General features: G+C 64.1%; 91 protein-coding genes and 4 pseudogenes (2 of these 95 only partly in view). 62 read left to right on the forward strand and 33 right to left on the reverse strand.

Annotation, left to right across the window (positions count from 1 at the left end):
* The 4 genes from ACVJGD_RS44160 to cnbZ all read left to right on the forward strand — a co-directional run.
* Window positions 1–462, forward strand: the 3' portion of a protein-coding gene (locus tag ACVJGD_RS44160; RefSeq protein ID WP_456639948.1) for a TetR/AcrR family transcriptional regulator. It extends 240 nt beyond the left edge of the window; only the last 462 of its 702 coding nucleotides appear in the window; its start codon lies beyond the left edge, outside the window; the stop codon is at window positions 460–462.
* A gap of 1 nt (window position 463) precedes the next feature.
* Complete coding sequence (locus ACVJGD_RS44165) at window positions 464–1,657, forward strand: efflux RND transporter periplasmic adaptor subunit (protein WP_456639949.1); 1,194 nt, start codon at window positions 464–466, stop codon at window positions 1,655–1,657.
* Between the two features lie 17 nt (window positions 1,658–1,674).
* Window positions 1,675–4,773, forward strand: coding sequence for a MexW/MexI family multidrug efflux RND transporter permease subunit (locus tag ACVJGD_RS44170; protein ID WP_456639950.1), 3,099 nt, complete (start codon window positions 1,675–1,677; stop codon window positions 4,771–4,773).
* Between the two features lie 302 nt (window positions 4,774–5,075).
* Window positions 5,076–5,819 carry a 2-amino-5-chloromuconate deaminase CnbZ gene (gene cnbZ, locus ACVJGD_RS44175; protein ID WP_456639951.1) on the forward strand — a complete coding sequence of 248 codons (744 nt, stop codon included), beginning with the start codon at window positions 5,076–5,078 and terminating at the stop codon, window positions 5,817–5,819.
* Window positions 5,820–5,970: 151 nt separating this feature from the next.
* Here cnbZ and ACVJGD_RS44180 read toward each other — a convergent pair whose 3' ends face one another.
* The 6 genes from ACVJGD_RS44180 to ACVJGD_RS44205 all read right to left on the reverse strand — a co-directional run bounded on the left by ACVJGD_RS44180 (window position 5,971) and on the right by ACVJGD_RS44205 (window position 13,659).
* Window positions 5,971–7,776, reverse strand: coding sequence for a gamma-glutamyltransferase family protein (locus ACVJGD_RS44180; RefSeq protein ID WP_456639952.1), 1,806 nt, complete (start codon window positions 7,774–7,776; stop codon window positions 5,971–5,973).
* Between the two features lie 270 nt (window positions 7,777–8,046).
* Entirely contained in the window at window positions 8,047–9,042 is a 996-nt protein-coding gene (locus ACVJGD_RS44185; RefSeq protein ID WP_456639953.1) for an ABC transporter ATP-binding protein, read from the reverse strand.
* A complete protein-coding gene (locus ACVJGD_RS44190; protein ID WP_456639954.1) occupies window positions 9,039–10,025 on the reverse strand; it encodes an ABC transporter ATP-binding protein in 987 nt (328 codons plus the stop codon). The genes ACVJGD_RS44185 and ACVJGD_RS44190 overlap by 4 nt, the downstream gene beginning before the upstream one ends.
* Window positions 10,022–10,981, reverse strand: coding sequence for an ABC transporter permease (locus tag ACVJGD_RS44195; protein WP_456639955.1), 960 nt, complete (start codon window positions 10,979–10,981; stop codon window positions 10,022–10,024). Before ACVJGD_RS44195 ends, ACVJGD_RS44190 begins: the two co-directional genes overlap by 4 nt.
* Before the next feature lie 13 nt (window positions 10,982–10,994).
* Window positions 10,995–11,975, reverse strand: coding sequence for an ABC transporter permease (locus ACVJGD_RS44200; protein WP_456639956.1), 981 nt, complete (start codon window positions 11,973–11,975; stop codon window positions 10,995–10,997).
* A 91-nt stretch (window positions 11,976–12,066) separates the two neighbouring features.
* On the reverse strand, window positions 12,067–13,659 hold the full coding sequence (locus tag ACVJGD_RS44205) for an ABC transporter substrate-binding protein (RefSeq protein ID WP_456639957.1): 1,593 nt from the start codon (window positions 13,657–13,659) through the stop codon (window positions 12,067–12,069).
* 201 nt (window positions 13,660–13,860) lie between these two features.
* Here ACVJGD_RS44205 and ACVJGD_RS44210 point away from each other — a divergent pair, with 201 nt between their 5' ends.
* From ACVJGD_RS44210 to ACVJGD_RS44240, 7 genes are all read left to right on the forward strand, one after another.
* Window positions 13,861–15,114, forward strand: coding sequence for an FAD-dependent oxidoreductase (locus ACVJGD_RS44210; protein ID WP_456639958.1), 1,254 nt, complete (start codon window positions 13,861–13,863; stop codon window positions 15,112–15,114).
* Between the two features lie 329 nt (window positions 15,115–15,443).
* Entirely contained in the window at window positions 15,444–15,692 is a 249-nt protein-coding gene (locus ACVJGD_RS44215; protein WP_456639959.1) for a DUF6489 family protein, read from the forward strand.
* Window positions 15,693–16,493 carry an esterase/lipase family protein gene (locus ACVJGD_RS44220; protein ID WP_456639960.1) on the forward strand — a complete coding sequence of 267 codons (801 nt, stop codon included), beginning with the start codon at window positions 15,693–15,695 and terminating at the stop codon, window positions 16,491–16,493.
* Between the two features lie 72 nt (window positions 16,494–16,565).
* Window positions 16,566–18,110 carry a WS/DGAT/MGAT family O-acyltransferase gene (locus ACVJGD_RS44225; RefSeq protein ID WP_456639961.1) on the forward strand — a complete coding sequence of 515 codons (1,545 nt, stop codon included), beginning with the start codon at window positions 16,566–16,568 and terminating at the stop codon, window positions 18,108–18,110.
* Window positions 18,111–18,121: 11 nt separating this feature from the next.
* On the forward strand, window positions 18,122–19,114 hold the full coding sequence (locus ACVJGD_RS44230) for an alpha/beta fold hydrolase (RefSeq protein WP_456639962.1): 993 nt from the start codon (window positions 18,122–18,124) through the stop codon (window positions 19,112–19,114).
* Between the two features lie 189 nt (window positions 19,115–19,303).
* Entirely contained in the window at window positions 19,304–22,537 is a 3,234-nt protein-coding gene (locus ACVJGD_RS44235) for a bifunctional cytochrome P450/NADPH--P450 reductase (RefSeq protein ID WP_456639963.1), read from the forward strand.
* A gap of 84 nt (window positions 22,538–22,621) precedes the next feature.
* Window positions 22,622–23,797, forward strand: coding sequence for an IS110 family RNA-guided transposase (locus ACVJGD_RS44240; protein WP_456632918.1), 1,176 nt, complete (start codon window positions 22,622–22,624; stop codon window positions 23,795–23,797).
* Between the two features lie 423 nt (window positions 23,798–24,220).
* Here the strand turns inward: ACVJGD_RS44240 and ACVJGD_RS44245 are convergent, their stop codons facing one another.
* Complete coding sequence (locus ACVJGD_RS44245) at window positions 24,221–25,141, reverse strand: alpha/beta fold hydrolase (RefSeq protein ID WP_456639964.1); 921 nt, start codon at window positions 25,139–25,141, stop codon at window positions 24,221–24,223.
* A 179-nt stretch (window positions 25,142–25,320) separates the two neighbouring features.
* Between ACVJGD_RS44245 and ACVJGD_RS44250 the strand changes: the two genes are divergently transcribed.
* The 16 genes and pseudogenes from ACVJGD_RS44250 (at window position 25,321) to ACVJGD_RS44325 (ending at window position 39,144) form a co-directional block, all read left to right on the forward strand.
* A complete protein-coding gene (locus ACVJGD_RS44250; protein WP_456639965.1) occupies window positions 25,321–25,704 on the forward strand; it encodes a hypothetical protein in 384 nt (127 codons plus the stop codon).
* Window positions 25,701–26,783, forward strand: coding sequence for an alpha/beta fold hydrolase (locus ACVJGD_RS44255; protein WP_456639966.1), 1,083 nt, complete (start codon window positions 25,701–25,703; stop codon window positions 26,781–26,783). Before ACVJGD_RS44250 ends, ACVJGD_RS44255 begins: the two co-directional genes overlap by 4 nt.
* Window positions 26,780–27,379, forward strand: a complete 600-nt coding sequence (locus ACVJGD_RS44260) for an N-acetyltransferase family protein (RefSeq protein ID WP_456639967.1) — start codon at window positions 26,780–26,782, stop codon at window positions 27,377–27,379. The genes ACVJGD_RS44255 and ACVJGD_RS44260 overlap by 4 nt, the downstream gene beginning before the upstream one ends.
* A 179-nt stretch (window positions 27,380–27,558) precedes the next feature.
* Complete coding sequence (locus ACVJGD_RS44265) at window positions 27,559–28,035, forward strand: phasin (RefSeq protein WP_456639968.1); 477 nt, start codon at window positions 27,559–27,561, stop codon at window positions 28,033–28,035.
* A gap of 209 nt (window positions 28,036–28,244) precedes the next feature.
* On the forward strand, window positions 28,245–29,531 hold the full coding sequence (locus ACVJGD_RS44270) for a DUF445 domain-containing protein (protein WP_456639969.1): 1,287 nt from the start codon (window positions 28,245–28,247) through the stop codon (window positions 29,529–29,531).
* A 133-nt stretch (window positions 29,532–29,664) separates the two neighbouring features.
* Window positions 29,665–30,435 (forward strand): esterase/lipase family protein, encoded by a 771-nt coding sequence (locus ACVJGD_RS44275; protein WP_456639970.1) that lies wholly within the window; start codon window positions 29,665–29,667, stop codon window positions 30,433–30,435.
* 188 nt (window positions 30,436–30,623) lie between these two features.
* On the forward strand, window positions 30,624–31,493 hold the full coding sequence (gene paaX / locus ACVJGD_RS44280) for a phenylacetic acid degradation operon negative regulatory protein PaaX (protein WP_456640580.1): 870 nt from the start codon (window positions 30,624–30,626) through the stop codon (window positions 31,491–31,493).
* A gap of 74 nt (window positions 31,494–31,567) precedes the next feature.
* The gene (gene paaA, locus ACVJGD_RS44285) at window positions 31,568–32,560 is read left to right on the forward strand and encodes a 1,2-phenylacetyl-CoA epoxidase subunit PaaA (RefSeq protein ID WP_456639971.1); all 993 of its coding nucleotides are present in this window, start codon (window positions 31,568–31,570) and stop codon (window positions 32,558–32,560) included.
* 10 nt (window positions 32,561–32,570) lie between these two features.
* Window positions 32,571–32,858 carry a 1,2-phenylacetyl-CoA epoxidase subunit PaaB gene (gene paaB, locus ACVJGD_RS44290; RefSeq protein WP_454630423.1) on the forward strand — a complete coding sequence of 96 codons (288 nt, stop codon included), beginning with the start codon at window positions 32,571–32,573 and terminating at the stop codon, window positions 32,856–32,858.
* 378 nt (window positions 32,859–33,236) lie between these two features.
* Window positions 33,237–34,013, forward strand: coding sequence for a 1,2-phenylacetyl-CoA epoxidase subunit PaaC (gene paaC / locus ACVJGD_RS44295; protein WP_456639972.1), 777 nt, complete (start codon window positions 33,237–33,239; stop codon window positions 34,011–34,013).
* Window positions 34,007–34,510 (forward strand): 1,2-phenylacetyl-CoA epoxidase subunit PaaD, encoded by a 504-nt coding sequence (gene paaD, locus ACVJGD_RS44300; protein WP_456639973.1) that lies wholly within the window; start codon window positions 34,007–34,009, stop codon window positions 34,508–34,510. The genes paaC and paaD overlap by 7 nt, the downstream gene beginning before the upstream one ends.
* Before the next feature lie 3 nt (window positions 34,511–34,513).
* Window positions 34,514–35,593 (forward strand): 1,2-phenylacetyl-CoA epoxidase subunit PaaE, encoded by a 1,080-nt coding sequence (gene paaE, locus ACVJGD_RS44305; RefSeq protein WP_456639974.1) that lies wholly within the window; start codon window positions 34,514–34,516, stop codon window positions 35,591–35,593.
* A 91-nt stretch (window positions 35,594–35,684) separates the two neighbouring features.
* A pseudogene (gene paaI / locus ACVJGD_RS44310) lies at window positions 35,685–36,128 on the forward strand (hydroxyphenylacetyl-CoA thioesterase PaaI); the annotation flags it as partial.
* A gap of 49 nt (window positions 36,129–36,177) precedes the next feature.
* Window positions 36,178–37,509, forward strand: a complete 1,332-nt coding sequence (paaK, locus tag ACVJGD_RS44315) for a phenylacetate--CoA ligase PaaK (protein ID WP_456639975.1) — start codon at window positions 36,178–36,180, stop codon at window positions 37,507–37,509.
* 300 nt (window positions 37,510–37,809) lie between these two features.
* Window positions 37,810–38,124 (forward strand): GIY-YIG nuclease family protein, encoded by a 315-nt coding sequence (locus ACVJGD_RS44320; RefSeq protein ID WP_456639976.1) that lies wholly within the window; start codon window positions 37,810–37,812, stop codon window positions 38,122–38,124.
* 15 nt (window positions 38,125–38,139) lie between these two features.
* A complete protein-coding gene (locus tag ACVJGD_RS44325) occupies window positions 38,140–39,144 on the forward strand; it encodes a quinone oxidoreductase family protein (protein ID WP_456639977.1) in 1,005 nt (334 codons plus the stop codon).
* A gap of 188 nt (window positions 39,145–39,332) precedes the next feature.
* Here ACVJGD_RS44325 and ACVJGD_RS44330 read toward each other — a convergent pair whose 3' ends face one another.
* The 4 genes from ACVJGD_RS44330 to ACVJGD_RS44345 form a co-directional block, all read right to left on the reverse strand.
* Window positions 39,333–40,559 (reverse strand): bifunctional alpha/beta hydrolase/OsmC family protein, encoded by a 1,227-nt coding sequence (locus tag ACVJGD_RS44330; RefSeq protein ID WP_456639978.1) that lies wholly within the window; start codon window positions 40,557–40,559, stop codon window positions 39,333–39,335.
* Window positions 40,560–40,725: 166 nt separating this feature from the next.
* Window positions 40,726–41,391: a sulfite oxidase-like oxidoreductase gene (locus ACVJGD_RS44335; RefSeq protein WP_456639979.1), complete on the reverse strand. Its 666-nt coding sequence runs from the start codon at window positions 41,389–41,391 to the stop codon at window positions 40,726–40,728.
* A gap of 26 nt (window positions 41,392–41,417) precedes the next feature.
* Window positions 41,418–42,740, reverse strand: a complete 1,323-nt coding sequence (locus tag ACVJGD_RS44340; protein WP_456639980.1) for an MFS transporter — start codon at window positions 42,738–42,740, stop codon at window positions 41,418–41,420.
* A 269-nt stretch (window positions 42,741–43,009) separates the two neighbouring features.
* Entirely contained in the window at window positions 43,010–44,437 is a 1,428-nt protein-coding gene (locus ACVJGD_RS44345) for an amidase (protein ID WP_456639981.1), read from the reverse strand.
* A gap of 103 nt (window positions 44,438–44,540) precedes the next feature.
* Between ACVJGD_RS44345 and ACVJGD_RS44350 the strand changes: the two genes are divergently transcribed.
* Entirely contained in the window at window positions 44,541–45,386 is an 846-nt protein-coding gene (locus ACVJGD_RS44350) for an alpha/beta hydrolase (RefSeq protein ID WP_456639982.1), read from the forward strand.
* A 110-nt stretch (window positions 45,387–45,496) separates the two neighbouring features.
* On the opposite strand, the gene ACVJGD_RS44355 is transcribed toward ACVJGD_RS44350, so the two are convergent.
* Window positions 45,497–46,270 carry an SDR family oxidoreductase gene (locus ACVJGD_RS44355; protein WP_456639983.1) on the reverse strand — a complete coding sequence of 258 codons (774 nt, stop codon included), beginning with the start codon at window positions 46,268–46,270 and terminating at the stop codon, window positions 45,497–45,499.
* 170 nt (window positions 46,271–46,440) lie between these two features.
* On the opposite strand from ACVJGD_RS44355, the gene ACVJGD_RS44360 reads away from it, so the two are divergent.
* Complete coding sequence (locus tag ACVJGD_RS44360; protein WP_456639984.1) at window positions 46,441–47,520, forward strand: tartrate dehydrogenase; 1,080 nt, start codon at window positions 46,441–46,443, stop codon at window positions 47,518–47,520.
* A 247-nt stretch (window positions 47,521–47,767) separates the two neighbouring features.
* Here the strand turns inward: ACVJGD_RS44360 and ACVJGD_RS44365 are convergent, their stop codons facing one another.
* The 3 genes from ACVJGD_RS44365 to ACVJGD_RS44375 all read right to left on the reverse strand — a co-directional run bounded on the left by ACVJGD_RS44365 (window position 47,768) and on the right by ACVJGD_RS44375 (window position 50,953).
* A complete protein-coding gene (locus ACVJGD_RS44365) occupies window positions 47,768–48,679 on the reverse strand; it encodes an NAD(P)-dependent oxidoreductase (RefSeq protein WP_456639985.1) in 912 nt (303 codons plus the stop codon).
* A 30-nt stretch (window positions 48,680–48,709) separates the two neighbouring features.
* On the reverse strand, window positions 48,710–49,960 hold the full coding sequence (locus ACVJGD_RS44370; protein ID WP_456639986.1) for an allantoate amidohydrolase: 1,251 nt from the start codon (window positions 49,958–49,960) through the stop codon (window positions 48,710–48,712).
* A gap of 75 nt (window positions 49,961–50,035) precedes the next feature.
* Window positions 50,036–50,953, reverse strand: coding sequence for a LysR family transcriptional regulator (locus ACVJGD_RS44375; RefSeq protein WP_456639987.1), 918 nt, complete (start codon window positions 50,951–50,953; stop codon window positions 50,036–50,038).
* 119 nt (window positions 50,954–51,072) lie between these two features.
* On the opposite strand from ACVJGD_RS44375, the gene ACVJGD_RS44380 reads away from it, so the two are divergent.
* The 6 genes from ACVJGD_RS44380 to ACVJGD_RS44405 all read left to right on the forward strand — a co-directional run bounded on the left by ACVJGD_RS44380 (window position 51,073) and on the right by ACVJGD_RS44405 (window position 56,760).
* Window positions 51,073–51,891 carry a putative hydro-lyase gene (locus ACVJGD_RS44380; RefSeq protein ID WP_456639988.1) on the forward strand — a complete coding sequence of 273 codons (819 nt, stop codon included), beginning with the start codon at window positions 51,073–51,075 and terminating at the stop codon, window positions 51,889–51,891.
* A gap of 164 nt (window positions 51,892–52,055) precedes the next feature.
* Window positions 52,056–53,300, forward strand: a complete 1,245-nt coding sequence (locus ACVJGD_RS44385; protein WP_456639989.1) for an ABC transporter substrate-binding protein — start codon at window positions 52,056–52,058, stop codon at window positions 53,298–53,300.
* Between the two features lie 173 nt (window positions 53,301–53,473).
* Window positions 53,474–54,352: a branched-chain amino acid ABC transporter permease gene (locus ACVJGD_RS44390; protein ID WP_394568187.1), complete on the forward strand. Its 879-nt coding sequence runs from the start codon at window positions 53,474–53,476 to the stop codon at window positions 54,350–54,352.
* Window positions 54,352–55,344: a branched-chain amino acid ABC transporter permease gene (locus ACVJGD_RS44395; RefSeq protein WP_456639990.1), complete on the forward strand. Its 993-nt coding sequence runs from the start codon at window positions 54,352–54,354 to the stop codon at window positions 55,342–55,344. Before ACVJGD_RS44390 ends, ACVJGD_RS44395 begins: the two co-directional genes overlap by 1 nt.
* Window positions 55,341–56,072: an ABC transporter ATP-binding protein gene (locus ACVJGD_RS44400; RefSeq protein ID WP_456639991.1), complete on the forward strand. Its 732-nt coding sequence runs from the start codon at window positions 55,341–55,343 to the stop codon at window positions 56,070–56,072. Before ACVJGD_RS44395 ends, ACVJGD_RS44400 begins: the two co-directional genes overlap by 4 nt.
* Window positions 56,056–56,760 (forward strand): ABC transporter ATP-binding protein, encoded by a 705-nt coding sequence (locus ACVJGD_RS44405; protein WP_456639992.1) that lies wholly within the window; start codon window positions 56,056–56,058, stop codon window positions 56,758–56,760. Before ACVJGD_RS44400 ends, ACVJGD_RS44405 begins: the two co-directional genes overlap by 17 nt.
* A 123-nt stretch (window positions 56,761–56,883) precedes the next feature.
* Here ACVJGD_RS44405 and otnC read toward each other — a convergent pair whose 3' ends face one another.
* Entirely contained in the window at window positions 56,884–57,558 is a 675-nt protein-coding gene (gene otnC, locus ACVJGD_RS44410; RefSeq protein ID WP_456640581.1) for a 3-oxo-tetronate 4-phosphate decarboxylase, read from the reverse strand.
* A gap of 102 nt (window positions 57,559–57,660) precedes the next feature.
* On the opposite strand from otnC, the gene ltnD reads away from it, so the two are divergent.
* The 6 genes and pseudogenes from ltnD (at window position 57,661) to ACVJGD_RS44440 (ending at window position 67,179) form a co-directional block, all read left to right on the forward strand.
* Window positions 57,661–58,575: an L-threonate dehydrogenase gene (gene ltnD, locus ACVJGD_RS44415; RefSeq protein ID WP_456639993.1), complete on the forward strand. Its 915-nt coding sequence runs from the start codon at window positions 57,661–57,663 to the stop codon at window positions 58,573–58,575.
* An 11-nt stretch (window positions 58,576–58,586) separates the two neighbouring features.
* Window positions 58,587–59,372, forward strand: a complete 786-nt coding sequence (otnI, locus tag ACVJGD_RS44420) for a 2-oxo-tetronate isomerase (protein WP_456639994.1) — start codon at window positions 58,587–58,589, stop codon at window positions 59,370–59,372.
* The gene (otnK, locus tag ACVJGD_RS44425) at window positions 59,369–60,646 is read left to right on the forward strand and encodes a 3-oxo-tetronate kinase (RefSeq protein ID WP_456639995.1); all 1,278 of its coding nucleotides are present in this window, start codon (window positions 59,369–59,371) and stop codon (window positions 60,644–60,646) included. Before otnI ends, otnK begins: the two co-directional genes overlap by 4 nt.
* A 251-nt stretch (window positions 60,647–60,897) precedes the next feature.
* A pseudogene (locus ACVJGD_RS44430) lies at window positions 60,898–62,528 on the forward strand (methyl-accepting chemotaxis protein).
* Window positions 62,529–62,813: 285 nt separating this feature from the next.
* The gene (locus ACVJGD_RS44435) at window positions 62,814–65,993 is read left to right on the forward strand and encodes an efflux RND transporter permease subunit (protein WP_456639996.1); all 3,180 of its coding nucleotides are present in this window, start codon (window positions 62,814–62,816) and stop codon (window positions 65,991–65,993) included.
* Window positions 65,983–67,179 carry an efflux RND transporter periplasmic adaptor subunit gene (locus tag ACVJGD_RS44440; protein ID WP_456639997.1) on the forward strand — a complete coding sequence of 399 codons (1,197 nt, stop codon included), beginning with the start codon at window positions 65,983–65,985 and terminating at the stop codon, window positions 67,177–67,179. The genes ACVJGD_RS44435 and ACVJGD_RS44440 overlap by 11 nt, the downstream gene beginning before the upstream one ends.
* 111 nt (window positions 67,180–67,290) lie before the next feature.
* Here the strand turns inward: ACVJGD_RS44440 and ACVJGD_RS44445 are convergent, their stop codons facing one another.
* Both ACVJGD_RS44445 and ACVJGD_RS44450 read right to left on the reverse strand, forming a co-directional pair.
* Complete coding sequence (locus ACVJGD_RS44445; RefSeq protein ID WP_456639998.1) at window positions 67,291–68,805, reverse strand: acetyl-CoA acetyltransferase; 1,515 nt, start codon at window positions 68,803–68,805, stop codon at window positions 67,291–67,293.
* 162 nt (window positions 68,806–68,967) lie between these two features.
* On the reverse strand, window positions 68,968–70,101 hold the full coding sequence (locus tag ACVJGD_RS44450) for a nitronate monooxygenase (protein ID WP_456639999.1): 1,134 nt from the start codon (window positions 70,099–70,101) through the stop codon (window positions 68,968–68,970).
* 341 nt (window positions 70,102–70,442) lie between these two features.
* Here ACVJGD_RS44450 and ACVJGD_RS44455 point away from each other — a divergent pair, with 341 nt between their 5' ends.
* Together ACVJGD_RS44455 and yghU are read left to right on the forward strand one after the other, a co-directional pair.
* Entirely contained in the window at window positions 70,443–72,101 is a 1,659-nt protein-coding gene (locus ACVJGD_RS44455) for a flavin-containing monooxygenase (RefSeq protein WP_456640000.1), read from the forward strand.
* Between the two features lie 137 nt (window positions 72,102–72,238).
* A complete protein-coding gene (yghU, locus tag ACVJGD_RS44460) occupies window positions 72,239–73,117 on the forward strand; it encodes a glutathione-dependent disulfide-bond oxidoreductase (RefSeq protein ID WP_456640001.1) in 879 nt (292 codons plus the stop codon).
* Here the strand turns inward: yghU and ACVJGD_RS44465 are convergent.
* From ACVJGD_RS44465 to ACVJGD_RS44480, 4 genes are all read right to left on the reverse strand, one after another.
* Window positions 73,114–73,728, reverse strand: coding sequence for a flavin reductase family protein (locus ACVJGD_RS44465; RefSeq protein ID WP_456640002.1), 615 nt, complete (start codon window positions 73,726–73,728; stop codon window positions 73,114–73,116). The two genes, yghU and ACVJGD_RS44465, sit on opposite strands and share 4 nt — an antisense overlap.
* Before the next feature lie 450 nt (window positions 73,729–74,178).
* A complete protein-coding gene (locus tag ACVJGD_RS44470) occupies window positions 74,179–75,354 on the reverse strand; it encodes an IS110 family RNA-guided transposase (RefSeq protein ID WP_456632918.1) in 1,176 nt (391 codons plus the stop codon).
* A gap of 98 nt (window positions 75,355–75,452) precedes the next feature.
* Window positions 75,453–76,727 (reverse strand): acyl-CoA dehydrogenase family protein, encoded by a 1,275-nt coding sequence (locus ACVJGD_RS44475; protein WP_456640003.1) that lies wholly within the window; start codon window positions 76,725–76,727, stop codon window positions 75,453–75,455.
* A gap of 268 nt (window positions 76,728–76,995) precedes the next feature.
* Complete coding sequence (locus tag ACVJGD_RS44480; protein ID WP_456640004.1) at window positions 76,996–77,775, reverse strand: SDR family NAD(P)-dependent oxidoreductase; 780 nt, start codon at window positions 77,773–77,775, stop codon at window positions 76,996–76,998.
* Window positions 77,776–77,984: 209 nt separating this feature from the next.
* Here ACVJGD_RS44480 and ACVJGD_RS44485 point away from each other — a divergent pair, with 209 nt between their 5' ends.
* The 3 genes from ACVJGD_RS44485 to ACVJGD_RS44495 all read left to right on the forward strand — a co-directional run bounded on the left by ACVJGD_RS44485 (window position 77,985) and on the right by ACVJGD_RS44495 (window position 80,195).
* Entirely contained in the window at window positions 77,985–78,776 is a 792-nt protein-coding gene (locus tag ACVJGD_RS44485) for an enoyl-CoA hydratase/isomerase (RefSeq protein WP_456640005.1), read from the forward strand.
* On the forward strand, window positions 78,773–79,756 hold the full coding sequence (locus ACVJGD_RS44490; RefSeq protein WP_456640006.1) for a phosphotransferase family protein: 984 nt from the start codon (window positions 78,773–78,775) through the stop codon (window positions 79,754–79,756). The genes ACVJGD_RS44485 and ACVJGD_RS44490 overlap by 4 nt, the downstream gene beginning before the upstream one ends.
* Before the next feature lie 61 nt (window positions 79,757–79,817).
* On the forward strand, window positions 79,818–80,195 hold the full coding sequence (locus ACVJGD_RS44495; RefSeq protein ID WP_456640007.1) for a DUF6285 domain-containing protein: 378 nt from the start codon (window positions 79,818–79,820) through the stop codon (window positions 80,193–80,195).
* Between the two features lie 197 nt (window positions 80,196–80,392).
* Here ACVJGD_RS44495 and ACVJGD_RS44500 read toward each other — a convergent pair whose 3' ends face one another.
* On the reverse strand, window positions 80,393–81,172 hold the full coding sequence (locus ACVJGD_RS44500; protein WP_456640008.1) for an enoyl-CoA hydratase-related protein: 780 nt from the start codon (window positions 81,170–81,172) through the stop codon (window positions 80,393–80,395).
* Window positions 81,173–81,390: 218 nt separating this feature from the next.
* Here ACVJGD_RS44500 and ACVJGD_RS44505 point away from each other — a divergent pair, with 218 nt between their 5' ends.
* Window positions 81,391–82,665, forward strand: coding sequence for an acyl-CoA dehydrogenase family protein (locus tag ACVJGD_RS44505; protein WP_456640009.1), 1,275 nt, complete (start codon window positions 81,391–81,393; stop codon window positions 82,663–82,665).
* A gap of 871 nt (window positions 82,666–83,536) precedes the next feature.
* Here ACVJGD_RS44505 and ACVJGD_RS44510 read toward each other — a convergent pair.
* Window positions 83,537–84,412 carry an SDR family oxidoreductase gene (locus ACVJGD_RS44510; protein ID WP_456640010.1) on the reverse strand — a complete coding sequence of 292 codons (876 nt, stop codon included), beginning with the start codon at window positions 84,410–84,412 and terminating at the stop codon, window positions 83,537–83,539.
* A 101-nt stretch (window positions 84,413–84,513) separates the two neighbouring features.
* Here ACVJGD_RS44510 and ACVJGD_RS44515 point away from each other — a divergent pair, with 101 nt between their 5' ends.
* From ACVJGD_RS44515 to ppc, 3 genes are all read left to right on the forward strand, one after another.
* Window positions 84,514–85,326 (forward strand): crotonase/enoyl-CoA hydratase family protein, encoded by an 813-nt coding sequence (locus tag ACVJGD_RS44515; protein WP_456640011.1) that lies wholly within the window; start codon window positions 84,514–84,516, stop codon window positions 85,324–85,326.
* 164 nt (window positions 85,327–85,490) lie between these two features.
* The gene (locus ACVJGD_RS44520) at window positions 85,491–87,038 is read left to right on the forward strand and encodes an acyl-CoA synthetase (protein WP_456640012.1); all 1,548 of its coding nucleotides are present in this window, start codon (window positions 85,491–85,493) and stop codon (window positions 87,036–87,038) included.
* Window positions 87,039–87,276: 238 nt separating this feature from the next.
* Window positions 87,277–90,066: a phosphoenolpyruvate carboxylase gene (gene ppc / locus ACVJGD_RS44525; protein ID WP_456640013.1), complete on the forward strand. Its 2,790-nt coding sequence runs from the start codon at window positions 87,277–87,279 to the stop codon at window positions 90,064–90,066.
* A 76-nt stretch (window positions 90,067–90,142) separates the two neighbouring features.
* Here ppc and ACVJGD_RS44530 read toward each other — a convergent pair whose 3' ends face one another.
* The 4 genes from ACVJGD_RS44530 to ACVJGD_RS44545 all read right to left on the reverse strand — a co-directional run bounded on the left by ACVJGD_RS44530 (window position 90,143) and on the right by ACVJGD_RS44545 (window position 94,128).
* Window positions 90,143–91,255, reverse strand: coding sequence for an SMP-30/gluconolactonase/LRE family protein (locus ACVJGD_RS44530; protein ID WP_456640014.1), 1,113 nt, complete (start codon window positions 91,253–91,255; stop codon window positions 90,143–90,145).
* Between the two features lie 268 nt (window positions 91,256–91,523).
* Window positions 91,524–92,438: an SDR family NAD(P)-dependent oxidoreductase gene (locus tag ACVJGD_RS44535; protein WP_456640015.1), complete on the reverse strand. Its 915-nt coding sequence runs from the start codon at window positions 92,436–92,438 to the stop codon at window positions 91,524–91,526.
* A gap of 132 nt (window positions 92,439–92,570) precedes the next feature.
* Complete coding sequence (locus ACVJGD_RS44540) at window positions 92,571–93,710, reverse strand: thiolase C-terminal domain-containing protein (protein ID WP_456640016.1); 1,140 nt, start codon at window positions 93,708–93,710, stop codon at window positions 92,571–92,573.
* Between the two features lie 4 nt (window positions 93,711–93,714).
* The gene (locus ACVJGD_RS44545; protein ID WP_456640017.1) at window positions 93,715–94,128 is read right to left on the reverse strand and encodes a Zn-ribbon domain-containing OB-fold protein; all 414 of its coding nucleotides are present in this window, start codon (window positions 94,126–94,128) and stop codon (window positions 93,715–93,717) included.
* 225 nt (window positions 94,129–94,353) lie between these two features.
* Here ACVJGD_RS44545 and ACVJGD_RS44550 point away from each other — a divergent pair, with 225 nt between their 5' ends.
* The 3 genes from ACVJGD_RS44550 to alkB all read left to right on the forward strand — a co-directional run bounded on the left by ACVJGD_RS44550 (window position 94,354) and on the right by alkB (window position 97,259).
* A complete protein-coding gene (locus tag ACVJGD_RS44550; protein WP_456640018.1) occupies window positions 94,354–95,703 on the forward strand; it encodes an amidase in 1,350 nt (449 codons plus the stop codon).
* The gene (locus ACVJGD_RS44555) at window positions 95,696–96,382 is read left to right on the forward strand and encodes a DUF2848 domain-containing protein (protein WP_456640019.1); all 687 of its coding nucleotides are present in this window, start codon (window positions 95,696–95,698) and stop codon (window positions 96,380–96,382) included. Before ACVJGD_RS44550 ends, ACVJGD_RS44555 begins: the two co-directional genes overlap by 8 nt.
* 226 nt (window positions 96,383–96,608) lie before the next feature.
* On the forward strand, window positions 96,609–97,259 hold the full coding sequence (alkB, locus tag ACVJGD_RS44560) for a DNA oxidative demethylase AlkB (protein ID WP_456640020.1): 651 nt from the start codon (window positions 96,609–96,611) through the stop codon (window positions 97,257–97,259).
* 115 nt (window positions 97,260–97,374) lie between these two features.
* Here alkB and ACVJGD_RS44565 read toward each other — a convergent pair whose 3' ends face one another.
* The 5 genes and pseudogenes from ACVJGD_RS44565 to ACVJGD_RS44585 all read right to left on the reverse strand — a co-directional run bounded on the left by ACVJGD_RS44565 (window position 97,375) and on the right by ACVJGD_RS44585 (window position 102,952).
* Window positions 97,375–99,003 (reverse strand): thiamine pyrophosphate-dependent enzyme, encoded by a 1,629-nt coding sequence (locus tag ACVJGD_RS44565; protein ID WP_456640021.1) that lies wholly within the window; start codon window positions 99,001–99,003, stop codon window positions 97,375–97,377.
* 18 nt (window positions 99,004–99,021) lie between these two features.
* Window positions 99,022–99,892 (reverse strand): annotated as a pseudogene (locus tag ACVJGD_RS44570) (fumarylacetoacetate hydrolase family protein).
* A 12-nt stretch (window positions 99,893–99,904) separates the two neighbouring features.
* A complete protein-coding gene (hpaD, locus tag ACVJGD_RS44575; RefSeq protein WP_456640022.1) occupies window positions 99,905–100,888 on the reverse strand; it encodes a 3,4-dihydroxyphenylacetate 2,3-dioxygenase in 984 nt (327 codons plus the stop codon).
* 122 nt (window positions 100,889–101,010) lie between these two features.
* Window positions 101,011–102,561, reverse strand: coding sequence for a 5-carboxymethyl-2-hydroxymuconate semialdehyde dehydrogenase (gene hpaE / locus ACVJGD_RS44580; protein ID WP_456640023.1), 1,551 nt, complete (start codon window positions 102,559–102,561; stop codon window positions 101,011–101,013).
* A complete protein-coding gene (locus ACVJGD_RS44585) occupies window positions 102,554–102,952 on the reverse strand; it encodes a 5-carboxymethyl-2-hydroxymuconate isomerase (protein WP_456640024.1) in 399 nt (132 codons plus the stop codon). The genes hpaE and ACVJGD_RS44585 overlap by 8 nt, the downstream gene beginning before the upstream one ends.
* Before the next feature lie 93 nt (window positions 102,953–103,045).
* Here ACVJGD_RS44585 and hpaR point away from each other — a divergent pair, with 93 nt between their 5' ends.
* The 9 genes and pseudogenes from hpaR to ACVJGD_RS44630 form a co-directional block, all read left to right on the forward strand.
* Window positions 103,046–103,582, forward strand: coding sequence for a homoprotocatechuate degradation operon regulator HpaR (hpaR, locus tag ACVJGD_RS44590; protein ID WP_456640025.1), 537 nt, complete (start codon window positions 103,046–103,048; stop codon window positions 103,580–103,582).
* 298 nt (window positions 103,583–103,880) lie between these two features.
* The gene (locus ACVJGD_RS44595) at window positions 103,881–105,026 is read left to right on the forward strand and encodes an ABC transporter substrate-binding protein (RefSeq protein ID WP_456640026.1); all 1,146 of its coding nucleotides are present in this window, start codon (window positions 103,881–103,883) and stop codon (window positions 105,024–105,026) included.
* Window positions 105,027–105,110: 84 nt separating this feature from the next.
* Window positions 105,111–105,986: a branched-chain amino acid ABC transporter permease gene (locus tag ACVJGD_RS44600; RefSeq protein ID WP_130224354.1), complete on the forward strand. Its 876-nt coding sequence runs from the start codon at window positions 105,111–105,113 to the stop codon at window positions 105,984–105,986.
* Entirely contained in the window at window positions 105,983–107,761 is a 1,779-nt protein-coding gene (locus tag ACVJGD_RS44605; protein WP_456640027.1) for a branched-chain amino acid ABC transporter ATP-binding protein/permease, read from the forward strand. The genes ACVJGD_RS44600 and ACVJGD_RS44605 overlap by 4 nt, the downstream gene beginning before the upstream one ends.
* Window positions 107,761–108,490 (forward strand): annotated as a pseudogene (locus ACVJGD_RS44610) (ABC transporter ATP-binding protein). The gene ACVJGD_RS44605 and the pseudogene ACVJGD_RS44610 overlap by 1 nt, the downstream one beginning before the upstream one ends.
* Before the next feature lie 70 nt (window positions 108,491–108,560).
* Window positions 108,561–109,646: a malate/lactate/ureidoglycolate dehydrogenase gene (locus ACVJGD_RS44615; protein WP_456640582.1), complete on the forward strand. Its 1,086-nt coding sequence runs from the start codon at window positions 108,561–108,563 to the stop codon at window positions 109,644–109,646.
* A 127-nt stretch (window positions 109,647–109,773) separates the two neighbouring features.
* On the forward strand, window positions 109,774–110,553 hold the full coding sequence (locus ACVJGD_RS44620) for an HpcH/HpaI aldolase family protein (RefSeq protein ID WP_456640028.1): 780 nt from the start codon (window positions 109,774–109,776) through the stop codon (window positions 110,551–110,553).
* A 138-nt stretch (window positions 110,554–110,691) separates the two neighbouring features.
* Window positions 110,692–112,215: a UxaA family hydrolase gene (locus ACVJGD_RS44625; RefSeq protein WP_456640029.1), complete on the forward strand. Its 1,524-nt coding sequence runs from the start codon at window positions 110,692–110,694 to the stop codon at window positions 112,213–112,215.
* 224 nt (window positions 112,216–112,439) lie between these two features.
* On the forward strand, window positions 112,440–115,343 hold the 5' portion of the coding sequence (locus ACVJGD_RS44630) for a transglutaminase family protein (protein ID WP_456640030.1). Its footprint extends 360 nt past the window's final position; only the first 2,904 of its 3,264 coding nucleotides appear in the window; it begins with the start codon at window positions 112,440–112,442; its stop codon lies off the right edge, out of view.

Genomic DNA, 115,343 nt, shown 5'->3' on the forward strand with positions numbered 1-115,343 from the left:
TCGACCGCAACGCTGGTCGAACTCGTGAAGGGCATGGTCGGCCACTTCCTGGAGATCACGCAGGTCCCCGATGAGGAAGAGGCGCAGCGGCTGCGGCTGATGACATCGAGCCATCTCGACGACGGCGAGTTCGCGCGGCTGCTCTACGACAAGGTCGGTACTCTGATCGCGCCGATCTTCACCGCATCGATGGAGCGCGCAGTTGCTGCCGGCGACGCCACCCGCATCGGCAGCGTGCCGCTCAACCTGTTCTGGTTTGCGCATCATGTCGTGCTGATGTCGGCGCTGAGCCGGCTGCCGACGACGCCGTGTCTCACCTACGACAACGCGCCCGACCTCGAGCGCCAGCTTTGCGAATTCATCCTTCGCGGCATCGGACTCACCGAATCCGCAATCTCTTTTCATTTGAACCGCCAGCCGTCACCGAGCCAGGGACAATCGGTAACTGCAGAAAGTGCATGACATGAACATCGTGACCGAAACCAATATCAAGGGCGAACCGATCGAAAAAAAGCCGCACAAGCGGCCGGTCAGGATGGGGCGCTGGTTCATCATCGTCGGATTGCTGCTGGGGGTCGTGGTCGGCGGTCTGGTCTGGTTCAACTATTTCCGCGCCAAGATGATCGGCGAGTTCTTCGCCAACATGAAGCCGCCGCCGGTGACGGTGAACGCGGCCGAGGCGAAATCGGAAGTCGTGCCCAACCTGCTGACCGCGGTCGGTGAACTCGCCGCCGTGCATCAGGTCAACGTCACCTCCGACGTCTCGGGACGCATCACCGACATCCTGTTCACCGCGGGCGCCGAGGTGAAGGCGGGTGCGCCGTTGGTCCAACTGTTCGACGGGCCGGAGCAGGGCGACCTCGCCAGCTTCAAGGCGCAGGCGACCGTGGCGCAGCTCTCGCTCGAACGCGCCAAGCAGCTTGCGGCGCGCAATTTCGGACCGCAGGCCACCGTCGACCAGACCCAGGCTGCGTATGACCAGGCCCTGGCCGGCATTGCCAAGACCGAGGCGCTGATCTCGCAGAAGCTGGTCCGCGCGCCATTCAACGGCGAGCTTGGCGTGCGCAGGGTCGAGGTCGGTCAATACCTGACAGCGGGCAACCAGGTCGTGTCGCTGACCGATCTCTCGATGCTCTACGACAACTTCACGGTGACGGAAAAGGACAGCGGCCAGCTCAAGGTCGGCCAGACCGTCCGGATCAAGGTGGACGCCTATCCGGATCGCGTTTTCGAGGGCAAGCTGACCACGATCGAGCCGCAGGTCGCGACCGACACCCGCAACATCCGCGTGCAGGCCACGGTCGCCAACCCGGAAAAGATCCTCAAGCCCGGCATGTTCGCGACCACCACGGTGGTGCTGCCCGACAAGCCCCCGGTGATCACGGTCCCGGAGACCGCGGTCGACTACTCGCTGTATGGCGATTCGGTCTACCTGATCACTGAGAAGAAGGAGAACGACGGCAAGACCAGTTTGACGGCGGTGCGCACCTTCGTGCAGGCCGGCAAGCGATCTGGCGGCCGTACTGAAATCATCCGAGGCCTGAAGGCTGGCGACCGCATCGTGGCGCTTGGTCAGATCAAGCTGCAGTCGGGCGCCGCGGTTGCGATCTCCACCGAACCGACGCCGCCGATCCCGGCCGAACCGCCGCGCTATTGAGAACCAGGACCCGGTAAATGTCCTTCACCGACATCTTCATCAAGCGGCCGGTCCTGTCGGTCGTCGTCAGCTTGCTGATCCTCTTGATCGGCTTGCGTGCGGCGACCGTGCTCCCGATCCGGCAATATCCGAAACTGTCGAACACGGTGGTCAACGTCACCACCAGCTATCCCGGTGCGTCGGCCGACCTGATCCAGGGCTTCATCACGACGCCGATCGAGCAGGCGGTCGCCTCGGCCGAAGGCGTCGACTACATCACCTCGTCCTCGGTGCTCGGCACCTCCACGATCCAGGTCTACATCAAGCTGAACTTCGACCCGAACCAGGCGCTGACCGAGGTGCTGGCCAAGGTCAATTCGGTGAAATACCTCATTCCGAAGGAATCGAACGACCCGGTCGTGACCAAGACCACCGGTCAGACCACGGCCGTGATGTATCTCGGCTTCTCCAGCGAGGAGCTGTCGGGATCGGCGATCTCGGATTACCTCACGCGCGTGGTTCAGCCGCTACTGTCGACGGTTGACGGCGTGGCTTCCGCCGACATCCTCGGTGGCCAGACCTTCGCGATGCGATTGTGGCTCGACCCGGTCAAGATGGCGGGCCGCGGCGTGTCTCCCACGGATGTTGCGCAGGCGATTGCATCCAATAACTTCCAGGCCGCCGCCGGCCAATCCAAGGGCTACTACATCGTCTCCAACGTCTCGACCAACACCGATCTGCGCAATATCGACGAGTTCAAGCGCATGATCGTGAAGTCGAAGGAGGGCGGCTTTGTCCGGATGGAGGATATCGCGCAGGTCGAACTTGCCGCACAAAGTACGGACGCAAGCGTCGCGTTCAATGGCGAGCATGCGATCTTCATCGGCATCAATGCGACCCCGCAAGGCAACCCGCTGACCCTGGTGAAGGGCGTCCGCGCCCTGTTCCCGGAGCTCGAACGCAACCTGCCGCCGTCGCTGAAGATGAAAGTGGCGTACGATTCCACCAAGTTCATTCAGTCGTCGATCGACGAGGTGGAGAAGACGCTCGGCGAAGCCGTCGTGATCGTCATCGTGGTGATCTTCCTGTTCCTGGCCTCGATCCGGTCGGTCATCATCCCCGTGGTAACGATCCCGCTGTCGCTGATCGGCGTCTGCAGCCTGATGCTGATCATGGGCTTCAGCATCAACCTCTTGACCCTGCTCGCGATGGTGCTCGCGATCGGTCTCGTGGTCGACGACGCGATCGTCGTGGTGGAGAACATCCATCGCCACCTTGAGGAGGGCAAGACACCGGTACAGGCTTCACTAATAGGCGCGCGCGAGATCGTGGGTCCGGTCATCTCCATGACCATCACGCTTGCCGCGGTGTATGCGCCGATCGGCTTCCTTGGCGGCCTCACCGGTGCGTTGTTCCGCGAATTTGCCTTCACGCTGGCGGGCTCGGTGATCGTGTCGGGCGTGATCGCGCTGACGCTGTCGCCGATGATGTGCTCGGTGCTCCTGAAGAACACCGAGGAAGGACGTTTCGCGCGGGTGGTCAACCGGGTGTTCGGTGCGTTGACGCGCTGGTACGGTCGCAAGCTCGACCGCTCGCTCGACTACCGTCCGATCACCGGTCTGTTCGCGCTCACGATCCTTGGCCTCGTCGGCTTCCTCTACATGCACACGATGAAGGAGCTCGCGCCCGAAGAGGACCAGGGCATCGTGTTCGCGCTCACCAAGGCGCCGAAATACGCCAATATCGACTACATCGACTTCTACGGCGAGAAGATGGACAAGGCGTTCCAGAAGTTTCCGGAAACGGATCTGCGCTTTGTGCTGAACGGCACGCCGAGCGCGCAAAGCGGCATCGCCGGCATGCTGCTCACCCCGTGGGATGAGCGCAAGCGTTCGTCGATTGCGTTGAAGCCGCTGGTGCAGGCGGAATTGTCCAAGATCGAAGGCGTCAATGCCTTCGCGTTCAACCTGCCGCCGTTGCCGGGCGGTCCGGGCGGCCTGCCGGTGCAGATGGTGATCAATTCGACCGTCAGCTTCCAGGCCATCTATGAGCAGATGGAGAAACTGAAGGCTGCTGCGCGCAAGAGCGGCATGTTCATCGTGTCCGACAGCGATCTCGACTTCAACCAGCCGGTGGTGCGCGTCCGGGTCGATCGCTCCAAGGCGAGCGACCTCGGCATCAACATGCAGCAGGTCGGCGCGACGCTGGCTACGCTGCTCGGCGGCAACTACGTCAACCGCTTCAACCTGGAGGGCCGTTCCTACCAGGTAATCCCGCAGGTGCCGCGCGCCGTGCGTCTGTCGCCGGAAGCGCTCGGCGGCTACTACGTGCCGACGAACACTGGCCAGTTGGTGCCGATCTCGACCGTCGTTTCGATCGAGACGGGCACCGATCCGAACGCGCTGACGCACTACAACCAGCTCAACTCGGCGACGTTCTCGGCGGTGCCGATGCCGGGCGTGACGGTCGGCCAGGCGGTCGACTTCCTCGAAAGCGAGGCCAAGAAGCTGCCGGCCGGCTTCAGCCACGACTATCTGGCTGACTCGCGGCAATATGTGCAGGAGGGCAACCAGCTCGTCATCACCTTCGCGTTCGCCGTGATCATCATCTTCCTGGTGCTGGCGGCGCAGTTCGAGAGCCTGCGCGACCCGCTGGTCATCATGGTCTCCGTGCCCATGGCGATCGTCGGCGCCCTGATCCCGCTGTTCTTCGGCGTGGCGACGATGAACATCTATACGCAGGTCGGCTTGCTGACGCTGGTCGGCCTGATCACCAAGCACGGCATCCTGATGGTGGAGTTCGCCAACGAGCTGCAGCTCAACGAGGGGCTGGACCGCCGCTCGGCCATCGAGATGGCGGCCCGCATCCGGTTGCGTCCGATCCTGATGACCACGGCGGCGATGGTCACCGGCCTGATCCCGCTGTTGACGGCATCGGGCGCCGGCGCAGCCAGCCGGTTCTCGATCGGCCTCGTCGTGGTCGCAGGCATGCTGATCGGCACGCTGTTCACGCTGTTCGTGCTGCCCGCGGTCTACGTGACGATCGCCACCGATCACCGGGCGAAAGCGACTTCGGAGCGCAACAAGCAGATCGCCGACTACGAGCTCGGCGGTGGCGGAGCGCTCAAGCCTACCTGAGACTTCTTGGCCCCAAAGTCTCAGCGAAAGGGCGGCGACGGTTCTACCGTTGTCGCCCTTTTGGTTTTTTCAAAACATCACCGCCATCGTCCCGGGCTTGACCCGGGACCCATAACCACAGGGAGCGGTTGTGGCGCGAGCAAGCGGTTGCAGCTTCGCTCATCGCATGTGCCTGTGGTTATGGATCCCGGATCGGCGTTCGCTTCGCTCACTTGTCCGGGACGACGGCGAGTTTCCTTGCTAGAAAGTCGCAAGCTCTTGAGCATGCGCGCACAGACAACTGAGCTTTAGGGGAAACAAACATGGTGAGTGATTTCGCGCCCGGCAACTATCGTTTCATTCCGGCCGTGTTCCAGTATTCGAGTGGCGCGGCCGCCAATCCCGGCTTCGAGATCGAGCGCGTGCGCTTTGACAGGGTGGTGCCGCTTGCCGAAGGCTTTGCGCGGATCGCAAGCCATATCCAGGCGGCGGGACGGCCCTTGACCTCGTTCTGCGCCTGCGAGTTGCGTTCGCCGGCAGCGGTGTCTGAGCAGGGCTTTCGCGCCTTCAACGAGCACTATGTGAAGACGCTCGCGGAGTGGGGGCTGTTCGATGGCACCACCAATCCGGTGGCGCGCAGCAATGTCTGCCCAGAGATCGATCCACCCGCCGAGCCGTCATTCTACGCGTTTTCGTTCACGCGCCCGAGCACAGGCACCTCGCCATCCTTCGTGATCGCCGGCGGCGCCGAGGCGCGCGGCGGTGCCGGCAGCTATCCCGAGCGCATCGTGCGCTATCGCGACATGAGCCCGGAGGCGTGGAAGGAGAAGGTGCGCTTCACCGTCGGCGAGATGGAGCGGCGGCTCGCCGAATTCGGCTTCACCTGGCAGGACACCACCGGCGTGCATGCCTATACCGTGCATGATTTCCATCCGCATCTCGCTGATGAACTGGTGCGCCGCGGCGCCACCCGTTCCGGCCTGACCTGGCATTTCGCCCGGCCGCCGGTGGTCGATCTCGAATACGAGATGGATTGCCGCCGCGTGCTGCGGGAGTTGGTGATTTAGCTTGGCGAGCCGGAAGTAGCCCCTCATCCTGAGGAGCGCGGCAGCGCGTCTCGAAGGATGAGGCCACCAGCCGGGCCTCATGGTTCGAGACGGCGCTGCGCGCCTCCTCACCATGAGGGACAGGCAGAGCGCAGCTTAAGCGTTTTCGCCCTCATCGTCCGGCGGCGTAACCCTGCATGCCCCGCGGATTGGCGGCGGCGCGGCGTTTGCGCCCGACACGCGACGCCGCGGTCAGGCGGCCCTCCGACCAGTCGGGGCCGACCTCGACGATGTGGCCGCGGCGCTGCAATTCGTCGATGCTCGCTTTGGGCACCCGACCTTCGACGACAAGCACGCCCGGGCGCGCGGTGCGCGGCCAGAACGAGATCGGGAAGTGCTCGGAATGCCACGCCGGCGCGTCGATCGCCTCCTGCAGGTTCAGCTTGGCATGAACGTGGCGCAGGAAGAACTGCGTGATCCATTGGTCCTGCTGGTCGCCGCCCGGCGAGCCCCAGGCCAGATATGGCTCGCCATCGCGCAGCGCCAGGGTCGGAGAGAGCGTGGTGCGCGGGCGCTTGCCCGGCGCGAGCGAAGCTGGGTGGTTCTCCTCCAGCCAGAACATCTGCGCGCGGCTGCCAAGGCAGAAGCCGAGCTCGGGGATGACGGGCGAGGACTGCAGCCAGCCGCCGGAGGGCGTGGCCGAGATCATGTTGCCGGCCTTGTCGATGATGTCGAAATGCACGGTGTCGCCGCGCACCTCGCCGAAGCGGCCGACGGTCGGCTCGCCCGCGCCCATCGCGCCGACAGCTTCGCGATGGCCCTCCGCGCGCCGCAGTTTTACGACCGCGCCAAAGCCTTCGACCGAACCGGGAACGAAATCGAGCGACGCCTTGTCTTTCGAGATCAGCTTGCGGCGCTCGTCGTTATAGGCGTCCGACAGTAGCGTCCCGATCGGGATGTCGGTGAAGTTGGGATCGCCGTAGAACTTCTCGCGATCGGCGTAGGCGAGCTTGGCGCATTCGATCTGCAGGTGGATGAAATCGGCGCTGGCGGGGTCGAGGCCATCGAGGTCAAAACCCTTCAGCAGTGCGAGCTGCTGCAGCATCACCGGGCCCTGGCTCCAGACGCCGGCCTTGCACACGGTGTAGAGGCCGTAATCATAGGTGAGCGGCGCTTCAATCGTCGGCTGCCAGCGCGCCATGTCGTCGGCCGAGAGCACGCCGCGATGCGGCGAGCCGGAGACATCCATCACCTCCTGCGTGCGGCAGAACTTGTCGATCGCTTCCGCAACGAACCCTTTCGACCACGCCTGCCGCGCGCGCTCGATCTGCGCGACGCGGTCAGTCCCTGCGCTTTCCGCCTCCTGCAGGATGCGGGCGTAGGTTTCCGAAAGCCGCTTGTTGGTGAAGATCGTGCCCGGCTTGGGCACCTCGTTGTTGGGCAGATAGACGTCGGCCGAGGTCGGCCAGTGCTTGCGGAACAGTTGCTCGACAGTCTTGATGGTGGCGCATGCGCGCTCGACCAGCGGAAAACCTTCGCGGGCGTAGGCTATCGCGGGCTCCAGCACATCGCGCAGGCGCAATGTGCCGTAGTCGCGCAGCAGCAGCATCCACGACTCGAACGTGCCGGGCACGCAGGCGGCGAGCAGGCCGGTGCCGGGGACCATCTCCAGCCCTTCGCTGCGATAGTGCGCGATCGTCGCCTTCGCCGGCGCGGGGCCCTGGCCGCAGATCACCTCGGTCTTGCCGCGCCGGACATCGTGCACGATGACAGGCACGTCGCCACCGGGGCCGTTCAGGTGCGGCTCGACCACCTGCAGCGTGAAGGCGGTGGCGACGCCGGCGTCAAAGGCGTTGCCGCCTTTCTCCAGCGTGGCCATCCCGACCGCGGTCGCGATCCAGTGCGTCGAGGTGACGACGCCGAAAGTGCCTTCGATCTCGGGGCGTGTCGTAAATGGATCGGGATTGATGTTGCTCATGGCTGGCCACCGGTTGTTCTTGCGGGCGCACTTGATCACAGGCGCGAGGCGCTGCCAACGGCGCAGCCGGCATGGCTCAACCCCAAAAGGATCAGTCCGAACTGTATCCGCGTGCGAGATGCGCTCCCTCTCCCGCTTGCGGGAGAGGGCTGGGGCGAGGGTGTCTCCACGATGGGCTCGTTTGCGAGGAGAGAGCCCCCACCCGGCGCTTACGCGCCGACCTCCCCCGCAAGCGGGAGAGGTGAAGAATTCGTAGCCGATGCAGGCACATCATATTGGGACGGCAGTCTCCGTGGGTACGTTCACCGCATGGCAGGCCACGCCATCGATCAACTCCGGCGCCTTTTGGCGGCACAGGTCAAACGCCAGCGGGCAGCGCGGGTTGAAGGCGCATCCCGGCGGCGGATCGATCGGGTTCGGGATTTCGCCCTTCACGGGAATGCGCTGGCGGCCGCTCATTGCGAGATCGGGAACCGCGCCGAGCAGCATCTTGGTGTAGGGCATGCGCGGATTATTGAACAGCGCGCGGCCCTCCGCGACTTCGACGATGCGGCCGAGATACATCACGCCGATCCGGCTCGCCATGTGGCGGACGACAGCAAGGTTGTGGCTGATAAAGAGATAGGTGAGGCCGAACTTGTCCTGCAGGTCCCGCATCAGATTGAGAATCTGCGCCTGCACGGAAACGTCCAGCGCCGAGGTCGGCTCGTCGCAGACGATGAACTCGGCCTCCGAGGCGAGCGCGCGGGCGATCGCGATGCGTTGGCGCTGGCCGCCGGAGAATTCGTGCGGATATTTCAGGCCGTCATCGGCATGCAGCCCGACGAGCGAGAGCAACTCGCCGACGCGGGCGCGGATGTCGCGCTCGCCCTCGATCAGGTCGAAAGCGCGGATCGGCTCGGAGACGATGGCATCGACCCGGAAGCGCGGATTGAGGCTCGCATAGGGATCCTGGAAGATCATCTGGATACGGCGGCGCAAGCGCTGGCGCGCCTGCGCCTGCTTGGGATCGGTCATCGAGACGCCGTCGATCACGACCTCGCCCGAACTCGGCGGCAGGAGCCCGACCACCATGCGCGCCACCGTGGTCTTGCCCGAGCCGGATTCGCCGACAAGCGCGAAGGTCTCGCCTTTGCGGATATCGAAGGTGACGCCGTCGACCGCTTTCAGGAATTCGAGATGGCCGCCTTCGAGCACGCGGTTGAGCCACGGCTTCGAGACGTCGAACACGCGCCGGAGCTTCTTGACTTGGATGAACGATGTCATGCCGCGCTCTCCTTGGCGGCGCGATCGTAGAGATGGCAGGCGACGGCCTGCGCGCCGCTCGGAAGCGGCTCGGGACGCTCCGCCCGGCAGCGGTCGAAGGCGAAGGCGCAGCGCGGGTTGAACGGGCAGCCCGGCGGGATCGCCGACAATCGCGGCATCGAGCCGGGGATCTGCACCAGCCGCTTGTCCTCGCCGGCAAGCGTCGGGATCGCGCCCATCAGGCCCTTGGCGTAGGGATGCAGCGGATTGCGCACGACGTCCTGCACCGGGCCGATCTCGGCGATGCGGCCGGAATACATCACTGCGACTCGGTCGCAGGTCTCGGCGATCACGCCCATGTCGTGGGTCACCAGCATCACGGCGGTGCCGTGGTCGCGGCCGAGCCGTTTGATCAATGCGATGATCTGCGCCTGTACGGAAACGTCGAGCGCGGTGGTCGGTTCGTCGGCGATGATCAGTTCCGGCTCGGCGCAGATCGCGAGCGCAATCACGACGCGCTGACGCATGCCGCCGGAGAATTCATGCGGATAGCCATCGACGCGTTTTTCCGGCGCGGGGATGCCGACCTCCGCAAGCAGGTCGACGGCGCGCTTGCGCGCGGCGCTTTCGGAGAGGTTGGTGTGGGTGCGGATGGTCTCGACGATCTGGTCGCCGATCCGGTACAGCGGGTTGAGGCTTGTCAGCGGATCCTGGAAGATCATGCCGATGCGCTTTCCACGCACGCGCCGGATCTCCTCCGACTGCAGGTGATCGATGCGCATGCCCGAGAGCAGGATTTCGCCGCCGGAGATGCGGCCGGGCGGATCGATCAAGCCAATCACGGCGAGGCCTGTGACCGACTTGCCGGCGCCGGATTCACCGACCACGCCCAGCACCTCGCCCTTGGCGATATCGAAGGAGACGCCGTCGATTGCGCGCAACGTCGCGCGGCGGGTGACGAACTCCACCTTCAGGTCACGCACAGAGAGGACGGGCACGGTCATCGGAGCTTCGGATTGAGCGCGTCGCGCAGCCAGTCGCCGAGCAGGTTGATTGAGAGAATCAGGCCGGCCAGCGCAATGCCCGGGAAGGCGACGATCCACCATTCGCCGGCAAAGAGATAATTGTTGCCGATGCGGATCAGCGTGCCGAGCGAGGGCATGGTGTCGGGCATGCCGGACCCCAGGAACGACAGCGTCGCCTCGGTGATGATCGCGAGCGCCAGGTTGATGGTGGCGATGACGAGGATCGGGCCCATCGTGTTGGGCAGCACGTGACGCAGCATGATCTTAGGCGCGGGCAGGCCGATCAGTTGCGCGGCCGCGACGTAATCCTTGTTCTTCTCCACCATGACCGAGCCGCGTACGGTACGGGCATATTGCACCCAGAAACTCAGGCCGATCGCGACCACGAGTACGGCGAGCATGCTCATCGGATCGAGCCGGTTGCCGAACACGGATTTGGCGACGCCATTGACGATCAGCGCGATCAGGATCGCCGGGAAGGTGAGCTGCACGTCGGCGATGCGCATGATCACGGCGTCGACGGCGCCGCCGAGATAGCCCGCGATCAGCCCGAGCGTGATCCCGATCGCGCCGGCGAAGACGACGCCGAGCACGCCGACGATGAGCGAAATGCGCAGGCCATAGAGGATGGCAGAGAAGACGTCGCGGCCCTGTTCGTCGGTGCCGAGCAGGAACGGGCTCTGGCCGTCGGCGGTCCAGAGCGGCGAGATGCGTGAATTCATCAGTTGGAGCTGCGCCGGATCGAACGGGTTCTGTACCGCGAGCACGGAGGCAAAGATCGCGAGCAGGAAGAGCAGCACGGTGACGGCGGCCGCCAGCATCGTCAGCTTCGAGCGGCGGAAGGAATAGAACAGGTCGCTGTCGACCGCGCGTCGGAACCAGCCCGCGCCAGCACGCGCGCTCTCAGATTGCTGTTGGACGACGGCATCAGACATCAAAACTCTCGCCTCAGGCCGGACGGCTGACGGTGGCGCGCAGGCGCGGGTCGACGATGGTGTAGAGGATATCGACCACCAGGTTGATCGTGACGAAGATCAGCGAGACCATCAGAAGATACGCCGCCATGATCGGGATATCGACGTTTTGCACCGCCTGCACGAACATCAATCCCATGCCCGGCCACTGGAACACGGATTCGGTGATGATCGAGAATGCAATAACCGAGCCAAACTGCAGGCCTGCCACGGTGATGACGGGAACCAGCGTGTTCTTCAGCGCGTGGCCGAAGTGGATCGCGCGCGTGGTCAGCCCACGGGCGCGGGCGAAGCGGATATAGTCGGTGCGCAGCACTTCCAGCATCTCCGCGCGCACCAGCCGCATGATCAGCGTCATCTGGAACAGGCCGAGCGTGATCGAGGGCATGATCAGTGCCTTGAGGCCGGACACCGTGAGCAGGCCGGTGGTCCACCAGCCGATCCGCACCACCTCGCCGCGGCCGAAGGAAGGCAGCCAGCCCAAGGTCACCGCGAACAGGTAGATCAAGAGGATGCCGATCAGGAAGGTCGGCAGCGAGATGCCGATCAGCGAGACCGCCTGGCATAGTTTGGCAAGCAGGGTGTCGCGCCTGAGCGCGGCGTAGACGCCCATCAGGATGCCGAACACCATCGCGAAGATCGTGGCACAGATCGCAAGCTCCAGCGTCGCCGGCAGCCGCTCGGCGAGCAGCGTCGAGACCGGCTGCCGGAACTGGTAGGAGACGCCGAACTTGAACTGCGCGGCATTGGCGAAATAGCGCGCGAACTGGATCAGCACGGGATCGTCGAGACCGAGTGATTTGCGCACCGCCTCGCGCTCGGCCGCAGGCGTGTCGATGGAGACGATCTGGCTGACGGGGTCGCCGGCGAAACGGAACATCGCGAAGGCGATGATCCCGACGGCGATCATCACCCCGATGGCCTGAACGGCGCGGCGAAGCGTGAAAGCGAGCATCTGTTCCTTTCACCCGGAGCGTTTGCGATTTACCTCGCTAAGCAAAAGGTCCCGGAGCGCGGGGCTGCCGGGACCTTCGAGCGGCGAAGCTTTATTCCGATTTGACCATCCAGTAGGGCAGCACCTGGTTGTCCGGGCGCTGCACCACTTTCAATTTCTTCGAGACACCCCAGGCCAGCGCCTGCTGATGCAGCGGGATATAGGCCCAGTCCTTCATCGCGATCTCGAAGCCGGCCTTGATCAACTGGTCGCGCTTGGCGGTGTCGGTCTCCTGCAGCACCTTGTCGGCGATCGCGTCGAATTCCTTGTTGCAGTAGCCGCCGAGATTGGTCTCGCCGCGCGCCGATTTCGGATCGTCACGGCAGCCCATGATGTCGTACATCACATTGTGCGAATCGAGCGTGCCGGGCGTCCAGCCCAGCATGTAGAACGAGGTCTGGTAGCCGCCGGGCTTCAGCACTTTCGCGAAATACTGCGCCTTCGGCTGCGCCAGCAGGTTTACCTTCACGCCGATACGGGCGAGCATGCCGACCACGGCCTGGCAGATCGCGGCGTCGTTGACATAGCGGTCGTTCGGGCAGTCCATGGTGACTTCGAAGCCGTCGGGATAGCCTGCTTCGGTCAGGAGTTTCTTGGCGCCGTCAGGATCGAATTTCGGACGGGTGAAATCCTTCGACAGCGCGAACAGTTGCGGCGCGATCATCAGCGCCGACGGCGTCGACAGTCCGCGCATCACGCGGTTCTTGATCAGCTCGATGTCGATCGCCTTGTAGAAGGCCTCGCGGACGCGGACGTCCTTGAACGGGTTCTTGCCCTTGATGTTGGAATAGAGCAATTCGTCGCGGGTCTGGTCCATGCCGAGGAAGATGGTGCGGATCTCAGGCCCCTTCAGCACCTGCGCGTTCGGACTGGAATCGACCCGCGAGATGTCCTGGATCGGGACCGGCTCGATGATATCGACCTCGCCCGACAGCAGCGCGGCGACGCGGGTCGCATCGGAGCTGATCGGGGTGAAGACAATTTCCTTCAAATTGTGTTCAGGCTTGCGCCACCAGTTCGGATTGGCCTTGAACACCGTCTTCACGCCGGGCTGATGGCTTTCGATCATGAAAGGCCCTGTGCCGTTGGCGTTCAGCGAGGCAAAGCTCGGCGCCGTCGCGGACGCCGGCGTGGGCTGCGTGGCGTTGTTCGCCTCGGCCCACTTCTTGTCCATGATGTACCAGGTATCCCATTGCGAATTCAGGATGGGATTGGGCGAAGTCAGGATGAAATCGACAGTGTAGTCGTCGACCTTGACGACCTTGGCGTCGGCGGGAATGCGGGTCTGCAGATTGGAGCCCTTGGCGCGGACGCGGTCGGCCGAGAACACCACGTCGTCGGCGGTGAAGGGATCGCCGTTATGGAATTTGACGTTCTTGCGCAGATGGAAGCGCCAGCGGGTCGGCTCCGGCGTCTCCCAGCTTTCGGCGAGCGCCGGGATGATCTTGAGATCCTTGTCGCGCGCGGTGAGGCCTTCATAGACCTGCCCGAGATGGGCATGGGTGGTGGTCTCGTTCAGCGTATGAGGATCCAGAGATTTGAGATCGCCCTGATTGGCGTAGCGCAGCGTCTGGGCCGAAGCGGGTGTCGTGATCGCGACGATGGCAAGACTTATTGCCGCAAGCAGATGGTGACGTACCGACATTTTGAACCTGTTCCCCGTCTTGGTCCCGCGATGCGCGCTGTTTGGTAGCATATTGCATGCCAATGTTGCCAAAGTTTACCGGGTGCGCAAGCGCGATTTCCCGTAGAAGGTGAGATCAGTTTGCGCAGGCGTGCCGCAATGATTAGCTTGACGCTTGCTGGCGGTTGGGCGCGCGCGTGACATTGAACTTTCGGAGTGCGGATGGCGGAACTTAGGGCCGATGTTCTTGTCCTGGGGGCAGGCATGGTCGGTGTTGGTGCCGCCTTGCATCTGCAAAAACGAGGCCGCGACGTCGTCCTCGTCGACCGGCATGACGCCGCCGGCGAGGAGACGAGTTACGGCAATGCCGGCATCATCGAATGCGCCTCGGTTTTTCCTTACATGTTCCCACGGGATTTCGGCGAACTGCTCCGCTATGCGCTCAACCGCGCGCCGCAGGTGCGCTACCGCGTCGCCGACCTGCCGATCTTCCTGCCCTGGCTCATCAGCTATTATTTCGCCTCCTCGCCGGAGGGTGCATTGCACAGCGCGCTCGCCGAGATGCCGCTGATCCGGCAGAGCCTGATCGAGCATGAGGCGCTGATCGCGGAAGCCGGCGTCCCGGAATTGCTGCGCAAGACCGGCTGGATCAAGCTCTATCGCAGCAAAGCGACCTTTGCCAAGGCCGTGCGCGATACTGAGCGTGCAAAGCAATATGGCGTCACAAACGAGGTCCTCGATGCCAACGGCATCGCAGCGCGCGAGCCAAACCTATCGGGCGACTTTGCCGGCGCGGTATATTCGCCGGCGCCGGGCTCGATAGCCGATCCCGGCGCGCTGGCAAAGGCCTATGCCGCGCTGTTCGGCCGCAGGGGCGGCCGGTTCTTTGTCGGCGACGCCCGGACGCTCGAACAATCCGGTAGCCGATGGCGCGTGGCAATCGGCGAGGGTACCGTGACCGCCCGTGAGGTCGTGGTCGCGATGGGCCCCTGGTCCGACCAGGTGTTCGGTCCGCTCGGCTATTCGATCCCGCTCCAGGTCAAGCGCGGCTATCATTTGCACCTAAGGCCGGACGGCAACGCCGTGCTCAACCATCCCGTGCTCGATTCCGATCTCGGTTATTGTCTCGCGCCGATGAACCGCGGCATCCGTTTGACCACCGGCGTCGAGTTCGCCCATCGCGATGCCCCGGCTTCCCCGGTCCAGGTCGAGCGGGCGGTGCCGCGGGCGCGCAACCTGTTTCCGCTCGGCGATCCCGTGGAAGCAAAGCCCTGGAAGGGCGCGCGGCCGTGCCTGCCCGACATGCTGCCGGTGATCGGCAAGGCGCCGCGCCACCCCGGGCTTTGGTTCGATTTCGGCCATCAGCACCACGGGCTGACGCTCGGGCCCGTGAGCGGCCGGCTGCTTGCCGAGATGATGACCGGCGAGACACCGTTTGCAGATGCGAAGCCGTTTGCAGTGGAGCGGTTTAGTTGACGCGGCCGGTTCTTCACCTCCCCCGCTTGCGGGGGAGGTCGGCGCGTAGCGCCGGGTGAGGGCTCTCTCCACTGGGGGACTCGCGGAGACACCCCCACCCCAGCCCTCCCGGAGCGAGCTATGCTCGTCTCCCCGCAAGCGGGAGAGGGAGCGCAGCATCCATCGCGGATGCATGACCTGATCTCATGATGCTCCCTCGGATCATGCTAACTTTCGCTGTCCCGCTTGCGTGACGAGCCCTCTCGTGGCGATACTGCTCCAGGGCACGATCCTTTCGAAGAATCGATTTCCGGATCATGTTCTTGCGTCAACGGCATTGAGGAGCGGTCATGAAGGTCAACATCGAAATAGATTGCACACCGCTCGAAGCCCGGCAGTTCTTCGGCCTGCCGGATGTCGCGCCGATGCAGATGGCGGTCATGGACAAGCTGCAGCAGCAGATGACGCAGAACATCGAGAAGATCTCGCCGGAGGCGCTGATGCAGAGCTGGCTCGATCCCAAACTGGCCGAGCGCTTCCAGGACATGTTCGCGGCGATGGCCGGCCTCGGTGCTCCCTCGAAGAAGGACAGGAAATAGATGGCGACGGTGGATGGCAGCCGTGAGGAGAGCGAACGCCGGCTGCGTCCACCGAACATCTGTCTGATGCTGGCCGAGAGCAGGGGTTTGCTCGAGTTCAATTCGAGCCTCCTGCTGCTGCCGCTCTTGATGCGCGCGCCAAGAGGGGATGGCCATCCGGTGCTGACGCTGCCGGGGTTCCTGGCGAGCGACCTGTCGATGGCGCCTATGCGGCGGTACCTGAAAGCGCTGGGCTATGACACCTATGCCTGGAGCCTGGGTCGCAATATCGGTGGCCTAGGCCGGATGCGCTATTCGCTGCGCGATCTGTTGCGGCGGATCGCCGACTCTACCGGACGCAAGGTGAGCATCGTCGGATGGAGCCTTGGCGGTGTCTATGCGCGCGACCTGGCGCTGCACGCGCCGGAGATGGTGCGCTCCGTCATCACGCTCGGCAGCCCGTTTGCGGGCGATATCCGTGCCACCAACGCGACGCGGCTCTACGAGGCGCTGACAGGCGAGAGCGTCGATGACATTCCCGAGGTCCGGCAGGCGATCGCCGGCGACATGCCGGTGCCGACCACGTCGATCTACTCGCGCGCTGACGGCATTGTGAACTGGCGCACCAGCGTGCAGCGCCCGTCGGCAACGGCCGAAAATATCGAGGTGCTGCTCGCAAGCCATATCGGGCTCGGCGTCAATCCCGCGGCGCTCTGGGCGGTGGCCGACCGGCTGGCGCAGGCGGAGGGCAAGTTCAGGCATTTTGACCGGTCCGGCCCCTTTGCCATTGCCTATCCACCCCCGGAACAGGCACAATCCTGATCGACGCCGCAGCACCGGCCGTCCGAATGAGAGCGCCATCAAGGCGCCGCACACAATCACCGGGAGGAAGCCATGGCCGACGCCAAGAAACTGTCGTCGCTGGACGCGTCGTTTCTCTATCTCGAAACGCCGGAAATGCCGATGCATGTCGGGAGCATGGCGATCTTCCGCCTGCCTGACGACTACCGGGGCGACTTCTTCGAAGACTTCAAGGCGATGATCGCCTCGCGACTGCACATCGCCCCGATCCTGAAATCGCGCCTGGCGAAGGCGCCGCTCGACATCGACCATCCTTCCTGGGTGGAGGACGACCAGTTCGACATCGATCGCCACATCTTCCGCGGCAGCCTGCCGGCGCCGCATGACCGCGCCACGCTGGAGCGCCTCGTCGGCTGGATCCATGCCAAGCTGCTCAATCGCGCGCGGCCGCTGTGGGAGTTCTACGTCTTCGAGGGCATGCAGAACAACGAGATCGGTCTCTATTCCAAGATGCACCATGCCTGCATCGACGGTGGCGCGGGCGCCGCGCTCACCAGCATGATCTACGACATCTCGCCGATCCCGCGGAAGGTCGACCCGCCGACCGCGCGGAAGGTCGCGCAGGAACCACGGGACATCGCGGCCAATTTGATCGATTCCTATCAGCAGCTCTGGGCCCAGCCGCTCGATGCCGCCGCGCCAAGGGCGATCGAGCTGCCGCGCTCGGGCAAGAGCGATCTCGGCTCGATCCTGTTCGACAACGCCATGTTCCAGATCGAGAACGCGATCAAGTTCGCAAGCGCCGTGCCGGCGATGCTGAAAAGCGTGTCGGAAGTTGTGACAAAGGTCTCGGATCCGAAATCGCGCGAAAGCCTCGCCAGCATGGTGTCGCCGCCGACCATCCTGAACAAGGCGATCTCCTCGGAGCGCAGCTTCGCCGGCACCTCGATTTCGCTGTCGCGGGCCAAGGCGGTGGCAAAACAGGCCGGCGGCAAGCTCAATGACGTGGTGCTGGCGCTCGCCTCCGGCGTAGTGCGCCGCCATTTGGTCAGCCAGGGTGCGCTGCCGAACAAGTCGCTGACGGCGGCGGTGCCGATCTCGCTGCGCGAGGAGGGCAATACCGACTCGAACAACCAGGTGTTCGGCATGATCTGCTCGATCGCGACCAACATCGAGGATCCCAAGGCGCGGCTGGAAGCGATCATCGCGCAATCCACCAAGTCGAAGGAGATGTCGCATCCGCTGCGGGCGTTCATGCCGCAGGTCTCCAACGTCTCGATGCTGGGCGCCCCGATCCTGGTGCAGATCCTGGCGCTGCTCTACAGCCGCTCGGACCTGTCGAACGTGCTGCCGCCGGCAGCCAACATTACCGTCTCCAATGTGCCGGGGCCGCGGCAGACGCTCTACGCCGCGGGCGCCGAACTGCTGCATATCTTCCCGGTGTCGATCGCGACCCATGGCCTGGCGCTCAACATCACCGTGCAGAGCTATCGCGACCAGCTCGATTTCGGTTTCGTCGCCGGCGCCAACATCATTCCGCATGTGCAGGTCTTGTGCGACATGCTGCCGGGCGAATTCGACGCGCTGGAGGCGGCCTTTGTGCCACCGCCAGCCGAGACCAAGAGCGCCGCTGAATAAGGATTGTCTCGATGATGGAAATGCCCCCGCTGCAGTTCGCCCAGACCAATGGCATCCGCATGGGCTTTTACGAAGCCGGCCCCAGGAACGACAAGCCGCCGATGGTGCTGTGTCACGGCTGGCCGGAGCTCGCGTTCTCCTGGCGTCACCAGATCAAGGCGCTGAGCGAGGCCGGCATCCGCGTGATCGCGCCGGACCAGCGCGGCTATGGCGCGACCGATCGGCCGGAGCCGGTCGAGGCCTATGATATCGAGCATCTGACCGCCGATCTCGTCGGCCTGCTCGACCATCTCGGAATCGACAAGGCCATTTTCGTCGGCCACGACTGGGGCGGGTTCGTCGTCTGGCAGATGCCGCTTCGGTATCCGGGCCGCGTCGCCGGCGTGGTCGGCATCAATACGCCGCATACCAATCGCGCCTGGGCCGATCCGATCGAGCTGCTGCGCAAGCGGTTCGGCGAGCACATGTACATCGTTCAATTCCAGGACCCCACGCACGGGCCGGACAAGATTTTTGGCAGCCGGGTCGAGCAGACCTTTGATGCCTTCATGCGCAAGCCGGCGCGGCGGCCCGACGCCCCCGCGGAAGAGGTCGTGGCCGGTGTCGGCGCATCCCCGCGGCTCAACCTGGCTTTCCCGCAGATGATCGCGAATTACGATGCCAAGCACGATCCGCGCGCGCCGATCCTGTCGCCGGAAGAGAAGCAGGTGTTCGTCGATGCCTTCACCAAGACCGGCTTCACCGGCGGTATCAACTGGTACCGCAACATGTCGCGCAATTGGCAACGCTCCGACGGGCTCGATCACACCGTGCGGGTGCCGTCGCTGATGATCATGGCCGAGAACGACGCGGTGCTGCCGCCGTCCTCGGCCGACGGCATGGACAAGCTCATTCCTGACCTCGAGAAATACCTGGTCAGGGACAGCGGCCATTGGACGCAGCAGGAGAAACCGGAAGAAGTCAGCGCCAAGCTGATCGAATGGCGTAGAAGGCGGTTTGGGTGACGAGCGGCGGTAGTGAAGGTATCACTGCGAGCAAACGAGCGCCGCGGTCATTCCGGGGCGATGCGCCAGCATCGAGCCCGGAATCCATTTCTCCGCCTGCGCATGCGGCCCGATGGATTCCGGGCTCGCGCTCCGCGCGCCCCGGAATGACGGGATGAGATAAAGGCGAGACCAGGGGATATTTCCACAATGGCGTCCGGCAACCGACTGAGTCCGATCCCGCATCCGCCGACCATGCCGGTGGTCGGCAACATGCTGTCGCTGGACTCGGCGGCGCCGGTGCAGCATCTGGTACGGCTCGCCAAGGAGCTGGGGCCGATCTACTGGCTCGACATGATGGGCGCCCCGCTCGTGATCGTCTCCGGCCACGATCTCGTCGACGAGCTGTCCGACGAGAAGCGCTTCGACAAGGCGGTGCGCGGCTCGCTGCGGCGCGTGCGCGCGGTCGGCGGCGACGGCCTGTTCACCGCCGACACCAAGGAGCCGAACTGGAGCAAGGCGCACAACATCCTGCTGCAGCCGTTCGGCAACCGCGCCATGCAGTCCTACCATCCGAGCATGGTCGATATTGCCGAACAGCTCGTGAAGAAATGGGAGCGGCTCAACGCCGATGAGGAGATCGATGTCGTCCGCGACATGACGGCGTTGACGCTCGACACGATCGGGCTCTGCGGCTTCGACTACCGCTTCAATTCGTTCTATCGCCGCGATTATCACCCCTTCGTGGAATCGCTGGTGCGCTCGCTCGAGACCATCATGATGACCCGCGGCCTGCCGCTCGAAGGCTTGTGGATGCAGAAGCGCCGCAAGACGCTCGCAGAAGACGTCGCCTTCATGAACAAGATGGTCGACGAGATCATCGCCGAGCGCAGGCAGAGCCAGGCCGATGTCGGCGAAGGCCAGAAGGACATGCTGGCTGCGATGATGACCGGCATCGACCGCGCTACCGGCGAGCAGCTCGACGACGTCAACATCCGCTACCAGATCAACACATTCCTGATCGCGGGCCATGAGACGACGAGCGGTCTGCTGTCGAGCACGATCTATGCGCTGCTGAAGCATCCCGAAGTGCTGAAGAAGGCGTATGCGGAGGTCGATCGCGTGCTCGGCCCCGATATCAACGCCAAGCCGACCTATCAGCAGGTCACCCAGCTCAGTTACATCACGCAAGTCCTGAAAGAGGCGCTGCGGCTGTGGCCGCCAGCGCCGGCCTATGGCATCGCACCGCTGCGAGACGAGACCATCGGCGGCAAGTACAAGCTGAAGAAGAACACGTTCGTCACCATCCTGGTCATGGCGCTCCATCGTGACCCCAGCGTCTGGGGTCCGAATCCGGACGTCTTCGATCCCGAGAATTTCAGCCGTGAGGCCGAGGCCAAGCGACCGATCAATGCCTGGAAGCCGTTCGGCAATGGCCAGCGCGCCTGTATCGGCCGCGGCTTTGCGATGCATGAGGCGGCACTCGCGCTCGGCATGATCCTGCAGCGCTTCAAATTGATCGACGTGCATCGCTATCAGATGCACCTGAAGGAAACGCTGACGATCAAGCCCGATGGCTTCAAGCTCAAGGTGCGCCCGCGCGAGGACAGGGAGCTCGGCGCTTTTGCTGGGGCGGTTGCAGCGGCATCGGCTGCGCCAAGGGCGCCGCGGCCGAAACCGCGGCTCGGGCACAACACGCCGATGCTGGTGCTCTACGGCTCCAATCTCGGCTCGGCCGAGGAACTGGCGACGCGGATGGCCGATCTCGCCGAGGTCAATGGATTCAACACCAGGCTCGGTCCGCTCGACGACTATCTCGGGAAGCTGCCGACTGAAGGTGGCGTCCTGATCATCTGCGCGTCCTACAATGGCGCGCCGCCGGACAACGCGACGCAATTCGTCAAATGGCTCGGTAGCGATCTGGCAAAGGACGCCTTCGCCGGCGTGCGCTATGCGGTGTTCGGCTGCGGCAACAGCGATTGGGCGGCGACCTATCAGTCGGTGCCGCGCTTCATCGACGAGCAACTCGCGGCTCACGGCGCGCGCGCCGTCTTTCCGCGCGGCGAGGGCGACGCCCGCGCCGATCTCGACGGTCAGTTCCAGAAATGGTTTCCTGCCGCCGCGCAGGTTGCGACCAAGGAATTCGGTATCGACTGGAATTTCACCCGCACGCCGGAGGACGAGCCGCTCTATGCGGTCGAGCCGGTGGCGCCGAGCGCAGTCAACACCATCGTCGCGCAGGGCGGCGCGGTCGCGATGAAGGTGCTGGAAAATGCCGAGCTGCAGAACAAGGCCGGCGAGAATCCGTCCGAGCGCTCCACGCGGCATGTCGAGGTGGAGCTGCCGCCCGGCATCAGCTACCGCGTCGGCGACCATCTGAGCGTGGTGCCGCGCAACGATCCGACGCTGGTGGATCAGGTCGCGCGCCGCTTCGGTTTCCTGCCGGCCGACCAGGTCAGGCTGCAAGTCGCCGAAGGCCGCCGCGCGCAGTTGCCGGTCGGCGATGCAATCTCGGTCGGGCGACTGCTCACCGAATTCGTGGAACTGCAGCAGGTCGCGACCCGCAAGCAGATCCAGGTCATGGCCGAGCATACGCGCTGCCCGATCACCAAGCCAAAGCTGCTCGCCTATGTCGGCGACGACGACGCATCCGGCGAACTTTATCGCAGCGAGGTGATGGGCAAGCGCAAATCGGTGTTCGATCTCCTGGAAGAACATCCGGCCTGCGAACTGCCGTTCCACATCTATCTCGAAATGCTGTCGCTGCTGGCGCCGCGCTACTATTCGATCTCGTCCTCGCCCTCAGGCAATCCCGCGCGCTGCAGCGTCACCGTCGGCGTGGTGGAGGCGCCGGCAAGCTCGGGCCGCGGCATCTACAAGGGCGTCTGCTCAAACTATCTTTCCGGCCGCCGTGTCGGCGACACCATTCATGCCACGGTGCGTGAAACCAAGGCCGGCTTCCGGCTGCCGGACGACGCGTCGGTGCCGCTGATCATGGTCGGTCCCGGTACGGGCCTCGCACCCTTCCGCGGATTCCTGCAGGAGCGCGCACATCGCAAGTCGCAAGGCGCAAATCTCGGGCCGGCGCTGCTGTTCTTCGGCTGCCGCCATCCAGAACAGGATTTCATCTATGCCGACGAGCTGAAGGCGTTCGCCGCCGACGGCGTCGCTGAGCTGCATACGGCGTTCTCGCGGCTCAACGGCTCGAAGACCTATGTGCAGGATCTGATCGCCGCGCAGAAGAACCGGGTCTGGGACCTGATCGGGAAGGGCGCGATCATCTATGTCTGCGGCGACGGCGGCCAGATGGAGCCGGATGTCAAGGCGACCTTGATGTCGATCCATCGCGAGCAGAACGGCGGCGATGCTGGGGAGGCGGCGCGCTGGATCGAAGACCTTGGCGCGAAGAATAGGTATGTGCTCGACGTCTGGGCGGGTGGGTAGCCGTGAGTTGTAGATTCCATGGGGCGGTGAGCGCGCCCTTTCCGGTAGGTTTGGGTTTCCACACTCGAACCATCGGAGAGTCTGATGCAAGCATTGACCAAGAACACGCCCACCGCCGGGCATTGTGGCACGATTTTCGTTGCGATCGAACTGAGTCAGAAGACGTGGCTGGTGACGCTGCACAGTCCGGATCGGGACCGGATATCGCGCCACAAGCTGGAAGGCGGCGATCACGCCGGGCTGCTGGCGCTGATCGAGCAGGTCAAGGCCCGGGCGACTGCGAAGCTTGGAGCGGCGCCGCGGGTGGTGAGCTGCTACGAGGCTGGCTATGACGGCTTCTGGCTGCACCGGCTGCTCGCGGCGGCTGGGATCACCAACTTCATCTTCGACCCGGCGAGCATCGCGGTGGAGCAACGGGCGCGGCGGGCGAAGACAGACCGGATCGATGGCGAGCTTCTGCTGCGCACCTTGATGGCTCATTTGCGAGGCGAGCCGCGGGTGGTGCGGATCGTCCGGGTGCCGAGCGTGGCCGAGGAGGACGCCCGGCGCGCCAGCCGCGAACGCGAACGACTGGTGAAGGAGCAGACGGGGCACACCAACCGGATCAAGGCGCTGCTGCGCCTGTTGGGCATGGCGGCCGGCACCTTGCGACGACGGACCTGGCTCGCCTGGCTGGAGCAGCAGCGGGACTGGCAAGGGCAGCCGCTGCCGCCGCAGCTTCTGGCCGAAGTGAAGCGCGAGCATGCCCGGCTGATGCTGGTGCGCGACCAGCTCAAGGCGCTGGAGCAGGCCCAAGTCGCTACAGAAGTCGCGGCAGAAGTCGCGGCGGAAGCCGCCGCGGCGCCGGCGCCGATGGCGAAGCGACGGGATCAGTTGCAGCAGCTCAAGGCGCTCGGCCCGGCGTTTGCCGCGACGCTGGTGAACGAGGTGTTCTACAAGGACTTCCGCAACCGGCGCGAGGTCGCCAGCTATTGCGGATTGGCGCCCAGTCCCTGGCAAAGCGGCAGCATCGATCGCGAGCAGGGGATCAGCAAGGCCGGCAACCGGCGCGCCCGCCACAAGACGATCGAACTGGCCTGGCTCTGGCTGCGCCATCAGCCGGACAGCGCGCTCAGCCGCTGGTTCCGCACCCGCACCGAAAACGCCGGCAAGCGCGCCAAGCGCATCGCCATCGTCGCGCTGGCGCGCAAGCTGATCGTGGCGCTGTGGCGCTATCTCACCACCGGCCTTGTTCCGGAGCAGGCCGTGATGAAGGCCTAGCACCGGACCACGCCACCAGGGCGAGGCGGCTCCGCGCCGCGCGCCCCGTACAGGATGGATGATGACCGTGCCACCCAGGGGCCCAACCAGGCCGCTTTGTAGATGGGTCTCATCCTCTTGGCTTCCTCGCCGCAAGCATGCGGAATGTGGGTACGGATCAGCCGATCCGACCGGATATGAGGTGATGCAGTGAGCTGCAGAAATCTTCGGAAGCCAATCCTCGCCCGGGGCCCGGTCGTCGCGCTGCGCTACGCATGGCTCCGCGCGCCGCCCTCTCACTGCAAAAACCCAACCCGCACCGGTTCAAGAGCCTTGACTCACAAAGCCCCATATGAGGGTGGGCAAAGCGAAGCGTGCCCACCTATTCTTGCTCCGATCGTGAATGGTGGGCACGCTTCGCTTTGCCCACCCTACAATTCAGCGTCACGCCGCCGTCACCGCCGCGCCATGCGCGTGCTGGTCGATGGCGTCGATGATCTCGCGCCACATCGGGATCGGCAATGCGTGGCCCATGCCGTCGATCATCAACAGCTTCGCGCCCGGGATCGAGGCCGCGGTGTCCTTGCCGCCGGCCGGGTGCACCAGCGGGTCGACGGTGCCGTGGATGACGAGTGTCGGTGCCTTCACGGCGCTCAGGCGTTGCTTGCGACTGCCGGAGGCGAGGATGGCGCGGAGCTGGCGGCCGACGCCGGCGGGATTGAGGCCGCGCTCGTAGGTGCGCAGCGCCCGCGAGCGATCGAGCGCTTCGTCCTCCGGGAAGGAGCCGACGCGCAGGATCTTCCAGGTCTGTGCGAAGCGCTCGATAAATTCGTCCTTCGTCCGCGGCGGCGGCGCCATCAGCACCGCCCCGGCCTCGCGGGTCGGCGGCGGGATTTTCGGATTGCCGGTCGTCGACATGATCGAGGTGAGCGAGCGCACGGCGCGCGGAAAGGAGATCGCGACTTCCTGCGCGATCATGCCGCCCATGGAGGCCCCGACCAGATGCGCCGACTTCAGCCCGAGCGCGTCCATCAGGCCGACGGTGTCCTTGGCCATATCGATCAGCTTGTAGGGCGCGGCCACAGGGATCTTGAAGAGACGCAGCTTCAAGAATTCGAATGGCGTCAGCCGCCCGCCGCCGGTGAGCTTGCCGGATTGGCCGATGTCGCGGTTGTCGAAGCGGATCACGCGAAAGCCGCGCGCGGCGAGCTGTTCGCAGAATTCGTCGTCCCAATGGATCATCTGGGCGCCGAGCCCCATGATCAGCAGCATCGGTTCGGCGCTCTCGCCGCCGAAGATCTCGTAGCAGATGTCGACGCCATTGGCGCGGATGATCTGCGGCGGCTGGTGGGCGAGGGTGGTCACGGGGCCTCCTCGGCTGGGTTCTTGATTGACCACTCTATGCCACGGTTTGCCGCAGCGCAGAAGCTTTCTGACGCGGCGTGCAATGTCAACTTGGGTTGACCGGCTCGCTGCAACGGTGTGGTATGGACAGCAAACAAGCGAAGCGTGGCAAGCGCTCGTAACCACGTGGGAGAGCGCCAATGGCCGACAAGGGCAATGACCCCGCCGTCGTCTGGCAGACGATGCTCGGCGAGTTGGAAAAGGGATTCAATTCCTTCGCCAACCAGGCGATGGGGACGCCGGAATTCAGCAAGCTCATGAACCAGGCCGGCGGCATGGCGGCCGGTGCGCAGAAGCAGTTCGGCGAGCTCATGGAGAAATATCTCGTGAGCATGAACCTGCCGAGCCGGGCGCAGCTCGTCGGCATGGCCGAGCGCCTGCAATCGATCGAAGGCCAGCTCAACGAGATCAAGGTGCTGCTGAGCCAGATGAACCGCAGCGCGGGCAATGCGGAGAGCGCGACAGCGGCCAAGCCGCGGCCGCCGCGCACCAAGCGTCCGCCTGCGGAGAAAGCGCAGAAATGAACGCGCCGTTGGGGATCGATGCCGCGTCGATCGCGGAGCGCGTCCAGTCCGAGGTGCAGCGCGCGATTCAGCGCAGCATCAAGGGCGTCGAATATTTCTCGACCTCGGGTCCCGCGCTCGGCTCCACGCCAAAGGACGTGCTGGCCAGCCGCGGCACCATGAACCTCTATCACTATCGCCCCGTCGCAGATGAAATCTATCGCGTACCGATCCTGATCGTGATGGCGACCACGAACCGCGGCTATATTCTCGATCTGATGCCGGGACAAAGCTTCATCGAATTCCTGCTCACGCGCGGCTACGACGTCTACATGCTCGACTGGACCGCGCCGAAACCGGAAGAGAAGAACCTGAGGATGGAGGACTACGTCCTCGACTTCATTCCAGACTGTGTCCGCCGGGTGCAGCAGGATTCCGGCGAGACCGACGTCTCCGTCATCGGCTATTGCTTCGGCGGCGTGCTGTCGCTGCTCTATGGCTCGATCTTCCAGGACGGGCCGATGAAGAATTTGATCTGCTTCACCACGCCGATCGACTTCCGCGAGATGAAGCTGTTCTCGAATTTTGCCGACCGGCGCTATTTCGATGTCGACGGCCTGATCGACAGCGTCGGCAACATGCCGCCCGAACTGATCCTGTCGTCGTTCGAGATGCTGCGGCCGGCCTCGCGCGCGGCAAGCCAGGTGCAGCTCTGGGACAACATCTGGAACGACGAGTTCGTGAAGTCGTACCGGATGTTCGACCGCTGGGCGACCGACACGCTGCCGCTCGCCGGCGACTATTTCCGGACCATCACCAAGGACCTGATGTGGGACAACAAGCTCTATAACGACGTCATGTCGGTCGGCGGGCGCGTGGCCAAGCTCGAGAACATCAAGGTGCCGATCCTGCACGCGGTCGCCGAGCACGACCACATCGTGCCGTATGAGGCGGCGCGACATCTGATCCCGAAAGTCGGCTCGACCGACAAAGAGGAGGTGATCCTCAAGGGCGGCCATGTCAGCCTCGTCGCCGGCGCCAATGCGATCAAACGGCTGTGGCCGAAACTGGATTCCTGGCTGGGGAAGCGATCGACATGAGTGAGACACGTTCTTATCCGCGGCGCGTCAAGACCGAAGCCGGCGAGATCGAGTTCCGCCTGATGTCCCGCGCGGATGAAGCCGCGGTGCTGGCTTTCGCGCAGAAGCTGCCGACGCATGATTTGCTGTTCCTGCCGCGCAACATCAGCGAGCCGAAGGTGCTTTCGGCATGGCTCAACGAGATCGAACGCGGCGACATCGTGAGCCTGTTGGCGCTGAGGGATGGCGTCGTGGTTGGCTGCGGCACGCTGGTGCGCGACCGCCACTCCTGGTCGCCCCATGTCGGCGAGATCCGGATGGTGGTGTCCCTGGACGTCCGTGGGCAGGGCGTGGGGCGGGCGCTGTCGCAGGAGACGTTTGCGCTGGCGCTTGGCGCGGGCCTCGAGAAGCTGTCGGTGCAGATGACGGTCGACCAGAGGGGCGCGATCGCCCTGTTCGAAAGCCTCGGCTTCAGGGCCGAGGCGCTGCTGCACGACCATGTCCGCGATGCAGCCGGCGCGACCCACGACATCGTGGTGCTCGGGCACAATGTGGCGCAGGTTCGGGCGCAGATGGAGGCTTACGGGCTGCCGGGGGCCGTTCAGCAACAGGTTTGACCAACCTGCCGCCCGTCGGGCGGGCAAATCGCCTAATATTACCTCTGTTCACGGATTTGTGATATTGCGTCGCAGCATGAATATTGCGCCGCACCATTAACCATGGCATAAGCATGGCGCCCCGGGCCAGATCTGGACGGGGTGAGCCCATAGCTCTAACCGAGGATGGAGAGACCCTAATGACCACCGAGACCAATTCCGTTTTTGATAGCGTCAAGCAGGCCTTTGCGCCCGTCACCGAGGCTTTCACCAAGCTCCAGAATCTGGAAGTGCCGGAAGCCGCCCGTGAGTTCGTGAAGAAGCAGGCCGAGACCGCCAAGGTTCGTGCCGCCGACCTGCATGCCGGCTCGGAGAAGGTGACCGCCGTGATCGAATCCGCCGTTGCCGGTTCGGTTTCCGAGGCCGCCAAGATCAGCCGCAATATCCAGGAGGCGATCTATCAGGACGCGGAAGCGTTCTTCAACGGTATCGACAAGCTGGCTTCCGCCAAATCGCTGAACGAAGCGGTGCAGATCCAGTCGGACCTGGTGCGTGCGCGCGGCGAAGTGTTCGTCTCGCGGGCCAAGGCCGCCAGCGAATATGTCGGCAAGCTCGTCACCGAAGGTGCGAAGTCCGCGCAGGACAATTTCGCCAAGGTCTACAGCAAGACCGCCTGATCGCGTCAGGCTGCCAACTCTGGTTTTCCGAGGCCCGCCGGTTGCGGGCCTTCTTTTTTTGTTGCTCCGTCATGCCCGGGCTTGTCCCGGGCATCCACGCGCTTTCTTGCCGCATGCACCAAGACGTGGATGGCCGGGACAAGCCCGGCCATGACGGCAGTGGGTGTGGCGCGATATGATCGCAGCCAACCAACCGTTGTTGAAGCGTCATGACCCTTCCCGCCACCCTCACCATCGTTACTCCCGCCGACGCGGTTCGCGCGGCGGAGTTGCGGCGCGTGAAGTGGCTGGCGACCGGGGTGTTAGCTGCGACGTTCGTGCTGTTCCTCGCCGCGAAAGCGCTGGTGCCGGTGCATCCCGTGTTCGGCTTCATCGCGGCGTTTGCGGAAGCCGCGACGATCGGCGGCCTCGCCGACTGGTACGCGGTCGTCGCCTTGTTCAAGCGGCCTTTGGGATTGCCGATCCCGCACACCGCAATCATCCAGAGCAACCAGGCGCGCATCGCCGAGAAGCTCGGCGAATTCATCGAGAAGAATTTTCTCGAAGCAGGGCCGGTGGAGGCCAAGCTGCGTGAGATCGATTTCGGCGCCTTCATCGCTGACTGGCTGCGCGACCGCAAACGCTCGACCGATCTTGCACGCTTCCTGCTGCGTCTTTTGCCGGAAGCGTTCTCGGCGACCGAGAATTCGGGGCTGATGAAGTTCGTGAGCCGCCGCGTCACTGCGCAACTGCTGGCGATCGATCTGGCGCCGCTTGCCGCCGGCGCGCTGCGCGGCTTCGTGCAGGAGGGAAAGCACGAGGGCCTGCTCGACGACATCCTGCGCGTCCTGCACCAGACGCTGACGACGAAGGAGACCATGGCGGTCATTCGCGACAAGGTCCGCGCGGAGATGCCGACGCTCCTGAGACTCTATCGCGCCGACAAATTTGTCGTGAACCGGATCATCGCTTCCGCGACGAAGTTCTTCGAGGAGGTGCGCGACGATCCAAAGCATCCGTTCCGCGGCGAGTTCGACCGCATGCTGCTGTCGTTCGTCGAACGGCTCGGCAGCGATCGCGCCTTTGCCGATCGCATCAACCGATTGAAGCGCGATCTATTGGCGCGGCCGGAGCTTGAAGGCCTCGCACGCAACATCTGGTCGAACGTGAAAGACTTCATCGAGCGCAGCGCCTCGGGAGAGACGCAGGTGCTGCAGCAGTATCTTGCCAGGATGTTCGTGGAGGCGGGAGAGGCGTTGGCCGGCGACGCCGAGCTGCGTGCCGAGATCAACGAGGGATTGGTCGCGATCCTGCGGACGGTGGTCGCCGATCAGAAGAGCGGGGTCTCGACCTTCATCTCCGACCAGATGAAGGCCTGGGACATGCAGCAATTGATCTCGCTGCTCGAGATCAATGTCGGCAGGGACCTGCAATATATCCGCTTCAACGGCTCGCTGATCGGCGGACTTGCCGGATTGATCCTTTACACGATCGAATACCTGCTGCGCCTCGTGTGACCGACCGGGCACGCGGGTGGTTTTGTTGTGATCTGTGTGATCCAGTTCGCTTGAAAGACGAAGACGGTTTCCATAGCTTTACTTATTCATTGGCGGCTGGCGCAAACGCGAAGGCCGGCCGGAAGGAGATACGATGTCCCTTGCCGCAGAGACGCTTCGCCCGCCGTCCAGGACGCTGATGCTCATGGAAGGGCGCGCCATCCACGAGCTCGGCGCCTTCCTCGGCGCGCTGCCGCTGTTGAATCTGGCGCCGCGCGGCGATGGTCATCCGGTGCTGGTGCTGCCCGGCCTCGTCGCATCGGATCTCTCGACGCGGCCGTTGCGCGAGTTCCTGAGGAGCAAGGGCTATGCGGTCAGTGGCTGGCGCCAGGGGCGCAATCTCGGCCTGCGTACGGGCGTGCAGCAGGGCATGGTCGATCTCCTGGAGGAGATGAACGACACCCATGGCCGCAAGGTCTCCCTCGTCGGCTGGAGCCTCGGCGGCCTCTATGCGCGCCAGCTCGCCAAGATGATGCCGGAGCGCGTGCGCCAGGTGATCACGCTCGGCAGCCCGTTCGCCGCCGGGCCGAAATCGACCAACGCCTGGCGCGTGTATGAGATCGCGAGCGGCCGCCGCGCCGAGGAAGAGGACCCGCGCTTCGGCGGATCGCTGGCGAGCGCGCCTCCGGTGCCGACCACGGCGATCTTCAGCCGCACCGACGGCATCTGCGCCTGGCAGGGCTGCCGCGAACAGGTTTCCGCGATGTCGGAGAGCATCGAGGTCGAGAGCAGCCATTGCGGCATGGGCCACCATCCCGCCGTCGTCTACGCGGTCGCCGATCGGCTGGCGCAGCGCGAAGGAGAGTGGGCGCCGTTCGATCGGAGCGGCTGGCGCGCCATGGTTTATCCGGATCCGAACCGGTAGCGCTATCGGGCCTCATGGTTCGAGACGCGGCCAAGAGGCCGCTCCTCACCATGAGGATATGGAGCCTCGCCTCCGCTGCTAGACCTCATCCTGAGGAGCCGCGAAGCGGCGTCTCGAAGGATGCAGCCCGGCTGCCTACCACGAGCCACCATTGTCGCCCTCACGCGAAACGCGGTATGCGTGGACGTATGCCGCAGCCGCTTGACCGCATCATCGACCTGTTGAAGCGCGAACCGTCGCGCACCGGCTCCATCGTCATCACCGTGTTCGGCGACTCCATCGTGCCGCGCGGCGGCTCGGTGTGGCTCGGCACGCTGCTGGATTTCTTTGCTTTCCTTGACATCGACGGCGGCGTGGTGCGCACCGCGATGTCGCGACTCGCCGCCGACGGCTGGCTCGAGCGCAACAAGGTCGGCCGCAACAGCTTCTACCGATTGAACGAGAGGGGGCGGCAGACCTTCGACACCGCAACCAGGCACATCTACGATCCGCCGCCATCGGACTGGACCGGGCGCTTCGAACTGCTGCTGATCGGCAATGGCGAAGATCGCGACGCCGCACGCGAGGCGCTGAAGAACGCCGGCTTCGGCAGTCCGCTGCCGGGCGTGTGGGTCGCGCCGTCGGGCGTGCCGATTCCCGATGAGGCCTCCGGCGCCATCCGCCTGGAAGTCTCTGCCGAAGATGAAAACGGGCGGCGACTGCTCAGCGAGAGCTGGCCGCTTAATCGCACCGCGGACGCCTATCAGAAATTCATCAGGACGTTCGAGCCGCTGCGCGGCTGGCTGGCGCGCGGCGAGGACCTCACCGACGCTGACGCCTTCACCGCCCGCATCCTCCTGATCCACTACTACCGCCGCGTGGTGCTGCGCGATCCGCTGCTGCCAACGGCGCTGTTGCCGACGGACTGGCCGGGGAGTGCGGCGCGAAAGCTCTGCGGCGAAATCTATCGCGGCGTGCTTCCCTTGTCCGAGCAATGGCTTGACCGGCACGCGACCAACGAGGACGGCCCGCTGCCGAAGCCGAGCGTGGAACTTTCCCGGCGCTTCGAGGGCGCGTAAATATGTTACAAAAATACTTGCAAGAACTCAAATTTTGATATATATCAAAGACAATAAAATTCGGGAGGTCGGCCATGTACACGCAGGCGCTGAATACGTCTGACGCAGATGACCGCAATGTCGAGGATGCCGCGCGCGCCGCAGCGTTCCAGGCGCGCATCGATGCCGATGATCGCGTCGAGCCGAACGACTGGATGCCCGCGGCCTATCGCAAGACGCTGACGCGGCAGATTTCCCAGCACGCCCATTCCGAAATCGTCGGCATGCTGCCCGAGGGCAACTGGATCACGCGCGCACCGACGCTGCGCCGCAAGGCCGCACTGCTCGCCAAGGTGCAGGACGAGTGCGGCCACGGGCTCTACCTCTATGCCGCCGCCGAGACGCTCGGCACATCGCGCGAAGAGCTCGTCGATGCGATGCTGGCGGGCAAGGCAAAGTATTCCTCGATCTTCAACTATCCGACGTTGACCTGGGCCGACATTGGCACCATCGGCTGGCTGGTCGATGGCGCGGCGATCATGAACCAGATCCCGCTGTGCCGCTGCTCCTATGGTCCGTATGCGCGCGCGATGATCCGTGTCTGCAAGGAGGAATCCTTCCATCAGCGCCAGGGTTTCGAGATCATGCTGACGCTGTGCCGCGGCACCTCTGAGCAGAAGGCGATGGCGCAGGATGCGCTGAACCGCTGGTGGTGGCCCGTGCTGATGATGTTCGGTCCGCCCGACAAGGCGAGCCAGCACAGCGACACCTCGACCAAATGGAAGATCAAGCGCTTTTCCAACGACGAGCTGCGGCAGAAATTCATCGATGCGACCGTGCCGCAGGCGCAGTTCCTCGGCCTCACGATTCCCGACCCCAAGATGAAGCGGGACGAAGACGGCCATTGGGTGCCGGGCCCGATCGACTGGGAGGAGTTCAAGCAGGTGCTGTCAGGCAACGGCCCCTGCAACCGCGATCGTCTCGCGGCGCGCCGCAAGGCGCATGACGAGGGCGCCTGGGTGCGCGAGGCGGCGGCTGCGTACGCCGAAAAGCGCAAGCGCCGGCAGTTCGCGCAAGCAGCCGAATAGGGAGGCCGAGATGGCCACGCCGAATAGTCCGCTCTGGGAAGTCTTCATCCGCAGCCGCAACGGGCTTGCGCACAAGCACGTCGGCTCGCTGCATGCCGCCGACGCCACGCTGGCGCTGCAGGCGGCGCGCGACATCTACACCCGCCGCGGCGAGGGTCTTTCGATCTGGGTGGTGCCGTCGAATGCGATCACCGCCTCCGACCCGGCCGAGAAGGGCATGATGTTCGAGCCGGCGGAGTCGAAGATCTACCGGCACCCGACGTTTTACGACGTGCCTGAAGAAGTCGGGCATATGTAACTCTCTCTATCCCCTCATGGTGAGGAGCGCGCAGCGTGTCTCGAACCATGAGGCCCCGACGGTGCCCGCGGTCCATCCTTCGAGACGCGCTACGCGCTCCTCAGGATGAGGTTCGGGAATGTGACTGTTTCCCCTCATGGTGAGGAGCGCGCAGCGCGTCTCGAACCATGAGGCCCCGACGGTGCCCGCGGCCCATCCTTCGAGACGCGCTACGCGCTCCTCAGGATGAGGTTCGAGAATGTGACTGTTTCCCCTCATGGTGAGGAGCGCGCAGCGCGTCTCGAACCATGAGGCCCCGATGGTGTCCGGAGCCCATCCTTCGAGACGCCTGCTGGCGCAGGCTCCTCAGGATGAGGTCCGAAAATGTGGATGCATAGAATGGCCATCGCCAACATCCAAATCTCCGAAACCCCGCTCGTGCTCTACACGCTGCGGCGTGCCGACGATGCGCTGATCCTCGGGCACCGTCTGTCGGAATGGTGCGGACACGCGCCGACGCTGGAAGAGGACATGGCGCTTGCCAATATGGGGCTCGATCTCCTCGGACAGGCGCGCGAGCTTTACAGCTACGCCGCCAAGGTCGAGGGTGGGACTAACGACGAGGACAAGTTCGCTTACCTGCGCGATGTCAGGCAGTACCGCAATCTCCTCCTGGTCGAGCAGCCGAACGGCGATTTCGCGCGCACCATCGTGCGGCAGTTCTTCTATGCCGCCTTCGCCGATCTTTACTGGCGCGCGATGATGCAGTCGAAGGATGCGACGCTCGCGGCGATCGCAGGGAAATCCGAGAAGGAGAGCGCCTATCACGTCAGGCATTCGTCGGAATGGATCATCCGGCTCGGTGACGGCACCGAGGAAAGCCATCGCCGCGCGCAGACGGCGATCGACGATCTCTGGTCCTTCACCGGAGAGATGTTCGCCGTCGACGACTCTGAGCGCGGCCTGATCGATGCCGGCATCGCGGTCGACCCGGTGCCGCTGCATCCGCAATGGCTGAAGACGATAACCGCTGTGGTGAACGAGGCGACGCTTCGCTTACCCGCGAGCAACTGGATGCAGGAAGGCGGACGCAGCGGCCGGCACAGCGAGCATCTCGGCCATCTGCTGAGCGAATTGCAGTCGCTGCAGCGAACGTTTCCGGGGGCGACATGGTGACCGCCGTCGTCAGCGACGCCGATCTGCGCCGGCGCGCCTGGGAGGCGGCCGCGCAGGTGGTTGACCCCGAGATTCCCGTGCTGACCATCGCCGATCTCGGCGTGCTGCGTGATGTCGCGGTTCATGGCGGGCGGGTCGAAGTCGCGATCACGCCGACCTACTCCGGCTGCCCGGCCATGAACATGATCGCGCTCGAGATCGAGCTGGCGCTGGAGCGCGAGGGCATTCGGGATTCGAAAATCCGCATTGTGCTGTCGCCGGCCTGGACCACCGACTGGATGAGCGAGGATGGCCGCCGCAAGCTGAAGGAATATGGCATCGCGCCGCCGCTGCCCGGCAGCTCGCGCCGCGCGTTGTTCGGCCAGCAGCAGGTCGCGTGCCCGCAATGCGGATCTGTCGATACAGAGCTTCTCTCCGAATTCGGCTCGACGTCCTGCAAGGCGCTGTGGCGCTGCAGAAGCTGCCGCGAACCGTTCGATTATTTCAAGTGTCATTGACCCATGTCGCTCGCACCCCGCTTTCATCGCCTTGCCGTCAATGACCTGCGCCGCGAGACCGCGGACGCGATATCGATGACCTTTGTAATCCCGAAGGAGCTCGCAAGCGATTACAGCTTTGTACCAGGCCAATACCTGACCCTGCGCACCATGCTGGACGGCGAGGAAGTGCGCCGATCCTATTCGATCTGCTCCGGCCCTGACGACGGCGAACTGCGCATTGCCGTGAAGAAAGTCGATGGCGGCGCCTTCTCGAACTGGGCGGCGGAAGACCTTAAAGCCGGCGACGAGCTTGACGTGATGACGCCGACCGGCCGCTTCGGCGTCACGCCGGCGCCGGAGGAGGCGCGGATCTATGTCGGCTTTGCCGCGGGAAGTGGCATCACGCCGATCCTGTCGATCGTCAAGGGCGTGTTGGCACGCGAACCGCAAAGCCGCTTCTTCCTGTTCTACGGCAATCGCTCGACCTCAGGCATGCTGTTCCTTGAAGAGCTGGAGGAATTGAAGGATCGCTTCATGCAGCGGCTTTCGCTGTTCCACGTCATCTCGGGCGAGGAGCAGGACATCCCGATCCTGCACGGCCGGCTCGACGGCGAGAAGGTGAGGGTGCTGTTGCGCTCGCTGGTGCCGGCCGCAAGCGTCGATCACGTCTTCATCTGCGGCCCGAGCGGGATGAGCGAGGAGATCGAGGCGACCTGCCGCGACCTCGGCCTCGCCGAGGATAAGATCCACGTCGAACGCTTCGTCTCCGAGTTCGGCGGCAAGCCGCGGCCGAAGAAGATCGTGCAGCCGGGCGCGCCGCCGAAGGCGCTGGCGTCATTGATCATCGACGGCAAGCGGCGCGAGGTGCCGGTTGCGGAGGATGAAGCCATCCTCGATGCTGCGCTGCGCGCCGGCATCGACCTGCCCTTCGCCTGCAAGGGCGGCATGTGCTCGACCTGCCGCGCCAAGCTCGTCGAAGGCAAGGCCGAGATGGAGGTGAACTATTCGCTGGAGCCCTGGGAATTGCAGGCGGGATTCATCCTGACCTGCCAGGCGCGGCCCTGCTCGGACAAGGTCGTGGTCGACTACGACCACGTATAGAGCGTTAAGCCGCGTTGACACTTCGGGGGCGGCGCCTCACAACTAATGCAACGAGGCCTGTTCAAGAAGGCCCGGCGACAGGGAGTTGAACGTGAACGTCAAGGCTACGCTTTCGCCTGAAGACCTCGCACGCGCCTGCGCCGAGGCGATGTGGAAGGAGGACGACGCCAGCAAGGGCCTCGGCATGGAGATCGTCGAGATCAAGCCGGGGCAGGCGACGCTTGCGATGACGATTGCATCGCACATGGTCAACGGCCAGCGCATCGCCCATGGCGGCTTCATCTTCACGCTGGCCGATTCCGCCTTCGCCTTTGCCTGCAACAGCCACAATGAACGCGTCGTCGCCGCGCAAGGCAGCATCACCTTCATCCGGCCCGGCAAGCTCGGCGACCGCCTGATCGCCACCGCGCGCGAGATCTCGCGCAACGGGCGATCCGGAATCTATGACGTCCGCGTCACCGCAGGGGCTGATGTGATCGCCGAGTTCCGCGGACATTCACGCGTGATCGGCGGCACCTGGCTGCCGACAGCGGACAACGAGACAAAGCAAAAGACAAAGCAAAATAGACATCGAGGAACGCGCCATGGCCATGCCAAAACTCAAATCGACGGGAAGTGGTTACAGCGCTGAGATGGACGAGGCCGAAGGCGCCTCGCGCGACGCGATCATGGCGCTGCAGACACAGCGGCTGGCCTGGTCGCTGCAGCACGCCTACGACAATGTCGCGCATTACAGGCGCGCCTTCGATGCGGCCGGCGTGCATCCGTCCGAATTCCGGGAGCTTTCCGACCTCGCGAAATTTCCGTTCACGGTCAAGACCGACTTGCGCGACAACTATCCGTTCAACATGTTCGCGGTGCCGCGCGAAAGGCTGGTGCGCGTGCATGCCTCCTCCGGCACGACGGGCAAGCCGATCGTGGTCGGCTACACGCAAGCCGATATCGACATCTGGTCGGAGGTGATGGCGCGATCGATCCGCGCCGCCGGCGGCCGCCGCGGCATGATCATCCACAATGCCTATGGCTATGGCCTCTTCACCGGCGGGCTCGGCGTGCACTACGGCGCCGAGCGGCTCGGCTGCACCGTGGTGCCGGTCTCTGGCGGCATGACGGAGCGGCAGGTGCAGCTCATCAACGACTTCCGGCCCGACATCATCACGGTGACGCCGAGCTACATGCTTGCGATATTGGACGAGTTCAGGCGGCAGGGACTCGATCCACGGAACTCCTCGCTGAAGTTCGGCATCTTCGGAGCCGAACCTTGGACCAATGCGATGCGGGCCGAGATCGAGCACGCGTTCGATATGGACGCGACCGACATCTACGGCCTCTCCGAGGTGATCGGCCCCGGTGTCGCGCAGGAATGCGTGGAGAGCAAGGACGGGCTCCACATCTGGGAGGATCATTTCTATCCTGAAGTGATCGATCCCGAGACAGGCCAAGTGCTGCCTGACGGCGAGAAGGGCGAGTTGGTCTTCACCTCGCTCACCAAGGAAGCGTTTCCGGTCATCCGCTATCGCACCCGCGACCTGACGCGTCTGTTGCCGGGCACCGCGCGGCCGGGCATGCGACGGATGGAGAAGGTCACCGGCCGGTCCGACGACATGATCATCCTGCGCGGCGTCAACGTGTTTCCGACCCAGATCGAGGAGGCACTGCTCGCGACCGACTGGTGCGGCGGCCATTTCATCATCGAGCTCTCGCGCGAAGGCCGGATGGATGAGATGACGGTGCTCGCCGAAGCCCGCCCCGAAAGCTGGGACGGCAGTGGCCTTGTCGTGCATGCCGAGAAGGTCTCGGTCTTCATCAAGAACACGATCGGCATCACCGCGCGCGTTCAAGCCGTCGCCCCCGAAACCCTGGAGCGCTCGCTCGGCAAGGCCAAACGGGTTTACGACAAGCGGCCGAGGGAGTAACTGTCACCCCCCTCATGGTGAGGAGGCGCGTAAGCGCCGTCTCGAACCATGAGGCCCGGCGTGGCCACATCCTTCGAGACGCGCGTTCCGCGCTCCTCAGGATGAGGGCAGCAGGTCTCTTGTGACGGCCAGATGAATCCTCGACAGACGCGAACCACGCACGTAACTTTCTCCCCTCATGGTGAGGAGGCGCTAGCGCCGTCTCGAACCATGAGGCCCGAGTGTGGCCTTCATCCTTCGAGACGCCGCTTTGCGGCTCCTCAGGATGAGGGGTGAGATTGGGGGATGGGGAGATCGAATATGGTTGAAGGGGCGTTTCTCTATATTCTGAGATGTGCCGATGGCAGTTACTACATCGGGATTACGCGGACCGCGCTTGAGATCAGAGTAGCCCAGCATAATGCCGGGACGCTTGGTGGTTACACCGCGACGCGCCGGCCGGTGACGCCGGTCTATTCGGAATGGTTCGATCGCATCACCGATGCGATCGAGAACGAGCGCAAGCTCAAGAAATGGAGCAGGGCGAAGAAGGAGGCGTTCATACGCGGCGATTATGCAGCTCTGCGCCAGCTATCGGCACGCAGATTGCCGCACTCGTCCTCGCAACCTGCCTAACGAACCAACACCTCGATGCCGACACCAAGCAACCAAACAATCCAAGCCCGCTGCGTTCGGCTGTTGGCCAAGGCTGACGACCCGGCTGCCGTCGCGCCGACCGTGGAAACGCGCGCGCTGTCGCGCGCGGCGAACGAGGTGTTGATCGAGGTCAAGGCTGCCGCGATCAATCCCTCCGACGTGAAGGCCGCAACCGGTCTGATGCCTTACGCGGTGTTTCCGCGCACGCCCGGCCGTGACTATGCCGGCGTCGTGATCGACGGGCCCGAGGGGTGGATCGGGCGGGAGGTGTTCGGCTCGTCCGGCGATCTCGGCATTCGCCGTGACGGCACGCATGCGACGCATCTCGCGGTCGAGGCCGAGGCGGTGGTGGAGAAGCCGGAGGGGATTTCGTGGGAGGAGGCCGCGGGCATCGGCGTGCCCTTTGTCACTGCGATCGAGGGCTTTCGCCGTGCGGGTCTGCCGAAGCCAGGCGAGACTGTGCTGGTCATGGGCGTCAACGGCAAGGTTGGGCAGGCGGCGGTGCAGATCGCAACCTGGCAAGGCGCGCGTGCCATCGGCGTGGCGCGCAAGAGCGAGCCCTATGAAGGACACAGCAACGGCGAGGTCGAGATGATCGATGCGTCGGCTGCGGATGTGGCGGCGCGTGTGCGCGAGCTCACCGGCGGCAAGGGTGCCGATATCGTCTTCAATACGGTCGGCGATCCCTATTTCCGGGCCGCGCACAAATCGCTGGCGCTGCGCGGCCGGCAGATCCTGATCGCGGCCGTCGACCGCATCGTGCAGTTCAACATCCTCGAATTCTATCGTGGCCAGCACACTTATGTTGGCATCGACACGCTGGGCCTATCGTCGATCGCGGCCGGCGCGGTGCTGCGCGAACTCGGCCCCGGTTTCGCCAGCGGGCACCTGAAGCCCTTTCCGATCAAGGCGAGCGCGATCTATCCGCTGGAGCAGGCGAAAGCCGCATTTCTCGCCGTGGCGGGCTCGTCACGTGACAGGGTGATTTTGAGGCCCTGAGCGGCTGTCTCCGCGGGTTCACCTCCCCCGCTTGCGGGGGAGGTCGGATCGCATCGCCAGATGCGATCCGGGTGAGGGCTCTCTCCACACCGGGAGTCCCAATGCGGAGACACCCTCACCCTGCCCTCTCCCGCAAGCGGGAGAGGGGGCGCAGCGTCGCCGCGGAGATATCGCGTCTCGCCAGCCGGTCAAGCCGCAGGCTTCGTCACGATCCGCACCTCCGAGGTCAGCGTGCGGTGCACCGGACACTTGTCGGCGATTTCCATCAGCCGCTTGCGCTGGTCGTCGTCGAGCGATGGGCCCTCGATCTTGATGACGCGGTCGATCTGGTCGAGCATGCCTTCGCGCGTCTCGCACTCTGCGCAATCCTTGGCGTAGATCTTGCTGTGCGTCAGCGTCACCGTGACGCGATCGAGCGGCAGCGCCTTGCGGTCGGCGTACATGCGCATCGTCATCGAGGTGCAGGCGCCAAGTCCTGCGAGCACGAGATCGTAGGGGCCAGGACCTGAGTCCTCGCCGCCGACCGTGGCCGGTTCGTCCGCCAGCAATCGGTGCGGGCCGACGGTGACGATCTGCTGGAACTTGCTGTCTCGAGTCTCGCGCACCACGACATGGCGCGGCGTTTCGGTGAGATCTATGGCAGGTCCGAGCACCGCTGGCCCGATATAGCGCTCGGACCAGGCCGCGATGACGTCGGCGGCATAGGTGGTGTCGCGCTTGTCGGCGAGGAGGTGATCGGCGTCGGCGAGTGAGACGAAGCTCTTGGGGTGCTTCGCCGCGATGAACAGCTTGGTGGCGTTCTCTATGCCGACGGTGTCATCGGTCGGCGCGTGCATGATCAGCAGCGCCTTGTGCAGCTTGGCGACCTGCGCCAGCAGATTCTGCTCGGCGATGTCATCGAGGAATTCGCGCTTGATGCGGAACGGCCGGCCGGCGAGCGAGACCTCGACTTCGCCTTGCTCGCGGATGTCCTCGACGTGGTCCTTGAGCAAATGGGTGACGTGGGCGGGATCGGACGGCGCGGCGATGGTGACGATGGCCTTCGCCTCCGGAATCTGTGCGGCAGCGGCAAGGATCGCGGCGCCGCCCAGGCTGTGGCCGATCAGGAGATCGGGCGCTTTCCGGGTTTCGCGCAAATGATCGGCGGCACGGACGAGATCGGCGACGTTGGAGGAGAAGGTCGAATTGGCGAAATCGCCTTCACTGGAGCCGAGCCCCGTGAAATCGAAGCGCAGCACCGCGATGCCCTTGGCGGCAAGCGCGACCGCAATGCGCTTGGCCGCCAACACGTCCTTGCCGCAGGTGAAGCAATGCGCAAACAGCGCATAGGCGTGAATCTCGCCGTCAGGCGTATCGAGCGCGGCGGCGAGCTTGTGTCCTTCCGAGCTTGTGAATTGGAAGCGTTCAGTCGGCACGATGCACCTCCATCTCTTCACCTCTCCCGCGGGGGAGAGGTCGGCGCGCAGCGCCGGGTGAGGGGTTAAGGTCCCTCGATAGAGCGTAACCCCTCACCCGAATTTCTCGCAACGCTCGAAATTCGACCTCTCCCTATGGGAGAGGTGAAGAGTGCCAGCGCTCGTTCTAGTCGCCTGAGTAACGTTCTTCCTTCCAGGGATCGCCGCGGTTGTGATAGCCGCGGACTTCCCAATAGCCCGGCGCATCCTGCGCGAGGAATTCGATCCCCTGCAGCCATTTGGCGCTCTTCCAGAAATAGAGATGCGGCACCACGAGCCGCACCGGGCCGCCATGCTCCTCGGTCAGCGGCTTGCCTGACCAGCTATGGGCGAGCAACGCGTCCTCGGCGGCGAAATCTTCCAGCGCCAGATTGGTGGTGTAGCCGTCATAGGAATGCAGCACCACGAAACGCGCATCCTCAAGCGGCTGACAGGCGGCCAGGAGATCGCGGGTCGCAAGACCCTGCCACTGATTGTCGTAGCGCGACCAGGTGGTGACGCAATGAATGTCGGAGACGAATTGCGACTGCGGCTGTGCGGTAAACTGTGCCCAGTCCCAGAACACCGGATGTTCGACCGCGCCATAGACATCGAGGTGCCAGCGCTCGCGGGAAATCTCCGGCGTCAATCCGAGATCGAGCGTCGGCCAGTCGCGGGTGAGATGCTGGCCGGGCGGCAGGCGCTGCTCCTCGGGACGCGCGATCCTGCCGGTGAGGAAGCGGCCCTCGCGCGCCCAGCGTTCCTTGCTGCGCGTCAGTTTGTTCTCCGGCGGCGGCTCGTGGTCGTCGGTCATCTGTCGTGCACCCTTGGCGCGACCTGTCACTCGTGGCGATGCATCGCCGATTCATGCTTGGTGTCGCGCATGGTTGCATAGATCAGGAGCGAGAGGAAGATCATGCCGCTGAGGTAATAATAGAACCATTGCTCGTGGCCGAGACTCTTGAAATAGAGTGCGATCGCCGGTGCCGTGCCGCCGAACAGCGACACCGTGATCGCGTAGGGCAGGCCGACGCCGAGCGCGCGGACATTGGTCGGGAACAGTTCGGCCTTCACCACCGCATTGATCGACGTGTAGCCGGCGGTGAAGATCCAGGCGGCGCAGATCAAGAGGAACGCGATGAAGGGCGATTTGGTGTCTTTCAACGTGGTCAGGATCGGCACGGTCGAAAGCGTGCCGACGACACCGAAGAAGATCAGCAGCGGCTTGCGGCCGATCCGGTCGGACAGCGCACCGTAGATGGGTTGCAGAATGGTTGCGAAGATCAGCGAGCCGAAGATCACAAACGTGGTCTGGTCCTCGGTGAGACCGACCGACAATTTGACGAAGGTCTGCATATAGGTGGTGAAGGTGTAGAACGCCGCGGTGCCGCCCGCGGTCAGTCCGACCACCAGCAGGAGCTCACGCGGATAGTTCAGGAGCTTTGTGATCGAGCCGGTCGGCTTGCTGACCTTCTTGGCTTCCTCGAAGGCGTCGGTCTCCTGCAGGCTGCGCCGCATCACCGCCGCGATCACGGCAAGCGCCGCACCGATCGCAAAGGGAATCCGCCAGCCCCAGTTCCTCAGCTCTTCCGGCGTCAAGAACACCTTCTGCAACAGCAGCAGCACGATGATCGCGGTGAGCTGGCCGCCGATCAACGTGACGTATTGGAAGCTCGAATAGAAGCCGCGATTCTTGGCGTCGGCGACCTCGCTGAGATAGGTGGCGCTCGCGCCATACTCACCGCCCAGACTTAGGCCTTCGATGACGCGCGCCAGCGCAAGGATCACGGGCGCGGCAAAGCCGATCGTGGCGTAGGTCGGCGTCACCGCGATGATCAGCGAGCCGAAGCACATGCAGACCACGGAGACCGTGAGCGACAGCCGCCGTCCGTAGCGGTCGGCGATGAAGCCGAACAGCCAGCCGCCGAGCGGCCGCATCAGGAAGGTCGCGGCGAATATCACGGCTGCATTGAGCTGCTGCACCACCGGATCGTTGCCCGGAAAGAACGCCGGCGCGAAATACAGCGCAAAGGCTGTATAGGCGTAAAAGTCGTACCACTCGACGAGATTGCCGACCGAGCCGATGAAGATCGCCTTGATGCGACGTTCGACGTCCTGAATGTCGAGGCGTTCGTCGGCGACGCTGGCGGCCTGATCTGTCATATTGGAACTCCACGCACGGCAATTTGATCATCCGGCCCGACGCGCTTCACGACCCCGGGAGCGATTGCGGCCCGCGTAGCACGTCAATTGTCGCCAGCGCAATTGCCGATGGAGCGCGTCAGGCACCGCTCTTGATCCTCATCCTGAGGAGCCGCGAAGCGGCGTCTCGAAGGATGAGGCCACCGGGCGGGCCTCATGGTTCTCCCGGCGATGCGAAGCATCGTCCGGAGACGGCGCTTGCGCGCCTCCTCACCATGAGGGAGAGATTCTTATCGCGGCGCTCTTGGATCAATCGGGGTGGTGCCACGCACGCCCAAAATATCCTCCAGCGCTTTCGCGCCGGCCAATAGCTGGGCCTCGCCGCGCGGTGGCGCCACCATCTGCAATCCGACCGGCAGACCGGAGGCGGTGAAACCGCAGGGCAGGGACAGCGCCGGACAACACGCAAGTGTGATCGCATAGACGATGCCGAGCCACTCCACGTAATTGTCGAACGTCTTGCCGTCGCATGCGGCGACATAGCGGTTCTCGATCGGGAACGGCGCGACGATGGTCGCGGGTGCCAGCAACAGGTCGTAGGTTCCGAAGAATTCGAGCGTGCGTGCCGTCATGGCGACGCGCTGGGCCTCGGCGCGCTCGATCTGCTCGACCGACAACTTCAGGCCTTCCTCGATGTTCCAGATCACCTCGGGCTTCAGCAGGTCGCGCTTGGTGCGGAGCAGCGCCGCCTTGCTGATCGCGAAATCAAACGCGCGCAGCACATGGAAGCATTCATGCGCTTCGCTGAGATCGGGATGCGCCTCTTCGACGATCGCGCCCGCCTCGGCAAAACGTTCCGCCGCCTTGCGCGTGATCGCCTTAACCTCGGGATCGACGGGGGTGATGCTGAGATCGGGCGAATAGGCGATGCGCTTCGGCTTCCTGCCGGAACGTGCGGCGGACAGAAACGAGGTCGCGGGCGCCGGCAGCGACAGCGGATCGGCCGGGTGGTCGCCGCTCATCGCGTCCAGCAGCAGCGCGAGATCCTCGACATTGCGCGCCATCGGGCCCTGCACACCGAGATTGCGGTCGATCGCGGCCACCGGCGTATGGGCGACGCGGCCAATGCTCGGCCTGAGGCCGACGATGCCGCAAAAGCTCGCGGGGTTGCGCAGCGAGCCGCCCATGTCGGAGCCATGCGCGAGCCAGGCCATGCCGGTTGCGAGCGCGACCGCCGCACCGCCGGACGAGCCGGCCGCCGAGCGCGAGGTGTCCCAGGGATTTCGCGTCGGGCCGAAGACTTCGTTGAAGGTGTTGGCACCGGCGCCGAATTCCGGCGTATTCGACTTGCCGTAGATCACGCCGCCATTGTTCTCGAGATGCTCGACCAGGATGTCGGAACGCGCGGGCACATTGTCCTTGTAGATCGGCGAACCCTGCGTCGTAAGCACGCCCGCGACATTGGTGAGATCCTTGATTGGAACGGGCATGCCGGCGAGCAGGCCGCGCCCGGTGGCCGGCTTCTGCATCAGCGCCTTGGCGTGCTGTCGGGCACGGTCGAAACACAGGATCGGCAGCGCGTTGACCTTGTCGTCGACCTCGGAGATCCGTTTTTCCAGGACATCGAGCAGGTCAAGCGGGGTGACCTCGCCCGCCCGCAACTTGTCGACGACTGTGCAGGCGCTCTCCCGCACCAGGGCTTGATCCGTCACTCGCATCTCCATTGATTGCAGTTCGTAACAGCGGAGGGAATAGTGCTCTAGACCATTTTCCGGCAAAGTGGAACGCGCTGGGGGAATGGCTGGAACTGGAGATCTGCTGATGACGACACCCTTTTCTGCGCTCGACTGGCGCGACATGAGCCAGGAGGAGCGCGATCGCGGCCTCAACAACGGTGCCGCAGTTATAGGCAGCGGTGACATCGTGGAAGGCTGGGGCCAGCGTTCCGCCGATCTGCGCAAGCGCCATCCCAATCACATCGATCTCCGCTACGGCCCGCGGGAGCGCAACCGCATCGACTTCCTGCAGGCGGGGGAGCGCGCCCCGACACTGCTGTTCATCCACGGCGGCTACTGGCAGATGCGGTCCAAGGAGTTCTTCACCGTGATGGCCGAAGGGCCGATGGCGCATGGCATCAATGTCGCGCTGATCGGCTATACGCTGGCGCCGGAGGCGACGCTTGATGAGATCGTCGCCGAGATCCACGCCGGCATCGACTTCCTCGCCAAGCAATTGCCCACGCTGGGCGCGACTGAGACCGGGCTGGTCGTGTCCGGCTGGTCGGCTGGCGGGCATCTGACTGCGATGGCGCTGTCGAACCCTCATGTCCGGGCAGGCGTTGCAATCAGCGGCATCTATGATCTCGAACCGATCCGGCTGAGCTATCTCAACGTCAAGCTCGGCCTCGATGAGGCGGCCTCCCACCGCAATTCGCCGATGCTGCAGGCGGACGGCCCGCTGAAGCCATTGTCGCTGGTGGTCGGCAGCGGCGAACTGCCGCTACTCCGCAAGCAGACCGCGGATTTCGCCGGGCACCGCGCCAATTATGGATTGCCGGTGACCTATGAGGAGATTCCCGGCGCCGACCATTTTTCAATCATGAATGAGATCATGTCGCCGAAGGGTCGGATCACGATGCTGATCCGGCGGCTGTGCGAAAGCAACTAGGGCCACCCGTCATTGCGAGGAGCGCAAGCGACGAAGCAATCTATCTCTCCGCAAGTGGCGAAATGGATTGCTTCGCTCCGCTCGCAATGACGGTGAATGCAGCCCGAAGGTCACCATCCCGCGCTGATGCCACCATCCACCGTGTAGATCACGCCGGACGTGTAACCTGCGCGGTCGGACGCCAGGAACGCCATGAAGTCGGCGATTTCGCGCGCGTGGGCGGGGCGGCCGAGCGGCAGGGTCTTCTGGAATTCCTTGTAGCGATTCTCATCGCCGAACTGGTGTTTGGCGCGGGTCTTGAGCTGCGTCACATGGCGGTCGGTGTTGACGGGGCCCGGATTGATGCCGACGACGCGGATGTTGTCGGCAAGGCTCTTGCCGCCGAGCGCGCGGGTCATCGCCATCAGCGCGGCATTGCCGGCACTGCCGGCGATGTAGTTGGCATCGAACTTCTCGCCGGCGGCGCCGATATCGTTGATGATCACGCCGCCGCCGCGCGCCTTCATCTGCGCGTAGATCGCGCGGGTGAGATTGATATAGCCGAACACCTTGAGTTCCCAGGCGTGCCGCCAGGTCGCCTCGTCGATCTTGTCGATCGAGCCGCCGGGAATATCGCCGGCATTGTTGACGAGGATGTCGATCTCGGCGGCCTCTTTTGCCAGTCGCGCCAGATCCTCCGGCTTGCGCAGGTCGACGACGGATGTTGCCGCATCGATCTGGTGCGCTGAGCGCAGGCGTTCGGCCAGCGCCTTCAACTGGTCGCCGCTGCGGGCGGCCAGCAGGAGGTGGCAGCCTTCCTCGGCAAAGGCTTCGGCGGCGGCTGCGCCAATGCCCTTGGAGGCGCCGGTGATCAGGACGCGCTTGCCGCGCAGATGCAGGTCCATGGCAATACTCGCTTGCTGGAGGGGATCGGAAAAGCGGCGAAATTGGTAGGCAGCGGGCAGCCTCGCCGTCAACATTGCACTGCAGCGTTGCGCGCGGGCGAAGTTTGGTCCATTGCAAGGCGCGAGAATAGACGGCACCTCGAGCCGGGCAAATCACAAGGGTGTTCTTCATGGGCAATGCAAAGAAGCAGTATCGGATCGCGGTCGTTCCCGGTGACGGAATCGGCAAGGAGGTGATGCCGGAGGGCCTGCGCGTGCTCGAAGCCGCCGCGAAGAAACATGGCGTCGCCGTGCAGTTCGACCATTTCGATTTCGCCTCGTATGACTATTACGAGAAGCACGGCCAGATGATGCCTGACGACTGGAAGGAGAAGATCGGCAAGCATGATGCGATCTATTTCGGCGCGGTCGGCTGGCCGGCCAAGATTCCGGATCATGTCTCGCTGTGGGGCTCGCTGATCAAGTTCCGGCGCGAGTTCGACCAGTACGTCAACCTGCGCCCGGTGCGGCTGATGCCCGGCGTGCCGTCGCCGCTTGCGAACCGCAAACCCGGCGACATCGACTTCTGGGTGGTGCGCGAGAACACCGAAGGCGAATATTCGTCGGTCGGCGGGCGGATGTTCCCGGACACCGAGCGCGAGTTCGTGACGCAGCAGACGGTGATGACGCGCATCGGCGTCGATCGCATCCTGAAGTTCGCCTTCGACCTCGCGCAGTCGCGGCCGAAGAAGCATCTGACCTCGGCGACGAAGTCGAACGGCATCTCGATCACCATGCCCTATTGGGACGAGCGCGTGGAGGCGATGGCGAAGACATATCCGTCCGTGAAGTGGGACAAGTACCACATCGACATCCTGACCGCGAACTTCGTGCTGCATCCGGACTGGTTCGACGTCGTGGTCGGCTCCAACCTGTTCGGGGATATCCTCTCCGATCTCGGCCCGGCCTGCACCGGCACCATCGGCATTGCGCCGTCGGGCAACATCAATCCGGAAGGCGATTTCCCCTCGGTGTTCGAGCCGGTGCATGGCTCGGCGCCCGACATCGCCGGGCAGGGGATTGCCAACCCGATCGGCATGATCTGGTCGGGCGCGATGATGCTGGAGCATCTCGGCGAGAAGCAGGCGGCGGAGGCGGTGGTCGGCGCGATCGAGCGTACGCTCGCCGAACGCACGCTCCGCACCCGCGACCTCGGCGGCAACGCCGACACGGTCGCCTGCGGCAAGGCGGTCGCGGAGATGGTGGATTGATAGAGCTTCCGCCTGCGCCGCCCTCATCCTGAGGAGCGCGCATCGCGCGCGTCTCGAAGGATGGCCGCGGGCGAGATCAGGGCCTCATGGTTCGAGACGGCGCTGCGCGCCTCCTCACCATGAGGGTTTGGCTTTGGTGCGCAATGGTGGGCAGCAATGCGTAGGGTGGGCAAAGCGTAGCGTGCCCACCATCAAGAGCGTCGCAAGGAGTGGTGGGCACGCTTCGCTTTGTTCACCCTACGATTTCTCAGCCCTTCACGATCCGCCGGCAATGCTCCCATGCCGCGTGCAGCAGGTTCTCGCTCGCTTCCGGCGTGCGGAAGGCGGAATGCGCTGAGAGCGTGACGTTTGGCAGCTTCGTCAGCGGATGATCCGCAGGCAGCGGCTCGATGTTGAAGACGTCGAGGCCGGCGTGGCGGATGTGGCCGGACTTCAGCGCGTCGATCATCGCGGCTTCATCGACGATGGCGGCGCGGGCGGTGTTGACGAAGATGACGCCCGGCTTCATCGCGGCGATGCGCTCGCGGGTGATGAAGCCGCGGGTATCGTCGTTGAGCAAGAGATGCAGCGAGACGACATGGCTCTGCGCCAGCAGCGTGTCGAGATCGACGAAGTCGACGCCCGGATGGTTCTTCGGCGAGCGGTTCCAGGCGACCACGCGCATCCCCGATCCGAGCGCGATACGCGCGACTTCGGCCGCGATCCCGCCGAAGCCGATCAGGCCGAGCGTCTTGCCGGTGAGCTGCATGCCGTCTTCGCGCAGCCAGTTGCCGGCGCGCATCTCGCGGTCCATCTGCGCCAGCACGCGGGCCGACGCCCACATCAGCGCAACAGCGGATTCGGCTACGGCAGTGTCGCCATAGCCCTTGATCAGATGCACGGAGATGCCGAGCTCGGCGAGCTCCTCCGGATTCATGTAGCTGCGCGCGCCGGTGCCGAGGAAGACGACATGCTTCAGCCCGGTGCACTGTTTTGCGATGTTGGTCGGCAGCGCAGTGTGGTCGACGATGGCGATTTCGGCGCCGTCGAGCACAACAGGATATTGATCCGGCGCGATGTCGGGATCGCGGTGGACGCGCACCTTGGGATCGCCTGGTTTCTCCAGGCGCTCGAAGATCACCGCAAGCGATTCATTGGCGTCGACAAAAACCCCGCGCACAGCACATCTCCGTCTTGCTTGGTGGACCGATCAGGACGCGACGCCGGCGAGTGCCAGCACCGTATGCATCAGCACGTTGGCGCCGGCGGCGCAATCGGGTTGGGTGGCGTCCTCGAACTCGTTGTGGCTGATGCCATCCTTGCAGGGCACGAACACCATTGCCGCCGGCATCACGGTGTTGAGGTTGCAGGCGTCGTGGCCGGCGCCCGAGGTGATGCGCCGGTGCGAATAGCCGAGCTGCTTTGCGGCGTTCTCGACGGCATCGACCAGCTTGGGATCGAAATGTGTCGGCGGCTTGCGCCAGACCAGGTCGAGCGTGACCTCGACCTTGCGTCGCGGTGCGATCTCGGCAATCGCGGCGCGCAAATCCTTGTCCAGCGCGTCCATGATGGCGGCGTCCGCGCTGCGGCAATCGACGGTGAAGGCGATCTCGCCGGGAATGACGTTGCGCGAGGGGTTTGCGATCACGGCCTCGCCGATGGTGCCGACCGCGTTCGGCCCGTGTTTCTTGGCGATGCTCTCCATCGCCAGCACGATCTCCGACAACGTCGCCAGCGCGTCGCGCCGCAGCGGCATCGGCGTCGAGCCGGCATGGCTCTCGAAGCCTGTGATCTTGCCGTCGTACCACAAGACGCCCTGGCCGGAATCGACCACGCCGATGGTCTTGTTCTCGGCCTCCAGGATCGGGCCCTGCTCGATATGCAGCTCGACGAAGCCGGAGAACTTCTGCGTGCCGACCGGCGCCGTGCCGCGATAACCGATGCTGTCAAGCGCCTCGCCGACCGTGACGCCCTCGGCATCCCTGCGCGACAGGATGTCGTCCGTGGTGAAATCGCCGACATAGGCGGCGGAGGCCATCATCGCCGGCGCGAAGCGCGAGCCCTCTTCATTGGTCCAGTTGCAGATGCAGATCGGCATCTCGGTCTCGATGCCGGCATCGTTGAGCGTGCGCACGACTTCGAGCGCGGCGAGCGTCCCGAGCACGCCGTCATATTTGCCGCCGGTCGGCTGGGTGTCGAGATGCGAGCCGAGCCCGATCGGCGGCTTCGACATGTCGCGGCCTTTGCGCAGGCCGAACATCGAGCCGAGCGCGTCGACATGAACTTCCAGCCCGGCGTCCTCGCAGGCCTTGCGGAACCAGTCGCGGACCTGCTTGTCCTCGGCGCTCAACGTCAGCCGCCGCACGCCGCCTTTCGGCGTCCCGCCGAATTTTGCGGTTTCGTGAATCGTGCCCCAGAGGCGGGCGGAATCGATCTGCAGGTTGGATGCGGCTCGGCTCATGCGCTCGTTCCATTCTTATTCTGTTATTCCGGGTTCGGCCCTCGGACGCTTCGGAATGACGGTCGTTTCATTTGTTCAATGACGCGCCCGTAGCGGCTCGTCAACCGACAGGCTCTCCTGCGCGATTTGATGCGCAAGGTCGGCGACGCGCTCGACCGCGGCTATGTCGGGGGAGGTGAGCCAGCTTGCGCTGAAGGTCAGCGGCTCCAACTTGACGTCGGTGTCGAGCAGTTGCAGCCGTCCGTCGGCCAGTTCATTCTCGACGATAGCCGAGGGGATCACGGCAATGCCGAGCCCTTCGATCGCCATGTGAATCACCGTTGCCAGCGAGGCGCTGGCGTGCAGCCGGATCGGCGGCAGGTCCGGCCGGTCGAACACGGCGCGCACGGCCTCATAGGGTTGGGTCTTGCGTGGGAAGGTGATCATCGGAAATCGCGCGAGCTCGTGGCGCGTCACCGGGCCATTGCCGAGACCAAGCGCCGGGCTCGCCAGAAAGCCGATCGGATAGTCGCAGAGCACGCGGCTCTGCACGCCCGAGGCCGATAGCGGTCCCACCACGAAGGCCAGCTCGATCTCCTGGGCGAGCAGCCGCGCGCTCAAATTCGGCGTGATGTCGACCTCGATTTCCAGCGACAGGTTCGGATAGGCCTCGTTGACGCTCTTGACGAGGCGCGTCAGCCAGGTGTGCACGATCGTCTCGGCAACGCCGAGCCGCAGCACGCCGCGCATCGCGGAGCGATCGCCGATCTCGGCCATCATCTCCGAGCGCAGCCCGATCAGCTTCTCCGCATAGACCATCATCTGCCGGCCGCTCGGCGTCGGCGAGGCCACGCGATGGTCGCGGTTGAGCAGCCTTACGCCCAACTCGCGTTCGAGCTGGGCGATACGTTGGGAAATCGCCGGTTGGGTCGTGTTGAGCCGCTGCGCCGCGCCGCGGAAGCTTCCAAGCTTGACCACCCAGAGGAACGTTTCGATCGACCTGAAATCAAGCATTGGAAGCTTTTTCTCGTTCGATAAATGAGATTTATCAAACCTGATTAGAAACCAAGATTAGACTTTATAGCACGCTTGATGTTGGCTGCGCTTGTTGAGATATTGGGCAGGTTGATTAAATGACTGTTTTAGCGGCAGTGCAGCAAACCAGCGACAACGACCCTATGCTTCCGAGCCGACAGGCGCGGCTGGCCTGCCGTAACGGGATGGCTTCGAGCACCGCCGGGGTGGCGAACGGATTTGTTCAGGGCAACCTCGCCATCCTGCCGGAAAAGCTCGCCGGCGCCTTCCACCGCTTCTGCCAGCTCAACCCCAAGCCGTGCCCGATCATCGGCATGTCCGATGTCGGCGATGTCAGCATCCCCGCGCTCGGCCTCGACCTCGACATCCGCACCGACGTGCCGCGCTATCGCGTCTGGCGCGACGGCGAGGTGGTGGAGGAGCCGACCGACATCATGAAGCACTGGCGCGACGATCTCGTCGCGTTTGTGCTCGGCTGCTCGTTCTCGTTCGAAGAAGCGCTGTTGGATGAAGGCCTGCCGATCCGCCACATCGAGCGCAACGTGCGGGTGCCGATGTACCGTACCAATATTGCCTGCGGCTCATCGGGTCCGTTCGTCGGGCCGATGGTGGTGTCGATGCGTCCGTTCAAGCCGGCTGATGCGATCCGGGCGGTGCAGATCACCTCGCGTTTTCCTTCCGTGCATGGCGCGCCGGTGCATCTCGGCCACCCGCACCTGATCGGCATCAACGATATCGCAAAGCCCGACTATGGTGATCCGGTTCCGGTTGAAGCCGACGAGATCCCGGTATTCTGGGCATGCGGCGTGACACCGCAGGCGGTGATCGCGAATGCAAAGCTGCCATTCGCCATCACGCATGCGCCAGGACTGATGTTGATCACCGATCTCAGGAACAAGCAATTGGCGGTGCTCTAAAGCATGATCCGGAAAAGTGGAAACCGGATTTCCCTCGCGACAAATGCGAAGCGTTTGCGCGGAGATCATGCTCGAATGGGCAGCGCCTGCCGTTTCTTGAGGCTTTACCGCAACCGTCATCCGTTTCATTCGATAGCCTTCGTTCAATAGGGGAATTTCCGCAAATGACGATCACTCGCCGTAACGTGCTGCTTGGAGCCACCGCTGCCGCCGCGCTCGCGCCGATCGCGGCGCGCGCGCAAACCAGTGAAGTGGTGATCGGCGTGATCTATCCGCTGTCCGGCGCCAGCGCCCAGATCGGCGTCGACGCGCAAAAGGCATTCGAGACCGCGGCCGACATCATCAACAAGAACTATGATTTCGAGCTGCCGCTCGCCAAGGGCGAGGGCCTGTCCGGCCTCGGCGGCGCCAAGGTCCGCCTCGTCTTCGCCGATCACCAGGCCGATCCGCAGAAGGGCCGCGCCGAAGCCGAGCGCCTGATCACGCAGGAGAAGGTCTGCGCGATCGTCGGCACCTACCAGAGCGCGGTTGCCGTCACTGTCAGCCAGATCTGCGAGCGCTACCAGGTTCCCTTCATCTCGGCCGACAATTCCTCGCCGAGCCTGCACCGCCGCGGCCTGAAATTCTATTTCCGCGCAGCGCCGCATGACGAGATGTTCTCGACCGCGATGTTCGACTTCTTCGACGCGATGAAGAAGAAGGGCACGAAGATCAATACATTGTCGCTGTTCCACGAGGACACGATCTTCGGCACCGACTCCGGCAACGCGCAGGCCAAGCTCGCAGGCGAGCGTGGCTACAAGATCGCTGCCGACATCAAGTACCGCGCCAACTCGCCGTCGCTGTCGGCCGAAGTGCAGCAGCTCAAGGCGGCCAACGCCGATGTGCTGATGCCCTCGAGCTACACCACCGACGGCATCCTCCTGGTCAAGACCATGGCCGAGCTCGGCTACAAGCCGAACGCGATCGTCGCGCAGGACGCCGGCTTCTCCGAGAAGGCGCTGTATGATGCGGTCGGCGACAAGCTCGAAGGCGTGATCTCGCGCGGCAGCTTCTCGCTCGATCTCGCCGCCAAGCGGCCGATGGTCGGCAAGATCAACGCGATGTACAAGGAGCGCTCGGGCAAGGACTTCAACGACTACTCGTCGCGCCAGTTCATGGGCCTGATCGTGATGGCGGATGCCATCAACCGCGCCAAGTCCACCGACGGCGAGAAGATCCGCGAGGCGCTGGTCGCGACCGACATGCCCGGCGAGACGACCATCATGCCATGGAAGCGCGTGAAGTTCGACGACATGGGCCAGAACAACGACGCCGATCCGGTGCTGCTGCAATATATCGGCGGCAAGTTCGTCACGATCTTCCCGCCACAGGCGGCGGTCGCCGAAGCCGTGTGGCCGATGAAGTAAGCGGCGCGGGCGGGGGGAAGAACCATCGTGATCTTGGACTCGATGATAACTGCACGTTCCGTCATTGCGAGCGAAGCGAAGCAATCCATCTCGCCACGAGATCGAACAGTGGATTGCTTCGTCGCTTCGCTCCTCGCAATGACGAATGGCGAGGTCGGTGCGGAGGAACAGCGGTGACGGCCGAGACCATTATCCAGAGCCTGGCGAGCGGCCTCCTGATGGGGCTGCTCTACGGGCTGATCGCCGTCGGGCTGGCGCTGATCTTCGGTCTGATGGACGTCGTGAACTTCGCCCATGGCGAGTTCCTGATGATCGCGATGTACGCGACCTTCTTCCTGTTCGCGTTCTTCGCGATCGACCCGCTTTTGTCGGCGCCGCTGGTAGCGGCGGCGCTGTTCGTGTTCGGGGCGATAGTCTATCTATTGATCGTGCGCTTTGCCGTGCGCGCCAAGGCCAACGCCGGCATGGTGCAGATCTTCTCGACCTTCGGCCTTGCGATCGTGATGCGCGGACTGGCGCAGTTCTTCTTCACGCCGGACTATCGCAGCGTCACCAATTCCTGGCTCGGCGGGAAAACCATCTCGATCGGCGGCATCTTCCTGCCGGAGCCGCAGCTCGTCGGCGCGCTGGTGTCGATCGCGGCCTTCGCGGGGCTCTACTTCTTCATCCATCGTACCGATTTCGGCCGCGCGCTGGAAGCAACGCGAGAGGACGCCGGTGCCGTGGCACTGGTTGGCATCGACAAGAACCGGGTGTTCGCGCTCGGCTGGGGGCTGGGCGCGGCGCTCGTCGGTCTCGCCGGCGCCATCATGGCAATCTTCTTCTATGTCTACCCGGATGTCGGCGCTTCCTTCGCGCTGATCGCCTATGTCACCGTAGCGCTCGGCGGTTTCGGCAGCGTGTTCGGCGCTTTCGCCGGCGGCATCATCGTGGGCCTCGTCGAGGCGACTACCGCGCTGATCCTGCCGCCGTCGCTGAAATCGGTCGGCATCTACGCGGTCTATCTGCTTGTCGTCTTCGTTCGCCCGCGCGGCCTGTTCGGGTCGATGTGATGGACAAGGATTTTGCCAAGCGCCGCCGCCGCGAGTTGATCATCGCTTTTTGCCTTGCGGTCATCGCCGCGCTGGTGCCGCTGTTCGTGAAGGACGTTTACGTTCAGAACGTCATGGTGCTGACGCTGATGTATGCGGCGCTGTCGCAGAGCTGGAACATCCTGTCCGGCTATTGCGGGCAGATCTCGCTCGGCCACGCGCTCTATTTCGGGCTCGGCGCCTATACGACCGCGATCCTGTTCACCAAGTTCGGCGTGCTGCCCTGGTTCGGCATGCTGGCGGGCGGCGCACTCTCGGCGCTGATCGCGATGGCGCTCGGCTATCCATGCTTCCGCCTGCGCGGGCACTATTTCGTCATCGCCACCATCGTGATTGCCGAGATCGGACTGCTCCTGATCCAGAATTGGGATTGGGCCGGAGCGGCGCTCGGCATCGATATCCCGGTGCGCGGCGATAGCTGGCTGAAATTCCAGTTCACGCGCAGCAAGCTGCCCTATTTCTATTTCGCACTCGCACTCGCCTGCGTCGCCTGGTTCGTCACCTGGTGGCTGGAGGATTCCAAATGGGGCTATTGGTGGCGCGCGGTGAAGGACAATCCGGACGCCGCCGAAAGCCTTGGTGTTGTCGTGTTCAATTCCAAGATGGGGGCGGCTGCGGTGTCGGCGTTCCTGGTCGCGGTCGGCGGCAGCTTCTATGCGCAGTTCGTATCCTATATCGATCCTGAAAGCGTGATGGGCTTCCAGTTCTCGCTCCTGATGGCGCTGCCCGCGGTGCTCGGCGGCATCGGCACGCTGTGGGGACCGATGCTTGGCGCCGTGATCCTGATCCCGCTGACCGAACTGACCCGTTCCTTCATCGGCGGTTCGGGACGTGGCGTCGACCTGATCGTCTACGGCACGCTGATCGTGCTGATCTCGCTCGCGCTGCCGAGAGGGCTGGTGAGCCTGTTCGCACGGCCCAAGTTCTTCTGGCGCAAGGCGGCCGTGCGATGACGGCGCTCCTGGAAACCCGCGGGGTGTGGCAGCGGTTCGGCGGCCTCGTCGCCAACAGCGACGTCTCGATCTCGGTCGGCCGCGGCGAGATCGTCGGGCTGATCGGCCCGAACGGCGCCGGCAAGTCGACCCTGTTCAACCTGATCGCCGGCGTACTGCCGCCAACCCAAGGCTCGATCTGGTTCGACGGCGAGGACGTCACAAGGTTGCCGGCGGCGGAACGCTGCCAGCGCGGCATCGGACGCACCTTCCAGGTCGTGAAAAGTTTCGAGACCATGACCGTGATCGACAACGTCATCGTTGGCGCGCTGATCCGAAACACCGTGATGCGCGTAGCCCGCCGCAAGGCGTATGAGGTGCTGGAATTTTGCGGGCTCGCCGCGCGCGCCAACGTGCTCGCGAGCGATCTGGTGCCGTCCGAAAAGCGGCGGCTCGAAGTGGCGCGCGCGCTCGCGACCGAGCCGAAGCTGCTGCTGCTCGATGAAGTCTTGACCGGCCTGACGCCGGTGGAAGCCAAGACCGGCGTCGAACTGGTGCGCAAGGTGCGCGCCACCGGCGTCACGGTGCTGATGGTCGAGCACGTCATGGAGATCGTGATGCCGCTGGTCGACCGCGCCATCGTGCTCGACCTCGGCAAGGTGCTGGTCGAGGGCAAGCCGTCGGAGGTCGTCCGCGATCCGAAGGTCATCACCGCCTATCTTGGGGATCGTCATGCTGTCGGTGCATGAAGTCACCACCGCCTATCAGGGGCTGGTCGCGATCTCCGCGGTCTCGATCGAGGTCGCCAAGGGCGAGATCGTCTGCGTCGCCGGCGCCAATGGGGCCGGCAAGTCGACGCTGCTGAAATCCATCGCCGGCGCCGAGCGGCCGCGTTCCGGCACCGTCACCTTCGACGGGGCGCGGATCGACGGCAAGCCGCAACATATCATCACCGCCGCCGGCATCGCCTACGTACCGGAGAACCGCCGCTTGTTTCCGCGCCTCTCGGTGCGCGACAATCTCCGCCTCGGCAGCTACCTCTACCGTGGCGAAGCCAACCGCGACGAGCCGCTGGACCTCGTGTTCAAATTGTTCCCGCGGCTCTCGGAGCGGCTGGAGCAGCGCGCCGAAACGCTGTCCGGCGGCGAGCAGCAGATGCTCGCGATCGGCCGCGCGCTGATGACCCGCCCGCGGCTATTGATGCTGGACGAGCCGTCGCAGGGCATCATGCCAAAGCTGGTCGACGAGATCTTCCAGGCGGTGAAGCGCATCCGCGACGCCGGCATGACCGTGTTGATCGTCGAGCAGCGCATGGCCGAGTGCCTGGAGATCGCCGACCGCGCCTACATCCTGCAGACCGGCCGCGTGCTCATGCAGGGACCGGCGGCGGAGATCAGCACCAATCCCGACGTGCGCAAGGCGTATCTGGGGCTGTGATCTCTGGGATACTTCCACGCATATCGACCTCATCCTGAGGAGCGGCGTCTTCGCCGCGTCTCGAAGGATGGGCCGCGAGCGCTTGTGGCCCATCCTTCGAGACGCCGCGCAAAGCGCGGCTCCTCAGGATGAGGTCGGTGTGTGTGGCGAATGCGCCGGCAGCGTCAATCCGAACACCTTCGTCAAATCCGCCACCTGCTCCGGCGAGAGATAGCGCGGGTTCAGTCCGCGCAGCAGCAGGTAGAGCTTCGCGGTCTCCTCCAGTTCCTCCGTCGCGAACACGGCGGCTTCCAGCGTATCGCCTGACACCACCGGCCCGTGATTGGCGAGCAGCACCGACGAATACTTGCCCGCCAGTCCCTTGATCGCGTCGGCCACCGCGGGATCGCCGGGACGATAATAGGGCACCAGCGCAGTCTGGCCGCATTTCATCACATAATAGGCTGTCAACGGCGGCAGCGCGGCGCGCGGGTCGATCTCGGGCAGCATCGAGAGCGCCACCGAATGGGTCGAATGCAGATGCACCACGGCGCGCGCCGCGCCGCGGGTCTGGTAGAGCGCGGTGTGCAGCGGCACCTCCTTGGTCGGCGCATCGCCCGAGACCAGCCGTCCATCGGCATCGAGCCGCGACATCCTGGCGGGATCGAGGAAACCGAGCGAGGCATTGGTCGGCGTCACCAGCCAGCCGCCATCGTCTAACCTCACACTGATATTGCCCGAAGAACCCGGCGTCAGCCCGCGTTCGAACAGCGAGCGGCCGAAGCGGCAGATGTCCTCACGGAGCTTTGTTTCGCTCATGGCAGCCATACCCGTTTCCCGCCTTGTCTCACGCTTTGGCACGGCGGCCAAGCCGTGATACGCAGGGGCAACACTCCTAAGAAACACGTGAGGGACCGCCGTATGCCAGAATCGACCAAACCGCGCGTTGCCGTGATCGGGCTCGGCTCGATGGGATTCGGCATGGCGACCTCGCTGCTGCGTGCGGGTTTTGAGGTGACCGGCTGCGACGTGTCGGCCGACAGCGTCGCGCGGTTCGTCCAGGGCGGCGGCAAGGGCGCCAGGACGCCGAAGGAAGCCGCCGCCGGCGCCGACATCGTGGTCAGCGTCGTCGTCAACGCCGCCCAGACCGAAACGATCCTGTTTGGCGAAAATGGCGTGGCCGACACGCTGCCGAAAGGATCCGTGTTCGTCTCCTCCGCGACCATGGACCCCGACGTGGCGCGGCGATTGGCAAGAGAGCTTGAGGCGACCGGACGGCATTATCTCGATGCCCCGATCTCCGGCGGCGCCCAGCGCGCGGCTCAGGGCGAACTCACCATCCTTGCTTCCGGCAGCGCAGCGGCTTTTGCAAAAGCCCGTCCCGCGCTCGATGCGATGGCGGCCAAGCTCTACGAACTCGGCGATGCGGCCGGGCAGGGCGCCGCGTTCAAGATGATCAACCAGCTCCTGGCCGGCGTGCACATCGCCGCCGCCTCCGAGGCGATTGCGTTTGCGGCGAAACAGGGCCTCGACATCCGCAAGGTCTATGAGGTGATCACCGCCTCCGCCGGCAATTCCTGGATGTTCGAGAACCGGATGCCGCATGTGCTCGACGGCGACTACACGCCGCGCAGCGCGGTGGAGATTTTCGTCAAGGATCTCGGCATTATCCAGGATATGGCGCGAAATGCGAAATTCCCGGTGCCGATCTCGGCCGCAGCGCTGCAGATGTTCCTGATGACGGCCGCCGCCGGCATGGGGCGCGATGACGACGCCTCCGTGGCGCGGATGTACGCCCGCGTCACCGGCACCAAGCTGCCCGGCGAACACAACTAAAAGGACGCGCGATGCCCCGCTTTGCCGCCAATCTCACGATGATGTTCAACGAGGTCCCGTTCCTCGACCGTTTCCAGGTCGCGGCGAAAGCCGGCTTCACCGCGGTGGAGTTCCTGTTTCCCTATGACCATCCGGCCAAGGAGATCGGCGAACGGCTGCGCCAAAACGGCCTGACGCAGGCGCTGTTCAATCTGCCGCCGGGCGATTGGGCGGCCGGAGAGAAAGGTTTCGCGGCGCTGCCGGAGCGGTTTGACGATCTGAAGGCGAGCCTTGCCACCACCGCGCTGCCCTATGCGGAGACGACCGGCGTCAAGCGCGTGCACCTGATGGCGGGGATCGCTGAGAGGACCGACAGCAGGGCGGTCGAGGCGTTTTACAAATCCGTCACATGGGCCGCCGGGTTCTTCGCGCCGCACGGCCTCGACGTCGTGATCGAGCCGATCAATCCGCGCAACGTGCCCGGCTATTTCCTCAATGATTTCGCCTTCGCGCGCGACCTGATCAACGAATTGAAGATCCCGAACCTGAAGCTGCAGTTCGACATCTATCACTGCCAGATCATTCATGGCGACGTCACGATGCGGCTGCGCGAGATGATGCCGATCACGGGCCATGTCCAGATCGCCAGCATTCCCTCGCGCAACGAGCCCGACGGCGAGGAGCTGAACTATCCGTTCCTGTTCGACGAGCTCGACCGGCTCGGCTATGCCGGCTTCGTCGGCTGTGAATATAATCCGCGCGGCAGGACCACCGATGGCCTCGGCTGGTTCAAGCCTTATGCCGGAGCAAAAGCATGACTTTGGCGCTGGGCTGCATCGCCGACGACTACACCGGCGCCTCCGATCTCGCCAACACGCTGACCCGCGCCGGCCTGCGCACCGTGCAGACGATCGGCGTGCCCTCGGACGATCTCGCTCTGCCCGAGGTCGACGCGGTGGTGGTCTCGCTGAAGAGCCGCACGATCGAGGCGAGCCAGGCGGTCACCCGTTCGCGTGCGGCGGAGAAATGGCTGCGCGGCCGCGGCGCCTCGCATGTCCTGTTCAAGGTCTGCTCGACCTTCGATTCCACCGACGCCGGCAATATCGGTCCGGTGATGGATGCGCTGCGCGAGGATTCCGGCGACAACATCGTGCTGGTCACGCCGGCATTCCCGGAGACCGGCCGCACCGTCTACCAGGGCAATCTCTTCGTCGGCTCGGTGCCGCTGAACGAAAGCCCGCTCAAGGACCATCCGCTCAACCCGATGCATGACTCGAACCTGGTGCGGGTGCTGGCGCGCCAGAGCAGGACCAAGGTCGCCCTGGTCGACCTTGCGACCGTTGCGCGTGGCCCGGACGCCGTTCGCGCGCGCCTTGCCGATCTCGCCGCTGGCGGGTTTGGCGCCGCCATCATCGATGCCGTGTTCGACGGCGATCTCGGCACGATCGGCACGGTGGCGCTGGACCATCGCGTTTCGGTCGGCGCCTCCGGAATCGGGCTCGGACTCGCCCGGGCGCTGGTTGGCTCGGGCAAGGTCAGGCCGGAGGCCGCGAGCGCCACGGCCGAGGCGCCGGTCGGCGGACCTGCCGCTTGTCTCGCCGGAAGCTGCTCGCAGGCGACGCTGCAGCAGATCGCCAACGCCGAGCGCAGCATGGCCGTGCTGCATCTCGACCCCGAGCGGATCGTGACCGGCAAGGACGAAGTCCGCCGCGCGCTCGCCTGGGCGCGCGACCGGATCGGCGAAGGCCCGGTGCTGATCGCCAGCAGCGCCACGCCTGGTGAGGTCGCAGCTCTGCAGTCTCGTCATGGCCGTGATGCAGCAGGACATGCCATCGAGCAGGCGATGGCCGACATCGCGGAAGGCCTCGTCGAAGACGGCGTGCGTCGATTGGTGGTCGCGGGCGGCGAGACGTCAGGTGCCGTGGTCGATCGCTTGCGAATTCCAGGCTTCCTCGTCGGCGCGGAGATCGCCGCAGGCGTGCCGGTGCTGCGCGCGGTCGGCGCGAACAAAGGCGAGATGCTGCTTGCCCTGAAATCGGGCAATTTCGGCGGCCCGCAGTTTTTCTCCGACGCGCTGTTGCTGATGCGCTGATCGCATCGCTCCGTTCATCTGTTAGTGACGTCTTTTGCCTACCGTAACTTTACGGAGGGGCAAATTAACGCGACCTCAGAACGTTGCGCGGTTTGATTGCCGACACGGCATCCTTCGATTCGGTCAACCCAAAGCACTTTGCATCACCTGGCGTGCCCGACACGCCCAAGCCAAGAGATTCCCCGACATGTTCGCCAAGTATTCGATCCCGCGCCAAGATCATCACCGTGGTCGCGCTTCTGCTCGTCGCCATGACGGGGATGGGGCTGCTCGCGGTACGCAACATGCGGGCAATCAATGCCAATACAGTCGACATCACGACCAACTGGCTGCCGAGCGTGCGCGTGCTCGGCGACCTCCGCGCCGGTGTCATTACCTACCGCAACGTGATCCGCGAGCATATGCTGGCGGAAACGCTCGAGGAGAAGCTGGCAGCAGAGAAGACCCTGGTCACGGTTGTCGAGACCAACACCAAGGCCCGCAAGACCTATGAGCCCATGATCACCTCCCCCGAGGAGCGGGCGATCTACAACAAGTGGGCTGAGACCTGGGACCGGTACAAGAAGGGCACCGAAGAGGTGATGGCCTTGTCGCGCAGGGATGCCGGCAAGATCCCGCATGATGCCCATGAGCTGAACAGCAAGACCGTGAACAAGATCGGGCTCGAGGCCGACGAGCTTCTCCGCAAGGACATCGAGCTCAACAACGGTGGGGCGCCGACAAGGCCGCGCAGGATGCTGCCGCCAACTTCTCCTCCGCTTTCGCGATGCTCGCCTTCATCCTGTTGGCTGCGGTGCTGGCTGGCGCCGTCGTCAGTTTCCTGCTGATCCGTGACGTCTCGGCCGGCATTGCCTCGATCGTCAAGCCGATGCAGGCGCTAGGTCAGGGCGACCTGACTGCGGAGGTCCCGCACCAGGGCGAGAAGACCGAAATCGGCGCGATGGCCGATACGCTCCAGGTGTTCAAGGAAGCGCTGATCGCCAAGAAGGCCGCCGACGAAGCGGCCGCTGCCGATGCGGAAGCCAAGATCGAGCGTGGCCGCCGCGTCGACGCCATCACGAGCAATTTCGAGACCATGATCGGCGAGATCGTCCAGACCGTCTCTTCCGCCTCGACCCAGCTCGAAGCTGCGGCCGGCACGCTCTCCTCGACCGCCACGCGCTCGCAGGAATTGACCACCGCGGTCGCCTCCGCCTCGGAAGAGGCCTCCACCAATGTGCAGTCGGTGGCTTCGGCGACCGAGGAGCTGTCATCCTCCGTCACCGAGATCAGCCGCCAGGTCCAGGAATCGGCGCGGATGGCGAGCGACGCCGTCGGCCAGGCCCGCAGCACCAACGACCGCGTCAGCGAGCTCTCGAAGGCAGCCGGGCGGATCGGCGACGTCGTCGAGCTCATCAACACGATCGCGGGCCAGACTAACCTGCTTGCGCTGAACGCGACCATCGAGGCGGCGCGCGCCGGCGAGGCCGGCCGTGGGTTTGCGGTCGTCGCTTCTGAGGTGAAGGCGCTGGCCGAGCAGACCGCGAAAGCCACCGGCGAGATCGGCCAGCAGATCACCGGCATCCAGGCCGCTACCCAGGACTCGGTGAATGCGATCAAGGAGATCAGCAGCACTATCGAACGGCTCTCGGAGATCTCCTCGACCATCGCCGCGGCGGTGGAAGAGCAGGGCGCTGCCACGCAGGAAATCTCGCGCAATGTCCAGCAGGCTGCCCAGGGCACCCACCAGGTCTCGGCCAACATTACCGATGTGCAACGTGGCGCCACCGAGACCGGCTCGGCTTCCACGCAGGTGCTGTCGGCCGCGAAGGCGTTGTCCGGCGACAGCAGCCGCCTCAAGGTCGAGGTCAGCAAGTTCCTGGAGTCCGTCCGGGCGGCATAAGGGTCGCTGAGCTCAACGAGAGCCTGCGCCGCGCGTTGACACCACGCTGTAGGACGAAACGAACGGGCGCTTTTTCGTGCGCGTGAAGCGTTCTGTTCTAATCTATCGCGATTGGAAGAAAATGCGGCCGCGACTTGGTCCCGATCGATCACGTATGTCGAGGATGTGAACGCGGATTTCTCACCCAAAGTTGGCTTTTCGCGCTTTTTTGGGTAAATCGGCGAACGAATTGGGTGCAGGGGCGCCAATCCGTTTATTTCACGGGTTCCGGGGAATAACTCGTCAATGATTGCACTGGTCCGTATTGCGCTGAGCCGGCCGTATACTTTCGTCGTGCTCGCGCTGCTTCTCTTGATTGTCGGACCGCTCGCCGCCCTACGCACGCCGACCGATATCTTCCCCGACATCCGGATTCCCGTGATCGGGGTGGTGTGGCAGTACACCGGCCTGCCGCCGGACCAGATGGCGGGGCGCATCACCACGCCATTCCAGCGCGCGCTGACCACGACCGTCAACGATATCGAGCATATCGTCGCCAATTCCTATAACGGCTTCGGCATCATCAAGATCTTCTTCCAGCCGAATGTCGACATCCGCACCGCCAACGCCCAGGTCACGGCGATCTCGCAGACGCTTCTGAAGCAGATGCCGCCGGGCGCAACACCGCCTTTGATCCTGAACTACAGCGCGTCCACGGTGCCCATCATCCAGGTCGCGCTATCAGGTGAGGGGCTGACCGAGCAGAATCTCGCCGATATCGGCATCAACCAGCTCCGTACGCCGCTCGTCACCGTGCCTGGTGCCGCCATACCTTATCCGTTCGGCGGCAAGCAGCGTCAGGTGCAGATCGATCTCAATTCCACCGCGCTGCAGGCGCGCGGCCTGTCGGGACAGGACGTCGCCAATGCGCTCGCTGCACAAAATCTGATCACGCCGGTTGGCACGCAGAAGATCGGTCAGTTCGAATACAACATCCAGCTCAACAACTCGCCGCTGCGGATGGAGGATCTCGGCAATCTGCCGATCAAGACCGTCAACGGCGCCATGGTCTATGTGCGGGATGTCGCCACCGTGCGCGACGGCAACCCGCCGCAGACCAATATCGTCCATGTCGACGGCAACCGCTCGGTGCTGATGATGGTGCTGAAGGCCGGCGCGATCTCGACGCTCGATATCATCGCGGGCATCAAGCAGAAGGTGATCGACGTCAAGGACCAGCTTCCGGACGCGCTGAAGATCGGTTTCATCGGTGACCAGTCGGTATTCGTCCGCGGCGCCATCACCGGCGTCGCCTTCGAGGGCGTGATCGCCGCATTGCTCACCAGCGTGATGATCCTCTTGTTCCTCGGGAGCTGGCGCTCGACGATCATCATCGCGGTCTCGATCCCGCTCTCGGTGCTCGGCGCCATCATCATGCTGTCGGCGATCGGTGAGACCCTCAACATCATGACGCTTGGCGGATTGGCACTCGCGGTCGGCATCCTCGTCGATGACGCCACCGTGACGATCGAGAACATCAACTACCACCTTGAGCAGGGCAAGCCGGTCGAGCAGTCCATTCTCGACGGCGCCAACCAGATCGTCACGCCCGCCTTCGTGTCGCTACTCTGCATCTGCATCGTGTTCGTGCCGATGTTCTTCCTGACCGGCGTTGCGCGCTTCCTGTTCGTGCCGATGGCCGAGGCGGTGATGTTCGCGATGATCTGGTCGTTCATCCTGTCGCGCACGCTGGTGCCGACGATGGCGAAATACCTGCTGCAGCCGCATGTGCATCACGAGGATGGGTTGCCGCCGACGCGCAATCCGTTCAAGCTGTTCCAGCGCGGCTTCGAGGCGCGGTTCGAGCGTATCCGGCGCGGCTATCGCGACCTCCTGGCGATGGCGCTCGGACACCGCGCCGTCTTCGTCACGGGATTCCTCGGCTTCGTCGTCGCGTCGTTGCTGCTGGTGCCGTTCCTGGGGCGCAACTTCTTTCCGTCGGTCGACGCCGGCAACATCCTGATGCACGTCCGCACCCAGGTCGGCACCCGCGTCGAGGAGACCGCCAACCAGCTCGCCGAGGTGCAGAAGGCGATCCGCAAGATCATCCCGCCCGAGGAGATCGAGACGCTGGCCGACAACATCGGCATGCCGATCTCCGGCATCAACATGACCTATAACAACACCGGTGTGATCGGCCCGCAGGATGGCGACATCCAGGTCAAGCTGAAGGAAGGCCACAAACCGACCGAGCAATATGTCCAGGCTTTGCGCGAGCAATTGCCGCGGATGTTCCCCGGCATCAGCTTTGCGTTCCTGCCGGCCGATATCGTCAGCCAGATCCTGAATTTCGGCGCGCCGGCGCCGATCGACCTGCAGATCCGCGGCGCCAATCTCGACGCCAATTTCGCCTACGCCAACAAGCTGCTGAGCCGGATCCGCCGCATTCCCGGCATTGCGGACGCGCGCATCCAGCAGTCGCCGAACAGCCCGACCTTCAACATCGATGTCGACCGTACCCGCGCGCAATATGTCGGGCTGACCGAGCGCGATGTCACCAACAGCCTTGTCGTCAATCTCGCCGGCAGCTCGCAGGTCGCGCCGACCTATTATCTCAATCCCGATAACGGCGTGTCCTATTCGATCGTGATGCAGACGCCGCAATACCAGATCGACTCGCTGAGTGCGCTGCAGACGCTTCCGATCACCGCGAGCAACAACCCGCAGTCGCCCATCCTTGGCGGCATCGCCGACATCACGCGCTCGACCTCGAGCGCGGTCGTTTCCCAATACGACATCCAGTCCATGGTGCAGATCTACGCCACGCCGCAGGGCCGCGACCTCGGCGCGGTCGCTGCCGATGTGCGGGCGCTGATTGCCGAGACCGCAAAGGACGTACCGAAGGGAAGCTCGGTGGTGCTGCTCGGCCAGGTGCAGACCATGAACAGCGCATTCTCCGGCCTGCTGTTCGGTCTGCTCGGTGCCGTCGTGCTGATCTATCTCTTGATCGTCGTGAACTTCCAGTCCTGGTCCGATCCCTTTGTGATCATCACGGCGCTGCCGGCGGCGCTTGCCGGCATCGTCTGGATGCTGTTCACCACGGAGACCACGCTGTCGGTGCCGGCGCTGACCGGCGCGATCATGTGCATGGGCGTCGCCACCGCCAACAGCGTGCTCGTCATCAGCTTCGCCCGTGAGCGATACGAGCAGAGTGGTGATCCCATCGCCGCCGCGCTCGAGGCCGGTTTCGTGCGCTTCCGCCCGGTGCTGATGACGGCGCTTGCCATGATCATCGGCATGGCGCCGATGGCGCTGGGACTGGGCGAAGGCGGCGAGCAGAACGCGCCGCTCGGGCGCGCCGTGATCGGTGGTCTGATCTTTGCAACGTTCGCCACGCTGATGTTTGTTCCCGTCGTCTTTAGTATGGTACACAAGAAACAAGGCGCCAGCGCCGCCGCCGCACCGGAGATGTCGCATGCCCACTGACCAACGCCCGCCGGTCTCGCGCTGGAAGCTGGGCATTTTCGGGCTTGTGGCCGGCGTCGGACTGGTTCTCGTCGTCGTCACCGGCATCCGCGCCCGCGAGGAGCAGGGCACCAAGCTCAAGGAATGGACCGATAATCAGGCCATTCCGAGCGTCGCGGTGGCGCCGCCCAGCGCCAAGGTGCTCAACCCGACCATCGACTTGCCGGGCCGGCTGGAAGCGTATTATCGCGCGCCGATCTTCGCGCGCGTATCGGGTTACCTGAAGAGCTGGAGTGTCGATATCGGCGCGCGCGTGAAGGCCGGGCAGGTGATCGCCGAGATCGAGGCGCCCGACCTCGACCAGCAATTGCTGCAAGCACGCGCCGATCTTGCAAGCCAGCAGGCCAGCGCCAAACTGTCGGAAGCGACACTGACCCGGCGCAGGTCGCTGCTCGCCTCCAACTTCGTCTCGATGCAGGAGATCGACGAGCGCACTGCCGACCTCTCCAACAAGAAGGCGGCCGTCAATTCCGGCCAGGCCAATGTCGAGCGGCTGGAAGCGCTGGCCGGCTACAAGAAGATCACCGCGCCCTTCGACGGCGTCGTCACCGAACGCAACACCGATGTCGGCGCGCTGATCAACGCCGGCGGCGGTGCGGGGCCGGCGATGTTCATTGTCTCCGACATCTCCAAGCTGCGCGTCTATGTGAACGTGCCGCAGAACTTCGTGCCGTCGATCAAGATGGGCGCCAAGGCCGTCATCACGCTGCCGGAATATCCGAACCGCACTTTCACGGCGACCGTGGAAACCTCTTCGCAGGCGGTCGATGTCAGCTCGGGAACGACGCGCATGCAGCTCGCGCTGGACAATTCCAGCGGTGAATTGATGCCCGGCGGCTATGCCAATGTGAAGCTGACGTTGCAGCGCGACACCATTCCGCTGCACATCCCCGCCAGCGCGCTGATCTTCGACGGCAACGGCCTGCGCGTTGCGACCGTCGGTCCCGATGACAAGATCCTGTTCAAGAAGGTGACGATTGCGCGCGACCTCGGCAAGGAGATCGAGATCGGCTCCGGCCTCACTGGCGACGACCGCATCATCATCGCCCCGCCGGATGGCATCAACGACGGCGACCAGGTCCGCGTGGTCGGTGGCGGCGCCAAGAAGCCGACCACCGCCTCCGAGAAGCAGGACGTGAAGGGGTAGCGTCTCTCTTCGTAGGGTGGGCAAAGCGAAGCGTGCCCACCTTCGCGAGCGGAGTGCGGATGGTGGGCACGGCGCGAAGAGCGCCTTTGCCCACCCTACGAATTCGGTGACTTACATCACCCGCCACTCCGGTACGCCGTCACCCGCCATGACGATGTCGCCCGTGGTGCCGACCGGCGTGCGGTCCATGCTCAAGAGATGCGTCAATGTCTTCGCATCGTTTGCGGGTACGCGGCCGAGCGTGCGGCGGTCGTCTTCGGTGCGCAGCATGACGACGCCATGCTCGACCTCGCCATTGCCGCGGTAGATCACGGTGAAGCTTTCGACCTTGCCCTTGCCGCTGGCCTCGGCGACGAACTCGGGCACCTTGCGGCGGTTGCGGTCGGCCTCGGCTTGTACACTGGTATCCTGCTTGAGCGCCTCCTTCGGTGCCTCGCGCGACAGCACCAGGCCATGATGCTTGGTGACGAAACCGCCCTGGCCGTAGAGCAGGCCGAGCTTCGCGCCGTCGCGCAGCTTGCGCACCATCGCGCAAGCCGCGTGCGTCATGTAGGTATTGAGCGGCGCGCCGAAGAAGGTGAGCCCGCCGGTCACCGTCGGCTGCACGTCGAGGCCAAGGCCTAGCGTGCGGCGCGCCATCTTGGGCACACAGGGGAAGCAGCTATAGAGCTCGATCGCATCGAACTTTCTGCCGTTGCCTTCGGCCAGGTCCATCACCGCCTTGAGCACCGCGGTCTGCGGATGGCTCTCGAAGAACTGGTCGCGCACAAGATAGTCGCGCGGCTCCTCCGCCGACGCACCGCCGAGCGGATAGACCAGCCGGTTTTCGGGAATGCCGGCCGCGCGCGCCTTGGCGAGGCTGGTGAGCAGCAGCGCGCCGCCCATGTTCACGGTCGGATTGGCAACCATCAGCTTGGTGTAGGGCCAGGCGATCAGCCGGTTCTCCGGCGTCGGCGTGGTGATTTCCTCCGGCGTGAAACGCTTCTTCAGCCACGAATTCGGGTTCGAAGCCGCGACGCTGGAATAGGTCGACCATAGCTCGCCGGACTCGGCCAACGCCTCGCGTGGCGTCTGGCCCCAATGCGCTGACGTAGCGGATTCATAAAGCGGATAAACCGTGATCGGCCTGAACACCCCGAGCTTCACCGCCAGCGGCTTCTGGAACGCCGCGCCGCGCTTCGGCTCCTCGACGTCATGCGCAAAGGGTGTCCAGGGCAGGGCGATGCCGCCGCGATCCGCCTTGGTCGCGGTCGACTGCGCCTCGGCGCCGCAGACCGCCGCCACGCTGCATTCGCCGCGCGCGATCCGCTGCGCCGCCTCGTGCAGATAACGGATCGGGCTCTCGCCACCGACCGGACCGTAATAGAGATGCGCCGGCTTGATGCCGAGCCGTTCAGCGAGCAGCTTCTCCGGGTCGCGATAGCGCCAGCTCAGGAAGTTGACGACGTCGAGCGACTGGACGTCACCGAGCAGCTTGGCTCCGCTGTCGGCTTCCGCGCGTCTTAGCGCTTCTTCAAGCAGCGCCAGCGGCTCGAGGCCGGCGGCGATGTCCTTGGGACGATCGACGATCTCACCGACGCCGACGATGACGGGAATGCGGTCTTCGGGGATAGTTCTGTTGGTCATCGTTCTTGTTTTTCACCTTCTCGACTAGGCCAGACCCTCATCCTGAGGAGCGCGGAACGCGCGTCTCGAAGGATGAGGCCACAGACGGGGCCTCATGGTTCGAGACGGCGCTGCGCGCCTCCTCACCATGAGGGGTGAGAGCGTTCCGCTTTACGAGCAATATCACTCCGCTACCAGCGCATTCATGTGTTCCACCGCCTCGATAAAATCTTCCTTGAATTCCTGTACCACAGCACCCGCCGACTTCACGCTGTCGATCAAGCCGACGCCCTGGCCGACGAAGTAGCTCACAAGGTCGCGCGCCTTCTCGTTGCCGGCGGCCGCGGAGCGGTCGATCGAATTAAAGGCGTCGCGGCTGATGATGCTCTGCAGCGGCATCGGCAGCGCGCCGGGGCTGTCGGGTGAGCGGTCCCAGGCGTCGGTCCAGACCGAGCGGAGCTGCCGCGCCGGCTTGCCGGTGCGTCCCTTCGAGCGCACCGCGTCGCGCGAGGATGCCGCGATCATCTTCTCGCGAAAGATTTCCGTGGTCTCGGATTCCACGGTGGCGAGCCACACCGAGCCGGTCCAGGCGCCGGCGGCGCCCATCGCCATTGCGGCGGCCATCTGGCGTCCGGTCATGATGCCGCCCGCGGCCAGTACCGGCACGTCGCGGATCGGCTTGATCGCCTTGATGACCTCCGGCACCAGCACCATGGTCGAGACCTCGCCGCAATGGCCGCCGGCCTCGGTGCCCTGCACGACGAGGATGTCGACACCGGCTGCGACCTGGCGCAGCGCGTGCTCCTTGGCGCCGACCAGGGCTGCGACCGGCACGCCGTGCTTGCGGCCCATGTCGATCATCTCCTTCGGCGGCACGCCCAGCGCGTTCGCGATCAGCCTGATCGGATGCTTGAAGGAGACTTCCAATAGTTCGAGCGCGCGCTGTGCGTCGAACGGCTGCGGCTGGTTGTCGGCGACATTGGTGGTCGTCAGCTCGACATCGTATCTCTTCAGCAGGTTGCGGGTGAAGTCGCGATGCTCGGGCGAGATCCGCTGCTCCAGGCTCTTCCAGGTGACGTTCTTCTCGCCGGCGGTGGAGATGTTCTCGGGGATCAGCACGTCGAGGCCGTAGGGCTTGCCGTCGACGTGGTCGTCGATCCATTTCAGTTCCTGCTCGATGCTTTTAGGCGAATGCGCGGTCGCCCCCAGCACGCCAAATCCGCCGGCGCGGCTGACGGCCGCCACCACGTCGCGGCAGTGGCTGAAGGCAAGCAGGGGAAATTCTATACCCAGCATGTCGCAGATCGGCGATTTCATGGTTGCGTTCTCTCTCCCGGTGGCAGCTTCGCGCTGCTTTTCTTGCTTTGCGATGGCTTGGTGACGCTAGCGTATAAGGGAGCCCGTGCAAAGCCAGCAACAATGACAACCTCATCCCGAGGAGCCGCGCAAGCGGCGTCTCGAGGGATGGGCCACGCGCGAGACCTCGGCCTCATGGTTCGAGACGGCGCTTACGCGCCTCCTCACCATGAGGGGCTAGAGCGGCATTCCGCGAGGCAAAATATGCAACTCCGCTAGCTCGCGCTTTGTCCCTTGCGCTTTGGCGCATCGCGGAGAATGCTGGCCGGCAACGAAAAGAATCTTCAAGGGAGCCCGCGTCCATGTCCGCTTCGTCATCCGCTTCCGCAACTCCCGCCGCGCATTACGATGTCGTCGTGGTCGGCGCCGGCTTCGCCGGCATGTACATGCTGCACCGGTTGCGCGGTCTCGGCTTCTCAGTGCGAGTCTATGAGCAGGGCAGCGGCGTCGGCGGCACCTGGTACTGGAACCGCTATCCCGGGGCGCGCTGCGACGTCGAGAGCATGCAGTATTCCTATTCATTCTCCGAGGAGCTGCAGCAGGATTGGGACTGGAGCGAGCGCTATGCGCCGCAGCCGGAGATTCTGCGCTACGCCAACCATGTCGCCGATCGCTTCAACCTGCGTCCCGACATCCAGTTCGACACCCGCGTCGATGCGGCCGCGTTCGACGAGACCAGCAAGCTCTGGTCGGTGACCACCTCCGAGGGCAAGACCGTCACCGCCAAATTCGTCGTGCTTGCCACCGGCTGCCTGTCGAATGCACGCAAGCCCGACATCGAGGGGCTCGATCGGTTCAAGGGCCACGTCTATCACACCGGCCATTGGCCGCATGATCAGGTGGATTTCACTGGCCTGCGCGTCGGCGTGATCGGCACCGGATCATCTGGGATTCAATCCGTGCCTGTGATAGCCGAGCAGGCGAGTCACCTCACCGTGTTCCAGCGCACCGCGAATTTCTCGATTCCCGCCCGCAATGCCAGGCTGCTGGATGAGGAACGCGCATGGTTTCGCGCGAACTATCCGGAAGTTCGGCGCATCGAGCGCGAAGTGGCGCGCAACGGCATCTATACCGATTTGCCCGATCGTGGCGCCCTCGATGATGGCGACAACGAGCGCCGTGCCAAATACGAGGCGCGCTGGCAGCGCGGCGGACTCACGTTCATGTCGGCCTACAACAATCTCGCGCTCGACAAGGCAGCCAACGATACGGCCGCGGACTTCGTGCGGGAGAAGATCGCGGAGATCGTCAAGGATCCCGAGACTGCAAAACTGTTGCAGCCGAACAGCCACCCGATCGGCTCCAAGCGCATCTGCGTCGACACCGATTATTTCGCGACCTTCAACCGGCCTAATGTGACGCTGGTCGATATCAAGAGCAATCCGATCGTGGAGATCACGGAACATGCCGTGCGCACGACGGCAGGCAAACACGAGCTCGATGCGCTGGTGCTGGCGACCGGCTTCGACGCGATGACGGGATCGGTGGCAAAGATCGACATTCGCGGTCGCGACGGGCTGACGTTGAACGCGAAATGGGCCGAGGGACCACGCACCTATCTCGGCCTGATGAGTGCCGGTTTTCCGAACCTCTTCATCATCACCGGTCCCGGCAGTCCGTCCGTGCTGTCCAACATGATCGTCTCGATCGAGCAGCACGTCGACTGGATCAGCGATTGCCTTGACTACATGCGGGAGCGAGAACTCGACACGATGGAGGCAAGCAGGGAGGCCGAGGACAAATGGGTGGCGCATGTCAACGAGGTTGCCCACACCACGCTCTATCCGCAGGCCAATTCCTGGTACATGGGCGCCAATATTCCCGGCAAGCCGCGGATCTTCATGCCCTATATCGGCGGCGTCGGAGCCTACCGGCAGATCTGCGACGAGGTCGCGGCGAAGGACTATGACGGCTTTGCGATGACGGGCGCAGCGCGGCGGCAGCGGGCGGCTGCGTCCTGAATGCACCCTTGTGGGGTGGGCCAAGGATGCCCACCCTATTCCAATGCACTTATGGATGGCGGGCACGGCGCACGCGCGCCTTTGCCCGCCTTACGCATTCAGCTAATAGTCGCGCCTTCCGCGCTGGAGCCCAACGAATGACCGATGCACCCGCCTATGAGCCGCCGAAAGTCTGGACCTGGAACAAGGAGAATGGCGGCCGCTTCGCGAACATCAACCGCCCGATCGCAGGCCCCACGCATGAGAAGGAACTTCCCGTCGGAAAGCATCCGCTGCAACTTTATTCTCTGGCGACGCCGAACGGCCAGAAAGCCACCATCATGCTGGAAGAGCTGCTCGCGCTCGGCCATTCCGGCGCCGAATATGACGCCTGGCTGATCAGGATCGACGGCGACCAGTTCGGCAGCGGCTTTGTCGCGGTCAATCCGAATTCCAAGATCCCGGCGCTGATGGACCGCAGCGGGCCGGAACCGATCCGCGTGTTCGAGTCCGGCGCGATCCTGGTGCATCTTGCCGAGAAGTTCGGCGCATTCCTGCCGGCCGGCGGCCCGGCTCGCGCCGAATGCCTGTCATGGCTGTTCTGGCAGATGGGCAGCGCGCCCTTCCTTGGCGGAGGCTTTGGCCACTTCTACGCCTATGCGCCGACCAAGATCGAATATGCGATCAACCGCTATGCGATGGAGGTGAAGCGTCAACTCGACGTGCTGGATCGTCGGCTTGCAGACAACGAGTACCTGTCCGGTAGCGAATACACGATCGCCGATATAGCGGTCTGGCCGTGGTATGGCGGGCTGGTGAAAGGCCTGCTCTACGGCGGCGGCGAATTCCTGTCGGTGCAGGACTACAAGAACGTGCAGCGCTGGACCGATCAGATCGCAAAGCGCCCGGCCGTGAAGCGCGGTCGCATCGTCAACCGCATCTCAGGCGATCCCGCGAACCAATTGCACGAGCGTCACGACGCCAGCGATTTCGAGACCAGGACGCAGGACAAGATCGGGGAGGCTGCCCAAACCTAACCCTTCGCGCCCTCGGCCGTTGGAAACACCACCCGATCATCGGTGCGGCAATAGCGGTCGGCGAACATGCGGCCGACCGGGTGGTAGCGCTCCATGTGCACGCGCATGGCCTCGCGGTCCCACAGCTCGTCGCGGATGTAGAAGTGGATGCCTTCACCCATGATCAGCCGGCGGTCGCCGTTGACGTCGATGATCTTCCAGGTCTTGCATTCCATCGCCCATGGCGCATCCGCAAGGCGCGGCACCGCCACTTTACTTGATGGCGCCAGCTTCAGCCCGAGATAATCGGGCTCGCCGACATCAGGCGGAAAGTCGCCGCTGGTCTCGTGCATCGCATGCGCCAGCGGCTCGTCGGTCATGTTGACCACGAACTCGCCGGTGCGCTCGATGTTCACAAGCGTGTCCTTCACCCCGCCGTCCGGGCGCAGATTGACTGCAAACATGCAGAGCGGCGGGTCCTCGCAGAACACGTTGAAGAAGCTGAACGGCGCCGCATTGACCACGCCGGTCGGACCCGTGCTCGTCACCCAGGCGATCGGCCGCGGCAGCACGAAGGATGCCAGCACCTTGTAGCGTTCGCGGGGCTTCAGATCGCTGGCAGCGTATTCCATGGTGGCTTTCCTCGATGAGGTCGTAGACTTGTAGGGTGGGCAAAGCGCAGCGTGCCCACCATTCCGCGCCGAGGGCTTGATGGTGGGCACGGCGCTGGCGCGCCTTTGCCCACCCTCATATGGGGCTTTGTGAGTCAAGGCTCTTGAACCGGTGCGGGTTGGGTTTTTGCAGTGAGAGGGCGGCGCGCGGAGCCATGCGTAGCGCAGCGCGACGACCGGGCCCCGGGCGAGGATTGGCTTCCGAAGATTTCTGCAGCTCACTGCATCACCTCATATCCGGTCGGATCGGCTGATCCGTACCCACATTCCGCATGCTTGCGGCGAGGAAGCCAAGAGGATGAGACCCATCTACAAAGCGGCCTGGTTGGGCCCCTGGGTGGCACGGTCATCATCCATCCTGTACGGGGCGCGCGGCGCGGAGCCGCCTCGCCCTGGTGGCGTGGTCCGGTGCTAGGCCTTCATCACGGCCTGCTCCGGAACAAGGCCGGTGGTGAGATAGCGCCACAGCGCCACGATCAGCTTGCGCGCCAGCGCGACGATGGCGATGCGCTTGGCGCGCTTGCCGGCGTTTTCGGTGCGGGTGCGGAACCAGCGGCTGAGCGCGCTGTCCGGCTGATGGCGCAGCCAGAGCCAGGCCAGTTCGATCGTCTTGTGGCGGGCGCGCCGGTTGCCGGCCTTGCTGATCCCCTGCTCGCGATCGATGCTGCCGCTTTGCCAGGGACTGGGCGCCAATCCGCAATAGCTGGCGACCTCGCGCCGGTTGCGGAAGTCCTTGTAGAACACCTCGTTCACCAGCGTCGCGGCAAACGCCGGGCCGAGCGCCTTGAGCTGCTGCAACTGATCCCGTCGCTTCGCCATCGGCGCCGGCGCCGCGGCGGCTTCCGCCGCGACTTCTGCCGCGACTTCTGTAGCGACTTGGGCCTGCTCCAGCGCCTTGAGCTGGTCGCGCACCAGCATCAGCCGGGCATGCTCGCGCTTCACTTCGGCCAGAAGCTGCGGCGGCAGCGGCTGCCCTTGCCAGTCCCGCTGCTGCTCCAGCCAGGCGAGCCAGGTCCGTCGTCGCAAGGTGCCGGCCGCCATGCCCAACAGGCGCAGCAGCGCCTTGATCCGGTTGGTGTGCCCCGTCTGCTCCTTCACCAGTCGTTCGCGTTCGCGGCTGGCGCGCCGGGCGTCCTCCTCGGCCACGCTCGGCACCCGGACGATCCGCACCACCCGCGGCTCGCCTCGCAAATGAGCCATCAAGGTGCGCAGCAGAAGCTCGCCATCGATCCGGTCTGTCTTCGCCCGCCGCGCCCGTTGCTCCACCGCGATGCTCGCCGGGTCGAAGATGAAGTTGGTGATCCCAGCCGCCGCGAGCAGCCGGTGCAGCCAGAAGCCGTCATAGCCAGCCTCGTAGCAGCTCACCACCCGCGGCGCCGCTCCAAGCTTCGCAGTCGCCCGGGCCTTGACCTGCTCGATCAGCGCCAGCAGCCCGGCGTGATCGCCGCCTTCCAGCTTGTGGCGCGATATCCGGTCCCGATCCGGACTGTGCAGCGTCACCAGCCACGTCTTCTGACTCAGTTCGATCGCAACGAAAATCGTGCCACAATGCCCGGCGGTGGGCGTGTTCTTGGTCAATGCTTGCATCAGACTCTCCGATGGTTCGAGTGTGGAAACCCAAACCTACCGGAAAGGGCGCGCTCACCGCCCCATGGAATCTACGAAGCTACGAATCGCCGCGCCCGTTACGGCATGCTCAGTTCGTGCCGGCCGACCACCATCCAGTGCACCTCGTCCGGGCCGTCGGCGAAGCGGAGGTGGCGGACGTCCTGGTACATCTCGGCCAGCGGCGTCCATTGCGAGATGCCGGTGGCGCCGTGCATCTGGATCGCATGGTCGATGATCTTGCAGGCGCGCTCGGGGATCATGGCCTTGACCATGGAGACCCAGACGCGCGCTTCCTTGTTGCCGAGCACGTCCATCGCCTTTGCTGCCTTCAACACCATCAGCCGCATCGCCTCGATCTCGCAGCGCGCCTGCGCGATGATCTGCAGATTGCCGCCGAGATGGGCGATCTTCTTGCCAAAGGCCTCACGGGTGAGGCCGCGCTGCACCATCATGTCGAGCGCCTTCTCGGCCTTGCCGATGGTGCGCATGCAGTGATGGATGCGGCCCGGCCCCAGGCGAACCTGGGAGATCTCGAAGCCGCGGCCCTCGCCGAGCAGGATGTTGTCCTTCGGCACCCGGACATTGTTGAAGCGCAGATGCATGTGCCCGCGCGGGGCATGATCCTGCCCGAACACGTGCATGGGACCGAGGATCTCGACGCCGGGCGTGTCCTTCGGCACCAGGATCTGCGACTGCTGCTTGCTCGGCGGCGCATCCGGATTGGTCTTCACCATCACGATCATGATCTTGCAGCGGGGATCGCCGAGACCGGAGATGTAATATTTCTCGCCGTTAATGACCCACTCGTCGCCGACGAGCTTTGCGGTGGTGGAGATGTTCTTGGCGTCCGATGAGGCGACGTTGGGCTCGGTCATGGCGTAGGCCGAACGGATCTCGCCGTTCAGAAGCGGCTTCAGCCACTTCTCCTTCTGCTCCTTGGTGCCGACACGCTCCAGCACTTCCATGTTGCCGGTATCAGGCGCCGAGCAGTTCATGGTCTCGGACGCCAGCGGGCTCTTGCCGAGCTCGGCCGCGATATAAGCATAGTCGAGATTCTTCAGGCCTTCGCCAGTTTCAGCGTCGGGCAGGAAGAAATTCCACAGGCCTTCCTCCTTGGCCTTCTTCTTGGCTTTCTCCAGCACCTCGATCTGCCCGTCGGTGAAGCTCCAGCGGTCCTTCTTGTTCTCGCCGTGGCGATAGAATTCGACCGACATCGGCTCGACGGTTTCCCGGATGAACTTCTTCACGTGCTCATAAAGCGGGCGGACCTGGTCCGACATGCGGAGGTCGTTGAGCTCGTCGCCCGGATTGAGCGTGTAGTTGGTGGTCCGGGGTATGTAGGCGTGTTTCATGTTCTTCCTCCCATCGCCGAGATCGTTGGGACGAACCATAGACGCGCCGGCGCCGAAGCGCGAGTACACATTTCTCATGGCTGTCTGCGCCGACACGGCGCAGACCACTGCCGCATCGCGGAATTTCGAACAGCGTTTAAAACGCTATGCGGCCTAGACCACCGTCATTGCGAGGAGCGAAGCGACGAAGCAATCCATGCCTCCACTTGCCGCGCCATGGATTGCTTCGCTTCGCTCGCAATGACGGAGTGATGCACGGGCTCTCGTCTCAGAACGCCGTGTAGCCGCCGTCGATCACGAAGCAATCCGTCGTGTGATACGACGACGCATTGCTCATCAGATAGACCGCGATGCCTCCGAAATCGGAGGGCTCGCCGAAGCGGCGCACGGGGATGCGCGGCATCACATTGGCGACGAATTTGTCATTCGCCATGATGCCCGCCGTCATGTCGCTCTTGATCCAGCCGGGCAGGATCGCATTCGCGGTGACGCCATGGCGTGCGAGTTCGACGCCGAGCGCGCGGACCAGCGCATTGATGGCGGCTTTGGTGCCGGCATAGTGCTCATTGCGTGCGGTGCCAAACAGCGACGCCAGGCTCGAGGTCGCAACCAGCCGGCCGAAGGCATCGCCGGCCTCGGCGCGCTCGGTCATGTGGCGGGCGGCGGCCTGGAACACGTGGAACACGCCGTCGAGATTGGTTGCGAACATGGTTCGCCATTCCTCTTCGGTGCGGTCGATGAAGGCACGCCGTCCGCCGCCGCCGATCCCGGCATTGGCAAAGCAGCCATCGACACGGCCAAACGTGTCGAGCGTGGCCTTCATCGCGTCCTGCACCGAGGCGGCATTGCTGACGTCGCAGATGCGGCTGTCGACCTTGCCGGGACCCGCCGCCATCGTCGCCGCAGCCGCCTTGTTCTTCTCGGCGTTGCGGCCCCAGATCGAGACATTGCAGCCGGCGGCATTCAGCGCCTGCGCGATGCCGAGCCCGATCCCGCCATTGCCACCGGTGATGACCGCGACGCGGCCCGAGAGGTCGAAGATGCTCATGGTATTTTTTCCTTGGCGTATTTCCGTGGTGTACTTCTTTGGGGTGTTTCCATTTGGCCTGACGCACGCTAATCGTGCATCGGAAAGCGAGGCGTTCTTGCTCCACCATGGACAAGCCCGCCTCAAAAATCAAATATGGGCCGAAGATCTGGCCTACCGCGTTACCCATGGCCTACCCCATTGGCGCGGGTGCAACCCACGAGGAAACAATGCAATTCAAACACGTCACGCTCGATTTCGATGGACCGGTCGCGGTCCTCAAGCTCGACCATCAGGAGGTCATGAACGCGGTGTCGATCGACATGCTCGGCGGCCTTGCCGAGGCGCTCGATGCGATCGAGGACAAGCGGGACGAGGTGCGCTGCCTTGTCATCACCGGTGCCGGCCGCGCATTCTGCACCGGCGCCAACCTGCAGGGACGCAACAACCAGACGCCGGGCAAGCGTAACGCCGGCGCGGCGCTGGAGACCGCGTTTCATCCGTTCCTGCGGCGGCTGCGCAATCTGCATTGTCCGATCGTCACTGCAGTCAATGGTCCTGCGGCGGGCGCCGGCATGAGCTTCGCGCTGATGGGCGACATGATCCTGTGCGCGCGCTCCGCCTATTTCCTGCAGGCGTTCCGCCGCATCGGTCTGGTGCCGGATTGCGGCTCGACCTGGCTGTTGCCGCGGCTGGTCGGCAAGGCGCGCGCGATCGAATTGTCGCTGATGGGCGAGCGGCTGCCGGCCGAGAAAGCGCTGGAATGGGGTCTCATCAATCGGCTCCATGACGACGGCGCGTTGATGGACGAGGCGATGAAACTCGCGCATGAGCTTGCGAACGGGCCGACGGTGGCGCTGTCGCTGATCCGCAAGCTCTATTGGGACAGCCCGGAGAATTCGTTCGAGGATCAGCTCAACCTCGAATACCAGTCCCAGCGTCTTGCCGGCACCACCGAGGATTTCAAGGAAGGCGTCACCGCGTTCCTCGAGAAGCGTCCGGCGAAGTTCAAGGGCAAATGATCGAGGCCGAGCTCGCGCGCTGCGTCGCGTCGTTCCATCCGGGCGCGACCGGCGTCACCGGTGCCGCAAAGCTTTCCGGCGGCGCCAGCCAGGAGACCTGGACCTTCGACATCGTGCATCCGCACGGCAATGTCGGAGCGATCCTGCGCCGCGCGCCGCCGGGTTATGGCGCCGCACCTTCGCGCGCGGCCGGGCTCGATGCGGAGGCAGTCTTGATGCAGCTTGCCCATGACGCCGGCCTGCCGTCGCCGCGCGTGCTGCATGTGCTGAAGCCGGAAGAGGGGCTCGGCACCGGCTTCATCATGGCGCGCATCGAAGGCGAAACAATCGCGCGGAAAATCCTGCGCGACGAGCAGTTTGCCAAGGCGCGGCCGCTGCTGGCGCGCCAGCTCGGCAGGGTCGCAGCCGGCATCCACGGCTTGCCATCGTCGAAACTGCCGAAGCTGCGGCAGATGACGGCAACCAAGGAGATCGGCGATCTCGAGCGCGAATATCGCAGCTTCGACTGGCCGCGTCCGGTGTTCGAACTGGCGCTGCGCTGGCTGCGCGACCATGATCCCGGTCCGTCGGTCGAGGTGACGCTGGTGCATGGCGATTTCCGTCACGGCAACCTCATCATCGGTCCCGACGGCGTGCGCGCGGTGCTGGACTGGGAGCTCGCGCATTTCGGCGACCCGATGGAGGATCTCGGCTGGATCTGCGTCAACTCCTGGCGCTTCGGCGAGATCGACAAGCCCGTCGGGGGCTTCGGCTCGCGCGAGGAGCTGTTCGCGGGCTACGAGGAATCCGGCCGCAAGGTCGATCCTGTCAGGGTGACGTTCTGGGAAGTGATGGGCACGCTGCGCTGGGGCGTGATGTGCTGCGGCATGATGCAGCGCTTCCGCATCGGCCCTGACCATTCCATGGAGCGCGCGATGATCGGCCGCCGCGCGTCGGAGACCGAGATCGATCTGCTCAGGCTATTGGCACCGAGGGCATGATCCCGAAAAGTGGAAACCGGTTTTCGGAAGAAATCATGCCCAAAAAGATGAGGGCGTTGAGATGCAGGACGAACCGACACCTAACGAGCTGATCAAGGCGGTCGCGGATTTTCTTCGCAGCGAGATCGCGCCCGCGATCAAGGGTCACAACGCATTCAAGCTCCGCGTCGGCATCAACGCACTCGACCTGGTGACGCGGCAGCTCGCGCTCGCGCAAGCGGCCGATGCCGCCGAGGCAGAGCGGCTGAAGCAACTCCTCGGCGAGGATGGTTCGCTGATCGAGCTGAACCGCGTGCTTTCGGAGAAGATCGCAAAAGGCGAGGTCGACCTGCAGACGCCGGGACTGGCGGACCACCTCTGGCAGACCACGATGGACAAGCTCGCCGTCGACCAGCCGAACTATGCGTCGTACAAGCGGGAGCTGGGCCACAAATCGTAGGGTGGGCAAAGCGAAGCGTGCCCACCATCCGCACTCCGCAAGAATGGTGGGCACGCTACGCTTTGCCCACCCTACGTCCTATAAGCGAGAGATGGGCGACACGACGAGATCTTAATTGTATCGTCATGCCCGGGCTTGCACGTACTTCCTTCGTGGATGGCCGGGACAAGCCCGGCCATGACGGAGAGGGAAAGTCCTTACTTCCCCACCCACTTCGGCGGGCGCTTCTCGGCAAACGCCTTCGGGCCCTCGATGTAATCCTGCGAGGCCGCCATCGCCTTCACCGCGGGGTAGTCGCGCTGCTCGTTGATCGCCTGCTCCAGCGACACGGCAAGCCCGCGTTCGATGGTCTGCTTGGAGGCGCGGATCGACATCGGCGAGTTCTTGCAGATGGTCTCGGCCCAGCGTGTGGCAGCGGCGAGCGCTTCGCCCTGCGGCACAACCTCGTTCACGAAGCCGAGTTCTAGGCCTTCCTTGGCGCTGACGTGACGGGCGGTGAGGATCATGCCCATCGCGCGCTTCAGCCCGATCTGTCGCGGCAATCGGTGCAGGCCGCCGGCGAGCGCGGCGAGGCCGACGCGCGGTTCCGGCAGCGCGAAGGTCGCGTTCTCGGCGGCGATGATGAGGTCGCAGGCGAGCGCGATCTCGAAGCCGCCGCCCATCGCCACGCCGTTGACCGCGGCGATGATCGGCTTGTCGCAGTCGAAGCGCGAGGTCAGGCCGCCGAAGCCGCCCTTGTCCCAGCCGCGCTTGCCGCCGGCCGCCTGCCACTTCAGGTCGTTGCCGGCGCAGAACGCCTTGTCGCCGGCGCCGGTAACGATCGCGACCCACTGCTCGGGATCGGCGGAAAAGTCGTCGAACACCTTGTTGAGCTCGAAATGCGCATCGATATGCAGCGCGTTGTAAACCTCGGGGCGCGACAGCGTCACGATGGTGATCGGGCCCTTGCGTTCCACCTTCGAGAATTTCAGATCCATGTTCGCTCCCGCTGATTTTCTGTGGCGAAGAATATGGCCGCGATATTAGCGCCGGCCCTGGCTTTGATGCCACCCAATTACGCAAAGCATCCGCGCATGCCAAGCGCGACGTGGTTGCTTGACTTGAGCGCCGTCTTCTCACCTTAATCGATCCGAGCAGCGGCGCGCAGCGCCTAAACGCAAAACGATAATCAACGATATCTCCGGGAGAGACCGCCTTGGATTTCAACCTGCCGGCCGACCTCGTCGCCTATCTCGCCGAACTGGATGCTTTCATCGCGCGGGAGATCAAGCCGCTGGAGGAGGCCGACGACAACATCCGCTTCTTCGATCACCGCCGCGAATGGGCGCGCACCGATTTCGACAATGGCGGCCTGCCGCGGCACGAGTGGGAAGCGCTGCTGCGCAAAGCCAAGGACCGCGCTGATGCCGCAGGCCATCTCCGCTTCGCGATCCCGAAGCGCTATGGCGGCAAGGACGGCTCCAACCTCTGGATGGCGGTGATCCGCGAACATTTTGCCTCGAAGGGGCTGGGCCTGCATAACGATTTGCAGAACGAGCATTCGATCGTCGGCAACTTTCCTGTCGTCACCATGCTTGACCGCTACGGCAGCGACGCGCAGAAGGCGATGATCGACGGCTCGATATCAGGAAAATACCGCATCACCTTCGGCCTGACCGAGCCCGACCATGGCTCCGATGCGACGCATATGGAGACCAGGGCGCAGCCTGCGACCCGAGACAACGTCAAGGGCTGGCTGATCAACGGCGAGAAGATGTGGACCACGGGCATGCATGTCGCGACCCACTGCGCGCTGTTTGCGCGCACGTCAGGCAATGACGGCGATGCGCGCGGCATCACCTGCTTCCTGGTGCCGGCGAAATCGGAAGGCGTGAAGGTCGAGCAATACATGTGGACCTTCAACATGCCGACCGATCATCCCCGCGTCAGCTTCACGGACGTGTTCGTGCCTGAGGATGCGCTGTTCGGCGAGGTCGGCCGTGGGCTATCGCTGGCGCAATGCTTTGTGCACGAGAACCGCATCCGGCAGGCCGCGAGCTCGCTCGGCGCCGCCGTCTACTGCATCAATGAAAGCGTCACCTATGCGCGCGAGCGAAAGCCGTTCGGAAAGGCGCTGGCCGAGAACCAGGCGATCCAGTGGCCGCTGGTCGAACTCGCCACCCAAGCCGAGATGCTGCGTCTCTTGATCCGCAAGACCGCGTGGGAAATGGACCAGCTCACCCAGGCGCAGGTCGAGCACACGCTCTCCGACAAGGTCTCGATGTGCAACTACTGGGCAAACCGCCTGTGCTGCGAGGCCGCGGACCGCGCCATGCAGGTCCATGGCGGCATGGGCTATTCGCGCCACAAGCCGTTCGAGCACATCTACCGCCACCACCGCCGCTACCGCATCACCGAAGGCAGCGAGGAGATCCAGAAGCGCAAGGTGGCGGGCTTCCTGTTCGGCTATATGGGAGCAGGGAAGCACTAGAACTCGCCCCCGTCATTGCGAGGAGCGAGAGCGACGAAGCAATCCATGCCTCCGCTTGCGGCGCTATGGATTGCTTCGCTCCGCTCGCAATGACGATGTGGCGACTTTGGGTGCGACAAATCAACCCGACGGGCAAATCACCGAAAGTCTGTCCAGCCCTCGCGCGGAAAATAAACCGCTTCCGCCGTCGGGCAAATCAGCACTATGACTCCGCGCGTCTCACCCGAATGAGGGGCGGCTCGCGATCGTCACGAACGTTGCGGTGAGATGCGGTGGACGCGATGCATGTGACTGACGAGCATGCGCATCACGGACGGCGAAGTCGTGTGGTTCTGGCGCCCCGACGCTGGCGCTAAGTTTTTTGCGTGAACTTTTTTCACGCGAGAGATGACGGTGGCAAGAAAGCCCGGTCACCGGGAAGAGCACGAAGTAAGTCGTAAACCATCGCGCAGGGAAAGCCGGAGTTGCTTCGGTTGACCTGTGGTCCTACCCCCGTGCTTTTTGTTGCACGGGGTCCACGGGTGCAACCGGCACCCGGCTTTCCCTGCGCCCTCACTTCAATGAGAGGGTGAAACGAGACGCAAAGCTCGGACGCAAAGCGCCGCGAGAACGCGGACTCATATCCCCACTTCATCGTCATGCCCCGCGAAGGCGGGGCATCCAGTATCCGGCGGCCTCTCGGCTCAAGCAGTGCTGCCTCTGGAATACTGGATCGTCCGCCTTCGCGGACGATGACAGCGGAGAAGCTGTTTGAAACTTGAATCAGAACTCACCACCCGTCATTGCGAGCGTAGCGAAGCAATCCATGCCTCCACAAGCGGTGAGATGGATTGCTTCGCTAACGCTCGCAATGACGCTGGCCGCGGCGACATCACCCGCGCGCCGCGCGGTCCTTCTCGTTCTGCGCCTTGATCTGTTCGCGCGCGGTGGTCCAGTCGTCGTCGCTCCATTCGCGGAGCTGATAGAAATTGCCGCCCATCGCGAGCGCCTGCGCGCCGTCCATTGCGATGGTCTCGCCGTTGATCCAGTCGCAGCCGCCGGAGATCAGGAACACGGCGAGGTTCTGCAATTCCTCCATGGTGCCGACGCGGCCCATCGGGTTCATCGCCTTGGTCCGCGCGCCGGCTTCGTCGCCCGGCTTGATGCGCTTGCTCATGCCCTCGGTCGGAATTTCGCCGGGCGCAATGGTGTTGAGGCGGATGCCGTATTTGCCCCATTCGATCGCGAGCGACATCGTCATGGCGTGGATCGCGGATTTGCTCATCGCCGACGGCACCACATAGGGCGAGCCGTTGCGCACCCAGGTGACGGTGATCGACACCACATTGCCGCGATGCTTGCCGGCGATCCAGCGCCGCCCCACCGCATGGGTGACGTAGAACGTGCCGTGCATCACGATGTTGGCGACCGCGTCGAAGCCGCGCGGCGAGAGCTCTTCCGAACGCGAGATGAAATTGCCGGCGGCGTTGTTGATGAGATCGGTGAGGGGACCGCTGGTGGTCCAGATCGCCTCGATCATCTCGTCGACGGCGAGTGCGTTACGGATATCGACGCCGTGGCTGACCACGCGCCCGCCATGCTGGTCCATCAGCTCGGTTGCGGTCTCGTCGCAGACGATCTTGCGGCGGCCGCAGATATGCACTTCGGCCCCCAACTGCAGGAACCTCGCGGCCATGGACTTGCCGAGGCCGGTACCGCCCCCGGTCACGAGGATACGCCGTCCGGCGAGAAGCTGATCTGTGAACATGGTTTCCACCCAAAGGGGATTGTCAGTTAATTGGTCGATTGACTAAAACCGGCAACGGCCCTTCTGTAAAGCGCCATCAAAGAACAGCGGAGGACAATTCCATGGAGCAACGCGTCACGATCTCGGTTTCCGACGGGATCGCCGATGTCCGGCTGGTGCGCGCGGACAAGATGAATGCGCTGGATGCCCCGATGTTCGAGGCTCTGGTGGCCGCGACCGAGCGCCTTTCCAAGGAGAAAGGGGTTCGGGTGGTAGTATTGTCCGGGGAGGGGCGGGCGTTCTGCGCCGGCCTCGACATGGGGCGTTTCGCCGCGATGAAGGAGAAGGGCGGCAACGGGATCGCCGGCGGCGAGAAGCGCGACCTCAGCATCCGCACCCACGGCCAGGCCAATTTTCCGCAACAGGCAGTCTGGGGCTGGCGGCAGCTTCCGGTGCCGGTCATCGCTGCGGTCCATGGCGTGGCGTTCGGCGGCGGCTTCCAGCTCGCGCTTGGCGCCGACATGCGCTTCCTCAGCGCGGACGCGCGGATGTCGATCATGGAGATCAAATGGGGCCTGGTGCCCGACATGGCGGGCACGCCGATCCTCGCCACGCTGGTGCGTGACGATATCCTGCGCGAGCTGACCTATACTGGCCGCATCTTCTCGGCGCAGGAGGCCCTGAGCTACGGCCTCGCCACCCGCGTCTGCGACGATCCGCGCGCCGCCGCCTTCGAGGTCGCGCACGAGATCGCCGGCAAGAGCCCGGATGCGATCCGCGCGGCCAAGCGCCTGCTGAACAAGCTGTCCGTCGATCCGGGGCCGGCCCTGCTCGCCGAGTCGGTCGAGCAGCAGAAATTGTTGGGCAGTCCGAACCAGACCGAAGCGGTGCGCGCCAACATCGACAAGCGCCAGCCGCGCTTCGTCGACGCGTGAGCCGCGCACGCCGCCCTCATCCCGAGGAGCCGCGCCAGCGGCGTCTCGAGGATGGGCCGCGGGCGCGATCGCGGCCTCATGGTTCGAGACGGCGCTTTGCGCCTCCTCACCATGAGGGTCGAGTGCCGGAGCGAGTCTCATTTCCAGCAACAACGAACAAGAAAATGACCGAAACCTCCCAACTCTTCCTCGGCATCATCAGCGGCGACAGCAGGCGGACGCATCAGGAGGTCGCCGAGCGCGCGGACCGCATCGCGAGCGGTCTGCGGAAGCTCGGTGTCCGCGAGGGCGATAGCGTGTGCATGCTGATGCGCAACGACATCGCCTTCATCGAGGCGGCGTACGCGGCGATGCGGCTCGGCGCCTATGGCGTGCCGATCAACTGGCACTTCAAGCCGGAAGAGATCAACTACGTGCTGGCGGACTCCGGCACGCGCGTGCTGATCGCGCATGCCGATATGCTGCATTCGCTGCGCGACGCAATCCCCGCCGGCGTCACGGTGCTGAGCGTGCCGACGCCGCCGGAAATTCTCGCCAGCTACAAGATCAATCCGGATCATCTCGGCGTGCCGGATTTTGCTGTTGATTTCGAGCGCTGGCTTGCGAAACACCCGCGCTATGACGGCCCAGTGGTGCCGCAGCCGCAGAACATGATCTACACCTCCGGCACAACAGGCCATCCCAAGGGCGTGCGCCGCCTCGCACCAACGTCGGAGCAGGCGGCCAATGCCGAAGCGATGCGCGCCATGATCTATGGCCTCAGGCCCGGCGTCCGCGCGCTGCTGCCGGGCCCGCTCTATCATTCCGCGCCGAATTCCTTCGGCCTGCGCTCCGGCCGGCTCGGCGGCGCGCTGCTGCTGATGCCGCGCTTCGATGCGGAAGACTTCCTGGAAGTCGTCGAGGAGCAGCGGATCGACACCGTCTTCATGGTGCCGACCATGTTCATCCGCCTGATGAAGCTGCCGGAGAAGGTGCGCAGGAAATATGACGTGTCCTCGCTGCGCCATGTCATCCATGCGGCCGCGCCCTGTCCGGCCGATATCAAGCGCGCGATGATCGAGTGGTGGGGGCCGGTGATCTATGAATTCTACGGCTCGACGGAGTCGGGCGCGGTGACGTTCGCGAATTCCGAGGATGCGCTGAAGAAGCCCGGCACCGTCGGCAGGATCTCGCCCGGCGCCGAGCTGCGCTTCATCGGCGAGGACGGCAAGGTGCTGCCATCAGGCGAGATCGGCGAGATCTATTCGCGCATCGCGGGCAATCCGGATTTCACCTACCACAACAAGCCGGAAAAGCGCGCCGAGATCGATCGCGACGGGTTCATCACCTCCGGCGATGTCGGCTATATCGACGAGGACGGCTACGTCTTCATCTGCGACCGCAAGCGCGACATGGTGATTTCAGGCGGCGTCAACATCTATCCGGCGGAGATCGAGGCGGTGCTGCATGCCATTCCCGGCGTGCATGATTGTGCAGTGTTCGGCATCCCCGACGCCGAGTTCGGTGAGGCGCTGATGGCGGTGGTCGAGCCGCAAGCGGGCGCCAGGCTGGATGTCGCCTCGATCCGCGCTCAGCTCAAGACCGCGCTCGCTGATTACAAGGTGCCGAAGCATATCGAGATCGCGACCAACTTGCCGCGCGAAGATTCCGGCAAGATCTTCAAGCGCCGCCTCCGCGACCCCTATTGGGAGCAGGCAGGAAGGAGGATTTAATTCTGTCGTCCCGAGCTCAATGGCAGACCCTCATGGTGAGGAGGCGCGTAGCGCCGTCTCGAACCATGAGGCCACGATCGTGCCGTGGCCCATCCCTCGAGACGCCGCTGGCGCGGCTCCTCGGGATGAGGTCGAAGATGCGGCTTCGTTATGTGCGCCGCCTCCAACTTCATCTTGCGCTGCGGCAAAAAAGTTGCACACTCCGAACCTGCCGGGCAGCTTCTGGAGTAGTCAGCCCATGTCTTCCCAGATCATGCCTTCCGAGACTGAAGTCCGCGCCAGTCGCGCCGAGGACAGCCAGGCCCTTGAGGAAGATGCGCGGCTGCGCAACGATATCCGCCTGCTCGGGCGCATCCTCGGCGACACTGTGCGCGACCAGGAGGGTGCCGATGTCTTCGACCTGGTGGAACGGATCCGCCAGACCTCGATCCGGTTCCACCGGGATGAAGACCGGTTGGCGCGACGGGAACTCGAAGCCATCCTCGACAGCATGTCGATCTCGCAAACGGTGCGGATCGTCCGCGCCTTCAGCTATTTCTCCCATCTCGCCAACATCGCCGAGGACCAGAACAACATCCGGCAGATGCGGGAGCGGGGGGCCGGCGCGCCGCGTCCGAGCCTGCTGGCGCAGGCCCTCAACCATGCGCAGCAGGCGGGCTTCAGCCCGGACGATCTGCGCCGCTTCTTCAAGGGCGCCCTGGTCAGCCCGGTGCTGACAGCGCATCCGACCGAGGTCCGGCGCAAGAGCACGATGGACCGCGAGATGGAGGTCGCAGGCCTGCTCGACCGCCGCGAGCGGTTGCAGATGACGCCGGAAGAGAGCGAGGCCAGCGACGAGCAGCTCCGCCGTGCCGTTGTGACGCTATGGCAGACCAATCTGCTGCGCCGGACCAAGCTCACGGTGCTCGACGAGGTCGCCAACGGCCTGTCGTTCTACGACTACACGTTCCTCCACGAGGTGCCGCGATTGCATTGCGCACTCGAGGACCGGCTCAACAAGGAAGGCGGCGAGCCTGGCGAACTCGCCTCGTTCCTGAAGATGGGAAGCTGGATCGGCGGCGACCGCGACGGCAACCCGTTCGTCACCGCCGAGGTCATGCGCGGGACGTTGCGGCTGCAGTCGAGCCGGATATTGAGTTTCTATCTGGAAGAGCTGCACGTACTCGGTGCCGAACTGTCGCTGGCCAAAAACCTCGCCGATGTTTCCGATGACCTGCGCGTGCTCGCCGAGCGCTCGCCGGACCCGTCGCCACACCGGAGCGGCGAGCCGTACCGGCTCGCGGTATCCGGCATCTACGCCCGGTTGACCGCGACCGCCGAGAAGCTGCAGGTCGAGATCACGCGGCGGCCGGTCGGCAAGGCCGAGCCCTATGCGAACGTCAGCGAGCTCAAGGCCGATCTCGACGTGCTCGACCGCTCGCTGATCGCAAACAATTCCGCCGTCATCGCGCGCGGACGCCTGCGGCTGCTGCGGCGCGCGGTGGATTGCTTCGGCTTCCATCTGGCCCGCCTCGACATCAGGCAAAACTCGGCGGTGCACGAGCGCACCGTCGCCGAACTGCTCGACGCCGCGATATCAGGCATGTCCTACATGGCGCTCAGCGAGGACGCCCGCATCAACCTGTTGCTCGGCGAGCTTCGCAGCGCGCGTCCGCTGTCCTCGCCCTTCGTGAAATACAGCGAGGAGACGCAAGGCGAGCTCGCCGTGTTCCGGGCAGCCGCCGAAGCACATGCGACCTTCGGCCCCGAGGTGATTTCCCAATGCATCATCTCGATGTGCAAGGGCATGTCCGATATGCTCGAGGTCGCGGTGCTCTTGAAGGAAGTCGGCCTCATCAATCCCTCCGGCCGCAGCGCCATCAATATCGTGCCGCTGTTCGAGACCATCGAGGATCTGCAGGCCTCCAGCGGCATCATGGACCGCATGCTGGCGCTGCACGACTACCGCCGGTTGGTAGACAGCCGCGGGGGCGTGCAGGAGGTGATGCTCGGCTATTCCGACAGCAACAAGGACGGCGGGTTCGTCACATCCGGCTGGGAGCTCTACAAGGCGGAGATCGGGCTGGTCGAGGTGTTCGAGCGCCATCATGTGCGCCTGCGTCTGTTCCATGGCCGCGGCGGCTCGGTCGGCCGCGGCGGCGGCCCGAGCTATGACGCGATCATCGCCCAGCCTGGCGGCGCCGTGAACGGCCAGATCCGGATCACCGAGCAGGGCGAGATCATCTCCAGCAAATATTCCAACGCCGAAGTCGGCCGCAACAATCTCGAGATCCTTGCCGCCGCGACGCTCGAGACCAGCCTGCTGCAGCCCAGGCAAAGCGCGCCGCGCGCCGAATATCTGAAGGCAATGGAGCAGCTCTCCGCGCTCGCCTTCAAGGCCTATCGCGGCCTCGTCTACGAGACCGAGGGCTTTGCCGATTATTTCTGGGGCTCGACCGTCATCAACGAGATCGCAACGCTCAACATCGGCAGCCGTCCGGCGTCACGCAAGAAGACCCGCGAGATCGAGGACCTCCGCGCCATTCCCTGGGTGTTCTCCTGGGCGCAGTGCCGGCTGATGCTGCCGGGCTGGTACGGCTTCGGCAGTGCGGTCGAGACCTGGATCGCCGAAAATCCGGAACAGGGCATGCCGTTCCTGCAGGAACTCTATCGCGAATGGCCGTTCTTCCGCACGCTGCTCTCCAACATGGACATGGTGCTGGCCAAGAGCTCGATCGCGATCGCTTCGCGCTACGCCGAGCTGGTGTCGGATGTCGAATTGCGCGAGAAGATTTTCGGCCGCATTCGCCGTGAATGGCATCTCTCGATCGAGACGCTGCTCGACATCATGGGCCATGAGCGGCTGTTGCAGGGCAACCCGCTGCTCGAACGCTCGATCCGCAACCGCTTCCCCTATCTCGATCCGCTCAACCACGTGCAGGTGGAGCTGTTGAAGGAGCACCGCGCGCAGAACCCGGACGAGCAGGTGCTGCGCGGTATCCAGCTCACGATCAACGGCATATCCGCCGGGCTGAGGAATAGCGGGTAGGGGAGGGCGAATAGCGAATGGCGAGTAGCGAATAGATCGTTCCATTCGCTATTCGCTACTCCCTATTCGCCAAGCGTCAGCAGTGATGCGCGCCCTGCGTCTCCACATAGACCGCATAGAGCGACTGGCTCGCGGTCATGAACAGGCGATTGCGCTTCTTGCCGCCGAAGCAGACATTGGCGCAGGTCTCCGGTAGCAGGATCTGGCCGATCCGCGTGCCGTCGGGCGCGAACACCTGCACGCCGTCATAGCCCGGACCGACCCAGCCGGCGCCGACCCAGATATTGCCGTCGATGTCGACGCGCAGACCGTCGGGGAAGCCCGACTTGCCGTCGAGCTTCATGTCGATCAGTTGCTTCGGGTTCGAGAGCTTGTCGCCGTTGATGTCGTAGGCCCAGACCACGTTATTGGCGTTCGGATAGTGCGTGATGCCGGTGTCGCAGACATAGAGCTTCTTGTAGTCGTGGCTGAAGGCGATGCCGTTCGGCTTGAACGGATCGTCGGCGACCTTGGCGATCTGGCCGGACTGGCCGTCGATCCGGTACACGGCCTCCTTCTGGTAGGGCTGTACCGAGTTGGTGTTGGCGCGCTGCCCCTCATAGATCGAGATCGCGCCATAGCCGGGATCGGTGAACCAGATCGACTTGTCGTTGGGGTGGACGACCATATCGTTCGGCCCGTTCAGCGGCTTGCCGTTGGCTTCCTGGGCGAGCGTGGTCACCGTGCCGTTGTGCTCGAAACGCACCAGCCGCGTGCGTTCGGCCGAAAGCTGCCGGCCTTCGAGATCGAAGGAGTTGCCATTGCTCTCATTCGACGGTTTGCGGAACTGCTCGGAGATGTGGCCGTCGTCATCGAGATAGCGGAGCTGCCGATTGGCGGGGATGTCGCTCCAGACCAGATATTGCCCCTGCGAACTCCAGGCTGGCCCCTCGGCCCACAGGCAGCCCGTGTAGAGGCGCTTGATCGCGGTGTTGCCGACCTTGGCCTTGAAGCGCTTGGGGTCGATTATGACGATGTCGGGGTCGGGATAGCGCTGCGGCTCCGCATTGCGACCGAAGTCGCGAGCGAAGGCCTCCGGCGCCACGGCCGCAGTCGCAGCAATCGCTGTTGCACCGCGCAAAAGCGTGCGGCGGTCGAGCCCGATCGGGCCGCCGTCCTGGTGATTGGGTGAGTTGTTTGGATTGTTCATGACTTCCTCCCAGGCTTTTTTGTTGTTGGGAAGGAACTCATGCGCCCGCAATCCGGCATAAAACGGGCAGCCGTGGTGGAACAACCACAGATGGCGTCGTCCCGGACCCGTGCCGGGACGACGCTGTCATGAAATTGTCAGGTGATACCCAAGCCGCCACATCTGAAACCTCATCCCGAGGAGCCGCGAAGCGGCGTCTCGAGGGATGGGCCACGGGCCTCATGGTTCGAGACGGCGCTGCGCGCCTCCTCACCATGAGGGTCGACGATCAGATCGCGTCCCAGCTAAAGACGTCGGCGGAGCGGTCGAGCTTGTAGAACGACGGCTTCAGCGCCGGGATCGCGTGCTCGGCGATGGTCTGCGTCGTCCAGCCTTCGCCGCGGTGCACCGAGCGGATCGGGCGCGACTGGCCCATCAGGAAGATCTCGTTCATCCGCACCGCAAAAATCTGCCCGGTGACGTCCTTGCCGGCGTCACTGAGCAGATAGGCGCAGATCGGCGCGATCTTCTCCGGCCCCATCTGCTGGATGCGCTTGACGCGCTCCTTCTCGGCTTCGGTCTCAGTCGGGATGGTGCCGATCAGCCGGCTCCAGGCGAACGGCGAGATGCAGTTCGAGCGCACGTTGAAGCGGCTCATGTCGAGCGCGATCGACTTCGACAGGCCGACAATGCCGAGCTTGGCGGCCGCGTAGTTGGCCTGGCCGAAATTGCCGACCAGGCCGGAGGTCGAGGTGAAGTGCACGAACGAGCCGCTCTCCTGCTCACGGAACAGCCGTGCCGCGGCGTGGGATACATAGAACGAGCCCATCAGGTGCACCTTGATGACGGACTCGAAGGCTTCCACGCTCATGCGGTGGAAAATGGCGTCGCGTAGAATGCCGGCATTGTTGACGACGCCATCAAGCTTTCCATAGGTGTCGACCGCTTGCTTCACGATCTTGCTGGCCGGCATCGCTTCCGCGACCGTCTCGAAATTGGCGACCGCGGTGCCGCCGCGCTTCTTGATTTCCTCGACCACCTCTTCGGCGGGCGCAGCGCTGGTGCCCGAACCGTCGGCGGCAACGCCGGGATCGTTGACCACGACCTTGGCGCCTTCGGCGGCGCAGAGCAGCGCAATCTCGCGCCCGATGCCGCGGCCTGCGCCGGTGACGATGATGACCTTGTCCTGCAGTGATTTTGTCATTTGGGTTCTCCTGTTGTCTCTGTCGTTCCGGGATGCGCCGAAGGCGCAGGCCCGGAATCCATGGAGCCACCGGCTAACGTGGTGAAATGGATTCCGGGCTCGCGCTTCGCGCGCCCCGGAATGACGAAGGGGTTAGCGTTCATTCGTGAAGATGATCGTGCCTGATGCCGCGAACATGCCGCCGACGCCGTGGCAGACCGAGATCTTTGCATCCTTGACCTGCGCCGGCGCAATGCCGCGCATCTGGCGCACGCTCTCCTGCAGCGCGTACATGCCGTACATGCCCGAATGCATATAGGAGAGGCCACCGCCATTGGTATTGAGCGGCAGCTTGCCGCCGGGGCGCGTGTTGCCGTCCGCGATGAACTTGCCGGTCTCCTCGTAGGGCATGAAGCCGAGATCGCCGAGGCCGAACAGCGGCAGGTGGGCAAAGGCGTCGTAGATCATGAGGTGATCGACATCCCCGTGCGTGATGCCGGCCTCCTTGAACGCGAGGGGGCCGGCGACCTTGAAGGCGCGCGAGGAGTTGAAGGTTTCCATCTGGCTGACCATCGGCGTTTCCACGCTCTCGCCGGTGCCGAGGATGTAGACCGGCTTCTGCGGAAAATCCTTGGCGCGGTCGGCGGAGGTCAGGATCAGCGCACCGCCGCCATCGGTGACGAGACAGCACTGCAGGAGGCGGAACGGATAGGCGATCATCCGCGAGTTGAGGACGTCGGCAACCGTGATCGGATCCTTCATCGTTGCACGCGGATTCTTCGCGGCCCATTCGCGCTGCACGACGGCCACCATCGCGATCTGCTCATGGGTGATGCCGTAGGTCTTCATGAAGCGCAGCACCGGGATCGGGAACATGCTCGGCGGTCCGTACACGCCGAACGGCGCCTCGAATTGGCCGTTGAGACTGTCCGGCGGCGTGAAGCGCGGCTGCTTGCCGATCATCGACTTGCCGCTTTCCGCGTGCGTGATCAGCACGGTCTTGCACAGGCCTGCCTCGATCGCCGCCGCGGCGTGGCGGACGTGCAGCATGAACGAGCAGCCGCCGACGGAGGTGCCGTCGACCCAGGTCGGCTTGATGCCGAGATAATGGCAGACCTGCTGCGGCGTCTCGACCGCGGTGGCGAAGCCGTCGATGTCGGAGAGCTTCAGCCCCGCATCGGCAATTGCATTGAGCGCCGCATCCGCATGCAACTGGAGCTGCGACATATTGGGGATGACGCCGAGCTCGGTGGTCTCGGCCGCGCCGACGACGGCAACCTGGTTCCTGCGCATCTCTTTACCCCTTTGCCGGACGGAACAAAGGAAGCGTGATCTTGTCGTCGAGTTTCTCGAACGCGACTTCCAGCTTCATGTCGAGCTCGAGTGCTTCCGGCGTCTGCGGGCAGTCGACGATGTTGCTCATCATGCGCGGGCCCTCATCGAGTTCGACCACCGCAATGGCGTAAGGCGGTGTGAAGCCGGGCGCGGCGGGACGGTGGTTGATGACGTAGCTGTAGAGCTTGCCCTTGCCGCTTGCCTTGAACACGCTGACCTTGCGCGAGCCGCAGGACGGGCAGAACGGGCGCGGCGGAAAATACACATGCGAGCAGGCGTCGCAACGCTGCAGGCGCAATTCGCCGATCTGCGTGCCATCCCAGAAATGCTGGGTTTCCGGCGTCGGTTTCGGTTTTGCGCGCGCTGCTTCGGCCATTCGGCATCCTCCCTGGATCAGGCCGTCAGGCCTCATTCAAACTTGATGCGACAATTGACTATCCGCCGTCAACGGTCCAGCGTTCCCAACCGCATGGCGGTATTCCGAGGACGAGAGCACGCTTGTATGCCAGCCTGTCTCAGGCAATAGTCCGCCACGCGGCAAATCCGTCGCGCCGTGCCTCAATAACGAGTGACGCCAGAAAAGACCTGAAATCGAGAAGCCATGCCTGACAATCCGACCCTTGCCTCACTCGCTGCCGACCTTGAGAGCGGCCGCCTCACGGCCCGCCAACTGGTCGAGCAATGCCTCGCCAAGATCGCTGATCCCGCAGGCGAGGGGCAGCGCGTCTTCATTCACGTCGACAAGGAGGCTGCACTCGATGCCGCCGATGCGATGGACCGCCTGCGCAAGGCGCATGCAGCGCCGTCGTCCTTTGCCGGCATTCCCGTTTCGATCAAGGACCTCTTCGACATCAAGGGACAGGTCACCCGAGCCGGCTCCCGTGCGCTGGAGGATTCGGCGCCGGCGGAAGCCGACGCACCCGTAGTGGCGCGGCTTCGTGCGGCCGGCTTTGTCGTGATCGGGCGCACCAACATGACCGAATTTGCCTATTCCGGCATCGGCATCAATCCGCATTACGGCACGCCGAAGAGCGCCTACAACCGCCGCGTCGGCCATGTGCCCGGCGGCTCGTCATCGGGTGCGGCGGTCTCGATCGCCGATGGCATGGCCTTTGGCGCCCTTGGCACCGACACAGGCGGCTCCTGCCGGATTCCTGCGGCCTTCAACGGCATCGTGGGCTACAAGCCGACGCAGCGGCGCATCCCGCTCGAAGGCGGTGTGCCGCTGTCGTTCTCGCTGGACAGCTACGGTCCGCTCGCCAATTCGGTCGCCTGCTGCGCGGCGCTCGATGCCGTGCTCGCGGGAGAGCCGGTGACGCCGCTGCAGCCGCGGCCGGTGAAGGGCCTGCGGTTCGCGGTGCCGACCACGGTTGCGCTCGATGACCTTGATGAGGCCGTGGCAAAAACGTTCGAGCGTGCGCTCGCGTCGCTGTCGAAGGCTGGTGCGCTGATCGAAAAGATCGAGATGCCGGAATTCCTTGATGTCGGCATCATGAACGCCAAGGGCGGCTTTGCGGCTTCCGAAAGCTATGCCTGGCACCGCTATCTGCTTGCCAGCAAGGGCGACATCTATGATCCCCGCGTCGCCTCGCGCATCATGCGCGGCGAGGGATATCTGGCCGCCGACTACATCGATCTGCTCAATGCGCGAAAGTCCTTCATTGCGCGCACCGAGAAGCGCATCGCGCCCTATGACGCGCTGCTGCTGCCGACTACGGCCAACACGCCGCCGAAGATCGCCGACCTCGATGACGACAAGGCGTTCACCGCGGAGAACCTGCGCGCGCTCCGCAACTGCACGCTGATCAACGTGCTCGACGGCTGCGCCATCTCGCTGCCGGCCCATCGGGAAGATGATGTACCGGTCGGCCTGATGGTGGCGGCGGCGGGCGGAACGGATCGCCGCATCTTCGAGATCGCGGCCGCAATGGAGACCATCATCCGTGTATGACCTCACCTTCAATATCGACGACAAGGGCATGGCGACGCCACTGACGCTCGCCATCGACCAGGCCGTGATCGCCGGCTGGACCGGCCGCGATCCGGTGGCGCGCGACAAGCACATCGCCGAGCTCGAGGCGATCGGCATTGCAAGGCCGGCAACGACGCCGATCTACTACCGCTGCTCGGCGCGGCGGCTGACCACCGAAGACTCGATCGAAGTCTGCGGCGAGGATTCAAGCGGCGAGGTCGAATTCGTGCTGATCGGCTGGCAGGGCCGCGTCTTCGTCGGCTGCGGCTCCGATCACACCGATCGCAAGGTGGAAAGCTATAGCGTCACGGTTTCAAAACAGATGTGCGACAAGCCGATCGCTTCCGAATTGTGGGAGCTCGAAGACGTCATCGACCACTGGGACCGGATGATCCTGCGCTCTTACGCCTGGATCGATCGCAAGCGCGTGCTGTACCAGGAAGGCACGCTCGACGGCATGCTGCCGGTAAAGGAGCTGATCGCGCGCGGCTTTGGCGACAAGGGCCTGCCCGACGGCTGCGCCATGTTCGGCGGCACTTTCGCCGCCAAGGGCGGCATCCGCCCGGCGAGCCGGTTCGAGTTCGAGCTGGAGGATCCGGTGCTGAAGCGAACGATCCGCCATGCATATGACGTGGTGACGCTGCCGGTGCGCGGCTAACTGTCGTCCCGGCGAAACGCGGGGACCCATAACCACAGGAAGCGGTTGTGGTGCCAGCAAGCCGTTGCAGCGGAGCTGACAACACAGGCATGTGGTTATGGGTCCCGGGTCAAGCCCGGGACGACACCGGAGTTGAGGCTCGAGCTTCGCAGAAATCGGGTGGTGGCGGCTGATCCGCGCTGCCACGGTGCGATCATGAAAGCGACTGCAAAGCGAGTATCGTGATTTGACGGCGGACTTGTTCGATAGCGTCGCCGAGCGTCCGCCCCGCGAGGTGATCGCGGAAGGCGCAGTGATCCTGCGCGGATTTGCGCGTCCGCTGGAGCCTGAGCTGATCCCGGCCTTGCGCGAGATCGTCACGCAGGCGCCGTTTCGGCGCATGGTCACGCCCGGCGGCTATCAGATGTCGGTGGCGATGACCAATTGCGGCACGGTCGGCTGGGTCACCGACCGCAGCGGCTATCGCTATGACGGCATCGATCCCGAGTCCGGAAAGCCGTGGCCGGCGATGCCGCCGGTGCTCGTGCGCCTGGCGCGCGAGGCGGCGGCGGAGGGCGGCTTTGACGACTTTGCGCCGGATGCCTGCCTGGTCAATCGTTACGAGCCAGGCGCAAGATTGTCGCTGCATCAGGACAAGGACGAGACGGATTTTGCCGCGCCGATCGTCTCGGTGTCGCTCGGCCTGCCTGCGACCTTCTTGTTCGGCGGCCCAAAGCGCAGCGACAAGACGGCCCGGTATCGGCTGACGCATGGCGATGTCGTGGTGTGGGGCGGGCCGTCGCGATTGTTCTTCCACGGCGTCGCGCCGCTGGCCGACGGCGAGCACCCCGTGCTCGGTCGCCAGCGGATCAATCTGACCTTTAGAAAGACGCGATAGCTCTCCGTCATTCCGGGGCGCGCGCAGCGCGAGCCCGGAATCCATTTCACCACGTCACGCGGTGGCGCCATGGATTCCGGGCCTGCGCCTGATGGCGCATCCCGGAATGACAGCGTCAGGGTTTCGATGGATGAATGAACGCCCACGGCGAGACTTCCGAATCCGTCGGCACCTCGATCGCGATCACATAGGGCCCGCCATCGGCCAGCGCCTTTTCCAGCGCGGGACGGAATTGATCGGGCGAGGTGACGCGTGCAGCTCCGGCACCAAAGGATTCCGCAAGTTTCACGAAATCCGGATTGACGAGGTCCGACGCCACCACGCGCCCATCAAAGCGCTCGCGCTGGTCGCGCCGCACATTGCCGTAGGCGTTGTTGTTGAACACCAGCGTCACCACGCCAATGCGGAATTGCACGGCGGTGGAAAGCTCCTGCACGCCGAACATGAAGCCGCCATCGCCCGTGATCGCGACCACCGGCTTGTCGGGATTGGCGACCTTGGCGCCGAGCGCGGTCGGAAACCCGGAGCCAAGCGTGCCCTGATAGCCTGAGGTGATGAAGGTGCGTGGCTCGTAAACGGGAAAGCCGTACCAGGAGGCGAAGCCGACCTGCGATAGCTCGTCGGTGACAACCGCGTTCGAAGGCAACACCTCGCGAAGAATCTTCAAGTACGCCATCTGCGGCTGGATGCGCTGGATCTCGCGCGCGGCCGCCGCGGTCGCTTCACGGATCGCGGCGCGCCGGCCACTGGTCCTGCTGGTGCCGGCCTTGCGCACGGCCGCGAGCAGCTCGGCGGTCCCGGCTTTGGCGTCGCTCACGATGGCAGCATCAGCCGTGAGCCGGCGCATCTCGACGGGATCGATGTCGATACGGATCGATTTGATGCCGTCAGGTTGATATGGCCAGCGAAATCCGGAGGCCGGCAATTCCATGCGGGTGCCGATCCCGATCATCAGGTCGGTCGTCGGCCACAATTTGTAAGCGGCCGCCATGGTTAGCCCGAGTTCATGCGCATTGGAGACGATGCCGCGGCCGCTACGGAAGGCGACAACGGGCGCATCGATCATTTCCGCCAGCTCGAGGATTTCCTCGCTTGCATCGATCGCGCCGCTGCCGACGAAGATCATCGGCGTCTTGCTCGCCGCGATCAGCGCAGCGGCGGCCTTGATCCGGTCAGGATCAGGCAGTGGCGCTGGAAATGGCTCGAACGGTTTCGATGGGCCGACCGCTGCGCGCTGGGTGAAGACGTCCCAGGGCATCTCCAGCGAGGCCGGTCCGCGCCGGCCCGACAGCATTTCCTGGAAGGCGCGCGACACCATCGCCGGCGCCGCATCGGGATATTCGATGCGGTCGGCCCATTTCACGAAGGTGCGCAGCGTCGCAAGCTGGTCCGGCATCTCATGTAGATGGCCGCGGCCCTTGCCGAGGAAGGCGGTCGGCACCTGCCCGGTGAGGCAGAGCACGGATTCGTTGCAGCCGAAGGCGGTGAGCAGCGCCGCGCTGGCGTTGAGGACGCCGGGGCCGGGCACCACGCTGAACACGCCGGCGCGACCGCTCGAGCGCGCATAGCCGAACGCCATATAGCCGCAAGCCTGCTCATGCCGGGCGCCGATCACCTTGAGCTGCGCCTGATGGAAGGCGTCGAACAGGCCATAGATTTGCGCGCCGGGCAGGCCGAACACGGTGTCGACGCCGTGGGCGACGAGGCCGTTGACGATCGCTTCGCCGCCGCTGGTTGAGCTCATGTTGCTGTCCATCTGCTTCTATACTTCGTCGATCACGCCGTTGCGCAATATGCCGACGCCTTCGGCCTCGATCTCGATGATATCGCCGGGCTTCAGATAGCGCGGCGGATCGAACCGTGCGCCGGCGCCGGTCGGCGTGCCCGTGACGATGACATCGCCGGGAACAAGCGTGGTGAAGGTCGAGATGTAGTTGATGAGATAGCGGAAGCCGAAGATCAACCGGCCGGTGCGATCATCTTGCCGTGTCTCGCCATTGACGCGTGTGGTCAGGCGGATGTCCGATATCTGCGCCTCGCTCGTGTAGGGAACGATCCAGGGCCCGAGACTACCGGTGGAATCGAAATTCTTGCCCTCGCGTGACATTGAACTTGGCGTGGCGCACCCAGTCGCGGATCGTGCCCTCATTGCACAGCGTGATCGCGGCGATGTGATCGAGCGCTGCGCTCTCCGCGATGTGACGGCCGGGTTTGCCGATCACGAGCGCCAGCTCGCCCTCGTAGTCGAGCTGTGCGGATGTGCGCGGGCGCACCAGCGGCGTGTCGTGGCCGACGAAGGATCGCGGCGTGCGCATGAACATGCTCGGGTATTTCGGGGCGTCGCTGCCGTCCTTGTACTCGGCGTTGCGGTCCGGATAGTTGACGCCGATGCAGATGATCTTTTCCGGCGCCGGGATCGGCGGCAGCCATGTTACGGCGTCGCGTGCATGGTCTGGCGCGCGACGCGCGGCGTCGTCCACGAGCCGCAGCAGTGCGCCGGCGGCGACCGCTTCGCGCAGCGTCGGAAACTCCTTCGCAAAGCGCGCGGAGAGATCGACGATGCCGCTATCGGTCAACGCGCCATACCGCGTGACGCCGTCGATCGAATAGGTTGCGAGACGAGGCGGAGACATCGGCTGTTCCGCTCAGTCGGCAATCGTGACGTCGGCAACGAACAGCGGCTCGCGCACGGCCTGTCCGGTGAACGGCGAGCCCTGCTCGAACCAGGAGCGCGGGGCGGGCGCGCCCCACAAGGTCTGGCGCCGCGGGTCCTTCAGCGACCACCGCAGCGGCTCATGGTCATGATCTCCAGTGAAATAGTCGCTGGTGTAGAGCTCGAGCCGATGACCGTCGGGATCCCTGACATAGAGGAAGAACGCATTCGAAATGCCGTGGCGGCCAGGGCCGCGTTCCATGTTCTTCAGGAACCCGCTGGAGGCCATCACGTCGCAGAGATGCAGGACATTCATTGCCGTCGGCACCCAATAGGCGAAATGGTGCAGGCGAGGGCCCTTGCCGTTGGTGAAGGCGAGGTCGTGCACATTGCCCTTGCGATGCATCCATGCCGCGGCGATGCGCCCGTTCGGGCCATCCTCCTCGCCATATTCGGTGAGACGAAAGCCGAGCCGCGCGTAGAAATCGATGGTGTCCTGCAACTCGGCGGCGAAGACGTTGAAGTGATCGAGCCGCTGCGGATGGCAGCCCTTGTAGAGGTCGTAGCGGCGCAGGAGATGTGGGCGCTTCTCCATCGTCGCATAGAGCTCGAGCTGGAAGCCGAATGGATCGGAGAACTGCAGGGTGCGGCCCTGGAACGGCTGGTCGACGAAGCGATAGTCGATGCCGTGCTCGGAGAAGAACGCTGCCGCCTTGTCGAGGTCGGCATCATTGCCGACCTTGAAGCCGAGCCGGCTGCAGGCTGCTACGTCCGCCTTGCGCAGCACCAGCGAGTGATGCTGATGCTCTTCCGACCCGCGCAGATAGACCGCTTCGTCGTCCGCGTCCTCGACATGCAGACCTACGGTGGTCTCATAGAACGCGCGGCTGGCGTCGAGATCGGTCACGTCGAGCACGACGTGGCTGCAGCGGATGATGTTGAACGGCGGATCGAAGACGTGCTGCGGAACGGGCATGTGACGTTTCCACTCCTCGAGTTGTTGACCCTCATGGTGAGGAGCGCGCAGCGCGTCTCGAACCATGAGGCCATGATCTCACCCGTGGCCCATCCTTCGAGACGCGGGCTTGCGCCCGCTCCTCAGGATGAGGGCAGGCCGAGTCTCTGTATCTTATGCGTCCCGCGCGCCAGCGAGACGTGCTTGGTTTCCATGTAGAAGTCGAACGAATAATCGCCGCCGTCGCGACCGATGCCGGATGCTTTCATGCCGCCGAATGGTGTCGGCAGGTGCCGGACGTTTTCCGAATTGAGCCAGATCATGCCGGCTTCGAGTGCATCCGCCACCCGCAGGGCGCGGCCCATGTCGCCGGTCCAGACGTAGCCGGTGAGGCCATATTGCACGCCGTTGGCGATCTCGACCGCATCGGTCTCGTCGCGGAAGGGGATGACGGTGAGGAACGGACCGAACACCTCTTCCTGCGCCACTCGCATCTTGGAATGCGCAGCCGTAACGAGCGTCGGCAGCACATAATGTCCGCCGCCGGGACCGTCATGCGTCTTGCCGCCGACCGCGATCGTCGCGCCTTCCCGTCGTGCCACGTCGAAATAAGAGCAGACTTTCGCCAGATGCCGCTCGTGGATCAGCGGCCCGATCTCGGTTACGGGATCGAGGGGATGGCCGACCTTCAGCGCCTTCACCCGCGCGGTGAGCCTTTCGACGAACCGTTCCGCGATGCTCTCTTGCACCAGGAGCCGGCTCGAGGAGGTGCAGCGCTCGCCGTTCAGCGAATAAATCATGAAGACCACGGCATCGAGCGCGCGCTCGAGATCGGCATCCTCGAACACGATCACCGGGTTCTTGCCGCCGAGTTCGAAATGCACGCGCTTCAGCGTCGGCGCGCCCTGGGCCATGATCGCAGATCCGGTCGCGCTCTCGCCGACAAAACCGATCGCCTTGATCGCGGGATGCTCGGTCAGCGCCTTGCCGGCCTCCTCGCCGAAACCGTGCACGGTATTGAGCACGCCGTCGGGGACGCCCGCTTCCTTCACCAGCTTTGCCAGAAGATCGGCGGTGACGGGCGACCATTCGGCGGGCTTGTGCACCACCGTGCAGCCGGCGGCGAGCGCGGGCGCGATCTTCCAGGTCGAGAGCATGAACGGCGTGTTCCATGGCGTGATCACGCCGACCGGGCCGATCGGCACCCGCGTGGAGATGTTCCAGTGCTCCTCGCTCGGCATGTTGAGACCGTCGCGAGCTTCGGCGCATTTGTCGGCGAAGAAGCGGAAATTCTCGGCCGCGCGGATCGCAGCCTTCGCCATGAAGCGATGCGCCTGGCCGGTGTCGATGCATTCGAGCACTGCGATATCGTCGGCGTGGTCCTCGATCGCGTCGGCTACGCGATTGAGCAGCTTGCGCCGCATCGAAGCCGACATATCGCGCCAGGATTTGAAGGCAAGGGTGGCCGCAGTCGCAGCGCGGTCGATATCCTCGGTATTGCCGCGCGCGACGGTTGCCAGGACAGCACCATCGATCGGCGACTTCGTTTCAAAGGTCTGCCCGGAGATCGATGGCACGGTCTTGCCGTCGATCATGTGGCCGATGCCGTCGGCTTTCAGCTTTGCCAGCAGCGGCGCGGCACGGTCACGATTGGCCTGGAACTGTTCGGCCGATTTCGGCGTCGCCTTATCCATGGACAGCCTCCGCCTTCAGCGCATCGTGAATGTTATTGCGCTTCCAGCTCGTCTCCTTGTCGTTGATCTGCATGTCGAACGACAGCGCGAACTTACTGCTCGCGAACACGGGATCGAGATAGGTCGACAGTGCCTTGAAGATATGCTCGCCCGCCTTCTTGCGGGTTGGGAGATCGCGGCCTTCGCCGAGCCGGAGCACCATGTCGAGAAAGCCGTAATCATCTCGTCCGTCGGCGATCGCATAGTGCGCGCATCTGATGGCGCGAACGCGGATGCCGCCGAGGGGGAAGATGCTGGTCTCCACGGCGGCCTTGCGCACGAGCTCGACGACTTCGTCCATGTCGAGGCGGGAATCCAGGTTGGCCGAATATTCGATGGTGAAATGCGGCATGGCGGATCACTCCTGGTGCACCCGGATGATTAACATGTTAAGTGTATCGGCGTAAATTGATTTGCGGTGTTGTTGCGCTGCAAAAGATTGGCGATGGCACGGAAGAAATCATCATTGAACGGCTCGCGCTCGGGCGCGACGGCAGAGACGGGGCGGCGCGGGCCGATGCGCGAATTCTCGCGTTCGCTGCCGATGTCGCTGCTCCGCGCGCGCGAAGCCGTGATGCGGCAGTTCCGTCCCTCGCTGCGCCGTCACGGGCTGACCGAGCAGCAATGGCGCATCCTGCGCGCGCTCACCTCGGTGGAGGCGATCGAGGTCACCGACCTCGCGCGGCTCGCCTTCCTGCTCGGGCCGAGCCTGTCGCGCATCCTGCGCGACCTCGAGGCGCGCGGACTGATCGAGCGCCGTTCGGCGGAGACGGACCTGCGCCGCGCCGTGGTGTCGATCTCGCCGAAGGGATTGAAGCTGATCGAGGCAGTCGCGCCGACGTCCGAAGCGATCTACGCCGCCATTACGAAGCGTTACGGCTCGCGCAAGCTTGCTGAACTGCAGGCGATGCTGGGCGCGCTCGAAGAAAGCCTTGCGGGCTTATCAGGCGCGCAAGAGGAGACAGTCGAGGTAGACGAGTAAATGCAAATTTGCATGAGGATATGTGCTGAGGTGCATAGCTCGCAATGCCTTGCACATCGTTTGAGCACAAAGGAATTGGCGAGTCCGCGGAATCCGCCGGAATAGTCATGATCTCGTCGGCATTAATCTTTCTTGATACGCGCGCATAACGATGCATCTCCATCGTTAGTCGAAAACACCGCAATATCAATTTACTCCGAGACGGAGAGTCCGTAAGTACGCACGCGGTTCGCGCCCCCTTGGGGATCGCCAACAGCAAGAAGGGCCGACGAAGACGCCCGGCCTCAGGGAGAAACGAATGAAACTGACGAGACGCGATTTCGCGGCCGGTATCGTCGCCGGCCTTGCTGCCCCCCACGTCATCACGAGCGCAAGGGCGCAGGGCGCCACGATCAAGATCGGCATGTGCGCGCCTGTGACCGGTCCCGCCGCCGAGTCCGGCCGCTACGCCATCCAGGGTGCGAAGCTCGCGCTCGAAGCCGTCAACAAGGCCGGCGGCATCCTGGGCAAGCAGGCCGAGCTGATCATCGAAGACGACCAGACCACCAATCCCGGCATCGTGCTAGCCTTCTCCAAGCTCGCCGCGCAATCCGACATCGTCGGCTTCCTCGGCTCGATCCGGTCGACCCAGGTGCACGCCATGGCGCCCGACGTGCTCAAGCTCGGCAAGCCCGTGATGATCGGGGGAACCGATCCGAACCTCACGCACATGGGCAATCAGTGGCTGTTCCGTTTCCGTCCGAACGACAGCTATTCCGGGCGCGTCATCGCCGAGTATGGCGTCAACACGCTCGGCAAGAAGAAATGGGCCGTGTTGCATTCGACCGACGCTTTTGGCACTGCAGGCGGCAAGGCCCTGACCGCGGCGTTGGAAAAGCTCGGCTCCCCGCCGGTGCTCGATCAGGGTTATGCCAACCAGAGCCAGGACTTCACCCCGGTCGTGCTTGCGATCAAGCAGTCCGGCGCCGACATCCTCGGCTCCTACTTCACCTTCGAAAACGATCTCGGCATCTTTGCCCGGCAGTTGCGCCAGCTCGGCGTCAACATTCCCTGGGTCGGCTCGCCCTCGATCGTCAATATCACCGCGCTAAAACTCGCCGGGCCTGCGCTGTACAACACCTATGGCGTCGCGGACTACGCGGAAGATTCCAGCGAAGCCTCCAAGGCGTTCGGCAAGCTCTATCGTGATGCGGTCAAGGTCGCGCCGGATAACCAGAGCTCCTGGCCTTATGACGCGGTCACCGTACTGTCGGCAGCGATCAACAAGGCCGGCTCGACCGATCCTGCAAAAATCCGCGAGGCGATCCTGTCGATCAAGAAATTCCCCGGCGCCGAGGGCGAGTACAATTTCGACCAGAACGGCGACGGTTTGCACGGCTACAACATCGTGAAAAACGACAAGGGCAAAATCGTCTTCGACAAGCACATTGAATTCAACGATTGACCACGTTTTCGGCCTCTTCGTTCTCCACGGAGAGGCCGAAAGCCTTTCGGCGAATTCTCTGGTTCCTCCTAACCGAAGCTTGTCATGGATCTCGTCCTTCAACTGCTGTTTACCGGCATCGGCATCGGCGCCGTCTACGCGCTGGTCGCGCTTGGTTTCGTGCTGATCTTCCGCGCCACCAATGTGGTGAATTTCGCCCAAGGCGAGTTCTCCATGGTCGCCGCCTATCTGATGGTGGTGTTCTCCGTCGATCTCGGCTGGCCCTACTGGCTGTCGTTCCTGATCGCGCTTGGCGGCATGGCGCTGCTCGGCGTCATCTTCAATCTCGGCGTCTATTATCCGCTGCGCCACCGCACGTTCCTGCCTGTCATCATCGCCACCATCGGCGCCTCGATCCTGCTGTCGAATTCGGTGCTGGCGATCTACGGCCCGCAGCCGCAGGTGCTGCAGGGATGGTTCGATACGCCCGGCATTCAGCTCGGCCCTGTCTATCTCGACAGCCAGTATCTCCTGATCATCGCGGTGACGATAGCGCTCGTGTTCTTCAACTACTGGTTCTTCGAGAAGACGCTGCTCGGCAAGAAGCTGCAGGCGACCTCGCAGGACAAGGAAATGGCCTCGCTGCTCGGCATTTCCGTCTCCACCATGATCATGATCACCTTCATCTATTCCGCCGTGCTCGGCGGTCTCGCGGGCATCCTGGTCGCACCGGTGCTGTTCGTCTCGATCCAGATGGGCTCGACCATCGCGCTGAAGGCGTTCGCCGCCACCATCATCGGCGGCTTCGGCGATGTCGCCGGCGCCATCATCGGCGGACTCGCGCTCGGCGTGATCGAGACCTTTGGCGCGGCCTACATCTCGGTTCCCTACAAGGACGGCTTCGCCTTCCTGGTTCTGGTCGCCTTCCTGATCTTCCGGCCGCAGGGCATCTTCGGCGAACGTGTGGCGGAGAAAGCATGAGCGCCCCCAGCGACAACATGTCGATCCCGACACCTGCCGTCCATTCGAAGCCGCTCCTGATCCGTCATTTGCCCTTCTTCATCGGCGCGGCGATCCTGGTGGCGCTTGCCGCGGGATTGCGGTTCGACGGCTATATCCTCAACATCCTCTTGCAGGCGACGACGTTCTCGATCGCCGTATTTGGCCTGTCGGTCGTGCTCGGCCTCTGCGGCCAGATCAATCTGGCGCAGGCGGCGTTCTTCGGGCTCGGCGCCTATGCGGTCGGCCTCGGCACGACCGATCTGCATCTCAGCTTCTGGCTGTGCCTTATCGGCGGCTGCGTGATCGCGCTGGTTGCCGGCGCGTTCCTGGGCATGTCGACCCTGCGGCTCGGCGGCCATTATCTCGCGATGGTCACGATCTCGTTCCAGCAGATCGTCACGCTTGTCATGATCAACGCGATCTGGCTGACGCACGGACCCGACGGCGTCTCCAATATCCGCCGTCCCGAGCTGTTCCAGACCTCGCAGGGCTATCTCGCCTTCTGCGTCGCCATGCTCGCGATCGTCGGCTATTTGGTCTGGCATCTCTCCGACACCAAGCTCGGCCGTGCGATGCGGGCGGTGCGCGACAACGAGCTCGCGGCCGGTGTCAACGGCATCGACGTGTTTCGCACCAAGATCTACGCCTTCGCGCTCTGTGCGCTGCTTGGCGGGTTGGCGGGCGGCCTGTTTGCCGGCGGCTTCGCCTATGTCAGCCCCGATCAATTCTCGTTTGCGGAATCGATCGTATTCCTGACCATGTCGCTGCTCGGCGGCGTCGCCTCGCCGATCGGCTCGGCGATCGGCACCGGGCTGTTGATCCTGATCCCGGAATGGCTGCGCTTTCTCAAGAGCGTGCCCGGGCTCTATCTGGCCATCTACGGCCTGTTCGTGATCCTGATCATCCGCTTCATGCCTGACGGCATCTGGGGCTTCGTCTCCGATGCCTTCATCCGCTGGCGCGCGCACACCAAGGCGCCGCCTGCGGCAGCTCCCTTGGAGCTGAAGCCCGCGACCGTCGGCGGCGAGTTCGTGCTCGAGGTCACCGGCCTGTCGAAACATTTCGGCGGCCTGAAAGCGGTCGATGGCGTCGACATCGCGGTGAAGCGCGGCGGTGTCCACGCGCTGATCGGGCCGAACGGCTCCGGCAAGACCACGACGCTGAACGTGCTCTCCGGCCTCTACGAGGCGACATCGGGCAGGATCGTGCTCGACGGCACCGACATCACCCACATGCCGCCGCATCAGCGCACGGCTGCGGGCCTCGGGCGCACGTTCCAGAACATCCGCCTGTTCCGTTCGATGACGGCGCTCGAGAATGTCGAGATCGGTGCCGAACGGCCCGGCAACACCATGATCGGGAAGGGCGAGGACGCGCTGACCGAACGGGCGATGGAAGCGCTGAACTTCGTCGGCCTCGGCAACCGCGCCAACGAGCTGATCTCGAGTTTCTCCTACGGCCACCAGCGCCTGATCGAGATTGCGCGCGCGCTCGCCGCCAATCCAACGCTCCTGTTGCTCGACGAGCCGGCTGCCGGGTTGAACTCGACCGAGAAGCTCGAACTGCATGAGCTGCTCAAGCGCATCGCAGCCCAGGGCCTCACCATCCTGATCATCGATCACGACATGACGCTGGTCTCCGAAGCCGCCCAGCACATCACCGTGCTCAATTTTGGTCGCCGCATCGCGGACGGCGAGTCCATGGCGGTGCTGCGCCATCCCGATGTCGTCTCCGCCTATCTCGGGAGCGAATGATGCCGCTGCTCGAAATCCGCAATCTCGTGGTCCGCTACGGCGAGATCGAAGCGCTGCGCGGCGTCACCATCGCCGTCGAGGCGGGGCAGGTGGTGACCCCTGCTCGGCGCCAACGGCGCCGGCAAATCCACCACGCTTCGCGCGATCTCCGGACTCGCCAAGCCCGCCTCCGGCGAAATCCTGTTCGACGGCGAGTCGATCGCCGGCCTCGGGCCGGAAGCGATCGTCCGCCTCGGCATCTCGCATGTGCCGGAGGGCAGGCGGGTCTTCCCGGGCCTCACGGTCAAGGAAAACATCATGCTCGGCGCGTCGAACCGGAAGGCCTCGTCGGCGCAGATCTCGCGCGAGGCAGATGCGATGTTCGACCTGTTCCCGGACATCCGCGCCTTCGCCGATGCGCTGGGCTGGACGCTGTCCGGCGGCCAGTTGCAGATGGTCGCCGTCGCCCGCGGCTTGATGGCGAAGCCGCGGCTGCTCTTGCTGGACGAGCCGTCGCTCGGACTTGCGCCCGTCATCGTGCAGGCGGTGTTCCGCATTATTTCGCAGATCAGGAAAGACACCACGGTCTTGCTTGTCGAGCAAAATGCGCGCATGGGACTTTCAGTCGCCGATCACGGCTTCGTCCTGGAAACGGGGCGGATCGTGCTTGGCGGCAAGCCCGACGAATTATGGGGCAATGAGGCCATCGCCGCGGCCTATCTCGGCGGTCACGCCAAGGCCAGCGCTTAAGAAGCATGATCCGGAGGTAGCGGTTTTCCGCAAGGATCGTGCTCCAACCAACGAAGCGAGTGACATGTCCATGGTGACGATCAAGGTCGATAATCTCATCAATTTTGTTGCCGAAGTCTTTTCCCACGCCGAATCTTCGCCCGAAGAAGCCCGTCGCATTGCAACATATTTGACCACCGCCAATCTCACCGGGCACGACAGCCACGGCGTGATCCGCGTGCCCGTCTATATCCGCTGGAAGAAGATGGGCTCGGTGGTCCCCAACCAGACTGCCGAGGTCGTGGTCGATACGCCGTCACTGGCCGTCGTCGACGGTAAGTTCGGTTACGGGCAGACGGTCGCGCCGGTCGCCGTCAAGATCGGCATCGAGAAGTGCAAGAAGGCCGGACTTGCCGCGGTTGCGCTGCGCAACGCCGGCCATATCGGTCGCGTCGGCGATTGGGCGGAGATGGCCGCCGCCGAAGGGCTGGTGTCGGTGCATTTCGTCAATGCCGCCGGCTCGCTTCTGGTTGCGCCGTTCGGCGGCGTCGAGAAGCGGCTGTCGACCGCGCCCTATTGCGTCGGCATTCCGCGCCAGGGCCAGGACCCGATCGTGCTCGATTTCGCCACTTCGATCGTCGCCGAGGGCAAGGTCCTGGTCGCAAGCCGCGGCGGCAAGAAACTGCCGGTTGGCGCGCTGGTCGATTCCGACGGCAGCCTGAGCGAGGATCCGCACGTGCTGTACGGACCGTACACCCCGGATGGACCGCGCGATCACACCAAGGGCACGGGCGCGATCCGTGCGTTCGGCGAGCACAAGGGCTCGGGCCTGGCGTTCATCTGCGAACTGCTCGGCGGCGCACTGACGGGGACGGGCGCGACTGCGCCGGACCGGCGTTTCGCCAATGGCATGCTGGCCTTCTACGTCGATCCCAAGGTGGTCGATCCCGCCAATTTCTTCGACGGCGAAATCTCGCGCTACGTGGACTTCATCCGCGACACCAAGCCGATTGCCGGCACCGACAAAGTGCTGATTCCTGGCGACCCTGAAAGAAAGACCCGTGCCGAGCGCACCAGGAACGGCATCCCCTTGCCTGACGACACCTGGGCGGCGATAGTGAACACCGCGCGCGAAGTCGGCGTCAGCGAAGTCAGCATCCAGCGGGCAACGAGCTAACTCCGTCATTGCGAGCGGAGCGAAGCAATCCGTAGCGCCGCTTGCTGAAGTACGGATTGCTTCGTCGCTATCGCTCCTCGCAATGACGGCATGGCCATGACGGTGAGAAAAAGGGAAGGAAAGCAAAGTGGCAAATAACAAGGTCAAACAAGTCTGGGCGTCGGGCAAAGCGGTTGTGAACGCGTGGCTGGCGATCCCGTCCGGCTTTTCGGCCGAAGTGATCGCGCAATGCGGCTTCGACAGCGTCACCGTCGACATGCAGCACGGTGTGCAGGACTATCTCTCGATGGTGCAGTGTTTCCAGGCGATGAATGCCCACCCGGTGACGCCGATGGTGCGCGTGCCCTGGAATGAGCCTGGCATCATCGGCAAGGTACTCGACGGCGGCGCCTATGGCGTGATCTGCCCGATGGTCAACACGCCCCAGGAAGCCAAGAACCTCGTCTCCTATGCCAAGTATCCGCCGAAGGGCACGCGCTCGAACGGCCCGATCCGCTCCGGCATGTATGGCTCGGCCGGCACCTATCAGCAGACCGCGAACGACGAGATCGTGCTGCTGCCGATGATGGAAACCCGGACCGCGGTCGAGAATATGGAAGCGATCCTCGATGTCGAGGGCATCGACGGCGTCTATATCGGTCCATCCGATCTCGGCTTTTCCTACGGCCTGGTGCCGAAGCTCGACCGCGACGAGCCGGAGATCCTCAAGATCTACGAAAAGATCGTGAAAGAATGCGGCAAGCGTGGTCTCAATCCCGGCATCCATTGCAGCGGCGCCGAAGGCGCGGTGCGCGCCATCAATATGGGCTTCAAACTCGTCACGCTCTCGAACGAGAGCGGATTGATGATGACCTACGCCAAGATGCAGGTGAACCAGACCCGCAAGGAGTCCGGCGGAAAAGCGTGAGAAGACGCGAATAGCGAAATGGCGAATAGCGAGTAGGGAGTGGCGAATAGGGATTAGCAAGGCGGGATCAGCGACCCTATTCGCTACTCGCCATTCGCTATTCGCTTCTCCAGCTATTCGCCTCCAAAGGAGAATCCCATGGCCACAGCACCCGTGATCTGCCTGCATCCCGAGGACAGCGTGCTGATCGCGCGCGCGAGCCTGCCGCCGGGGCTTGAGGTCGCGAGCGGCGTCACCACCGTCGACCGCATTCCGGCGGGCCACAAGGTCGCGATCAGGCCGATCGCGGAGGGTGAGCCGATCAAGCGCTATGGCCAGATCATCGGTTTTGCCACGGCGCCGATCACGCCGGGCCAGCATGTGCACACCCAGAATTGCGGCATGGGCGATTTCGCCAAGGACTATGCTTACGGCGTCGATGTCAAGCCGGTGCCGAATTTCGATCTGCCGGCGACCTTCGACGGCATCCGCCGTCCCGACGGACGGGTCGCGACGCGCAACTATATCGGCATCCTCACCTCGGTGAATTGCAGCGCCCATGTGGCTAGCCTCGTCGCCGACGTCTTCAAGAAGAATCCGTTCACCGGCGACAATCCGCTGGCCGATTTCCCGAATGTCGATGGCGTGGTCGCACTCACCCACAAGACCGGTTGCGGCATGACGCAGGATGAGCCCTTGGCGCTGCTTCGCCGCACGCTCGGCGGTTACGCGCGGCATGCGAATTTCTCCGCCGTGATCGTGCTCGGCCTCGGTTGCGAAGTGAACCAGATCGGCGGCCTGATGCAGGAGCAGAAGCTCGCCGGCCGGCTGCGCGCGATGGACATCCAGGAAGTCGGCGGCACCCGCAAGACCGTGGAAGCCGGCGTCGCCTTCGTGCGTGAGGCACTGGCAGATGCCAACAAGGTCAAGCGCGAGAAGGTCGCCGCGAGCGAACTGACGGTGGCGCTGCAGTGCGGCGGCTCCGACGGCTATTCCGGCGTTTCCGCCAACCCGGCGCTTGGTGCAGCCAGCGATCTCCTCGTGCGGCACGGCGGCACCGTGATCTTATCCGAGACTCCGGAGACCTATGGCGCCGAGCATCTGCTGACACGTCGCGCCGTCAGCCGCGAGGTCGGCGAGAAGCTGGTCGGCCTGATGCGCTGGTGGGAAGAATATACGCAGCGCGAAGGCGCCGAGATGAACGCCAATCCCAGCCCCGGCAACAAGGCCGGCGGCCTCACCACGATCCTCGAGAAGTCCCTCGGCGCGATGGCGAAGGCGGGCAGCACCAATCTCGTTGACGTCCTGCACTACGCGGAGCCGGTGACCAAGCGGGGTTTCGTGTTCATGGACACGCCCGGCTACGATCCCGTTGCCGCGACGGGGCAGGTCGCGGGGGGCGCTAATCTGGTCTGCTTCACCACCGGCCGCGGCAGCGTGTTCGGCTGCAAGCCCGCACCCTCGATCAAGCTCGCCACCAACACGCCCATGTACAAGCGCATGGAAGACGACATGGACGTCAATTGCGGCACCATCCTCGATGGCGAGGAGAGCGTGCAGGAATGCGGCCAACGTATCTTTGACTTGATGCTGAAGACGGCATCCGGCCAGCCGACCAAGAGCGAGAGCTTCGATTTCGGCGGCGCCGAATTCGCGCCGTGGGTGCTGGGCGCGACGATGTGAGAGGGCGATCGCAGGCGGTTGCCACAGCCGTCATTGCGAGCGGAGCGAAGCAATCCATCGCGCAGCGAGCGGAGGGATGGATTGCTTCGTCGCTTACGCTCCTCGCAATGACGGCGTCTGTAAGGACCTCAAGCCCGCCTCATAGGCACCCGTGCCCGTTGTTAGTGCTTGCTGTCGGCCGGAACCAGTGTTCTGCTTAAAAAAGCTGCTGGAGTCCGTCATCCGTGTCGATCTTCGTCGCACTGCATCACGTCACGCATTACAAGTACGACCGGCCGATCGACCTCGGGCCCCAGACCATTCGCCTGCGTCCGGCGCCGCACACGCGCACGCCGATCCTGAGCTACTCGCTCAAGGTCACGCCAGCCAATCACTTCGTCAACTGGCAGCAGGATCCGCAAGGCAATTGGCTCGCGCGGCTGGTGTTTCCGGAGAAGGCGACCGAACTCAAGATCGAGGTCGATTTCACGGCGCAGATGACCGTGATCAATCCGTTCGACTTTTTCGTCGAGTCCTACGCCACCTCCTATCCGTTCCAATACACCAGCGATCTCAAGAACGAGCTCGCGCCCCATCTCGCAACGATCGAGCCCGGGCCGCTGCTCGACGACTATCTGAAAGAGATTCCGCGCGAGGCCGACAGCACCGTCAATTTCCTTGTCGACCTCAACGCAAAGCTGCGCGAGAAAATCCGCTACGTCATCCGCATGGAGCCCGGCGTGCAGACGCCGGAGCAGACGCTTGCCGCCGGCGCGGGCTCCTGCCGTGACTCGGCATGGCTGTTGATCCAGATTCTGCGCCATCTCGGTTTTGCTGCACGCTTCGTCTCCGGCTATCTGGTCCAGCTTCGTCCCGATATCGATCCGGTCGAGGGCCCCCGCGAGGTCGAGAACGACTTCACCGATCTGCATGCCTGGGCCGAAGTCTATCTGCCCGGTGCGGGGTGGATCGGCTTCGACGTCACCTCGGGCATGCTGACGGGCGAGGGGCACATCCCCGTTGCAGCCACGCCGCATTACCGCTCGGCCGCGCCGATCTCCGGCACCGCCGGTTTTGCAAACGTCGACTTCGCCTTCGAGATGAGCGTCAAGCGCATCCGCGAGGCGCCGCGGATCACAAAGCCGTTCTCGGATGAATCCTGGGCGCGGCTCGACGCGCTCGGCGAACAGGTCGATGCCGACTTGAAGACCGAAGACGTGCGGCTGACCATGGGCGGCGAGCCGACCTTCGTCTCGGTCGACGATCTCGAAGCGCCGGAATGGAATATCGCCGCGGTCGGTCCGACCAAGCGCGCCCTTGCCGATGATCTCATCCGCCGCCTTCGCGATCGTTTCGCGCCTGGCGGCTTGCTGCATTATGGCCAGGGCAAATGGTATCCGGGCGAGAGCCTGCCGCGCTGGGCCTTCGGCCTCTTCTGGCGCAAGGACGGCGGGCCGATCTGGAAGAACGCCGATCTGATCGCGACGATCGAGAATCCACGCAAGGCCGAGATCAAGGACGCTCAGCGCTTCGCGGAGACCATGGCGCAGAAGCTCGGGCTTGCCGCCGACTACGTGATGCCGGCCTTCGAGGATCCCGCGTTTTGGATTCAGCGCGAAGCCGCGCTCCCCGCCAATGTCAGTCCCGAAAATTCGAAACTATCCGATCCGGAAGAGCGCTCGCGCCTGGCACGGGTGTTCGATCAGGGACTGACGACACCAAAAGGATATGTGCTGCCGATCCAGCGTTTCAGTCCTCTCGCCGGCGCGCGCGTCCGTTGGCGCAGCGAGCACTGGAAGATCCGGCGCAGCCATCTGTTCCTGTCGCCGGGCGATTCCCCGCTCGGCCTGCGGCTGCCGATCTCCTCGCTCGAATACGTGGCGCCGGAGGATTATCCCTACATCATCGAGACCGATCCGATGGCGCCGCGCGACGCCTTGCCGGATTTCGACGAGGAATTGAAGCGCCTGCTCCAGGACCTCCCGGAGCCGCCGCCGGTGCGCACGGCGATGTCGATCGAAATCCGCGACGGCACGTTGTGCGCCTTCATGCCACCGGTCGAGAAGGTGGACGACTATCTCGAACTGGTGGCGGCGATCGAGGCGACAGCCGAAGAATTGCAGATGCCGGTGCATGTCGAGGGCTATGCGCCGCCGTTCGACCCACGCATCGAGGTCATCAAGGTCACGCCCGATCCCGGCGTGATCGAGATCAACATCCAGCCGGCGCAAAGCTGGCGCGAGGCGGTCGATATCACTTTCGGCCTCTATGAGGACGCCGCGAAAGTGCGGCTCGGCGCCAACCGTTTCCTGATCGATGGCCGCCACACTGGCACGGGCGGCGGCAATCACGTCGTCGTGGGTGGCAGCAACCCGCAGGACTCGCCGTTCCTGCGGCGTCCTGATTTGTTGAAGAGCCTCGTGCTGTATTGGCAGCGGCATCCATCGCTATCCTATCTGTTCTCCGGCATGTTCATCGGCCCGACCAGCCAGGCGCCGCGCATCGACGAGGCGCGGCATGACGGGCTCTATGAACTCGAGATCGCGCTCGCCCACGTGCCGCCGGCGGGCGTCGAGGCGCCGCTATGGCTGGCGGACCGGCTGTTCCGGCACATCCTGGTCGACATCACCGGCAATACCCACCGCGCCGAGATCTGCATCGACAAGCTGTATTCGCCCGATGGCCCGACCGGCCGGCTCGGCCTGGTCGAATTCCGCGCGCTCGAAATGCCGCCCGATCCCAGGATGTCGCTGGCGCAGCAGCTCCTGATCCGCGCGCTGATCGCAAAACTCTGGCGCGAGCCGCAGCAGGGCAAATTCGTACGTTGGGGCACCACGCTGCATGATCGCTTCATGCTGCCGCATTTCCTCTGGGAAGATTTTTTGGACGTGCTCGCCGACCTCGGGCAATCCGGCTACGATTTCTCACCGGAATGGTACACAGCACAGCTCGAATTCCGCTTCCCGATGTTCGGCCGGGTCCACCATGGCGGTGTCGCGCTGGAACTGCGGCAAGCGCTCGAGCCATGGCACGTGCTGGGCGAGGAGGGATCTGCTGGCGGCACCGTCCGCTATGTCGATTCCTCGGTCGAGCGGCTGCAGGTCAAGGCATCGGGCTTTGTCGAGGGCCGTCACGTCGTCACCTGCAAC

This window comes from Bradyrhizobium sp. USDA 10063 (genome assembly GCF_054063735.1).

Excerpts from the sequence above, each read along its gene's own strand:
- ACVJGD_RS44165 (WP_456639949.1), top strand. The coding sequence starts at position 464 with ATGAACATCGTGACCGAAACCAATATCAAGGGCGAACCGATCGAAAAA.
- ACVJGD_RS44170 (WP_456639950.1), top strand. The coding sequence starts at position 1,675 with ATGTCCTTCACCGACATCTTCATCAAGCGGCCGGTCCTGTCGGTCGTC.
- cnbZ (WP_456639951.1), top strand. The coding sequence starts at position 5,076 with ATGGTGAGTGATTTCGCGCCCGGCAACTATCGTTTCATTCCGGCCGTG.
- ACVJGD_RS44180 (WP_456639952.1), bottom strand. The coding sequence starts at position 7,776 with ATGAGCAACATCAATCCCGATCCATTTACGACACGCCCCGAGATCGAA.
- ACVJGD_RS44185 (WP_456639953.1), bottom strand. The coding sequence starts at position 9,042 with ATGACATCGTTCATCCAAGTCAAGAAGCTCCGGCGCGTGTTCGACGTC.
- ACVJGD_RS44190 (WP_456639954.1), bottom strand. The coding sequence starts at position 10,025 with ATGACCGTGCCCGTCCTCTCTGTGCGTGACCTGAAGGTGGAGTTCGTC.
- ACVJGD_RS44195 (WP_456639955.1), bottom strand. The coding sequence starts at position 10,981 with ATGTCTGATGCCGTCGTCCAACAGCAATCTGAGAGCGCGCGTGCTGGC.
- ACVJGD_RS44200 (WP_456639956.1), bottom strand. The coding sequence starts at position 11,975 with ATGCTCGCTTTCACGCTTCGCCGCGCCGTTCAGGCCATCGGGGTGATG.
- ACVJGD_RS44205 (WP_456639957.1), bottom strand. The coding sequence starts at position 13,659 with ATGTCGGTACGTCACCATCTGCTTGCGGCAATAAGTCTTGCCATCGTC.
- ACVJGD_RS44210 (WP_456639958.1), top strand. The coding sequence starts at position 13,861 with ATGGCGGAACTTAGGGCCGATGTTCTTGTCCTGGGGGCAGGCATGGTC.
- ACVJGD_RS44215 (WP_456639959.1), top strand. The coding sequence starts at position 15,444 with ATGAAGGTCAACATCGAAATAGATTGCACACCGCTCGAAGCCCGGCAG.
- ACVJGD_RS44220 (WP_456639960.1), top strand. The coding sequence starts at position 15,693 with ATGGCGACGGTGGATGGCAGCCGTGAGGAGAGCGAACGCCGGCTGCGT.
- ACVJGD_RS44225 (WP_456639961.1), top strand. The coding sequence starts at position 16,566 with ATGGCCGACGCCAAGAAACTGTCGTCGCTGGACGCGTCGTTTCTCTAT.
- ACVJGD_RS44230 (WP_456639962.1), top strand. The coding sequence starts at position 18,122 with ATGATGGAAATGCCCCCGCTGCAGTTCGCCCAGACCAATGGCATCCGC.
- ACVJGD_RS44235 (WP_456639963.1), top strand. The coding sequence starts at position 19,304 with ATGGCGTCCGGCAACCGACTGAGTCCGATCCCGCATCCGCCGACCATG.
- ACVJGD_RS44240 (WP_456632918.1), top strand. The coding sequence starts at position 22,622 with ATGCAAGCATTGACCAAGAACACGCCCACCGCCGGGCATTGTGGCACG.
- ACVJGD_RS44250 (WP_456639965.1), top strand. The coding sequence starts at position 25,321 with ATGGCCGACAAGGGCAATGACCCCGCCGTCGTCTGGCAGACGATGCTC.
- ACVJGD_RS44255 (WP_456639966.1), top strand. The coding sequence starts at position 25,701 with ATGAACGCGCCGTTGGGGATCGATGCCGCGTCGATCGCGGAGCGCGTC.
- ACVJGD_RS44260 (WP_456639967.1), top strand. The coding sequence starts at position 26,780 with ATGAGTGAGACACGTTCTTATCCGCGGCGCGTCAAGACCGAAGCCGGC.
- ACVJGD_RS44265 (WP_456639968.1), top strand. The coding sequence starts at position 27,559 with ATGACCACCGAGACCAATTCCGTTTTTGATAGCGTCAAGCAGGCCTTT.
- ACVJGD_RS44270 (WP_456639969.1), top strand. The coding sequence starts at position 28,245 with ATGACCCTTCCCGCCACCCTCACCATCGTTACTCCCGCCGACGCGGTT.
- ACVJGD_RS44275 (WP_456639970.1), top strand. The coding sequence starts at position 29,665 with ATGTCCCTTGCCGCAGAGACGCTTCGCCCGCCGTCCAGGACGCTGATG.
- paaX (WP_456640580.1), top strand. The coding sequence starts at position 30,624 with ATGCCGCAGCCGCTTGACCGCATCATCGACCTGTTGAAGCGCGAACCG.
- paaA (WP_456639971.1), top strand. The coding sequence starts at position 31,568 with ATGTACACGCAGGCGCTGAATACGTCTGACGCAGATGACCGCAATGTC.
- paaB (WP_454630423.1), top strand. The coding sequence starts at position 32,571 with ATGGCCACGCCGAATAGTCCGCTCTGGGAAGTCTTCATCCGCAGCCGC.
- paaC (WP_456639972.1), top strand. The coding sequence starts at position 33,237 with ATGGCCATCGCCAACATCCAAATCTCCGAAACCCCGCTCGTGCTCTAC.
- paaD (WP_456639973.1), top strand. The coding sequence starts at position 34,007 with ATGGTGACCGCCGTCGTCAGCGACGCCGATCTGCGCCGGCGCGCCTGG.
- paaE (WP_456639974.1), top strand. The coding sequence starts at position 34,514 with ATGTCGCTCGCACCCCGCTTTCATCGCCTTGCCGTCAATGACCTGCGC.
- paaK (WP_456639975.1), top strand. The coding sequence starts at position 36,178 with ATGGCCATGCCAAAACTCAAATCGACGGGAAGTGGTTACAGCGCTGAG.
- ACVJGD_RS44320 (WP_456639976.1), top strand. The coding sequence starts at position 37,810 with ATGGTTGAAGGGGCGTTTCTCTATATTCTGAGATGTGCCGATGGCAGT.
- ACVJGD_RS44325 (WP_456639977.1), top strand. The coding sequence starts at position 38,140 with ATGCCGACACCAAGCAACCAAACAATCCAAGCCCGCTGCGTTCGGCTG.
- ACVJGD_RS44335 (WP_456639979.1), bottom strand. The coding sequence starts at position 41,391 with ATGACCGACGACCACGAGCCGCCGCCGGAGAACAAACTGACGCGCAGC.
- ACVJGD_RS44340 (WP_456639980.1), bottom strand. The coding sequence starts at position 42,740 with ATGACAGATCAGGCCGCCAGCGTCGCCGACGAACGCCTCGACATTCAG.
- ACVJGD_RS44345 (WP_456639981.1), bottom strand. The coding sequence starts at position 44,437 with ATGCGAGTGACGGATCAAGCCCTGGTGCGGGAGAGCGCCTGCACAGTC.
- ACVJGD_RS44350 (WP_456639982.1), top strand. The coding sequence starts at position 44,541 with ATGACGACACCCTTTTCTGCGCTCGACTGGCGCGACATGAGCCAGGAG.
- ACVJGD_RS44355 (WP_456639983.1), bottom strand. The coding sequence starts at position 46,270 with ATGGACCTGCATCTGCGCGGCAAGCGCGTCCTGATCACCGGCGCCTCC.
- ACVJGD_RS44360 (WP_456639984.1), top strand. The coding sequence starts at position 46,441 with ATGGGCAATGCAAAGAAGCAGTATCGGATCGCGGTCGTTCCCGGTGAC.
- ACVJGD_RS44370 (WP_456639986.1), bottom strand. The coding sequence starts at position 49,960 with ATGAGCCGAGCCGCATCCAACCTGCAGATCGATTCCGCCCGCCTCTGG.
- ACVJGD_RS44375 (WP_456639987.1), bottom strand. The coding sequence starts at position 50,953 with ATGCTTGATTTCAGGTCGATCGAAACGTTCCTCTGGGTGGTCAAGCTT.
- ACVJGD_RS44380 (WP_456639988.1), top strand. The coding sequence starts at position 51,073 with ATGACTGTTTTAGCGGCAGTGCAGCAAACCAGCGACAACGACCCTATG.
- ACVJGD_RS44385 (WP_456639989.1), top strand. The coding sequence starts at position 52,056 with ATGACGATCACTCGCCGTAACGTGCTGCTTGGAGCCACCGCTGCCGCC.
- ACVJGD_RS44395 (WP_456639990.1), top strand. The coding sequence starts at position 54,352 with ATGGACAAGGATTTTGCCAAGCGCCGCCGCCGCGAGTTGATCATCGCT.
- ACVJGD_RS44400 (WP_456639991.1), top strand. The coding sequence starts at position 55,341 with ATGACGGCGCTCCTGGAAACCCGCGGGGTGTGGCAGCGGTTCGGCGGC.
- ACVJGD_RS44405 (WP_456639992.1), top strand. The coding sequence starts at position 56,056 with ATGCTGTCGGTGCATGAAGTCACCACCGCCTATCAGGGGCTGGTCGCG.
- otnC (WP_456640581.1), bottom strand. The coding sequence starts at position 57,558 with ATGAGCGAAACAAAGCTCCGTGAGGACATCTGCCGCTTCGGCCGCTCG.
- ltnD (WP_456639993.1), top strand. The coding sequence starts at position 57,661 with ATGCCAGAATCGACCAAACCGCGCGTTGCCGTGATCGGGCTCGGCTCG.
- otnI (WP_456639994.1), top strand. The coding sequence starts at position 58,587 with ATGCCCCGCTTTGCCGCCAATCTCACGATGATGTTCAACGAGGTCCCG.
- otnK (WP_456639995.1), top strand. The coding sequence starts at position 59,369 with ATGACTTTGGCGCTGGGCTGCATCGCCGACGACTACACCGGCGCCTCC.
- ACVJGD_RS44435 (WP_456639996.1), top strand. The coding sequence starts at position 62,814 with ATGATTGCACTGGTCCGTATTGCGCTGAGCCGGCCGTATACTTTCGTC.
- ACVJGD_RS44440 (WP_456639997.1), top strand. The coding sequence starts at position 65,983 with ATGCCCACTGACCAACGCCCGCCGGTCTCGCGCTGGAAGCTGGGCATT.
- ACVJGD_RS44445 (WP_456639998.1), bottom strand. The coding sequence starts at position 68,805 with ATGACCAACAGAACTATCCCCGAAGACCGCATTCCCGTCATCGTCGGC.
- ACVJGD_RS44450 (WP_456639999.1), bottom strand. The coding sequence starts at position 70,101 with ATGAAATCGCCGATCTGCGACATGCTGGGTATAGAATTTCCCCTGCTT.
- ACVJGD_RS44455 (WP_456640000.1), top strand. The coding sequence starts at position 70,443 with ATGTCCGCTTCGTCATCCGCTTCCGCAACTCCCGCCGCGCATTACGAT.
- yghU (WP_456640001.1), top strand. The coding sequence starts at position 72,239 with ATGACCGATGCACCCGCCTATGAGCCGCCGAAAGTCTGGACCTGGAAC.
- ACVJGD_RS44465 (WP_456640002.1), bottom strand. The coding sequence starts at position 73,728 with ATGGAATACGCTGCCAGCGATCTGAAGCCCCGCGAACGCTACAAGGTG.
- ACVJGD_RS44470 (WP_456632918.1), bottom strand. The coding sequence starts at position 75,354 with ATGCAAGCATTGACCAAGAACACGCCCACCGCCGGGCATTGTGGCACG.
- ACVJGD_RS44475 (WP_456640003.1), bottom strand. The coding sequence starts at position 76,727 with ATGAAACACGCCTACATACCCCGGACCACCAACTACACGCTCAATCCG.
- ACVJGD_RS44480 (WP_456640004.1), bottom strand. The coding sequence starts at position 77,775 with ATGAGCATCTTCGACCTCTCGGGCCGCGTCGCGGTCATCACCGGTGGC.
- ACVJGD_RS44485 (WP_456640005.1), top strand. The coding sequence starts at position 77,985 with ATGCAATTCAAACACGTCACGCTCGATTTCGATGGACCGGTCGCGGTC.
- ACVJGD_RS44490 (WP_456640006.1), top strand. The coding sequence starts at position 78,773 with ATGATCGAGGCCGAGCTCGCGCGCTGCGTCGCGTCGTTCCATCCGGGC.
- ACVJGD_RS44495 (WP_456640007.1), top strand. The coding sequence starts at position 79,818 with ATGCAGGACGAACCGACACCTAACGAGCTGATCAAGGCGGTCGCGGAT.
- ACVJGD_RS44500 (WP_456640008.1), bottom strand. The coding sequence starts at position 81,172 with ATGGATCTGAAATTCTCGAAGGTGGAACGCAAGGGCCCGATCACCATC.
- ACVJGD_RS44510 (WP_456640010.1), bottom strand. The coding sequence starts at position 84,412 with ATGTTCACAGATCAGCTTCTCGCCGGACGGCGTATCCTCGTGACCGGG.
- ACVJGD_RS44515 (WP_456640011.1), top strand. The coding sequence starts at position 84,514 with ATGGAGCAACGCGTCACGATCTCGGTTTCCGACGGGATCGCCGATGTC.
- ACVJGD_RS44520 (WP_456640012.1), top strand. The coding sequence starts at position 85,491 with ATGACCGAAACCTCCCAACTCTTCCTCGGCATCATCAGCGGCGACAGC.
- ppc (WP_456640013.1), top strand. The coding sequence starts at position 87,277 with ATGTCTTCCCAGATCATGCCTTCCGAGACTGAAGTCCGCGCCAGTCGC.
- ACVJGD_RS44530 (WP_456640014.1), bottom strand. The coding sequence starts at position 91,255 with ATGAACAATCCAAACAACTCACCCAATCACCAGGACGGCGGCCCGATC.
- ACVJGD_RS44535 (WP_456640015.1), bottom strand. The coding sequence starts at position 92,438 with ATGACAAAATCACTGCAGGACAAGGTCATCATCGTCACCGGCGCAGGC.
- ACVJGD_RS44540 (WP_456640016.1), bottom strand. The coding sequence starts at position 93,710 with ATGCGCAGGAACCAGGTTGCCGTCGTCGGCGCGGCCGAGACCACCGAG.
- ACVJGD_RS44545 (WP_456640017.1), bottom strand. The coding sequence starts at position 94,128 with ATGGCCGAAGCAGCGCGCGCAAAACCGAAACCGACGCCGGAAACCCAG.
- ACVJGD_RS44550 (WP_456640018.1), top strand. The coding sequence starts at position 94,354 with ATGCCTGACAATCCGACCCTTGCCTCACTCGCTGCCGACCTTGAGAGC.
- ACVJGD_RS44565 (WP_456640021.1), bottom strand. The coding sequence starts at position 99,003 with ATGAGCTCAACCAGCGGCGGCGAAGCGATCGTCAACGGCCTCGTCGCC.
- hpaD (WP_456640022.1), bottom strand. The coding sequence starts at position 100,888 with ATGCCCGTTCCGCAGCACGTCTTCGATCCGCCGTTCAACATCATCCGC.
- hpaE (WP_456640023.1), bottom strand. The coding sequence starts at position 102,561 with ATGGATAAGGCGACGCCGAAATCGGCCGAACAGTTCCAGGCCAATCGT.
- ACVJGD_RS44585 (WP_456640024.1), bottom strand. The coding sequence starts at position 102,952 with ATGCCGCATTTCACCATCGAATATTCGGCCAACCTGGATTCCCGCCTC.
- hpaR (WP_456640025.1), top strand. The coding sequence starts at position 103,046 with ATGGCACGGAAGAAATCATCATTGAACGGCTCGCGCTCGGGCGCGACG.
- ACVJGD_RS44595 (WP_456640026.1), top strand. The coding sequence starts at position 103,881 with ATGAAACTGACGAGACGCGATTTCGCGGCCGGTATCGTCGCCGGCCTT.
- ACVJGD_RS44600 (WP_130224354.1), top strand. The coding sequence starts at position 105,111 with ATGGATCTCGTCCTTCAACTGCTGTTTACCGGCATCGGCATCGGCGCC.
- ACVJGD_RS44605 (WP_456640027.1), top strand. The coding sequence starts at position 105,983 with ATGAGCGCCCCCAGCGACAACATGTCGATCCCGACACCTGCCGTCCAT.
- ACVJGD_RS44615 (WP_456640582.1), top strand. The coding sequence starts at position 108,561 with ATGGTGACGATCAAGGTCGATAATCTCATCAATTTTGTTGCCGAAGTC.
- ACVJGD_RS44625 (WP_456640029.1), top strand. The coding sequence starts at position 110,692 with ATGGCCACAGCACCCGTGATCTGCCTGCATCCCGAGGACAGCGTGCTG.